Source organism: Thiemannella venezuelensis, from assembly GCF_014203605.1.
In the GTDB taxonomy this organism is placed as follows: domain Bacteria; phylum Actinomycetota; class Actinomycetes; order Streptosporangiales; family Streptosporangiaceae; genus Planomonospora_A; species Planomonospora_A venezuelensis.
This window is the reverse complement of record NZ_JACHJJ010000011.1, coordinates 1-115,343: the sequence shown is the minus strand read 5'-3', so window position 1 is coordinate 115,343 and position 115,343 is coordinate 1. Positions and strand designations below refer to the sequence as shown.

General features: G+C 73.0%; 96 protein-coding genes and 1 pseudogene (1 of these 97 running past the window's edge). 44 read left to right on the top strand and 53 right to left on the bottom strand.

What is annotated here, in order from left to right:
* On the top strand, positions 1-820 hold the 3' portion of the coding sequence (locus tag FHS22_RS17825; RefSeq protein ID WP_184943066.1) for a ribonuclease D. Its footprint begins 407 nt before the window's first position; only the last 820 of its 1,227 coding nucleotides appear in the window; its start codon lies beyond the left edge, outside the window; its stop codon occupies positions 818-820.
* A gap of 423 nt (positions 821-1,243) precedes the next feature.
* The gene (locus FHS22_RS17820) at positions 1,244-3,025 is read left to right on the top strand and encodes an ABC-F family ATP-binding cassette domain-containing protein (RefSeq protein ID WP_184943064.1); all 1,782 of its coding nucleotides are present in this window, start codon (positions 1,244-1,246) and stop codon (positions 3,023-3,025) included.
* Positions 3,026-3,064: 39 nt separating this feature from the next.
* Here FHS22_RS17820 and FHS22_RS17815 read toward each other — a convergent pair whose 3' ends face one another.
* Together FHS22_RS17815 and FHS22_RS17810 are read right to left on the bottom strand one after the other, a co-directional pair.
* Positions 3,065-3,469 carry a hypothetical protein gene (locus tag FHS22_RS17815; protein WP_184943062.1) on the bottom strand — a complete coding sequence of 135 codons (405 nt, stop codon included), beginning with the start codon at positions 3,467-3,469 and terminating at the stop codon, positions 3,065-3,067.
* A 189-nt stretch (positions 3,470-3,658) separates the two neighbouring features.
* Positions 3,659-4,693, bottom strand: coding sequence for an ion channel (locus tag FHS22_RS17810; protein WP_184943061.1), 1,035 nt, complete (start codon positions 4,691-4,693; stop codon positions 3,659-3,661).
* Positions 4,694-4,996: 303 nt separating this feature from the next.
* Here FHS22_RS17810 and FHS22_RS17805 point away from each other — a divergent pair, with 303 nt between their 5' ends.
* The 3 genes from FHS22_RS17805 to FHS22_RS17795 all read left to right on the top strand — a co-directional run bounded on the left by FHS22_RS17805 (position 4,997) and on the right by FHS22_RS17795 (position 8,195).
* Complete coding sequence (locus tag FHS22_RS17805) at positions 4,997-6,139, top strand: Gfo/Idh/MocA family protein (protein WP_184943059.1); 1,143 nt, start codon at positions 4,997-4,999, stop codon at positions 6,137-6,139.
* Positions 6,136-7,269, top strand: a complete 1,134-nt coding sequence (locus FHS22_RS17800; RefSeq protein ID WP_184943057.1) for a dihydrodipicolinate synthase family protein — start codon at positions 6,136-6,138, stop codon at positions 7,267-7,269. Before FHS22_RS17805 ends, FHS22_RS17800 begins: the two co-directional genes overlap by 4 nt.
* Positions 7,270-7,364: 95 nt before the next feature.
* On the top strand, positions 7,365-8,195 hold the full coding sequence (locus FHS22_RS17795; RefSeq protein WP_184943254.1) for a sugar phosphate isomerase/epimerase family protein: 831 nt from the start codon (positions 7,365-7,367) through the stop codon (positions 8,193-8,195).
* Between the two features lie 59 nt (positions 8,196-8,254).
* On the opposite strand, the gene FHS22_RS17790 is transcribed toward FHS22_RS17795, so the two are convergent.
* From FHS22_RS17790 to FHS22_RS17780, 3 genes are read right to left on the bottom strand one after another with little or no spacing between them, the layout of a single operon-like run.
* A complete protein-coding gene (locus FHS22_RS17790; RefSeq protein ID WP_338047796.1) occupies positions 8,255-8,518 on the bottom strand; it encodes a ferredoxin in 264 nt (87 codons plus the stop codon).
* The gene (locus FHS22_RS17785; protein WP_338047795.1) at positions 8,515-9,666 is read right to left on the bottom strand and encodes a cytochrome P450; all 1,152 of its coding nucleotides are present in this window, start codon (positions 9,664-9,666) and stop codon (positions 8,515-8,517) included. Before FHS22_RS17785 ends, FHS22_RS17790 begins: the two co-directional genes overlap by 4 nt.
* Before the next feature lie 55 nt (positions 9,667-9,721).
* Positions 9,722-12,832: an AfsR/SARP family transcriptional regulator gene (locus tag FHS22_RS17780; RefSeq protein ID WP_184943053.1), complete on the bottom strand. Its 3,111-nt coding sequence runs from the start codon at positions 12,830-12,832 to the stop codon at positions 9,722-9,724.
* Positions 12,833-12,995: 163 nt separating this feature from the next.
* Here FHS22_RS17780 and FHS22_RS17775 point away from each other — a divergent pair, with 163 nt between their 5' ends.
* Positions 12,996-13,739: a hypothetical protein gene (locus FHS22_RS17775; protein ID WP_184943051.1), complete on the top strand. Its 744-nt coding sequence runs from the start codon at positions 12,996-12,998 to the stop codon at positions 13,737-13,739.
* Between the two features lie 73 nt (positions 13,740-13,812).
* Here the strand turns inward: FHS22_RS17775 and FHS22_RS17770 are convergent, their stop codons facing one another.
* Entirely contained in the window at positions 13,813-14,844 is a 1,032-nt protein-coding gene (locus FHS22_RS17770) for a LacI family DNA-binding transcriptional regulator (RefSeq protein WP_184943049.1), read from the bottom strand.
* Between the two features lie 221 nt (positions 14,845-15,065).
* Between FHS22_RS17770 and FHS22_RS17765 the strand changes: the two genes are divergently transcribed.
* Complete coding sequence (locus tag FHS22_RS17765) at positions 15,066-16,265, top strand: thiolase family protein (RefSeq protein WP_184943047.1); 1,200 nt, start codon at positions 15,066-15,068, stop codon at positions 16,263-16,265.
* Entirely contained in the window at positions 16,265-18,337 is a 2,073-nt protein-coding gene (locus tag FHS22_RS17760; protein ID WP_184943045.1) for a 3-hydroxyacyl-CoA dehydrogenase NAD-binding domain-containing protein, read from the top strand. Before FHS22_RS17765 ends, FHS22_RS17760 begins: the two co-directional genes overlap by 1 nt.
* A 113-nt stretch (positions 18,338-18,450) precedes the next feature.
* On the opposite strand, the gene FHS22_RS17755 is transcribed toward FHS22_RS17760, so the two are convergent.
* The gene (locus tag FHS22_RS17755; protein ID WP_184943043.1) at positions 18,451-19,920 is read right to left on the bottom strand and encodes an amino acid permease; all 1,470 of its coding nucleotides are present in this window, start codon (positions 19,918-19,920) and stop codon (positions 18,451-18,453) included.
* A gap of 116 nt (positions 19,921-20,036) precedes the next feature.
* Positions 20,037-20,522, bottom strand: a complete 486-nt coding sequence (locus FHS22_RS17750; protein WP_184943042.1) for a TetR/AcrR family transcriptional regulator C-terminal domain-containing protein — start codon at positions 20,520-20,522, stop codon at positions 20,037-20,039.
* Positions 20,523-20,608: 86 nt separating this feature from the next.
* On the opposite strand from FHS22_RS17750, the gene FHS22_RS17745 reads away from it, so the two are divergent.
* Positions 20,609-21,310 (top strand): DedA family protein, encoded by a 702-nt coding sequence (locus FHS22_RS17745; protein WP_184943040.1) that lies wholly within the window; start codon positions 20,609-20,611, stop codon positions 21,308-21,310.
* Here the strand turns inward: FHS22_RS17745 and dxs are convergent.
* On the bottom strand, positions 21,255-23,174 hold the full coding sequence (gene dxs / locus FHS22_RS17740) for a 1-deoxy-D-xylulose-5-phosphate synthase (RefSeq protein ID WP_184943038.1): 1,920 nt from the start codon (positions 23,172-23,174) through the stop codon (positions 21,255-21,257). The genes FHS22_RS17745 and dxs overlap by 56 nt on opposite strands.
* 118 nt (positions 23,175-23,292) lie before the next feature.
* On the opposite strand from dxs, the gene FHS22_RS17735 reads away from it, so the two are divergent.
* Both FHS22_RS17735 and FHS22_RS17730 read left to right on the top strand, forming a co-directional pair.
* Positions 23,293-24,156, top strand: a complete 864-nt coding sequence (locus FHS22_RS17735) for a neutral zinc metallopeptidase (protein ID WP_184943037.1) — start codon at positions 23,293-23,295, stop codon at positions 24,154-24,156.
* A 105-nt stretch (positions 24,157-24,261) separates the two neighbouring features.
* The gene (locus FHS22_RS17730; protein ID WP_184943035.1) at positions 24,262-25,047 is read left to right on the top strand and encodes a neutral zinc metallopeptidase; all 786 of its coding nucleotides are present in this window, start codon (positions 24,262-24,264) and stop codon (positions 25,045-25,047) included.
* Positions 25,048-25,168: 121 nt separating this feature from the next.
* Here the strand turns inward: FHS22_RS17730 and FHS22_RS17725 are convergent, their stop codons facing one another.
* From FHS22_RS17725 to FHS22_RS17695, 7 genes are all read right to left on the bottom strand, one after another.
* Positions 25,169-26,380, bottom strand: coding sequence for an ROK family transcriptional regulator (locus FHS22_RS17725; RefSeq protein ID WP_184943033.1), 1,212 nt, complete (start codon positions 26,378-26,380; stop codon positions 25,169-25,171).
* Positions 26,381-26,415: 35 nt separating this feature from the next.
* Complete coding sequence (locus tag FHS22_RS17720; RefSeq protein ID WP_184943031.1) at positions 26,416-27,660, bottom strand: sugar ABC transporter permease; 1,245 nt, start codon at positions 27,658-27,660, stop codon at positions 26,416-26,418.
* Entirely contained in the window at positions 27,657-28,421 is a 765-nt protein-coding gene (locus FHS22_RS17715; RefSeq protein WP_184943029.1) for an ATP-binding cassette domain-containing protein, read from the bottom strand. Before FHS22_RS17715 ends, FHS22_RS17720 begins: the two co-directional genes overlap by 4 nt.
* Positions 28,422-28,486: 65 nt before the next feature.
* Positions 28,487-29,608, bottom strand: coding sequence for a sugar ABC transporter substrate-binding protein (locus FHS22_RS17710; protein WP_184943027.1), 1,122 nt, complete (start codon positions 29,606-29,608; stop codon positions 28,487-28,489).
* Positions 29,609-29,812: 204 nt separating this feature from the next.
* On the bottom strand, positions 29,813-30,538 hold the full coding sequence (locus tag FHS22_RS17705) for a sulfite exporter TauE/SafE family protein (RefSeq protein ID WP_184943025.1): 726 nt from the start codon (positions 30,536-30,538) through the stop codon (positions 29,813-29,815).
* A 169-nt stretch (positions 30,539-30,707) separates the two neighbouring features.
* Complete coding sequence (acnA, locus tag FHS22_RS17700) at positions 30,708-33,452, bottom strand: aconitate hydratase AcnA (RefSeq protein ID WP_184943024.1); 2,745 nt, start codon at positions 33,450-33,452, stop codon at positions 30,708-30,710.
* 191 nt (positions 33,453-33,643) lie between these two features.
* Positions 33,644-34,369, bottom strand: a complete 726-nt coding sequence (locus tag FHS22_RS17695; protein ID WP_260408029.1) for a metal-dependent hydrolase — start codon at positions 34,367-34,369, stop codon at positions 33,644-33,646.
* Positions 34,370-34,822: 453 nt separating this feature from the next.
* On the opposite strand from FHS22_RS17695, the gene FHS22_RS17690 reads away from it, so the two are divergent.
* On the top strand, positions 34,823-35,599 hold the full coding sequence (locus FHS22_RS17690; RefSeq protein ID WP_184943020.1) for a PadR family transcriptional regulator: 777 nt from the start codon (positions 34,823-34,825) through the stop codon (positions 35,597-35,599).
* Between the two features lie 138 nt (positions 35,600-35,737).
* A complete protein-coding gene (locus FHS22_RS37355) occupies positions 35,738-36,304 on the top strand; it encodes a DUF1707 SHOCT-like domain-containing protein (RefSeq protein WP_221473762.1) in 567 nt (188 codons plus the stop codon).
* Between the two features lie 157 nt (positions 36,305-36,461).
* On the opposite strand, the gene mug is transcribed toward FHS22_RS37355, so the two are convergent.
* From mug to FHS22_RS17660, 5 genes are all read right to left on the bottom strand, one after another.
* A complete protein-coding gene (mug, locus tag FHS22_RS17680; protein ID WP_184943018.1) occupies positions 36,462-37,013 on the bottom strand; it encodes a G/U mismatch-specific DNA glycosylase in 552 nt (183 codons plus the stop codon).
* Positions 37,014-37,042: 29 nt separating this feature from the next.
* Complete coding sequence (locus tag FHS22_RS17675; protein WP_184943016.1) at positions 37,043-38,533, bottom strand: hypothetical protein; 1,491 nt, start codon at positions 38,531-38,533, stop codon at positions 37,043-37,045.
* A gap of 154 nt (positions 38,534-38,687) precedes the next feature.
* Positions 38,688-41,369, bottom strand: a complete 2,682-nt coding sequence (locus tag FHS22_RS17670; protein WP_184943014.1) for a polynucleotide kinase-phosphatase — start codon at positions 41,367-41,369, stop codon at positions 38,688-38,690.
* Positions 41,366-42,952: a 3' terminal RNA ribose 2'-O-methyltransferase Hen1 gene (locus tag FHS22_RS17665; RefSeq protein WP_184943013.1), complete on the bottom strand. Its 1,587-nt coding sequence runs from the start codon at positions 42,950-42,952 to the stop codon at positions 41,366-41,368. The genes FHS22_RS17670 and FHS22_RS17665 overlap by 4 nt, the downstream gene beginning before the upstream one ends.
* Positions 42,953-43,108: 156 nt before the next feature.
* A complete protein-coding gene (locus tag FHS22_RS17660) occupies positions 43,109-44,032 on the bottom strand; it encodes an LLM class F420-dependent oxidoreductase (protein WP_184943011.1) in 924 nt (307 codons plus the stop codon).
* A 149-nt stretch (positions 44,033-44,181) separates the two neighbouring features.
* Between FHS22_RS17660 and FHS22_RS17655 the strand changes: the two genes are divergently transcribed.
* Positions 44,182-45,270, top strand: coding sequence for a glycoside hydrolase family 18 protein (locus FHS22_RS17655; RefSeq protein ID WP_184943009.1), 1,089 nt, complete (start codon positions 44,182-44,184; stop codon positions 45,268-45,270).
* 36 nt (positions 45,271-45,306) lie between these two features.
* Here FHS22_RS17655 and clpX read toward each other — a convergent pair whose 3' ends face one another.
* A complete protein-coding gene (clpX, locus tag FHS22_RS17650) occupies positions 45,307-46,602 on the bottom strand; it encodes an ATP-dependent Clp protease ATP-binding subunit ClpX (protein WP_184943007.1) in 1,296 nt (431 codons plus the stop codon).
* 244 nt (positions 46,603-46,846) lie between these two features.
* On the opposite strand from clpX, the gene FHS22_RS17645 reads away from it, so the two are divergent.
* A complete protein-coding gene (locus FHS22_RS17645; RefSeq protein ID WP_184943005.1) occupies positions 46,847-47,932 on the top strand; it encodes a TetR/AcrR family transcriptional regulator in 1,086 nt (361 codons plus the stop codon).
* On the opposite strand, the gene FHS22_RS17640 is transcribed toward FHS22_RS17645, so the two are convergent.
* Positions 47,922-49,163 (bottom strand): class I SAM-dependent RNA methyltransferase, encoded by a 1,242-nt coding sequence (locus tag FHS22_RS17640; RefSeq protein WP_184943004.1) that lies wholly within the window; start codon positions 49,161-49,163, stop codon positions 47,922-47,924. The two genes, FHS22_RS17645 and FHS22_RS17640, sit on opposite strands and share 11 nt — an antisense overlap.
* Before the next feature lie 68 nt (positions 49,164-49,231).
* Positions 49,232-51,319, bottom strand: a complete 2,088-nt coding sequence (locus FHS22_RS17635; RefSeq protein WP_184943002.1) for an APC family permease — start codon at positions 51,317-51,319, stop codon at positions 49,232-49,234.
* Positions 51,320-51,437: 118 nt separating this feature from the next.
* Here FHS22_RS17635 and FHS22_RS17630 point away from each other — a divergent pair, with 118 nt between their 5' ends.
* Together FHS22_RS17630 and FHS22_RS17625 are read left to right on the top strand one after the other, a co-directional pair.
* A complete protein-coding gene (locus FHS22_RS17630) occupies positions 51,438-52,103 on the top strand; it encodes a potassium channel family protein (protein WP_184943000.1) in 666 nt (221 codons plus the stop codon).
* Positions 52,103-52,762, top strand: a complete 660-nt coding sequence (locus tag FHS22_RS17625) for a potassium channel family protein (protein ID WP_184942999.1) — start codon at positions 52,103-52,105, stop codon at positions 52,760-52,762. Before FHS22_RS17630 ends, FHS22_RS17625 begins: the two co-directional genes overlap by 1 nt.
* A 91-nt stretch (positions 52,763-52,853) precedes the next feature.
* Here FHS22_RS17625 and FHS22_RS17620 read toward each other — a convergent pair whose 3' ends face one another.
* The 7 genes from FHS22_RS17620 to valS form a co-directional block, all read right to left on the bottom strand.
* Entirely contained in the window at positions 52,854-53,516 is a 663-nt protein-coding gene (locus tag FHS22_RS17620; RefSeq protein WP_377296571.1) for a DUF3159 domain-containing protein, read from the bottom strand.
* A gap of 37 nt (positions 53,517-53,553) precedes the next feature.
* Positions 53,554-53,946, bottom strand: coding sequence for an OB-fold nucleic acid binding domain-containing protein (locus FHS22_RS17615; protein WP_184942995.1), 393 nt, complete (start codon positions 53,944-53,946; stop codon positions 53,554-53,556).
* 48 nt (positions 53,947-53,994) lie between these two features.
* Positions 53,995-54,669 (bottom strand): DUF3710 domain-containing protein, encoded by a 675-nt coding sequence (locus FHS22_RS17610; RefSeq protein ID WP_184942993.1) that lies wholly within the window; start codon positions 54,667-54,669, stop codon positions 53,995-53,997.
* Positions 54,670-54,728: 59 nt separating this feature from the next.
* Positions 54,729-55,172, bottom strand: a complete 444-nt coding sequence (gene dut / locus FHS22_RS17605) for a dUTP diphosphatase (RefSeq protein WP_184942991.1) — start codon at positions 55,170-55,172, stop codon at positions 54,729-54,731.
* On the bottom strand, positions 55,169-55,723 hold the full coding sequence (locus FHS22_RS17600; RefSeq protein ID WP_184942990.1) for a PaaI family thioesterase: 555 nt from the start codon (positions 55,721-55,723) through the stop codon (positions 55,169-55,171). Before FHS22_RS17600 ends, dut begins: the two co-directional genes overlap by 4 nt.
* 40 nt (positions 55,724-55,763) lie before the next feature.
* A complete protein-coding gene (locus FHS22_RS17595) occupies positions 55,764-57,080 on the bottom strand; it encodes an AI-2E family transporter (RefSeq protein ID WP_184942989.1) in 1,317 nt (438 codons plus the stop codon).
* A 326-nt stretch (positions 57,081-57,406) separates the two neighbouring features.
* Positions 57,407-59,956: a valine--tRNA ligase gene (gene valS / locus FHS22_RS17590; protein WP_184942988.1), complete on the bottom strand. Its 2,550-nt coding sequence runs from the start codon at positions 59,954-59,956 to the stop codon at positions 57,407-57,409.
* Between the two features lie 88 nt (positions 59,957-60,044).
* On the opposite strand from valS, the gene FHS22_RS17585 reads away from it, so the two are divergent.
* Complete coding sequence (locus FHS22_RS17585; RefSeq protein WP_184942987.1) at positions 60,045-60,341, top strand: DUF4235 domain-containing protein; 297 nt, start codon at positions 60,045-60,047, stop codon at positions 60,339-60,341.
* A gap of 52 nt (positions 60,342-60,393) precedes the next feature.
* On the opposite strand, the gene FHS22_RS17580 is transcribed toward FHS22_RS17585, so the two are convergent.
* The 5 genes from FHS22_RS17580 to FHS22_RS17560 all read right to left on the bottom strand — a co-directional run bounded on the left by FHS22_RS17580 (position 60,394) and on the right by FHS22_RS17560 (position 65,566).
* The gene (locus FHS22_RS17580; protein WP_184942986.1) at positions 60,394-61,767 is read right to left on the bottom strand and encodes a trehalose-6-phosphate synthase; all 1,374 of its coding nucleotides are present in this window, start codon (positions 61,765-61,767) and stop codon (positions 60,394-60,396) included.
* A gap of 52 nt (positions 61,768-61,819) precedes the next feature.
* Entirely contained in the window at positions 61,820-62,650 is an 831-nt protein-coding gene (locus tag FHS22_RS17575) for a hypothetical protein (protein WP_184942985.1), read from the bottom strand.
* 82 nt (positions 62,651-62,732) lie between these two features.
* The gene (locus FHS22_RS17570) at positions 62,733-63,032 is read right to left on the bottom strand and encodes a DUF4193 domain-containing protein (protein WP_089206330.1); all 300 of its coding nucleotides are present in this window, start codon (positions 63,030-63,032) and stop codon (positions 62,733-62,735) included.
* Between the two features lie 271 nt (positions 63,033-63,303).
* On the bottom strand, positions 63,304-64,764 hold the full coding sequence (locus FHS22_RS17565; RefSeq protein ID WP_338047794.1) for a sensor histidine kinase: 1,461 nt from the start codon (positions 64,762-64,764) through the stop codon (positions 63,304-63,306).
* A 148-nt stretch (positions 64,765-64,912) separates the two neighbouring features.
* Positions 64,913-65,566 (bottom strand): response regulator, encoded by a 654-nt coding sequence (locus FHS22_RS17560; RefSeq protein WP_184942984.1) that lies wholly within the window; start codon positions 65,564-65,566, stop codon positions 64,913-64,915.
* Positions 65,567-65,794: 228 nt separating this feature from the next.
* Here FHS22_RS17560 and FHS22_RS17555 point away from each other — a divergent pair, with 228 nt between their 5' ends.
* Positions 65,795-65,959, top strand: coding sequence for a hypothetical protein (locus FHS22_RS17555; RefSeq protein ID WP_184942982.1), 165 nt, complete (start codon positions 65,795-65,797; stop codon positions 65,957-65,959).
* 130 nt (positions 65,960-66,089) lie between these two features.
* Here FHS22_RS17555 and FHS22_RS17550 read toward each other — a convergent pair whose 3' ends face one another.
* Complete coding sequence (locus FHS22_RS17550; RefSeq protein ID WP_184942980.1) at positions 66,090-66,884, bottom strand: inositol monophosphatase family protein; 795 nt, start codon at positions 66,882-66,884, stop codon at positions 66,090-66,092.
* A 103-nt stretch (positions 66,885-66,987) separates the two neighbouring features.
* The gene (locus FHS22_RS17545; protein ID WP_184942978.1) at positions 66,988-68,949 is read right to left on the bottom strand and encodes a S9 family peptidase; all 1,962 of its coding nucleotides are present in this window, start codon (positions 68,947-68,949) and stop codon (positions 66,988-66,990) included.
* 187 nt (positions 68,950-69,136) lie between these two features.
* Between FHS22_RS17545 and FHS22_RS17540 the strand changes: the two genes are divergently transcribed.
* A complete protein-coding gene (locus FHS22_RS17540) occupies positions 69,137-70,105 on the top strand; it encodes a ferrochelatase (protein ID WP_184942976.1) in 969 nt (322 codons plus the stop codon).
* On the opposite strand, the gene FHS22_RS17535 is transcribed toward FHS22_RS17540, so the two are convergent.
* Complete coding sequence (locus tag FHS22_RS17535) at positions 70,096-71,325, bottom strand: lytic transglycosylase domain-containing protein (protein ID WP_338047793.1); 1,230 nt, start codon at positions 71,323-71,325, stop codon at positions 70,096-70,098. The two genes, FHS22_RS17540 and FHS22_RS17535, sit on opposite strands and share 10 nt — an antisense overlap.
* 117 nt (positions 71,326-71,442) lie before the next feature.
* On the opposite strand from FHS22_RS17535, the gene FHS22_RS17530 reads away from it, so the two are divergent.
* The 3 genes from FHS22_RS17530 to sepH all read left to right on the top strand — a co-directional run bounded on the left by FHS22_RS17530 (position 71,443) and on the right by sepH (position 76,206).
* The gene (locus tag FHS22_RS17530) at positions 71,443-72,639 is read left to right on the top strand and encodes an MFS transporter (RefSeq protein ID WP_184942974.1); all 1,197 of its coding nucleotides are present in this window, start codon (positions 71,443-71,445) and stop codon (positions 72,637-72,639) included.
* A 239-nt stretch (positions 72,640-72,878) separates the two neighbouring features.
* Positions 72,879-74,180: a D-arabinono-1,4-lactone oxidase gene (locus FHS22_RS17525; RefSeq protein WP_184942972.1), complete on the top strand. Its 1,302-nt coding sequence runs from the start codon at positions 72,879-72,881 to the stop codon at positions 74,178-74,180.
* Positions 74,181-74,616: 436 nt separating this feature from the next.
* Positions 74,617-76,206 (top strand): septation protein SepH, encoded by a 1,590-nt coding sequence (sepH, locus tag FHS22_RS17520; protein WP_184942970.1) that lies wholly within the window; start codon positions 74,617-74,619, stop codon positions 76,204-76,206.
* A 96-nt stretch (positions 76,207-76,302) separates the two neighbouring features.
* Here the strand turns inward: sepH and FHS22_RS17515 are convergent, their stop codons facing one another.
* Together FHS22_RS17515 and FHS22_RS17505 are read right to left on the bottom strand one after the other, a co-directional pair.
* Complete coding sequence (locus tag FHS22_RS17515; protein ID WP_338047792.1) at positions 76,303-78,192, bottom strand: PH domain-containing protein; 1,890 nt, start codon at positions 78,190-78,192, stop codon at positions 76,303-76,305.
* The gene (locus FHS22_RS17505) at positions 78,189-78,866 is read right to left on the bottom strand and encodes a PH domain-containing protein (RefSeq protein ID WP_338047791.1); all 678 of its coding nucleotides are present in this window, start codon (positions 78,864-78,866) and stop codon (positions 78,189-78,191) included. Before FHS22_RS17505 ends, FHS22_RS17515 begins: the two co-directional genes overlap by 4 nt.
* A 150-nt stretch (positions 78,867-79,016) precedes the next feature.
* Between FHS22_RS17505 and FHS22_RS17500 the strand changes: the two genes are divergently transcribed.
* From FHS22_RS17500 to FHS22_RS17485, 4 genes are all read left to right on the top strand, one after another.
* Positions 79,017-79,985 carry an ATP-binding cassette domain-containing protein gene (locus tag FHS22_RS17500; protein WP_184942968.1) on the top strand — a complete coding sequence of 323 codons (969 nt, stop codon included), beginning with the start codon at positions 79,017-79,019 and terminating at the stop codon, positions 79,983-79,985.
* Positions 79,982-80,794 (top strand): ABC transporter permease, encoded by an 813-nt coding sequence (locus FHS22_RS17495; RefSeq protein ID WP_184942966.1) that lies wholly within the window; start codon positions 79,982-79,984, stop codon positions 80,792-80,794. Before FHS22_RS17500 ends, FHS22_RS17495 begins: the two co-directional genes overlap by 4 nt.
* Positions 80,795-80,865: 71 nt before the next feature.
* Positions 80,866-84,222: a DEAD/DEAH box helicase gene (locus tag FHS22_RS17490; protein WP_338047790.1), complete on the top strand. Its 3,357-nt coding sequence runs from the start codon at positions 80,866-80,868 to the stop codon at positions 84,220-84,222.
* A gap of 1 nt (position 84,223) precedes the next feature.
* The gene (locus tag FHS22_RS17485; RefSeq protein WP_184942964.1) at positions 84,224-84,466 is read left to right on the top strand and encodes a hypothetical protein; all 243 of its coding nucleotides are present in this window, start codon (positions 84,224-84,226) and stop codon (positions 84,464-84,466) included.
* A gap of 7 nt (positions 84,467-84,473) precedes the next feature.
* On the opposite strand, the gene FHS22_RS17480 is transcribed toward FHS22_RS17485, so the two are convergent.
* Positions 84,474-87,755, bottom strand: a complete 3,282-nt coding sequence (locus FHS22_RS17480; RefSeq protein WP_184942962.1) for a BTAD domain-containing putative transcriptional regulator — start codon at positions 87,753-87,755, stop codon at positions 84,474-84,476.
* A 102-nt stretch (positions 87,756-87,857) separates the two neighbouring features.
* Between FHS22_RS17480 and FHS22_RS17475 the strand changes: the two genes are divergently transcribed.
* The 7 genes from FHS22_RS17475 to FHS22_RS17445 all read left to right on the top strand — a co-directional run bounded on the left by FHS22_RS17475 (position 87,858) and on the right by FHS22_RS17445 (position 98,589).
* Complete coding sequence (locus FHS22_RS17475; protein ID WP_184942960.1) at positions 87,858-88,424, top strand: YbhB/YbcL family Raf kinase inhibitor-like protein; 567 nt, start codon at positions 87,858-87,860, stop codon at positions 88,422-88,424.
* A 183-nt stretch (positions 88,425-88,607) separates the two neighbouring features.
* Positions 88,608-90,107, top strand: coding sequence for a hypothetical protein (locus tag FHS22_RS17470; protein WP_184942959.1), 1,500 nt, complete (start codon positions 88,608-88,610; stop codon positions 90,105-90,107).
* Positions 90,108-90,180: 73 nt separating this feature from the next.
* The gene (locus FHS22_RS17465) at positions 90,181-92,562 is read left to right on the top strand and encodes a SulP family inorganic anion transporter (RefSeq protein WP_184942956.1); all 2,382 of its coding nucleotides are present in this window, start codon (positions 90,181-90,183) and stop codon (positions 92,560-92,562) included.
* A gap of 96 nt (positions 92,563-92,658) precedes the next feature.
* Positions 92,659-93,690, top strand: coding sequence for an NAD-dependent epimerase/dehydratase family protein (locus FHS22_RS17460; protein WP_184942955.1), 1,032 nt, complete (start codon positions 92,659-92,661; stop codon positions 93,688-93,690).
* Positions 93,691-93,979: 289 nt separating this feature from the next.
* Positions 93,980-95,152 (top strand): methyltransferase, FxLD system, encoded by a 1,173-nt coding sequence (fxlM, locus tag FHS22_RS17455; protein WP_184942953.1) that lies wholly within the window; start codon positions 93,980-93,982, stop codon positions 95,150-95,152.
* Positions 95,153-95,337: 185 nt separating this feature from the next.
* Positions 95,338-97,686 carry a putative bifunctional diguanylate cyclase/phosphodiesterase gene (locus FHS22_RS39280; RefSeq protein ID WP_184942951.1) on the top strand — a complete coding sequence of 783 codons (2,349 nt, stop codon included), beginning with the start codon at positions 95,338-95,340 and terminating at the stop codon, positions 97,684-97,686.
* Positions 97,687-97,824: 138 nt separating this feature from the next.
* A complete protein-coding gene (locus FHS22_RS17445) occupies positions 97,825-98,589 on the top strand; it encodes an alpha/beta fold hydrolase (protein ID WP_184942949.1) in 765 nt (254 codons plus the stop codon).
* Positions 98,590-98,605: 16 nt separating this feature from the next.
* Here FHS22_RS17445 and FHS22_RS17440 read toward each other — a convergent pair whose 3' ends face one another.
* Positions 98,606-98,881 carry a putative quinol monooxygenase gene (locus tag FHS22_RS17440; protein WP_338047806.1) on the bottom strand — a complete coding sequence of 92 codons (276 nt, stop codon included), beginning with the start codon at positions 98,879-98,881 and terminating at the stop codon, positions 98,606-98,608.
* A gap of 314 nt (positions 98,882-99,195) precedes the next feature.
* On the opposite strand from FHS22_RS17440, the gene FHS22_RS17435 reads away from it, so the two are divergent.
* Positions 99,196-100,530 carry a xylan 1,4-beta-xylosidase gene (locus FHS22_RS17435; RefSeq protein WP_184942945.1) on the top strand — a complete coding sequence of 445 codons (1,335 nt, stop codon included), beginning with the start codon at positions 99,196-99,198 and terminating at the stop codon, positions 100,528-100,530.
* A 27-nt stretch (positions 100,531-100,557) separates the two neighbouring features.
* On the opposite strand, the gene FHS22_RS17430 is transcribed toward FHS22_RS17435, so the two are convergent.
* Positions 100,558-101,613, bottom strand: a complete 1,056-nt coding sequence (locus tag FHS22_RS17430) for a transglycosylase SLT domain-containing protein (RefSeq protein ID WP_184942943.1) — start codon at positions 101,611-101,613, stop codon at positions 100,558-100,560.
* A gap of 153 nt (positions 101,614-101,766) precedes the next feature.
* Here FHS22_RS17430 and FHS22_RS17425 point away from each other — a divergent pair, with 153 nt between their 5' ends.
* Positions 101,767-102,651, top strand: a complete 885-nt coding sequence (locus FHS22_RS17425) for a hypothetical protein (RefSeq protein ID WP_184942942.1) — start codon at positions 101,767-101,769, stop codon at positions 102,649-102,651.
* Positions 102,652-102,749: 98 nt separating this feature from the next.
* The gene (locus FHS22_RS17420) at positions 102,750-103,640 is read left to right on the top strand and encodes an NAD(P)-dependent oxidoreductase (RefSeq protein WP_184942940.1); all 891 of its coding nucleotides are present in this window, start codon (positions 102,750-102,752) and stop codon (positions 103,638-103,640) included.
* A 50-nt stretch (positions 103,641-103,690) separates the two neighbouring features.
* Here the strand turns inward: FHS22_RS17420 and FHS22_RS17415 are convergent, their stop codons facing one another.
* The 4 genes from FHS22_RS17415 to FHS22_RS17400 form a co-directional block, all read right to left on the bottom strand.
* Positions 103,691-104,563 (bottom strand): AraC family transcriptional regulator, encoded by an 873-nt coding sequence (locus FHS22_RS17415; RefSeq protein ID WP_338047789.1) that lies wholly within the window; start codon positions 104,561-104,563, stop codon positions 103,691-103,693.
* 95 nt (positions 104,564-104,658) lie between these two features.
* The gene (locus FHS22_RS17410) at positions 104,659-105,504 is read right to left on the bottom strand and encodes a hypothetical protein (RefSeq protein ID WP_184942939.1); all 846 of its coding nucleotides are present in this window, start codon (positions 105,502-105,504) and stop codon (positions 104,659-104,661) included.
* 139 nt (positions 105,505-105,643) lie between these two features.
* Positions 105,644-106,147, bottom strand: coding sequence for a hypothetical protein (locus FHS22_RS17405; protein ID WP_184942937.1), 504 nt, complete (start codon positions 106,145-106,147; stop codon positions 105,644-105,646).
* A 97-nt stretch (positions 106,148-106,244) separates the two neighbouring features.
* Positions 106,245-107,054, bottom strand: coding sequence for a hypothetical protein (locus tag FHS22_RS17400; protein WP_221473758.1), 810 nt, complete (start codon positions 107,052-107,054; stop codon positions 106,245-106,247).
* Between the two features lie 125 nt (positions 107,055-107,179).
* On the opposite strand from FHS22_RS17400, the pseudogene FHS22_RS39625 reads away from it, so the two are divergent.
* Positions 107,180-107,494 (top strand): annotated as a pseudogene (locus FHS22_RS39625) (cyclic-phosphate processing receiver domain-containing protein); the annotation flags it as partial.
* Positions 107,495-107,723: 229 nt separating this feature from the next.
* Positions 107,724-108,431, top strand: a complete 708-nt coding sequence (locus FHS22_RS17395; protein ID WP_184942936.1) for a hypothetical protein — start codon at positions 107,724-107,726, stop codon at positions 108,429-108,431.
* A 202-nt stretch (positions 108,432-108,633) separates the two neighbouring features.
* Here the strand turns inward: FHS22_RS17395 and FHS22_RS17390 are convergent, their stop codons facing one another.
* The gene (locus tag FHS22_RS17390; protein WP_184942934.1) at positions 108,634-109,014 is read right to left on the bottom strand and encodes a hypothetical protein; all 381 of its coding nucleotides are present in this window, start codon (positions 109,012-109,014) and stop codon (positions 108,634-108,636) included.
* Between the two features lie 308 nt (positions 109,015-109,322).
* Positions 109,323-109,736 carry a hypothetical protein gene (locus tag FHS22_RS17385; protein WP_338047788.1) on the bottom strand — a complete coding sequence of 138 codons (414 nt, stop codon included), beginning with the start codon at positions 109,734-109,736 and terminating at the stop codon, positions 109,323-109,325.
* Between the two features lie 98 nt (positions 109,737-109,834).
* On the opposite strand from FHS22_RS17385, the gene FHS22_RS17380 reads away from it, so the two are divergent.
* Complete coding sequence (locus FHS22_RS17380) at positions 109,835-110,365, top strand: hypothetical protein (RefSeq protein ID WP_221473757.1); 531 nt, start codon at positions 109,835-109,837, stop codon at positions 110,363-110,365.
* 119 nt (positions 110,366-110,484) lie between these two features.
* A complete protein-coding gene (locus FHS22_RS17375; RefSeq protein WP_221473756.1) occupies positions 110,485-110,904 on the top strand; it encodes a hypothetical protein in 420 nt (139 codons plus the stop codon).
* A gap of 54 nt (positions 110,905-110,958) precedes the next feature.
* On the opposite strand, the gene FHS22_RS17370 is transcribed toward FHS22_RS17375, so the two are convergent.
* Positions 110,959-111,297: a nucleoside triphosphate pyrophosphohydrolase gene (locus FHS22_RS17370; protein ID WP_184942931.1), complete on the bottom strand. Its 339-nt coding sequence runs from the start codon at positions 111,295-111,297 to the stop codon at positions 110,959-110,961.
* 30 nt (positions 111,298-111,327) lie between these two features.
* Between FHS22_RS17370 and FHS22_RS39275 the strand changes: the two genes are divergently transcribed.
* Complete coding sequence (locus tag FHS22_RS39275) at positions 111,328-112,350, top strand: HNH endonuclease domain-containing protein (RefSeq protein ID WP_184942929.1); 1,023 nt, start codon at positions 111,328-111,330, stop codon at positions 112,348-112,350.
* A gap of 184 nt (positions 112,351-112,534) precedes the next feature.
* Here FHS22_RS39275 and FHS22_RS17360 read toward each other — a convergent pair whose 3' ends face one another.
* The gene (locus FHS22_RS17360) at positions 112,535-112,921 is read right to left on the bottom strand and encodes a hypothetical protein (protein WP_184942927.1); all 387 of its coding nucleotides are present in this window, start codon (positions 112,919-112,921) and stop codon (positions 112,535-112,537) included.
* A gap of 97 nt (positions 112,922-113,018) precedes the next feature.
* Between FHS22_RS17360 and FHS22_RS17355 the strand changes: the two genes are divergently transcribed.
* Complete coding sequence (locus FHS22_RS17355) at positions 113,019-113,696, top strand: SMI1/KNR4 family protein (RefSeq protein ID WP_184942925.1); 678 nt, start codon at positions 113,019-113,021, stop codon at positions 113,694-113,696.
* A 319-nt stretch (positions 113,697-114,015) separates the two neighbouring features.
* Positions 114,016-114,498: a hypothetical protein gene (locus FHS22_RS17350; protein WP_184942923.1), complete on the top strand. Its 483-nt coding sequence runs from the start codon at positions 114,016-114,018 to the stop codon at positions 114,496-114,498.
* Between the two features lie 156 nt (positions 114,499-114,654).
* On the opposite strand, the gene FHS22_RS17345 is transcribed toward FHS22_RS17350, so the two are convergent.
* Positions 114,655-115,343 (bottom strand): HAD family hydrolase (locus FHS22_RS17345; protein WP_260408028.1); only part of this gene is annotated, 689 nt, incomplete at its 5' end.

The following is a 115,343-nucleotide window of genomic DNA, read 5'->3' as shown; positions in this document are numbered from 1 at the left end:
GAACGTCCTGGGGTTCCGGCTGGAGAAGGGCCACTCGGCCGCCGACTGGTCCACCCGCCCGCTGCCGGAGGACTGGCTGCGCTACGCGGCGCTCGACGTCGAGGTCCTCGTCGAGCTCCGGGACGTCCTGCACGAGGAGCTGAAGGCCTCCGGGAAGCTGGAGTGGGCGCGGGAGGAGTTCGCCTGGGTGCTGGCCCACAAGTCGCCGGTCCCGCGCTCGGACCCGTGGCGTCGCACCTCCGGCATCCACAAGGTGCGCTCGGCACGCGGGCTGGCCGTGGTCAGGGAGCTGTGGACGCTCCGTGACGCCCTCGCCCGGGAGGCGGACCTGGCGCCGGGCCGGATGCTGCCCGACGCTGCGATCATCACCGCGGCCGTGGAGCTGCCCCGCACCACCAAGGCCCTCACCGACATCACCCCGTTCACCGGGCGCAGCGCCCGCCGGCACCTGCGCGAGTGGCTGGCCGCGATCAACACCGCCCGCGCGCTCCCGGAGTCCGGGCTGCCCCAGCCCAGCGCCCCGGGCGACGGGCCGCCTCCCGCCAACCGCTGGATGGACCGCGACCCGGTGGCCGCCCGGCGGCTCGCCGCGGCCAGGACCGTGGTGGCCGCCCTCGCCGACGAGCACCACATGCCCACGGAGAACCTGCTCCAGCCGGACGCCGTGCGCCGCCTGACCTGGGAGCCGCCGCCGGTCATCGACGACGGGACCGTCGCCGCCCGCCTGCGCGAGCTGGGCGCCCGCGAGTGGCAGATCGGGCTGACCGCCCACCCGGTGGCCAAGGCGCTCGCCCGTCTGGAGACGGAGGGCGAGGTCTGACCGCCGGTCCCGCGCGCCGCGACCGGCCGCTCCCCGGCGCGAGGTCGCGCGCGGAATACGGGCGGAATGCGGAATATAGGCGGAATATGGTTGGTCTCCGCCCGGCCCTCTTGGGTAGGGTGGGATTCATGTGGTCTTTCTATGGATACGCGAACAGGCTGAGGTCCCTGTAGCACGGTGAGCTGAGCTCCCGTGCCCGGCAGGCGCCGCCGTACCGGCCGCGCCGCCGTCGCGTCGTCACACCCAGGCCCTTCCGCCGTTCCGGCACGCATCGGGCTCTCCGTGTCCTCCGTACGCGCTCTCCCGCGCGCCCGGGCCCACGGCATCCCGCCTGCCCGCGTTCCCGCGTGTCCCGGAGCCGGTCTCCGTTGCCGGACGGACGGGCCTCCTTCCATCGGACAGATCACATCCCCGGAGGCCTCCATGGCTCGCCACCGCCCGTCATCCACCACTTTCCAGCTCGCGCTCAGAGACGTCGGCAAGGCCTACGACGGCCGTGCCGTGCTCGACCGCGTCTCGTTCACCGTCCGCCCCGGCGAGCGGGTCGGGGTGATCGGGGAGAACGGCGCGGGCAAGTCCACCCTGCTCAGGCTCATCTCCGGCGAGGAGGCCCCCGACGGAGGGGAGCTCGTCGTCACCGCTCCCGGCGGGGTGGGGCACCTGGGCCAGACCCTCGGCCTGCCGCCGCACAGCACCGTGCAGGACGTCGTCGACCGCGCGCTGAGCGACCTGCGGCGCCTGGAGCGCCGCATCCGGGAGGCGGAGGCGGCCCTCGCCGACGCCTCCGAAGACGAGCTCGCCGCCTACGGCGACCTGCTCACCGCCTACGAGGCGCGCGGCGGATACGAGGCCGACGCGCGGGTCGAGGCGGCCGTGCACGCGCTCGGCCTGGCGCACGTCGGCCGCGACCGCGCGCTCGGCAGCCTGTCGGGCGGCGAACGGTCGCGGCTCGCGCTGGCCTGCGTGCTGGCCGCCGAGCCGGAGCTGCTCCTGCTCGACGAGCCCACCAACCACCTCGACGAGCGGTCGGTGGCCTGGCTGGAGGACCGGCTCCGGTCCTACCCGGGCGTCGTCGTCGCCGTCACCCACGACCGGTCCTTCCTGGAGCGGACCGCCACCGCGATCCTCGAGGTGGACCTCCGTACGGTGACCCGCTACGGCGACGGCTGGGACGGCTACCTGACCGCCAAGGCGGCCGCCCGGCGGCGCTGGGAGCAGGAGTACCAGGACTGGCTCGCGGAGATCGGCAGGCAGACGGAGCTGGCGGAGGCGGGGGCCCGGCGGCTGGCCGCCAGCGTCCGCTCCGACGACCGGCCCAGGACCTCCGGCCATCGCCGCTCCCACGAGGCCGGACTGTCCGGCCAGGTCCGCAACGCCCGCGAGCGCCTGCACCGCCTGGCGGAGAACCCGGTCCCCCGCCCTCCGGATCCGCTCCGGTTCACCGCCAGGATCGGAGGCGCCACCCCCTCCGGGGAGGATGCCGCCTTCGGAGAGGACGGTGTCTTCGGCACCGGCGGGGCGTCCGGCCCCCACCGCGGCGCGGCGGATCCGTCCGGCCGGGCGGGAGACGGCCCCGTCCCCGGTGCCGGGAGGCCCGGCGGTCTCCGCCGGGAGCCGGGGACCGGCCTCGTCGCCGCGATGGACGGCGTCCGGGTCGGCGACCGGCTGAAGGTCGAGAGCCTGAGCCTCGCCCCCGGCGAGCGCATGCTGGTGACCGGGCCGAACGGCGCGGGGAAGACGACCCTGCTCCGGGTCCTCGCCGGCGAGCTGGCCCCGGAGCACGGGACGGTCCACCGGCCCCGGCGGATCGGCTACCTCCGCCAGGAGCTGCCCGCCGCCTGCTCCCGGCGCACGGTGCTCGCCGCCTTCGCCGAGGGCCTGCCCGGCGCTCCGGAGGAGCACGCCGGCCGGCTGCTCTCGCTGGGCCTGTTCTCACGGGAGGACCTGGCCCGCCCCGAGGCGGTGCTCTCGGTCGGCCAGCGGCGGCGGCTGGAGCTGGCCCGGCTGGTGACCCGCCCGGCGGACCTGCTGATCCTGGACGAGCCCACCAACCACCTGTCCCTCACGCTGGTGGAGGAGCTGGAGGAGGCACTGGAGGAGTACTCCGGGGCGCTGGTGGTGGTCTCGCACGACCGCAGGTTCCGCAGCGGCTTCACCGGGACCCGCGTGGCCCTGCGCGCCGGCCGTCTCGTGACCGCCGCGTAGCCCGTCCTGAGCCGCCGGGCCGGATCCCGGCCCGGCGGCTCAGGACCGGCCGAGGGGACGGGCCTCCGGTCCCGGCGGCCGCCGGCGCCGCAGGTGTCCGAGGACGGCGAGCAGGGCGGTCGCCGCCGCCGCGACCGCCGCGCAGGCCACCAGAGGCAGAGGGGTGGCGAGGGCGACGACGAGGAACATGACGGGCCCGGAGCCCAGGACGTCGAGCGCGGGGTGCTCGCGGCTCCAGAGCATGAACCGGTCCCACGCGAGCAGGCCGAGCGCCAGCGAGCCGTACACGGCTCCCGCGGCGGCGCCCATGAGCGGACCGCGTTCGTCGCCCGTCTGCAGCGCCGCCACCAGCGCGACGGGGACGCCGAGAGCGCGGAGCCATGCCGGCGGCCTGCTCCAGGACGGTTTCCCGCCCGGTACGGCCGGCTGATCCGGATGCGTCATGAGGACCTCCTCGGCGGAGCGGGCCCGCAACGGTTCGGGGCGACCCGTGCGCCCCATCCCGCCCGCCCTACAGATAGCGCGGACGCCTTGCGAGGCGCTTTCAACCGCGGGTGTCCGGCGGGCGCTCCCACGTCGGCGCGGGTCCCAGGCCGGGACCGGTCAGGCCGGGACCGGCCGGTCCGGGACAGGTCAGTCCACCGCGTCCAGGGCCTTGGCGACCTCCTCGGGGGCGAGACGGCGGGAACCGACGTAGTAGAGCACGGACCCGGGCGGGATCTCTGTCCGCCAGCCGGGGTTGACCAGCAGCTCGCGCCCGGCCCGTACGGCGAGCAGGGTCGCGCCGTGGGCGCGGCCGAGCGCGATCTGGCAGCGTTCGACCGGCATCGGCCCCAGTTCCCCGGGGAGCCGCACCGAGTAGGTCCCGGCGCCGCCGTGGGTCATCAGGTCGGTGTAGACCTCGGTGATCCCGGGGTCCTTCAGCTCCTCGGTGATCATGTGGGGGGTGTGCCACTGGACGCAGCGCACGCCCTCGTCGACGTAGCGCAGGTGGCCGGCCCGGCCCAGGTCGCGCAGGGCGACGACCAGGTGGGCGCCCTGCGCGACGTGGTCGGCGGTGACCGTGACCGCCAGCGCCTCGTTGTCGTCGCGGACGTCGACGAGCACGGTGTGCGCCCGCTGCACGCCCGCCCGGCGCAGCACCTCCTCCGCGGTCAGGTCCCCGCGGACGAACTCGACGTCGCGGTCGGGCATGGGGTGGGCGGCGACGTCGTCCCACGCGCAGAGAACGATCTCGCACGGGCCGTCGCCGACCAGCTCGTCCACGATGCGCTCGGTCCGTCCGGGGGTGTAGCCGAGCAGCACGATGTGATCCGATGCCCCGATCGTGACGGCGCCCTGCATCCGTTTTCCCTTCGCTCGTTCCAGTGCTCCCGCCAGCTTGGTGAAGAGCGTCGTCAGCGCGGCGATGCCGCCGACGATGACGTAGACGCCGATGGCGCGGCCCGCGGCCGTCTCCGGGGAGATGTCGCCGTAGCCGACCGTCGCGGCGGTGACCACGAAGTACCACCAGTAGGTGCCGGGCTCGGCGATCTCGCTGTCCGCGGGCTCGGCGAACGCCATCAGCGGCCAGCTCGTCAGGTAGACGAACCCGAGCACGGCGGCGGGGGTCCACCACGTCCCGAGCAGCCCGAGCCGGGCCAGCAGGCGGGCGACGAAGACCGGCACGCTTCTCCTCGCGGTACGGCGGCGGCGTTCCGCCTGCCACCGGACTGAACCGTATGGGCAACCACGATACGGATATCACTCCCGAATCCATACGACCATCGCCTTTCACCCCGCCCACCGGACTGCCGGGCGGACGCGGCCCCCGGTTCCGCACGCCCCCGGGCGACCCGCCGCCCGGCGGCCGGACGCCCGCGCCGCCCCCGCCCCGAAACGATCCACGACCGCCCCCGGCCTGCGCTTGTCCCGGAGGCGCGCGTGCCGTACGGTAAGACGGAAAGCGCTTTCCAAAGGAGGCTCACCCATATGTCCCCCCGAAGCATCGGCGTCGTGATGAACGGTGTCACCGGCCGCATGGGATACCGCCAGCACCTGGTCCGGTCGGTCCTGGCGATCAACGAGCAGGGCGGTGTGCCGCTCTCCGACGGCGGCCGGGTCCTGCTCAGGCCGGTGCTGGTGGGCCGCAGTGCCGAGAAGCTGGAGAAGCTCGCCGCCGACCACGGCATCGCCGACTGGACCACCGACCTCGACGAGGCCCTGGCGTCCGACGACAACCTGATCTACTTCGACGCCCAGGTCACCCAGGCCCGGGTGAAGGCCGTGCTCAAGGCCATCGAGGCCGGCAAGCACATCTACGCCGAGAAGCCGACCGCCGAGACCGTCGCCGACGCTCTGGCGCTCGCCGAGGCCGCCGAGGCCCGGGGCGTCAAGAACGGCGTCGTACAGGACAAGCTGTTCCTGCCGGGCCTGCTCAAGCTCAAGCGCCTCATCGACGGCGGCTTCTTCGGCCGGATCCTCTCGGTGCGCGGCGAGTTCGGCTACTGGGTCTTCGAGGGCGACTGGCAGGAGGCCCAGCGCCCGTCGTGGAACTACCGCACCGAGGACGGCGGCGGCATCGTGCTCGACATGTTCCCGCACTGGGCCTACGTGCTGGAGAACCTGTTCGGCCGCGTCACCTCGGTCTACGCGCGGGCCGTCACGCACATCCCCGAGCGGGTCGACGAGCGCGGCCAGGCCTACGCCGCCACCGCCGACGACGCCGCCTACGGCCTGTTCGAGCTGGAGGGCGGGATCATCGCGCAGATCAACTCCTCCTGGAGCGTCCGCGTGAACCGGGACGAGCTGGTGGAGTTCCAGGTGGACGGGACGCACGGCAGCGCCGTCGCGGGCCTGCGCAACTGCCGCGTCCAGCACCGCGCCGCCACCCCCAAGCCGGTCTGGAACCCCGACCTGCCCGTCACCGCCCGCTTCCGCGACGACTGGCAGGAGGTGCCCGACAACGCCGAGTTCGACAACGGCTTCAAGATCCAGTGGGAGATGTTCGTCCGGCACGTGCTGGAGGACGCGCCGTTCCCGCACGACTTCGCCTCCGGCGCGCGCGGCGTGCGCCTGGCCGAGCTGGGCCTGCGCTCCTCCGCCGAGGGCCGCCGTCTGGAGGTGGAGGCGTGACCCGGATCGTCCTGCCCGGCGGGGAGCACACCCTGCGCGAGCCGGTCGTCTGGGAGAGGCCCGCCGGCCCGCCGAAGAGCCGGATCGTCTACGCCGCCGCCCACGTGGTGGCCGACCCGCTCGGCGAGAACACCCCCGGCTCCCCCGCCGCCGTCGACTGGGACGCGACGCTGCGCTTCCGCCGCCACCTGTGGTCGCACGGCCTGCGCGTGGCCGACGCCATGGACACCGCCCAGCGCAACATGGGCCTGGACTGGGCGGCCACGAGCGAGCTGATCCGGCGCAGCGCGGCCGAGGCCGCGGCGTTCGGCGACCCGGCCGTGCTGGTGGCCTGCGGCGCGGGCACCGACCACGCGCCGCAGGCCGCGACCCTCGACGAGGTGGTGGCCGCCTACACCGAGCAGACGGCGACCGTCCGCGAGGCCGGGGCCGGGGTCATCCTCATGGCCAGCCGCCAGCTCGCCCGGATCGCCCGGGGCCCGGAGGACTACCACGCGGTCTACGGCAAGCTGCTCTCCCAGGCGGACCGGCCGGTGGTCCTGCACTGGCTGGGCGAGATGTTCGACCCGCAGCTCGCGGGTTACTGGGGCTCGCGGGACGTGGCCGAGGCCACCGCGTCGTTCCTGGAGCTGATCCGCGAGCACGCGCCGGCCGTCGACGGGGTCAAGGTCTCGCTGCTCGACGCCGAGCACGAGACCGGGCTGCGCGCGGCGCTGCCGGAAGGGGTGAAGCTCTACACCGGCGACGACTTCAACTACCCGTCGCTGATCGCCTCGGGCAGCCACGCGCTGCTGGGCATCTTCGACGCGATCGCCCCCGCCGCCGCGGCGGCCCTGGCCGCGCTCGACGCCGGGGACCTCGCCCGCTACGAGGAGATCATGGCCCCCACGGTCCCGCTCTCCCGGAAGATCTTCGAGGCGCCGACCTACAACTACAAGACCGGCATCGTCTTCCTGGCCTGGCTCAACGGCCACCAGGACGCCTTCGCCATGGTCAACGGCGCCCAGGCGGCCCGGTCGGTCACCCACCTGGCCGAGGTGTTCCGCCTGGCCGACGCGGCCGGGCTGCTGGCCGACCCCGAGCTGGCCGCCCACCGGATGCGGTCGCTGCTGGCGGTGAACGGGCTGTGAGCGGGCGCAGCGAGCGAGCCGACGGGCACAGCGGCCTGGCTCACGGGACCGGCGGAGGAGGGACCGTGAGCGCGCCTTCGGCGAGCCGTTTCTCGATGAACCAGTGGACGACGAAGCGGTGGTCGGTGGCCGAGGCCGTCGACGGGTGCGTGCGGCACGGTGTCGAGGCGATCGGGCTGTGGCGGCAGGACGTCGCCGCGCAGGGCCTGGACGAGACCGTGAAGCTGGTCCGGGAGGCCGGGCTGCGGGTCTCCTCGCTCTGCCGGGGCGGCTTCCTCACCTCCGGGAGCCCCGGGTCGATCGACGACAACCGCAGGGCGATCGACGAGGCCGCCGCGCTGGAGGCCGCCTGCCTGGTCATGGTGGTCGGCGGGCTGCCCGGTGTGGAGCCCGGTGAGCCGCTGGGCTCCGGCGGCCGGGCGGTCGACCGGGATCTCGCCGGGGCCAGGGAGCGGGTCGCCGAGGCGCTGGCCGTCCTCGCGCCCTACGCCGCGGAGCGCGGCGTGCGGCTGGCCCTGGAGGCGCTCCACCCGATGTACTGCGCCGACCGGGCCGTGCTCTCCACCCTCGGGCAGGCGCTCGACCTGGCGGAGCCGTACCCGGCCGGACAGGTCGGCGTGGTGGTCGACACCTTCCACGTCTGGTGGGACCCGCAGGTCTTCGAGCAGATCGCCCGGGCCGGCGACCGGATCGCCTCCTACCAGGTCTGCGACTTCCTGCACCCGCTCCCGGCCGACGTGCTGATGGGCCGGGGCGTGATGGGCGACGGCGTGATCGACTTCACCCCGCTGACCGAGGCGGTGACCGCGGCGGGCTACACCGGGGACATCGAGGTGGAGATCTTCAACACCGAGGTGTGGGCCGCCGACCCCGACGAGGTCCTGTCCCGGGTGAAGGCGAGGTTCGGCGAGCTGATCGCGCGCTGACCCGGTGGTGCGCCCGTGCGGTGACCCCTGCGGTCCGCCGCACGGGCGCACCGCAGAGTTCACCGCACGGTGACGCTCCGGCTCGGGCAGTACGACTGCGCCCTGCGTACGGCGTCGCGCAGCTCCGCGGGCGGGTTCGGGTCGAGCAGGACCACGAGCCCGTCCTCCTCGCTCTGCGCGAAGACCGCGGGCGCGGCCAGCACGCACTGCCCGGCGCCGCAGCAGCTCTCCCTGTCCACGGTGACCCCCGTGACCCCCGCGTCCGCGGTGGCCTCCGCGGGAGCCCCCGCAGCCGTCTCCCCGGGAACGTCCACGGCGCTCACCAGGTCACCGGGAGGCTGTCCACCCCGTGGATGGCGGCGTCCTCCCGGATGGAGACCTCCTCCAGCGGCACGGCCGCCCTCAGTCCGGGAAAGCGCCGCAGCAGCGCCTGGAGGGCCACCTCCAGCTCCAGGCGCGCGAGGTTCTGCCCGAGGCACTGGTGCGGCCCGAAGCCCAGCGCGACGTGCGCGGTCCTGGGCCGGGTGACGTCGAGCCGGTCGGGGTCCTCGCAGAGCGCGGGGTCGCGGTTGGCCGCCCCCAGGGAGGCCAGGCCGAACTCCCCCGCCCTGATCCGCTGTCCGCCCAGCGTGAGGTCCTCCTTCGCCCCTCGGAACATCACCGCGTCGATGATCGACAGATAGCGCAGCAGCTCGTCGGCGGCCCCCGGCGCCCCCTGCCTGACCAGGGCCAGCTGGTCGGGGTGCCGCAGCAGCAGCAGCGTGCCGAGGCCGAGCATGTTCGCGGTCGTCTCGTGCCCGGCGACCAGCAGCAGCATCGAGATCTGCACCAGCTCGCCGTCGGTGAGCACTCCCTCGCGGACGAGTTCCCCGATGAGCGCGCCGTCCGGTTCGGCCCGCTTGGCGGCGATCAGCTTCGCCAGGTGGCCGGCGAGCCGGTCCAGTGCGGCTTCGGTCTCCCCTGCCGGGGAGTCCAGCCGGACGAGCGCGCGGGCCGCCTCCTGGAACCCGGCCCGCTCCTCGTACGGCATGCCGAGCAGCTCGCAGATGACCAGGGACGGCACCGGCAGCGCGAACTCGGCGACCAGGTCCACCGGCCGGGGCAGGCGCTCCATCGCGTCCAGCCGCTCGGCGACGATCTGCTCGATCCGCGGGCGGAGCCGGTTCGTCCGCTGGACGGTGAAGTGCGGGATGAGCATGCGCCGGTAGCGGGCGTGTTCCGGGCCGTCCATCTCGATGAACATCCCGGGCTCCGGCTGCTTCAGGCGCAGGGGCCGGTCCTCGCCGAGGCCGCCGTCCACCGAGGAGCTCCACCGGGGGTCGGCGAGCATCCGGCGGACCAGGTCGTGCCCGGTGACCAGCCAGACCTCGCTGCCGTCGAGCGGCATCACGGCCCGGGCGACCGGCCGGGCGGTACGCAGCCCGGCCAGCTCGGGGGACGGGTCGAACGGGCAGGTCCGCCTGATCGGCACCTCGGGAAGCCCGCTGTCTACGGGGTAGCCGGTGTCTACGGGGTACCCGGAGAATTCAGAACGTTGAGTCATGCCCTCCACGGTGCGCGCGGGCGCTCACCGCGAGCCGACCCGGCGCTGACAGCCACCCGGCCACCGCGGTGAGCGCCGCGTCACCGGTCATCCCCGCGCCCTCGTCGTAGGCCGCGCGGTGACCGGCGGCGCCCAGCGCGGCCCGGGCGCGGCGGCCCGTCTCCCGGGCCTGGGGATCGCAGATCTCGATCCCGCGCAGCGCGCGCGCCGTACCCAGCAGGAAGGCCGACCGCCGCACGTCGCCGCAGGCCAGGGCCAGGCTCGCCAGCCCCTCGGCGGCCAGCGCCGCGGACGGCAGGTCTCCGGCGTCGGCGGCGAGGCGGAAGGCCTCCCGGTGGTGCCGCAGCGAGGCGTCGGGGTCGCCCCGGCTCTCCGCGACCCTCCCGAGGCCGGTCAGCGCCCGTGCCCGCGCCTGCTCCACCCCGCCCCAGTGCGGCTCGCACCCGGCCAGGGCCAGCCCGTAGAGCTCACCGGCCTCCTCCGCCCTGCCGCGCCGGTGGGCCACGCCCGCCAGGCCGAGCCGGACCGTGACCCAGACCTCGGGCACGTCGAGCGCGCGGGCGATCCCGGCCGCCTCCGCGCAGTCGGCCGCGGCGGCCGCCACGTCCCCGGCGTCGCCGGTGCGCAGGCGCTCGGCGGCCCGGCTGCACAGCAGGAAGACCCGGTCCTCGGGCGAGCCGAGCCGGTCGACCAGCTCCATGGCCCGCTCGACCGTCGCCACGGCCCGCCGGTGCTCGCCCCGCCAGCCCAGCGGCTCGGCGGCGCACAGCAGCGCCTGGGCCATGCCCCAGCGGTCGCCCTGGGCGGTGAACCCCTCCAGCGACCGGGCGAACTCCTCCTCGGCCTGCGCCACCCGGCCGGAGGCCAGCCGGACGAAGCCGAGGACCAGCCGGGCCAGCGCACGGGTCCACGGGTCGGGATCGGCGACGGCCCGCAGGACGTCCTCCCCTGCCGTCCCGTACCTCCCGCCGACGATGGTGACGAGAGAGCCGATCACGGACAGGATCGGGTGCCGGGGCCGGGACGGCAGTGCCCGGGCGAACCGTTCGGCCTGCTCGATCAGGCTCCGGTCCGAGGTGTTCACCATGGCCACGGCGAGCACGCACAGGACGTACTCCTCCTCCATGCCGGGCGGGGGCGTCCGGCCGACCGCCGAGAGGGTCCGCTCCGCGAACGCGTGGCCCTCCATCCGCATCCCGCGCAGCATCCAGTACCACCACAGCGCGGCGACCAGGCTCAGCGCCCGCTCGCTCCGCCCGGCCTCGGTGGTCCGGTGGAACGCGGCGCGCAGCTCGTCGTCCTCGGCGGCCAGCCGCCGCAGCCACACCAGCTGGTCCCGGCCGCGCAGCTCCGGCGCGGCCCGTTCGGCGAGCGCGGTGAAGTGCCCGGCGTGGGCCTCGCGCAGCCGCTCCTCCTCCCCGGACTCGGCCAGGCGCTCGGCGCAGAACGCGCGGATGGTCTCCAGCATCCGGTAGCGGCCCTCCGCCACCTCGATCAGCGACTTGTCCACGAGCGCGGCCAGCAGGTCGAGCGTGTCGCGGCCGGACAGGGCGTCGCCCGCGTCGCGGGCGCCGTTCCCGCAGACCTGCTCGGCCGCCTCCAGCGTGGCGCCGCGGGCGAAGACCGCGAACCGCCGGGCGAACACCCTCTCCGGCTCCTCCAGCAGGTCCCAGCTCCAGGCCACGACCGCGCGGAGCGTGCGGTGCTGCGGCAGCGCCGTACGGCTGCCGCCGGTGAACAGCCGGAACCGGTCGTCCAGCCGGTCGGCGGCCTCGCCGGGATCCATCGAGCGGAGCCGGGCCGCCGCCAGCTCGATCGCCAGGGGCAGCCCGTCCAGCGCCCGGCAGATGCGCAGCAGGACCGCCTCCCCGGCGTCCAGGCCGGGTCGTACGGCGAGCGCCCGGTCCCGCAGCAGCCGCAGGGCGAGCTCCTCCGGCAGCGGGTGCACGGCGAGCAGCAGCTCCCCGGTGATCCCGAGCGGCTCACGGCTGGTCGCCAGCACCCGCGTCCCGGGGCAGGTCGCGAGCAGCCGGTCGGTGAGGCGCGCGGCGGCCTCCACGACGTGCTCGCAGTTGTCCAGGACCAGCACCAGATCGCGACCGGCGAGCGCGGCGGCCAGCCGCTCCTCGGGCCCGGGCGTGCGGGTCACGCGGAGCGCCGTCTCCCGGACGCCGAGCTCGCCCAGGAGCAGGTTCGGCAGATCGCGGCCGTCGCGCAGGTGGGCCAGCTCGACGAAGCAGACCTCACCGTCGAGCCCGGCGGCCGCCTCGGCCGCGAGGCGGGTCTTGCCCACCCCGCCGGGACCGGTGAGTGTGACCAGCCGCCGTTCCCGCAGCAGCCCGCGGACGCGTGCGATCTCCTCCTCCCGTCCCACGAAACCGGTGAGCTGCGCCCGGAGGCCGCGCCTGACCGGCTCGGCGCCGCGCAGGATCTCCAGATGCGTCGCAGCCAGGTCCGGTGAGGGGTCGGCGCCCAGTTCCTCGGCGAGCAGGCGCCGGGTGCGCTCGAAAGCGGCCAGTGCCTCGGCCCGCCGCCCCTCCGCGCTCAGGGCCCGCAGGAGAAGCCCGCACAGGCGTTCCCTGAGCGGGTGCTCGTCCAGCAGCGCCCGCATCTCGGCGACCGAGCCTCCGCCCGCCTCGAACCGGTCCTCCATCGCGCCGAGCCGGAGCTCCTGCAGGCGTCCGGCCAGCCGCTCGGGTGCCGGTCCGCGCCACAGTCCCAGCGCCTCCTGCAGGAGGACGAGCGCTCCGGGCCGGTCACCCGCGGCCAGCGCGCGCCGTCCCTCACCGGCCAGTCTCTCGAACCGGTGTGCGTCCACGTCCTCGGGCCGGGCCTCGATCCGGTAACCGGACGGGAGCAGTTCGACGGCGACGCCGAGCCTGCGCAACCGGGAGATCTGGGAGTGCAGGGAGCGCGGAGCACCGGGCGGAGGGCACCCGCCGTACAGGGCGTCGATCAGCCGGTCGGCGGAGACCGTCGCGCCGGGCTCCTCCAGCAGCGCCACCAGGAGGGCGCGCAACCCCGGTCCGGGAACCTCGGCGGGCCCGCCCTCCGCTCCCGCCAGCCGGACGGGGCCCAGCAGCTCGAAACGCATGGTTCGATTCTCGCTCCCGCCCGCCGGGCCCGCGATTCGCCGCCTCCGGCCCCGCACCGCGCGCCGGGCGGGGCACGACCCGGCGGCGGCCGGCGGAGACCCGTTATGGATTTGTCCGCCGCTTGTGCCGGAGCAATCGGAAAGTAGCCGTACCGTTGGAGTCATGACGATCGCAGAGCGCGAGTCGAGCCCCGCCGTGCGGCGCCCGTCCGAGCATGTCACCGCCGTCCATGAGGCGATCAGGGAGTGGGAGGCCGCCCACCCGGACTCGGCTCCGTCCGGGGAGGGGCAGGCCATCCTGTGGGCGCTCGGCGAGTGCGCGCAGGCGCCGATCAGCGGCCGCCCGTCCGAGGGCCCGCCGACCCTCGCCGACGCCTGCGCGGAGATCGACGCCGCCGAGCGGGTTCCGCGCGAGGGCAGGATCATCCCGGCCGACGGGGTCGTGAGCGCGCTGCGCTGGCTGATCGGGGCCAAGGACGGGGTGCCGGTTCCCGGCAAGCGTCCCGCCGAGGGGTGGGGACACCTGGTCGGCGGCCGCGGGGTGGTCATGCGCGGTGAGGCCGAGATCGGCCGGATCGCCGAGGCCGCGCGGGCGGGTCTGGCGGACGCGCCGGACGAGTGGGACAGGACCTGGTGCTCCGGGACGGTCGCCGTGTGCGAGTGGATGCTGGGCGCCCGCTCGAAGTCGCCCGTCCGGGACACCCCGCGCCCGATGAACGGGCCGACCGGGGTCAACCTCGGGATGGAGGAGCGCGCCGCCGAGGACGTCTCCCGGCAGCTCGGCCGGGGCCGGCGGCACTCCCCCGGCTACGGCGACGGGGTCATCCGCACCATCCAGTGGCTGCGCGGGCAGATCACCGTGCCGCCCGTGAACGAGCAGGGCCGGCCGGTCCCCGGCGCCCGCTGACCCTGTCCGCGCCGCCGGCCCGGTTCCGCCGGCGCGGACCGGCGGCCGTTCTCCGGCGGGAGCGGCCCGGCGGTCAGCCCGGGGCCTGCGGCCCCACCCTCCGCGTGCTCTCGCGGAGGACGACCTCGCCGGTCACCAGCTCGGCCCTGGCCTCTTCCACCGGATCGAGGGCGAGCTCCAGGGCGCGGGCGCCCATGTCCTGCAGCGGGAGCCGTACGGTCGACAGCGCCGGGACCAGGTCCCGCAGCGTGGCGATGTCGTCGAACCCGGCGACCGAGACGTCCTGCGGCACCCTGATCCCCCGGTCGCGGAACGCCGCCAGCGCGCCCACCGCCATCACGTCGTTGACCGCGAACACGCAGGTGACGCCCTCGTCCGGGGCGGTGATCCCGTCCGCGAGGCCGGCCGCCGCGGTGTAGCCGCCGTCGCGGTCGAAGGGACCGTGCACGAGCCGCGGCGCGGGCAGGCCCAGCCCGGCCAGCGCCCCGGCGAAGCCCGCCACCCGGTCCCGGGCGGTGACCAGCCCGGCGGGCCCGGCCAGTACGGCGAAGCGCCGGTGGCCGAGCCCGGCGAGGGTCCGGGCGAGCTCGGCGGCGCCCTCGGCGTTGCCGGGGACCACGGTGTCGGCGTCGAGCAGGTCCTGGCCGACGCAGGCGACCCGGCCGCCGCCCTCCCGGTAGCGGTCGAGCTCCTCGCGCAGGCGCCGCGTCACGTGCGGGTCGGCGGTCCGGGACCCGGCGAGCAGGACGGCGCACACCCGCTGCGCGTTCAGGGTCGAGACGTAGGCGATCTCCCGCTCGGGGTCCCGGTGCGTGGTGCCGACCATGACCACCAGCCCGCGGCTCTCGGCCACCCGCATCGCCCCGTCGGCGATGGCGGCGAAGTAGGGGTCGACCAGGTCGTGGACGACGAGCCCGATCACGTTGCCGGCGCCGCGCGCCAGCGCCTGGGCCGCCACGTTCGGCCGGTAGCCGAGCTGCGTGGCGGCGAGCTCGACCTTGGCCCGCAACGACGCGCCCACCTGCCGGGTGCTGCCGTTGAGGACCCGCGACGCCGTGGCGAGCGAGACCCCGGCGTGCCTGGCGACGTCCTCAAGCGTGACCACGGGCAACCTCCAGGAAAACGATTTCCGATTCTGCCAGACGCGCCGCCTCACCGCACCCGCCGAAGATCGGAGAATCCCTCCCGACCGGCCCCGGGCACGCCTTCCTCCCGCCTCCCGCCGGACGGTCCCGCCCGCGACCGGGGGCGCCCCGCCCGCACCGAGTGTTGTTACTGGCGAGTAGCATGGGTGCGGAAGCTACCCAGCAACGAGGAGCGAACCCCGTGCCTTCGTCTCGTGACGTCGTATTCGTCGACGGAGTGCGTACGCCCTTCGGCAAGTCGGGCCCCAAGGGCCTGTACGCCGAGACGCGCGCCGACGACCTGGTGATCCGCGTCATCCGCGAGCTGATCCGGCGTAATCCGAACCTGCCGCCGGAGCGCGTCGACGAGGTGGCCATCGCGGCCACCACCCAGATCGGCGATCAGGGGCTGACCATCGGCCGCTCCGCCGCCGTCCTGGCCGGACTGCCCAAGAGCGTCCCCGGCTACGCGATCGACCGCATGTGCGCCGGCGCGATGACCGCCGTGACCTCCGTCGCCGGCGGCATCGCCTTCGGCGCCTACGACGTCGCCATCGCCGGCGGCGTCGAGCACATGGGCCGCCACCCCATGGGCGAGGGCGTCGACCCCAACCCGCGGTTCGTCGCCGAGCAGATCGTGGACACCTCCGCGCTGGTCATGGGCATGACCGCGGAGAACCTGCACGACCGCTACCCGACGATCACCAAGGAGCGCGCGGACGCCTTCGCCCTCGCCTCCCAGGAGAAGGTCGCCAAGGCCTACGCCGACGGCAAGATCCAGCCCGGCCTGGTCCCGGTGGCCGTGCGCTCCGCCGAGCGGGGCTGGGGCCTGGCCACCGCCGACGAGGCTCCCCGCCCCGGCACCACGCTGGACGGCCTGGGCACGCTGAAGACCCCGTTCCGCCCGCACGGCCGGGTCACCGCGGGCAACGCCTCCGGCATCAACGACGGCGCGACCGGCTGCCTGCTCGCCGCCTCCGACGTCGCCGCCGAGCTGGGCCTCGCGCCGAAGATGCGCCTGGTCTCCTACGCCTTCGCGGGCGTGGACCCCGAGGTGATGGGCGTCGGCCCGATCCCGTCCACCGAGCGGGCGCTGCGCCTGGCCGGGCTCTCCATCGGCGACATCGGCCTGTTCGAGATCAACGAGGCGTTCGCCGTACAGGTGCTGGCGTTCCTGGAGCACTTCGGCATCGCCGACGACGACGCCCGGGTCAACCCCTACGGCGGCGCGATCGCCTTCGGGCACCCGCTCGCCTCCTCGGGCGTGCGGCTGATGACCCAGCTCGCCCACCAGTTCGGCGAGCGCCCCGAGGTCCGCTACGGCGTCACCACGATGTGCGTCGGCATGGGCATGGGCGGAACGGTCATCTGGGAGAACCTCGCCTGGGAAGGTGCGAAGTAGTGAGTGACATCAAGGAGCTCTTCGCTGACGAGGTCGTCACCAGGGCGATCGTCCGCGACGTCGAGCTGCCGTACGGCGCGGGCACCATGGCCCTGATCACGCTGGACAACGGCTTCGACCACACCAAGCCGTCCACCTTCGGCCCCGCCGGCCTGACCTCGCTCAACGAGGCCATCGACTCCGTCGCGGGCCGCGGCGACCTGGCCGCGGTGGGCGTCGTCGGCAAGCCGTTCATCTTCGCGGTCGGCGCCGACCTCAAGGGCGCCGCCCTGGTCTCCGAGCGCGAGCAGGCGCTGGCCATCGGCAAGCTGGGCCACGACGTGTTCCGCCGCCTCGGCGAGCTGGACGTGCCGTCGTTCGCGTTCGTCAACGGCGCGGCGATGGGCGGCGGCCTGGAGGTCGCCCTGCACTGCACCTACCGGACCATCTCCTCCGGCGTGCCCGCGGTGGCCCTGCCCGAGTGCTTCCTCGGCCTGGTCCCCGGCTGGGGCGGCACCCAGCTGCTGCCCCGCCTGATCGGCCCGGCGAACGCGCTCAAGCTGATCATCGAGAACCCGCTCGCGCAGAACCGCATGATCAAGGGCCGGGACGCCTTCAGGCTCGGTGTCGCCGACGCGATGTTCGAGGCCGCCGACTTCCTGGAGGAGTCGCTGCGCTGGGCCGCCCAGGTGCTCCGCGGCGAGGTGGCCGTCACCCGGACCGACCACACCGCCGAGGACTGGTCCAAGACGATCGCCGACGCCCGCTTCCTGCTCGACATGAAGCTGCACGGCGCCAACCCGGCCCCGTACCGGGCGCTGGAGCTGGTCGAGCTGGCCCGCACCGCCTCCCGCGACGAGGGCTTCGACGCCGAGGACCAGGCCCTGGCCGACCTGCTCATGGGCGACGAGCTCCGTGCCGGGCTGTACGCCTTCGACCTGGTGCAGCGCCGCGCCAAGCGGCCCGCCGGGGCGCCGGACAAGGCGCTGGCCCGCAAGGTCACCAAGGTGGGCGTCGTCGGCGCCGGCCTGATGGCCTCGCAGATGGCGCTGCTGTTCGCCCGCCGTCTGGAGGTCCCGGTCGTCCTGACCGACCTGGACCAGGCCCGCCTCGACAAGGGCGTCGCCTACGTCCACGCCGAGGTCGACAAGCTGCTCGGCAAGGGCCGGATCTCCGGCGACCAGGCCAACCGGCTCAAGGCCCTGGTCACCGGTTCGCTGACCAAGGACGCGTTCGCCGACGCCGACTTCGTCATCGAGGCCGTCTTCGAGGACATGAAGGTCAAGCAGAAGGTGTTCGCCGAGGTCGAGGCCGTGGTCTCGGAGACCTGCGTGCTGGCGACCAACACCTCCTCGCTCTCCCTCACCGAGATGGGCTCGGAGCTGGCGCACCCCGAGCGCCTGGTGGGCTTCCACTTCTTCAACCCGGTCGCGGTCATGCCGCTGCTGGAGATCATCCGCGGCCACGCCACGGACGACGCCACGCTCGCCACCGCGTTCGCGGTCGGCAGGTCGCTGAAGAAGTCCAGCGTGCTGGTGAAGGACGCCCCGGCGTTCGTCGTCAACCGGCTGCTGACCCGCTTCATGGGCGAGGTCATCACCGCCGTGGACGAGGGCACCCCGCTGGAGGTCGCCGACCACGCGCTCGACGGCCTCGGCCTGCCGATGACGCCGTTCGCGCTGCTGCAGCTGGTCGGCCCGGCCGTCGGCCTGCACGTCTCCGAGACCCTGCACGCCGCCTTCCCCGACCGCTTCGGCGTCTCGGAGAACATGGCCAAGCTGGTCGCGGCGGGCAAGCCCGGCGTCTACGCCCCGGACTTCTCCCTCGACCCCGAGGCGGTGGCGATCTTCTCCGGCGGTGCCTCCCCCTCCACGGCCGAGCAGGTGCGCGAGCGCACGCTCCGCGCGCTGGAGCAGGAGATCCGCATCATGCTGGAGGAAGGCGTGGTCGCCGCGGCGCAGGACATCGACCTGTGCATGATCCTGGGCGCGGGCTGGCCGTTCCACCTGGGCGGCATCACCCCGTACCTGGACCGCGCCGGCGTCGCCGAGCCGCGCTTCCTGGAGCCGGGCGCGGCCTCCGTCCCCGCGTAACCGCACCGCACGTCCGCCCCCGTCCCGGGCCGCTCCCGGGGCGGGGGCGGTCGCGTTCCGGTGGCCGGTGACCCGGAGTGCGGGTTCACGTCCCCGGGGCCCCGGGTGCGGGCTCACCACGTCTTCAGGGGGCGCTCCGCCAGGCGGCTGCGGCGGTGGCCGTACCCGAAGTAGATCACGACGCCGATGAGCATCCAGGCCAGGAACCTCAGCCAGGTCTCCACCGGCAGGTTCAGCATCAGGTACAGGCAGGCCAGGACCGACAGGACCGGCACCAGCGGAACCAGCGGCGTGCGGAAGGACCGCGGCAGGTCGGGTCGGGTGCGGCGGAGGATCACCACCGCGAGCGAGACGACGACGAACGCGAAGAGCGTGCCGATGTTGACCAGTTCGGCGATCGTGGCGAGCGGGACCAGCCCTGCCAGGACCGCCACCACCGCGCCCAGCAGGATGGTGATCCGGTACGGCGTGCCGTACCGCGCGTGCACCCTGGCCAGCCCCCGGGGCAGCAGGTTGTCCCGGCACATCGCGAACATCACCCGCGACTGGCCCAGCATCAGGATCATCACGACCGTGGTCAGGCCGGCCAGCGCGCCGACGCTGATCAGCGAGGCCGCCCAGGTCTGGCCCACCGCCTTGAACGCGTCGGCGAGCGGGGCCGCCTCGCTGAGCTCCCGGTAGGGCTGCATGCCGACGACGACCAGGGAGACCGCCACGTACAGGACCGTGCAGACGGCGAGCGAGGAGAGGATGCCGACCGGCAGGTCCCGCTGCGGGTTCCGGGTCTCCTCCGCGGCGGTGGCGACCACGTCGAAGCCGATGTAGGCGAAGAACACGATCGCGGCGGCGCTGAAGACGCCGATGACGCCGAAGGCCACGGGGGTGATGCCGAACAGCACCTGGATCAGCGGCGCGGACAGTCCCTCGACGGCCGGCGTCGAGACGGCGGGCGGGATGAACGGGCGGTAGTTCTCCGCGTTCAGGAAGAACAGCCCCGCCACGATCACCAGCAGGATCACCGCCACCTTGATCGCCACCACGACGAGGTTGAGCCACGACGAGAGCTTGATCCCCATGACCAGCACCGCGGTGAGGACCAGCACGATGATCGCGGCGGGCAGGTTGAAGACCGGCGCCTCCCCGGCCAGCGCGGCGGGCAGGGGCATCCCGAGGGATTCCAGCAACGAGGTCAGGTAGCCCGACCAGCCGACCGCGACGACCGCGGCGCCGAGCATCATCTCCAGGATCAGGTCCCAGCCGATGATCCAGGCGGGGAACTCGCCCAGGGTGGCGAAGGAGAAGGTGTAGGCCGAACCCGCCACCGGGACCGTGGAGGCGAACTCGGCGTAGCAGAGCGCCGCCAGCGCGCAGACGACCGCCGCGACGGCGAACGACAGGGCGACCGCCGGCCCGGCCGTCTCCTTGGCGACCCGGCCGGTCAGCACGAAGATCCCGGTGCCCACGATGACGCCGATGCCGAAGACGGTCAGGTCGAGGGCGGTGAGCTCCTTCTTCAGCCGGTGCTCCGGAGCCTCGGTGTCGAGGATCGACTGCTCGACCGATTTCACGCGGAACATGCTCATCGGGCTTCCTCCGCTCTGCCGGGTCTTATTCCCGTTCCCCCTGATTCACAAGGAATGCAGATCGGAGGGGAGCACGGAGGAAGATCTCCCGGGGCTCCGGGCGGGAGGCAAGGCCGTCAGGCCGGCCCGGGGAAGGCGGCGAAGCCGTCCAGGAGCACCGCGAGGCCGAGCTCCAACAGCACGTCGAGATCGAGGTCGCAGCCGTCGTCGGCGAAGGAGCCCAGGACCTTGGCGAACACCGGGTAACGGCCCGAGGCGACCAGCGCGCCGAACGCGGCCCCCCGGGAGTCCACCCACTGGTCGTCGGTGAGACCGGTGGCGGCCTCGGCCTGCGCGCCCCGCTCCAGGTGGACCGCCAGGCCGTGGACGTAGGTGTAGAGCAGCAGGTGCAGGTTGAACGTGGTCTCCGGTTCGAACCCGCGCGCGTCGAGGGCGGCCAGCGCCCCTTCGTCGCGCTCAACCAGGCGCCGGCCACCGAGAACCCGGGCGGCCCGGCTCCCGGGGAGTCCGTCGACCGGGCCAAGAACGCGATCGCCCTCCAGGGCTGAGCATCCGCGGCCGGGCCCTCGCCCGGTGGACGCGGGGCGCACGTGCCGTGCCACGGGGTGAGGGCCCGATCATGCGAACTCGGGGTTCTCTAAGGGAAAGTCCGGATCTGCTCACAGAACTCGGAGGGCAGGATGGAGACATGCTCCTGGACATATTGGGCCAGTTGGACCCCTACCTGGTGGCCGCGGTGCTGGCGGCGGTGCTGACGCTGGACAACACGCTGCTGACCGGACTGGTGGTCCCCGCGGACGCCTCGATCATCCTGGCCGGGACCGCGCTCAGCGGACCCGGTGAGATCGCGCTGGTCGCGGCGGCGGGAACGCTCGGCTGCCTCCTGGGGGCCAGCGGCGGCTGGCTGCTCGGCCGCCGGTACGGCATGCGCGTGCGGCGCAGCAGGGCCGGGCGGTGGGTGGGCGAGCACCGCTGGGCCCGCGCCGAGCGGATCGCCACCGGCGCCGGCGGCGGGCCCGCGCTGGCCGCCGCCCACTTCCTGCCGGTGGTCAACTCGCTGACGCCGATCCTCGCCGGGGCCCTGGGCATGCCGTACCGGTACTTCATCCGCTGGGCGCTGGCGGGCGGCGCGGCCTGGGTGACGGTCTACCTGACGCTGGGCTCCCTGGCGGGCGGCTTCATGCGGGAGAACGCGCACCTGACGGTGCCGCTGGCCGCGTGCGCCGCCCTGCTGGCCGTGGGCCTGGCCGTCATCAGCCGGCGGACCCGCGCGGCCCGCGCGGCGGGCGGCTCCGCGCCCTCCGGGGCGGCCGGAGCCGCCCCGGAGGCCGGGATCAGCGCGCCGGGTGGTTCTCCAGAACCGGAGAGCGCTTCGCGACCGCCTCGGTGATCTCGCGGGCGATGTCCTGGGCGGTCAGGCCGATCTCACTGAGGATCTTCGCCCGCTTGGCGTGGTCCAGGAAGCGCTGCGGGATGCCGTAGGTGCGGACCGGGACGTCCACGTCGGCGTCGCGCAGCATCCGGGACACCGCGTCGCCCACGCCGCCGACCCGGCCGTTGTCCTCGACCACCGCGACCAGCTTGTGCACGCGGGCGGCGTCCGTCAGCGCCTCGTCCAGCGGCTTGACCCAGCGCGGATCCACCACGGTGGCGGAGATGCCCTGGGCGTCGAGCAGGGCGGCGGCCTCCAGGCAGAGCCCGGCCATCGGGCCGACCGCGACGAGCAGCACGTCGGGCTCGCCCGCGCGCAGCACGTCCATCCCGCCGAGGTTGCCGACGGCCTCGATCTCGGGGCCGACCGGGCCCTTGGGGAAGCGCACGACGGTGGGGCCGTCGTCGACCGCCACGGCCTCGGCGAGCAGCTCGCGCAGGCGCGGCTCGTCGCGCGGGACCGCGACCGACAGGCCGGGGACCACCTGCAGGATCGACAGGTCCCACATGCCGTTGTGGCTGGCGCCGTCGTCGCCGGTGACGCCCGCCCGGTCGAGGACGACCGTGACCGGCAGCCGGTGCAGGGCCACGTCCATCAGCAGCTGGTCGAAGGCCCGGTTGAGGAAGGTCGCGTAGACCGCCACGACCGGGTGCAGCCCGCCCAGGGCCAGGCCGGCGGCGCTGGTCAGCGCGTGCTGCTCGGCGATGCCGACGTCGTAGAGGCGGTCGGGGTAGGCCTCGGCGAACGGGATCAGGCCGGTCGGGCCGAGCATCGCGGCGGTGATCGCGACGATGTCCTGCCGCTCGGCGCCGAGCCGTACGATCTCCTGGCTGAACACGTTGGTCCAGCCGTGCGGCTTGGGCTTCTCCTCGCCGGTCAGCGGGTCGAAGACCCCGGGCGAGTGGAAGCAGTCCTCGCCGTGGTTCTCCGCGGGCGAGTAGCCGAAGCCCTTCTTGGTGAGCACGTGCACGATGACCGGGCGGCGGAAGGCCTGCGCCTTGCGCAGGGCGGCCTCCACCGCCTGCTCGTCGTGGCCGTCGACCAGCCCGATGTACTTCAGTCCGAGGTCCTCGAACATGACCTGCGGGGCCAGGACGTCCTTGATGCCCTTCTTGACGCCGTGCAGCGCGTCGTAGACGGGGGTGCCGACCACGGGCACCTTCGTCAGGTTGTCCTTGACGAAGTCGAGCACGTCCTCGTAGCGCCGGCTGGTGCGCAGCGAGGCCAGGTGGTTGGCCAGTCCGCCGATGGTCGGCGAGTAGGAGCGGCCGTTGTCGTTGACCACGATGATCAGCGGCAGGTCCTTCTGCCCGGCGATGTTGTTCAGCGCCTCCCAGGCCATGCCGCCGGTGAGGGCGCCGTCGCCGATCACCGCGACGACGGAGCGGTCGCTCTCGCCGCGCAGCTTGTAGGCCTTGGCCAGGCCGTCGGCGTACGACAGCGCGGTGGAGGCGTGGGAGTTCTCGATGATGTCGTGCTCGGACTCGGCCCGGCTCGGGTAGCCCGACAGCCCGCCCTCCTGGCGGAGCGTGTCGAAGCGCCCCGCGCGGCCGGTGAGCATCTTGTGGACGTAGGCCTGGTGACCGGTGTCCCACAGGATGCGGTCGCGCGGCGAGTCGAAGACGCGGTGCAGCGCGATGGTCAGCTCCACCACGCCCAGGTTCGGGCCCAGGTGCCCGCCGGTGCGGGCGGTGGCGCCGACGAGCAGGTCCCTGATCTCCGCGGCGAGCAGTGGCAGCTCGTCCGCTCCCAGCAGCTTGAGGTCCCGTGGTCCCTTGACCGACTCCAGGAGGCTGCCAGGCCGTCCGGTCCGCTCACTCACGGAATCATCCCCTCTGTCCAGTCATCGTCTCCAGCGAGTCTAGTTCGCCGATGAAGCGGTGTTCCCAGCAAGAGGGAAGTGCACGGTTTATTCACACTTGCCATAATCTTTGCTCACCATGAACGTGCCCCCCTCCGGTCTCCTCCCGTCACTCGTCCTGGCCTGCGTGGCTCTGGTACCGGTGGCGGGTCTTCCGGCGGCGGGTCTTCCCTCGGCGGACGGCGGCGAGGCCGGGGTGGTGGCCGTCTCGGGCGTCAAGGCCTTCCAGGGGCGGACGGTGGCGCACGGCAGGCCGGCCGCGACGGCCAATCCCCTCTACCGCACCGGCCCGATGCCCTCCGTCCGGTGTTCGGCCGGGACGATCCGCCCGGGCAGCGCGGCTTCCTACCGGAGCTTCATGACCCGCGTCAACCGGTGCCTGGGGCGGGCGTGGGCGGCCCAGTTCAAGAAGGCCGGGCTGCCCTTCAGCCCGCCGCGGCTGCGCTTCGTGAGCTCCCGGGTGAGCAGCCCCTGCGGAGGCTGGCCCGCCGGTGCGGGCGGCTACTACTGCTCCGGCAACCGCACCATGTACATCGGCGTGACCCGCAAGGTGCTCAAGAACCCCTACGGCCCGAACCACGCGCAGTTCATGGCCCACGAGTACGCCCACCACGTCCAGCAGCTCGCCGGCATCCTGCCGTACTACGGCCAGGTCGCCTGGCGCGCCAAGGGCTCGGCGAGGCTCGCGCTCTCCCGCCGCCTGGAGCTGCAGGCCGACTGCCTGGCCTCGGCCTTCCTGCACGGGGCCGCCGCCGACCTGGAGGTCACCCGCGAGCACTGGGACGCCATGATCGAGTGGACCGCCGAGAACGGCCACAAGACCTGGCCGACCAACGACCACGGCAAGGGCCGCAGCCAGGCGTTCTGGATGCAGCGCGGGTTCCGTTCCGGCTCCCCGGCCTCGTGCAACACCTGGACCGCCACCGGCCGCAGCGTCTCCTGACCCGATCCGGGGCCGGGCGGGCTCCACGCCGTCCCGCTTTCCCTGCGTGACCATACGAGAAAGTCAGCTTTACCAAGCTTTTACCCTGCAATATGGTTCATGACCATGCGTATTCCATTTATCGCACTGTTGTCCGGTGTGCTGGCGAGCCTGCTGTTCGCGGGCACGGCCGCCGCCGGCGCCGCCGGTCAGGCCGGGCCGGTGCCGACCGGAAGCAGGGCACTGACCGATAACCCGATCTACAAGACCGGGAAGCTCGACCTCAAGACGTGCGAGGAGCAGCGCGTCATCCCCGACGACCTCGACTCCTCGCGGGTCTACCTCGAGTTCGTGCTGGACTGCCTCAACGACTCCTGGGAGAGGCAGTTCGCCAAGGCGAAGCTGCCCTTCTCCAAGCCCAGGTTCGAGACCACCCACCGCATCGGCTTCCCCACCGGGTGCGGCCCGTTCCCCAAGGGCGCCCAGGCGATCTACTGCTCGACCAACAAGAAGATCACCTTCCTGCTCAGCCCGGGTATCCTGCGCGAGGCCACCGAGCTGTTCCTGTTCCAGGTGATGGCCCATGAGTACGGCCACCACGTGCAGGAGCTCTCCGGGATCTTCCCGGCCTTCCGCAAGAAGCACGCCAAGACCAAGAGCATGCGGGCCGTCCTGCCCGACCTCCGCAGGTCCGAACTCCAGGCCGAGTGCCTGAGCGGCGTCTTCATCGGCAGTGTCTGGCACTCCCTGAACCGCCGGGAGTCGGACTTCACCTACGTCCTCGAGGCCGCCTACGACACCTCCAGCCACGGCAAGGCGTCCAGCATCGCCTACTGGCTGCGGCGCGGCTTCGACCAGGAGGGCCCCGGCGCCTGCAACACCTGGGCCGCCCCCAAGTCCAAGGTCTCCTGACCTCCCGGGATCTTCCCGGCCTCCCGAACGCTCCGGAGCCACCCGCCGTCGCCCCACAGCCCGCGGCGGGTGGCTCTCGTCTTCCCGGTACGGCCGCTCTTGCCGGTACGGCCGGCTCCCCTCAGGAGCCCGCGCGGGCGAGGACCTCCAGCGGGTCGGCGAGGACCTGGGAGAAGGCCAGCTCGGCGGCGCCGACCAGGGTGGCGTCATCGCCGAGGGCCGAGACGCGCAGGCGCAGGTGCTCACGGACCGGGGGGAGGGCGTCGGTCGCGAGGCGGCTGCGGACCTGGGCCGCGGAGCCGAGGTAGACCTCGCGGAGCATCCCCCCGAAGACGACCATCTCGGGGTTGAAGATGTTGACCAGGTTGGCGACGCCCAGACCGAGCCAGTCGCCGACCCGCTTCAGCGCCGCCTGGGCCACGATGTCGCCGCGGTCGGCGGCGTCGACCACGGCGCGGACGGCGTCCCTGCCGACCAGCGCGCCGGCGCCGTCGAAGCGCCCGGCGGCCTCCAGCAGGGCCCGCTCCCCCACCTCGGCCTCCAGGCAGCCGAGCGAGCCGCAGCCGCAGGAGCGGCCCCTGGGATTGACGATCATGTGCCCGACCTCGCCGCCGAAGCCCTGGTGGCCGCCGAGCAGGGTGCCGCCCGCGATCACGCCGCCGCCCACGCCCACGTCCCCGTGGAGGTAGACGAGGTCGCGGCAGCCGGATCCGGCACCGCGGGCGTGCTCGGCCAGCGCCGCGAGGTTGGCGTCGTTGCCGACCGCCACGGGCAGGCCGAGGCCGAGGCGGCGGGCCATCTCCTCGCCGAACGGCACGTCGACCGAGCCCATGTTCGGCCCGAACCGCACGACGCCGTCGTCCCGGGCCACTCCCCCGGAGAAGGCCGCGGCGACCCCGACGCAGACCGTGTCGGGGCGGGTCTTGCGGTGCATCTGCCGGGCGAAGGCGGCCAGCGGGGCGGCCACCTCCTCCAGCGAGAAGGGCCCGCGCCGCCGTACCGCCTCGCGCCGGTCGAGGATCGTGCCGCCCAGGCCGACGCGGGCGGCGACCAGCCGGTCGACGCCCACGTCCAGGGCGAACACGTAGACCCGCGCCGACTCCGGGCGGACCACCAGCGAGGGGCGCCCGGCCCGGCCGGTCTCCCTCGGGAGCTCCTCCCGGACCAGGCCCGCGGCGGTGAGGTCGGCGGTGAGGGCCATGATGGTGCTGCGGTTGAGCCCCATCCGGCTGGTGAGCTCCGCGCGCGAGGTCGGCCCGCCCAGGTGGACGTGGCGCAGCAGGGCGCCGAGGTTGTGGCGCCTGATCTCCTCCTGTGAGGGACCGGCTCGCATCGCGTGGTGTTCCTTCGGTGGATCGGGGTCGATGGTCACCTTAGACCAGCGGCGGCGGCACGCTTGCGGGACAGCGCGTCCACGCCCGCGGCCAGGAGCAGCACGGATCCGGTGACGATGTACTTCACGCCGGAGCTGTAGCCCATCAGGCCCATGCCGTTCTCGATGACCGCGACCACCGCGCCGCCCAGGACCGCGTCCAGCACCCGGCCCTTGCCGCCGAAGAGGCTGGTCCCGCCGATCACGGCCGCGCCGACGGCGTAGAGCAGCACGTTGCTGCCGCCGGTGTTGGGGTCGACCGAGCTGGCCCGGGAGGCGGCGATGACGCCGCCGACCGCGGCCAGGGTGGAGCAGATCATGAAGGCGCTGATCTTCATCCGGTCCACGTTGATGCCCGCCCGGCGCGCGGCCTCGGCGTTGCCGCCGACCGCGTACAGGTGCCGGCCGAACCCGGTGCGGCGCAGCACGAACGTCAGGACCAGCAGGAGCACGACGATGATCGGGACGACGACCGGCACGCCCTTGAGCGAGACCACCGCGGCGTTGCGGCTGCGCTCCAGGTTGAGGAAGTAGACGGCGAGCCCGCCCAGGACGGCCAGCGCCCCCACCCGGACCGCGATCAGCGAGACGGGGTCGGCGGCCAGGCCGCGCCCGGTGCGCTTGCGCGCGCGCAGCAGCTGCAGGGCGGCGTAGCCGACGACCCCTGCGGCCAGCAGGCCCCAGCCCAGCGCCGGCGGCAGGTACTTGTTGGAGATCGCCAGGATCGTCTCGTCCCGGATGGAGATGTTCGTGCCGCCCTTGACCAGCAGCAGCACCAGGCCCTGGAAGCCGAGGAAGGCGGCGAGCGTCACCACGAAGGACGGGATGCCGAGCTTGGCGACCAGCGTGCCGATGACCGTGCCGATCACGACGCCGGTGAGGATGGCCGCGCCCACCGCCGCGTACCAGGGCAGGCCCTGGTCGGTGAGCATGATCGCGAGCACCGCCGCGCAGACGCCGCTGGCGAAGCCCGCCGACAGGTCGATCTCGCCGAGCAGGAGCACGAAGACCAGGCCCATGGCGATCACGGTGACCGCCGCGCCCTGGGTGAACAGGTTGGCGAAGTTGCCCGAGGTCAGGAAGGCGGGCTTCAGGATCGAGAAGACCGTGCAGAGCACGACCAGGCCGAACACCGCGGGCAGCGCGCCCATGTCGCCGCCCCGGACCCGCTCGGCGTAGCCGCGGACGTTCGAGCCGATCGAGCGGGACTCGGCCCGGGGGGCCTTGAGGGTGGTGGTCATGCCGGAACTCCGTTGGTGAGGCCGAGGTCCCCGCTCCGGCCGGAGGTGATCAGTTCGACGACCTGCGCGTGGGTGACCTCGGAGGTCTTCACCTGGGCCGCCATCCGGCCCAGGTAGAGGGCGGCGATCCGGTCGGACACTGCGAACACGTCGTTCATGTTGTGGGAGATGAGCACCACGGCCAGTCCCTGGTCGGCGAGGCGGCGGACCAGCTCCAGCACCTGCGCGGTCTGGGCGACGCCGAGCGCCGCGGTGGGCTCGTCGAGGATGACGACCTTGCTGTTCCAGAGCACGGCCTTGGCGATGGCGACCGTCTGGCGCTGGCCGCCGGAGAGGCTGGAGACGTGCTGGCGGATGGACTTGACGGTCTTGACCGACAGGCTCTGCAGGGTCTTGGCCGCCATCTCCTCCATGGTGTCCTCGTCGAGGACGAGGCCGCGCTTGTGCTCGCGTCCGAGGAACATGTTCTGGACGATGTCGAGGTTGTCGCAGAGCGCCAGGTCCTGGTAGACGATCTCGATCCCCAGGGCGGCGGCGTCGCGCGGAGAGTGGACCTGGACGGGCTTGCCCTCGAAGAAGTACGAGCCGGAGTCGATGGGGTGGATGCCGCCGACGCACTTGACGAGGGTGGACTTGCCGGCGCCGTTGTCGCCGACCAGCGCGGTCACCTCTCCGGGGTAGACGGAGAAGGAGACGTCGTGCAGGACCTGGACGGGACCGAAGCTCTTGTCGATCCCGCGGAGTTCCAGTACGGGGGTCATGAAGGTGCTCCTCGGGGGCGGGGGTACGGCCGGCGGAGGGGTGGCCGGCCGTACCCCACGGCGCGTTACTGGATTCCGGCCTCGGTGCACTTGGCGGCGAAGTCGCCGGTGCACAGCTCTTCCTTGGTCACGAAGCCGTCGGCGACGACGTCCTTGACGTTCTCGAAGAAGATCGCCTGCGGGTCGAGCAGGACGGCGGGAACGTCGGCGCCGCTCTCGGTGTCCTTGACCGAGCCGCTCGCCGCGGGCTTCTCGCCCTTGGCCAGGCCGATGGCGAGCGCGGCCGCCGCGTCGGCCTCCTTCTTGATCGCCTTGTAGACCGTCATGCACTGGTCGCCGGCGAGGATGTTCTGCAGGCCCTGCACGGTGGCGTCCTGGCCGGTGACCGGGACCTTGCCGTTGAGGTTGTTCTTCTTCAGCACCGTGATGGCGGCGTTGCCGAGGCCGTCGTTGGCGGCCAGCACGCCGGCGATCTTCGGCTGCTCGGTGAGCATCTGCTCGAAGATCGTGCCCGCCTGGGCGTTGTCCCAGTCCGGAACCGACTGGTCCGGGCCCTTGACGTACTCGCCCGAGTCGTACTTGGCCTTGAGCACGCCGTCGTAGCCGTTCTTGAACAGCGTGGCGTTGTTGTCGGTCGGCGAGCCGTTGAGCTCGGCGACGATCGGCTTCTCGGCCTTCTTGTCGGTGAGGCACTTCACCAGGCCCTCACCCTGCAGGGTGCCGACCTTGGTGTTGTCGAAGCTCACGTAGTAGGAGGCGCCGCCGTTCAGGGTGAGGCGGTCGTAGTCGATGGTGGCCACGCCCTGCGCCTTGGCCTTGTCGAGCACGGCCTTGCCGGTGCCGCTGTCCAGGTTGACGATCATCAGGACGGTGGCCCCGTTGGTGATCATCTGGTCGGCGATGGTCTGGAACTGGTTCTTGTCGCCCTGGGCGTTCTGGATGTCGTAGGCCACGCCCGCGGCCTTGAACGCCTCCTCCAGGTACTTGCGGTCCGCGGTCTCCCAGCGGGCGGAGGACTTGCTGTCCGGCAGGATGACGCCGACCTTGCCGGCCGCGGGCTGGCTCGCCGCACCGGACGGAGCGGCGCTGGTCTGGGCGCCGGTGTCGCCGCCCTCTCCCCCGCAGGCGGTGAGACCGAGGGTCATCGCCGCGGCGGCGGCGGTCAGGCTGAGGATCCCCTTGCGCATGGTGCACGGGTCCTTTCTTCGAGAACTTCGAGAAGTGGGGGGTCGGGAAGTGCGGCATGCCGAGTTCACCGGTACGGCCCGCCGGGTTGCGGCTCGCCGTACCGTTGAATGTTGTTTGCGGCAACGTATTCCGCACTGGCCAGGAACACCAGACCCTCAGCAGGTAAAGTTTGTTGTCGGCGGTAACAATCCAGAAACGCGGCCTTAACCGAGGGTGCCGCGTACGATCAGCGCCAGGGCGGAGAGCGCGGCCACCACCAGGATCCCGGCCCTGACACGTCCTCCGTCGAGGTAGCGGCGCAGCGGCCCCGAGACCAGGAAGCCCAGGACCAGGCAGGGGATCAGCGTCGCCCCGAACACCACCGCCCGCGCCGGCAACCGGTCCAGGAGGGCGAGGACGGCCAGCGACTGCGCGGCGCTGAGGAAGAAGAACATCGCGAGGGTGGCCCTGATCTGGGGGCCCTTGGCGTCCTGGTAGACCAGTGCCATCGGCGGCCCGCCGATCCCGGTCGCGGTGCCGGTGACCCCCGAGACGAACCCGGCGCCGGCCAGGGTCGCCGGGTTGCGCGGCACGGCCGCCGCCCGCGCGGTGAGCGCCACCGCCGCCAGCACCATCACGCCCACCAGGACGCCCAGCGCCCGCGTGGAGACGTAGAGGACCACCAGGCCGCCCAGGAGGGTGCCCGGCAGCCTGCCCAGCAGCCCGAAGCCGAGCCCGCGCCAGTCCACCCTGCGCCACTCCGCCAGGAGGGTGAACAGCGGCAGGGTGACGTTCACGACCTGGATGGCTCCCGGCATCGCGGAGGGCGCCAGCATAGTGATCATCGGTGCCGCCACCAGGCCCAGCCCGAACCCGACCGCCCCCTGGACGACCGCCCCCGCAAAAACCGATAGACCAGCCAGAACAAGTACGAAAACTTCATCGCCCATGGACGAGACCGTAGTCCCGGGGCCTCACGCCCCGCCCTCGCGCACCCGTCACCGGGCGTGCTCCCGCGGGGCCGCGCCGTCCGGCCGCGCCCCGGGGCGGCCGGACGGGGAAAAGGCGGGACCGCCCGGCGAAGGTTCGCCGGGCGGTCCCGTTTCCGCGTCCTCCGGCTCAGCCCTTGGCGAGCAGGGAGCGCAGGACGTACTGCATGATGCCGCCGTGCCGGTAGTAGTCGGCCTCGCCCGGCGTGTCGATGCGCACGACCGCCTGGAACTCCTTCTCACCGGCCCTCACGGTCACGGTGCGCGGGATGCCGCCCTTGTTGAGCTCCTCGACACCGGTGATGTCGAAGGTCTCCTCACCGGTCAGGCCCAGCGAGGCCGCGGTCTCGCCCTCGGGGAACTGCAGCGGCAGCACGCCCATGCCGATCAGGTTGGAGCGGTGGATACGCTCGTAGGACTCGGCGATGACGGCGCGGACGCCGAGCAGCGCGGTGCCCTTGGCCGCCCAGTCGCGCGAGGAGCCGGAGCCGTACTCCTTGCCGGCCAGGACGACGAGCGGGATGCCCGCGGCCTGGTAGTTGGCCGAGGCGTCGTAGATGAAGCTCTGCGGGGCGCCCTCGACGGTGAAGTCGCGGGTGTAGCCGCCCTCCACGCCGTCGAGCAGCAGGTTCTTCAGGCGGATGTTGGCGAAGGTGCCGCGGATCATCACCTCGTGGTTGCCGCGGCGGGAGCCGTAGGAGTTGAAGTCCTTGACCTCGACGCCGTTGGCGCGCAGGTACTCCGCGGCCGGGGTGCCCGGCTTGATGGAGCCGGCCGGGGAGATGTGGTCGGTGGTGACCGAGTCGCCGAGCTTGGCCAGCACCCGGGCGCCGGTGATGTCGGTGACGGGCTCCGGCTGGGCGGGCATGCCGTCGAAGTAGGGGGCCTTGCGGACGTAGGTCGAGGCCGGGTCCCACTCGAAGGTGTCGCCGGTCGGGATCGGCAGCGACTGCCAGGTCTCGTCGCCCTTGAACACGTCGGCGTAGTCGCGCAGGAACATGTCCTGGTCGATCGAGGCGCCGACGACCTCGGAGACCTCCTCCGGCGAGGGCCAGATGTCCTTGAGGAAGACCGGCTCGCCGTCGGCGCCGGTGCCGAGCGGCTCGGTGTTCAGGTCGAGGTCCATGGTGCCCGCGAGCGCGTAGGCGACCACCAGCGGCGGCGAGGCCAGGTAGTTCATCTTGACGTCGGGGTTGATCCGGCCCTCGAAGTTGCGGTTGCCGGAGAGCACCGCGGTGACGGCGAGGTCGTTCTCCTGGATGGCGGCCGAGATCTCCTCGTCCAGCGGGCCGGAGTTGCCGATGCAGGTGGTGCAGCCGTAGCCGACCAGGTTGAAGCCGATCTTGTCGAGGTACGGCTGCAGGCCCGAGCGCTCGAAGTAGCCGGTGACGACCTGGGAGCCGGGGGCCAGCGAGGTCTTGACCCACGGCTTGCGGGTCAGGCCCTTCTCCACCGCGTTCCTGGCCAGCAGGGCGGCGCCCATCATGACGTACGGGTTGGAGGTGTTGGTGCAGCTCGTGATGGCCGCGATGGTGACCACGCCGTGGTCGATCTCGAAGCCCGTGCCGTCGGCCAGCGTGACCGCGACCGGCTTGTGCGGGCGCAGGCCCTCGGCGCGGGCGTTGGAGGCCGGGGCGTCGGAGGCCGGGAAGCTCTCCTGGCTGGCCTCGTCCACCCCGTCGCCGTCGAAGTCGGCGACGTAGTTGCGCACGTCGCGGCGCCAGGTCTCCTTGGCCGCCGACAGCGCGATGCGGTCCTGCGGGCGCTTGGGACCGGCGATCGACGGGACCACGGTGGCCAGGTCCAGCTCGATGTACTCGGAGAAGACCGGCTCCTCGGCCGACGGGTCCAGCCACAGGCCCTGAGCCTTGGCGTAGGCCTCGGTCAGCGCGACCTGCTCGTCGGAGCGGCCGGTGAGCCTCAGGTAGGTGATCGTCTCGCCGTCGATCGGGAAGATCGCGCAGGTCGAGCCGAACTCGGGGCTCATGTTGCCGATGGTGGCGCGGTTGGCCAGCGGCACGCTGGAGACGCCCTCGCCGTAGAACTCGACGAACTTGCCGACGACGCCGTGCTTGCGCAGCATCTCGGTGATGGTGAGCACCAGGTCGGTGGCGGTGGCCCCGGCCGGGAGCTTGCCCGTCAGCTTGAAGCCGACCACGCGCGGGATCAGCATGGAGATCGGCTGGCCGAGCATCGCGGCCTCGGCCTCGATGCCGCCGACGCCCCAGCCGAGCACACCGATGCCGTTCTCCATCGTGGTGTGGGAGTCGGTGCCGACGCAGGTGTCGGGGTAGGCCTTGCCGTCGCGGATCATGACCACGCGGGCGAGGTGCTCGATGTTCACCTGGTGCACGATGCCGGTGCCCGGCGGGACGACCTTGAACTCGTCGAAGGCGGTCTGGCCCCAGCGCAGGAACTGGTAGCGCTCGCGGTTGCGCTCGTACTCCCGCTCGACGTTGCGCCGGAAGGAGTCCGGGCCGCCGAAGAAGTCGACGATGACCGAGTGGTCGATGACCATCTCGGCCGGAGCCAGCGGGTTGATCCTGGCCGGGTCGCCGCCGAGGTCGCGGACGGCCTCGCGCATGGTGGCCAGGTCCACGACGCAGGGCACGCCGGTGAAGTCCTGCATGATCACTCGGGCCGGGGTGAACTGGATCTCCACGCTCGGCGCGGCGGACGGGTCCCACTGGCCCAGCGCCCGGATGTGGTCGGCGGTGATGTTCGCGCCGTCCTCGGTGCGGAGCAGGTTCTCCAGCAGGATCTTCAGGCTGTACGGGAGGCGTCCCGACCCCTCGACGGCGTCCAGCCGGTAGATCTCGTAAGCCGCGTCACCGACGCGGAGCGTGTCACGGCTGCCGAAGCTGTTCGCGGACACGATTCGCCTCCCTCATCACCCATGTCGTCTGGCGCGCCCTTGCAGAAGGCGCAACTGAATCCTGCCGCACCGCCGGAGCGCCCGTGTCAGTTAGGTATGCCTAACTGGGCTTTCGCGGCCGGTTGCAGCGGTTGTCTCGACATCAAGATATCCCGCCGGATATCTCGACATCAAGTTACTCACCAGTATGGTCAGATGGGGGCGAGGCGCCAGTAGAGCAGCCCGAGAACGACGACGGAAAGTACCGGCGCGAGAAACTTCTGCTCGAAGGCGCGGCCCGTCTTGATCCCGATCTTCCAGGGGAGCAGCCAGCGCTGCTTCATCGGCCACAGGACCGGGCAGCCCTTCTCGGTGCAGCAGTCCCCCACCACGTGCACCAGGCAGCCGACCGCGACCGCCAGCCCCAGCCAGGCGTAGCCCACGCCGTCGGAGCGGAACACCGCGAACAGCCCCGCCGTCATGGCGATGTTCACCATCGCCGAGGCGAACTTCTTGCCCGGGATCCCGATCCCGATCGCCCGCAGCGCCAGGCCGATCAGCAGCACGACCAGGACGTCCCGGCCGATCGGCTGGCTGGTGGCCAGATAGTGGGCGCCGAACCCGGCGCCGACCGCGAACAGCAGCGAGTGGGTGGCGTGCCGGTGCCCGCCGGCCAGCCAGTTGACCGCCTTGCTCAGCGCCCAGGTGACCGGGCCGAAGGTCTGCGCGATCGTCGCGCTGGGATGGTCGAGGTCCGGCAGCATCGCGGCCCCGGCGCAGACCAGGGCCCCGGCGACGAACTCGGCCGGACTCAGCGCGTTCACCATGACGCCGGTCTCGACGAACCTGGAGGACTCGGTCAGCAGCGGCAGCGCGGCGAGCGCCGGGGCCACCCCGAGCCAGGCGATCGCCCCCGTCAGCGCGTGCGTGTGCCCCATCAACGCTCAACCACCACCATCACGATCACAGTGATCGACTGTACGGCAAAGCCCTGTCCCGCAGGGGGCAGCACCATTCTGCCCCGTGACGACGCGAGGGCAGGGATTCCTCCGCCCGGGGCCCGAGACGAAAAAATCCCCCGCATCCAGACGGACACGGGGGAGGAACGACAGACGGGACCGTTCCGCGCCGAAAGCACCCCCCAGCCCTTCCCGCGCGGAACGAATCCCGTCTATGTCATTTGTAACGCCTAGGTCTCGGTGCTTGTTCCGAAAACCGGCGAGAATCCAGTGATCTATCTCACTTATTTTTTCCGGCCACCAGAATCTTACTCACTGTGACCGGGTGAAGTCAGAAACGATCCGGACGAAGCCTTGCCTTCAGAATACTGTCGATATATCTTTGAAGAATCGAGAGCGATCGAAGGTCGATCGTGAACACAGGAGGACGACATGACATCCGCACACGCGATGGGCGGCCGGTGGCCGGGAGCGCACCCGCACCAGATCCGCCGTGAGATGAAGCGCGCCGCCAGGGAGGTCTGGCGCACCATGGCCGAGAGCCGGCATGAGGACGGTCCGTACGCGCACCGCGGCCCGCGCGTCCCGCCCGAGGGCGGCCCGCACGACCGCCGGCACCGCGGCGGTCCCCGAGGCGGCGGCCCGTTCGGCGGCGGCCCCTTCGGCAGCGGCTTCCCGTGGGACTGGGGACGCGGCCCCTGGAGCGGCCCCGGCCGCGGCGGCGGACGCCCGCCGTTCGGCCGGGGGCGCAAGGCGAAGCGGGGCGACGTCCGCGCCGCGATCCTGGCGCTGCTCTCCGAGGAGCCGCGCAACGGCTACCAGATCATCCAGGAGATCGCCGAGCGCAGCCAGGGCGGCTGGAAGCCCAGCCCCGGCGCGGTCTACCCCGCGCTCCAGCAGCTCACCGACGAGGGCCTGGTCCTGTCGGAGGAGAACGACGGCCGCAAGACCTTCCGGCTCACCGACGCGGGCCGGGCCTACGTCACCGAGCACCCCGACGAGGTGCGCGCGCCGTGGGAGGAGATGACGCCCAACGTCGACGAGGGCACCTGGGAGCTGATGGACCTGGCCCGCCAGTCCGGCTTCGCCATGCTCCAGATCCTGCAGACCGGCAGCGAGGCGCAGATCCGCCAGGCCAGGCAGCAACTGGTCGAGACGCGGCGCAAGCTCTACCAGATCCTCGCCGAGGGCGACCCCGGGGAGGAGTGAGCGCCCGGCGGGTGAGCGTCCGGCACGGGCCGGCCACCCGCCGCCTCCGCCGCCCACCGGCCGGGCCGCCGGTCGCGATGGGCCCAGATCATCAAAAAGCGCCATCCATCAGGGAATCTCGGGATACGAGGAGAAGGCATGACCTCTCACGGCGATCTCCGTATCGGGGACGTGGAACGCGACGCGGCGATGGCGGCCCTGCGCGAGCACTACGCCCAGGGCCGCCTGACCCACGAGGAGCTCGACGAGCGCCTCGGCCTGACCCTGTCCGCCCGTACCGGGCGTGAGCTGGCCCTGGCCCAGGAGAACCTCCCCGACCTGTACGGCGCCGCCTCCCCGGCGGGGCCGTACGGCGTGGGCGGGGACGGCCCGCGCGCCCGCCGGACGGGTGGCCGGCCGGACCTGAGGACCGGCTGGCGGGCCGAGTGGAGGGCGGAGCTGCGGGCGGAGCGCCGCGAGGCCTGGCGGCGGCACGCGGCCGGGCCGCACGGGTCCCGGCCGCCGGGGCACCGGCATCCGACGGCCCACCGGGGCGGGCCGCCGCCCCTGGCGCCGCTGCTGTTCGTGCTCCTGGTCGCCGGGGTGGCGTTCGCCGGGTTCGGCGTGCTCAAGTTCGTCTTCCTCGCCTGGCTGGTGATGACCCTGTTCCGGGTGCTCCACCACCGCGGCCACGCCCGGCGGGCCGGCCGGTCCGGCGCGTTCTGAGCCGGGCCGTTCTCCGGTTCCGGGCCGGGCGGGACGGGGCGGGGCGGCGGGACGGGGCGGGGCGGCCGGACGGGACGGGGCGGCCGGACGGGACGGGGCGGCCGGACGGGACGGGGCGGCCGGACGGGACGGGGCGGCCGGACGGGACGGGGCGCGGTCAGAGCGGGGGCCGTCCCAGGGACTCGCGGAGCCGCCGCAGCTCCCCCGCGATCCGCTCCAGCGTCCAGTGGGCGTTCAGGCCGCTGGGGTTGGGCAGCACCCAGACCGGCGCCTCGCCGACCCGCTCCTCCTGCGGCCCGATCGCGGCCTTCGGCCGCCCGAACGCGGTCCGGTAGGCCGTCACCCCCGCCACCGCCAGCACCCGGGGCCGGACCTCTGCGACCAGCCGCGCCAGCCGTACCCCGCCCTGCCGGAACTCCTCCGCCGACAGCTCGGCGGCCTGCGCGGTGGCCCGGGGCACCACGTTGGTGATGCCCAGCCCGAAGGAGGGCAGCAGGTCCTGCTCGGCCGGGGAGAGCAGGCGGGGCGTGAAGCCGGACCGGTGCAGGGCGGGCCAGAAGCGGTTGCCCGGCCGGGCGAAGTGGTGCCCGGTGGCGGCCGAGTACAGGCCCGGGTTGATGCCGCAGAACAGCACCTCCAGCCCGGGTCCCAGGACGTCCTCGATGACCAGGTCCTTGGCGGCCTCAAGCTCGGCTCTCGTCGGAGGCATGACCGCTTCCCTCCCCTCCCGGACGGCTTTCACTCATCCCGGTCTCCCTCTTCCCGGTCTCCCCGGCCCGCGTCTTCCGGGCCGCCCTGTTCCCGGACGGCACCGCCCGCGCCGTCGTGCCCCGCTCCGCCTCCGGCCATCACCGCGCGCCGCTCCTCACCGTCCCCGGCCCGGAGCCTCATCAGCGGTACGGCGGCGGCGAGCGCCAGCACCGTGGCCAGCGCCAGGCCGGGCAGCGCCTCCGCCATACCCACCTCCTCACCCGCCACGATGGACCCGCCGAACCTCAGCGGACCCTCGGGGGCCACGAGGCTCGCCAGGAACGCCGCAGGGACCATCACCAGACCGGTGATCAGGAGCAGCGTGGCGCCCGTCCGGCCCAGCAGCCGATCCGGTGTGATCGCCTGACGGTGGCTGAGCAGCGCGACCAGGGTGATCGTCGATCCCACGTACGGGACGGACGTGCCGACCAGGTTCCAGAACGCGCCCCAGGCCGTCCCGCCCAACGCGACCAGGAGCGTGAACGGCTGGGTCACCAGCACGGCCAGCCAGGCCAGCCGGAGAGCCCCGAACCGCCGGTGCAGCAGCACGGCCAGCAGGGCTCCGACGAAGGGCGACCCCTGGAACAGCATCCATTCCCACCCCAGGCCGTCGGGGACGGACAGCTCCTCCCCGACCTCCTCGGCCACCGCCTCGGCCAGTGCGGACAGCACCAGATACAGGACGATCGCCTTGACCACCGGATGGGTCAGCGTGAAGCGCACGCCCTCGGCCAGCTCCCGCCACAGGGACGTCCACAGTCCCGCCGACTCCCCGGGGACATCGGTCCCGGAGGACGGCGACGCCTTCAGGACCGGCGGCTCCTCGGCGACGCCGACCCCGCGGAACAGCAGCGCCGCGACCATGAACAGCACGGCGACGACGGCGAGCACCACCAGCGCGGGAACGCCCTCCGCCCCGTCTTCGCCCACCTGCCGGATCCACCCATCGGCCCTGCCCGCCGCCCCTGCTCTGGCGACCGGCAGGTAGTCGAGCGCGAGCGGGAGGCCCGCCGAGACGGCGAACAGCACGGCGTTGGCCGGGACGAGCCGGTCACGCCCGGCGACGGCCGGCAGGTGGGCCTCTCCACCGAGCTGCCCGGCGACCCCGAGCAGCATCAGCACCGCGCTCACCGCCGCGAAGTGCACCAGGGTCTTCATCTCCAGCCAGGCCGCGCCCAGGATCGAGGCCAGCAGCACCGCGCTCAGCAGGCCCACGGCCACCAGCAGCGGCCCGCGGCGCACCCGGTCGACCACCACGCCGACGGGGAGGGTCAGCACCGCTGGCAGCAGCAGCACGGCCAGCAACAGCACGGTGCGGGGCGAAGCGCTCTCGGCGGACACGAAGTCGTCCCTTGTGAACGTGTCCGTCACGTAGTCGGTGAGCACGGTCGTCAGGAGGTAAGTGGCCGCCCCGAGGACGAGGAGGCCCAGGAAGAACAGCAGGAAGGCCCGCTGCCGGAACAGGCTGGGGGAGATCATCCCCGCATCCTTCACACCGCCGACAAAAGCCGCAAATCAACCGGCAGCGCGCGCCTGGGGCCGTACCGGGGGAACGCGTCCTCGCAGCCGCCGCGCCCGGCCGTACCCGGCGCGGGCCCGTACGGACACGAGATGTCCGTACGGGCCCGCGCGCTCAGAGCCGGGGGTCCACCGGCTCGGACTCCAGGGCGAGGACGGCGAAGACCGCCTCGTGCACGCGCCAGAGCGGCTCCCCCTCGGCCAGCCGGGACAGCGCCTCCAGCCCGAGCGCGTGCTCGCGCAGCGCCAGGGAGCGCTTGCGGCCGAGGAAGCGGTTGCGCAGCACGTCCAGGCTCTCGGTGTAGTCGGGGCCGTAGATGATCCGCAGGTACTCCCGCCCGCGGACCTTGATCCCCGGCTGCACCCGGCCCGGGCGGACCTCCACCGGCCGCGGCTCCGCCTCGCCCTCCGGCCCGCTCGCTCCGGTACGGCCCGGCGGCGCGGTGGATCCGGCGGGGCCGGCGGGGGCGGTGAGCGGCTTGACGACCATGCCCTCGCCGCCCTCGGCGGTCAGCGCCTCCCACCACACGGTCGCCGCCTGCCTCGACTCCTCCGAGTCCAGGTCCACGTAGACGTGGCGGGTGGGCGCGATCAGCGGGTCCTCCAGCCGCGACAGCGCCTCCAGGTGCCAGGAGTGCGGCTCGGTCGCGGCGGTCGCCCGGCCCTCGCACGCCAGGATCTGGAACGGCGCCACCCGCAGGCCCTCCAGGCCGGAGACCGGCCAGCAGTAGCGCGCATAGGCGTCCCTGAACCGGGCAGCGTTGTCCAGGCGGCGTCGGGTGCGGTCCAGCAGACCGCCCACACCCAGACCGCGCCCGGCCGCCGCCTCCAGTGCCGCGATCGTCTCCGGCAGCGCGGTGCGGGCCGCCGCGCCCACCGAGGCGTACTGGTTGCGGATCAGCCCCTCCGCCTTGGCCGACCAGGGCAGCAGCTCGCAGTCGAGCACCAGCCAGTCCGAGCCCAGCTCGTCCATGAGCGGCGCGCACGCCGACCGGAGCCGGTCGACGAGCGCGCCGATGACCGCCGCGTCGTCGAAGAACGGCCGCCCGGTGCGGGTGTAGACCGCGCCCGCGCTCCCGTCCTCGACCCCGAACCGCGCCGCCGCGGCCTCGGGGGTCCTGGCCAGTACGGCCACCGCCCGCGAGCCCATGTGCTTCTCCTCGCACACCACCCGGCCCACTCCCGCCGCGGCGAACTCGGCGAACGCCTCGGCCGGGTGCTCCAGGTGGCCGTCCAGCCGGGAGGTCTCCGGCGGTGCCATGGTCGGCGGCAGGTAGACCAGCCAGCGCGGGTCCACCGCGAACCGGCTCATGATCTCCAGAGCGGCGGCGGAGTTCTCCTCCCTGACCTTGATCCGCCCGCCGCCGTAGCGCACCTCGATGTGCCTGGTGCCCCGCACGTCGTCGATGGAGAGGGTCTCCGGGTCGCGGTGGCCGGGGGCCGCGAACGGCTTGACCGGCTCGTACCAGACCTTCTCGGCGGGCACCGAGACGATCTCCCTGCTCGGGTAGCGCAGCGCGGTCAGCCTCCCGCCGAAGACCACGCCGGTGTCCAGGCAGATCGTGTTGTTGATCCACTCCGGTTCGGGGACCGGCGTGTGCCCGTAGACGACCATGGCCCGGCCGCGGTACTCGCGTGCCCAGGGGTAGCGGACCGGCAGGCCGTACTCGTCGGTCTCGCCGGTGGTGTCGCCGTACAGCGCGAAGGAGCGCACCCGGCCCGAGGCGCGGCCGTGGTAGGCCTCCTTCAGCCCGGCGTGCGCGACGACGAGCCCGCCGCCGTCGAGCTGGTAGTGGCTGATCAGCCCGTCCATGAAGGCCAGCGCGGCGGTGCGGAACTCCTCGGGCTCGGCGGAGAGCTGGTCGAGCGACTCCTGCAGGCCGTGCGCGACGCGCACCTTGCGGCCGTTGAGCGCGCGGGCGAGCTTCTGCTCGTGGTTGCCCGACACGCACAGCGCGGTCCCGGCCGCGACCATGCCCATGACCAGCCGGAGCACTCCCGGCGTGTCCGGTCCCCGGTCCACCAGGTCGCCGACGAACACCGCCGTGCGGCCCTCGGGGTGGCTGGCACCGGCCGGCGTGACCTCCCAGCCGAGCTTGCGCAGGAGCGCCTCGAGCTCGGCGCGGCAGCCGTGCACGTCGCCGATGATGTCGAACGGCCCGGTCAGCTCGCGCCGGTCGGTCCACGCCTTCTCCGTGACGACCGCGGCGGCCTCGATCTGCTCCACCCCGCGCAGCACGTGGACCCGGCGGAAGCCGTCCCGGGAGATCTTCCCCAGGGAGCGCCTCAGGTCCTTGCGCTGGCGCCGTACCACCTGCGGCCCGAAGTCCCGGTCGGGCCTGGCCTCGTTGCGGGCGATCGCGACCTCCTCCGGGACGTCGAGGACGACCGCGTCGACCAGGACGTTCTCCGACTTGGCCAGGTCGATCAGCTGCCTGCGCGCCTCCCACTGCACGTTGGTGGCGTCCACGACGGTGAGCAGGCCCCGCCGCAGGCGGGTGCGGACGATGTAGTGGAGCACGTCGAAGGCGTCCGGCGTGGCCGCCTGGTCGTTCTCGTCGTCGGCGACCAGGCCCCGGCAGAAGTCGGAGGAGATCACCTGGGTCGGCGCGAAGTGCCTGCGCGCGAAGGTCGACTTCCCGCTCCCGGACACCCCGACGAGCACGACCAGCGACATCGCCGGAACGGCGATCTCGGTCGCGGCCGGCGCGGCGGCCCCGGTCGCGGGGTCTCCCGTCTCCGGAACGGCCCGGGCGAGGTCGTCCCCTCCGTCCTCGGGCACGGCGGTCTCGGTCATCGGGTCCCTCCCAGGGTGAAGACGGCCATCTGCGTGGGCGGGCCCAGCTCGGGGTCGTCGTCCCCGACGGGGCGGAAGGCGACGGTGTAGCGGTACTCGTCGCAGACCTTCGCCGCCCAGGCCGCGAACTCGGCCCGGGTCCACTCGAACCGGTGGTCGGGGTGGCGCATGCCCGTCAGGAACTCGTAGCGGACGTTGTACTCGGCGTTGGGCGTGGTGACGACGACGTGCCCGGGACGGGCCGCGCCGAAGACCACCCGCTCCAGCGCCGGGAGCCGGGGGAGGTCGACGTGCTCGACGACCTCCATGAGGACGGCGGCGTCGTATCCGGCGAACCGGTCGTCGGTGTAGGTCAGCGCCCCCTGGAACAGCTCCAGCCGCTCCCGCTGCCGGTCGGGCATGCGGTCGAGCCTGAGCTTCCTGGCGGCGACGGTCAGCGCGTGCGCCGACACGTCCGTGCCCGCGACCCTGGTGAAGGCCGGGTCGGCCAGCAGCGCCCCGACCAGCTGCCCGGTGCCGCAGCCCAGGTCGATGACCGTGTGCGCCCCCAGTTCGCGGAGCACGCCTGCCACCGCCTCCCGCCGCACCGCGTTCAGCGGCCGCTTCGCCCCAGGCTCCACAGTCCCGGGCTCCACAGTCCCGGGCTCCACAGTCCCGGACTCCACAGCCCCGGACTCCACAGCCCCGGACTCCACAGCCCCGACCCGGGGCCCCGCCTCATCGCGGGGCCCGGCGGGCTCCTCCGCCGCCGTGGCGGACGGCTCTTCCGCCGGCGGCTCCGCGCCCTCTTCCCGGGACGGCTCCGGATCCTCCTCGACGGGCGGCTCCAGATCCTCCTCGACGTCGTCGCCGAGCTCGGCCAGGCGGGCGAAGGCCGTACGGGCGAGAGCCCAGCGGCGGCCGAGGTAGCGGCGGGTGATCAGGCCCCGCTCCGGGTGGGCGGCCAGCCAGGACTCGCCCGCGCGGATGAGCTTGTCCACCTCGTCGGGGGCGATCCAGTAGTGCTTGGCGTCGTCCAGGACGGGCAGCAGCACGTAGAGCTGGTTGAGCGCGTCGGCCAGCCGGACCTCGCCGCGCAGCGCCAGCCGCACGTAGCGGGAGTCCCCCCACTCGGGGAACCCCTCGTCCAGCGGTACGGCCCGTGCCTCGACCGCCCAGCCCAGCGGCTCGAACAGCCGGTGCGCCAGCTCGGGGCCGCCCCGGCAGGGCAGCGCGGGCAGCGTGATCTCCAGGGGGACCGGCCCGGCCGCGAGCTCGGGACGGCTCGCGCAGCGGCCCGCGCGGGCCGTGCGGAAGACGTCCGCCAGCGCGCCGGCCAGCAGCGACGAGGCCGCGTACGGCCGGTCGTTGACGTACTGCCCCAGGGCGTAGTCGGGCGTCGAGCGTCCGCGCGAGCGCACCAGGCGCACCGGGTCGACGTCGAGCATCAGCGCCGCCGTGCAGCGCTCCTCGCTCGCCTCCGGGTAGAAGACGCGGGCCGTGCCGTACGACTGGCCGAACTCCTGGACCCGGTCCGGATGCTTGTGCAGCAGGTAGCCGAGGTCGGTGGCGGGCCGCAGGGTCGTGGAGATGGTGAGCAACACCCGGGAAAGTATGTCCCAGCCCGATCTGCCCGACCAGTGATTATCCGTTCCCGGCGCGGCGCCGGGAGGGACCCGGCCGCCCTCCCGGACCGGACGCCCCGGGGTCCGGCCCGGGTGCGGCGGCCGGGGAGCCCGCGGTCCCCGGCCGGTCCTCCCCTACACGTGCGGCAGGACCTCGGCGGCGATGAGCTCCAGGTGGTCCAGGTCGCCCAGGTCCAGCACCTGGAGGTAGATCCGCTCGGCGCCCAGCTCGGCGAACCTCCCGATCTTCTCGGCCACCTCGGCGGGGGTGCCCGCCAGCCCGCTGTCGCGCAGCGCGGCCGGATCCTGCCCGATCACCCCGGCCCGGCGCGCGATCTCGGCGTCGTCGGCGCCGACGCAGACGGTCTGCGCGGCGGAGAGCACGATCGAGGACCGGTCCCGCTCCTCGCACGCCCGGCGGACCCGGTCGAAGGCCCCGGCCGTGTCGCCGAGCGTGCGGAACGGCACGTTGTACTCGTCGGCGAAGCGGGCGGCCAGCGCCGGGGTCCGCCGGGCGCCGAACCCGCCGATGATGATCGGCGGCCTGGGGCTCTGCGCGGGCTTGGGCAGCGCCGGCGAGTCGGCGAGCCGGTAGTGGGAGCCCTCGAAGGAGAAGGTCTTGCCCGCGGGCGTGGTCCAGAGCCCGGTGAGGATCTCCAGTTGCTCCTCGAACCGGGCGAACCGCTCACTGACCGGCGGGAACGGGATCCCGTACGCGATGTGCTCGGCGTCGAACCAGCCGGTGCCCAGGCCCAGCTCGGCCCGGCCGCCGCTCATCCGGTCCACCTGGGCCACGCTGATCGCCAGCGCGCCGGGCAGCCGGAAGGTGGCGGGGGTGACCAGCGTCCCGAGCCTGATCGTGGAGGTCTCCCTCGCCAGGCCCGCCAGGGTCACCCAGGCGTCGGTGGATCCGGGGCCGGGATCGCCCGGCCCGATGCGCATGTAGTGGTCGGAGCGGAAGAAGGCGTCGAACCCCAGCCGCTCCGCGGCCCGCGCAACCGCCAGCAGCTCGTCGTAGGTGCCGCCCTGCTGCGGTTCAGTGAAGATCCTCAACTTCATGGGCCCTATTATCCGGGCACTCCGGACGGCGTCCGCGGAAAGCTCGCGGTACGGCGGGAGCGCTTGCTAACGTTCGAGACTCCGGTGCGCTAGGTAGCGGACCGGATACCCAAAGCGATCAGACGGCGCCGTGGAGAGGGTGGAGACAGATGCCGACGGCGACAGCCCGCCCCGCCGCCCGTCACGCCCGCGAGCCGGGCACCCCGCCCCGCTCCCTCGTCGCGCTCGCCGCCATCCTGCTCGCCGCCACGACCGGCGCCGCGGTCTGGCTGCTGCCCGCCGAGGCCGACGAGTGGGCCGGGCCCGCCCGGGCCGCGCGCCCCGAACGCCTCGGCGCCGCGACCGCCCCGCCCGCGGGCCGGCCCGCGGCCGAGCGGGTCGCCGACTCCGGCGCCGCCGCTCCCGCCGCCGGAGGCCCGTCGGGCTTCGTGACGTTCGTCGACGCCGCCCGCACCCCGCTCTTCGGCCTGCCCTCGGCCGCCGACCCGCAGGACGGCGCGCGCTGGTTCGCCCTGGGCCATCTCACCGCCGGACGGGACGGCTGCACCCTGCGGTGGGGCGGGCGGCAGGGGCAGGGCGGCGACCCGGTCCCCGGCCGGCTGGACCGCCTGCGGGCGGCCGGCGGCGTCGCGGGCCTCGTCTTCGGCGGCCCGACCGGCCGGGAGCTCTCCGGCGCCTGCGCCGTCCCCGCCACCCTGACCGCCGCCTACCGCAAGGCCGTGGGCGACTTCGGCGCCGCCTACCTCGACTTCGAGGTCCAGGACTCCGCCGACGACGAGACCGTCCTGCGCCGCGCCGAGGCGATCACGGCACTGCAGGAGGAGGCGCGGGAGGGCGGCCGGTCTCTCGCGGTGGGCTTCACCCTCCCGGCGACCGAGACGGGCCTGGCCCCGCGGGACCAGATGATGCTCCGGGCCACCCGGGAGGCGGGCGTGCGGATCTCCGTCGTCAACCTGCTCGTCCCGATCAGGCCCGCGTCCGCCGGCCAGAGCCGTCTGCGCCCCGTCGCCTCGGCCGTCCGCGCCGCCCGGCCCCAGGTCGCCGAGGCCCTGGCCGAGCCCGTCACCGAGGGCAGGATCGCGCTGACCTCCGTCCTGGCCGGCCCGGAGAGCCTCTCTCCGGCCGATGCCCGGAAGATGGTCGCCTTCGCCGCCCGCAACCACCTGGCCTGGCTCTCCACCCGGGGCGCCGCACCCGATCCCGAGGTCGTCCGCCTGCTGTCGGCGCCTCCCCTGTAGCGCTCCGGCCGACGCCGGGGCCCGGGGCCCGCCTCCTCAGGCGGACTTCTCCGGGCGCTCCCACGTGCGATCGGACCGCTCGCGCGGGACCAGGGTGGGGTTGACGTTGTCGAGGACGGTGTCGCGGTCGATCACGACGCGGGCCACGTCGTCCCGGCTCGGCACCTCGTACATCACGTCGAGCAGGACCTCTTCGAGGATCGCGCGGGTCGCCCGGGCACCGGTACGGCGCAGCAGCGCCTGGTCGGCGATCGCGCCGACGGCGTCCTCGGCGAACTCGAGCTCGACGCCGTCGAGCTCGAAGAGCTTCTGGTACTGCTTGATCAGGGCGTTGCGCGGCTCGGTCAGGATCCGGACCAGCGCCGTCCGGTCCAGCGGCCGCAGGGTCGACACCACCGGGAGCCGGCCGACGAGCTCGGGGATGAGCCCGAACTTCAGCAGGTCCCCGGGCATGACGCCGGCGAACACGTCCTCCTTCTCCCGCGCCTCCCGGGTCCGGATCGCGGCGCCGAACCCGGCGCCCCTGCGGTCGGTCCGCTGCTCGATGATCTTCTCGAGGCCGGCGAACGCCCCGCCGACGATGAACAGCACCTTGCCCGTGTCGATCTGGATGAACTCCTGCTGCGGGTGCTTGCGCCCGCCCTGCGGCGGCACGCTCGCCGTGGTGCCCTCCAGCATCTTCAGCAGGGCCTGCTGCACGCCCTCGCCCGAGACGTCGCGGGTGATCGACGGGTTCTCGCTCTTGCGGGCGATCTTGTCGATCTCGTCGATGTAGATGATGCCGGTCTCGGCCTTCTTGACGTCGTAGTCGGCGGCCTGGATCAGCTTGAGCAGGATGTTCTCGACGTCCTCGCCCACGTAGCCGGCCTCCGTCAGCGCGGTGGCGTCGGCGATCGCGAACGGGACGTCGAGCATCCTGGCGAGTGTCTGGACGAGGTAGGTCTTGCCGGAGCCGGTCGGGCCGATCAGCAGGATGTTGGACTTGCCGAGCTCGACCGGCTCCTCCTTCCCCGCGTGCCGCCCGCTCCCGCCGGCCCCCGACCGGATGCGCTTGTAGTGGTTGTAGACGGCCACCGCGAGCGTCTTCTTGGCGCCGTCCTGCCCGACGACGTACTGTTCGAGGAACTCGTAGATCTCCCGCGGTCTCGGCAGCTCCCGCAGCCCGCTCTCGGAGGGTTCGCCGAGTTCCTCGGCGATGAGCTCGTTGCAGAGCTCGACGCACTCGTCGCAGATGTAGACGCCGGCCGGACCCGCGATGAGCTTCCTGACCTGTTTCTGGCTCTTCCCGCAGAACGTGCACTTCAGCAGGTTGCCGCCACCGATGCGTGCCACTCGGAAACGTCTCCTCAACGGTTGTGCGGGCCGGGGCCCGCAGGGACCAGGCCGGGCCTGGCGGTCGGAGGGTCACGGACGGCGACGCCGGACACGGGGCGATCTCCGGAGGACCCCGCTCGCAGCCGGTCTGCCATCGGTCATGGTTACTGCAGATTATGAATGATGCGATCAGATGGTCTCATCATATGCTCGGCGCCGGATATCGTGGGCCAGGACGGGAGATCCCGGAGCGGGGAGGACGATGGGCCGGCTCAGCAGGGCTGAACTGCAGGAACGCAACCGGGTCAAGGTGCTGGCCGCCGCTGGGGAAGAGTTCGCCGAGCACGGTTTCCGGGACGCCAAGATAGACGACATCGCCGACCGCGCCGCGCTCACCCGCGGCGCGGTCTACTCCAACTTCCCGGGCAAGCGGGCGCTCTACTTCGCCGTCCTGGCCGACCTCGCCGAGCGGGCGCCCGAGCCGCCGCGCCCGGAGCCGCACCGCACCTCCCGCGAGGCGCTCGGCGCGTTCGCCCGCGCCTGGCTCGCCCGGCTCCCCCTCGCCACCGGCGAGCGGCGCGGTCCGGCCCGGCTCGGCATGGACCTGATGTCCGAGGTCCTCGCCGACGAGCGGACCCGGCGGCCGTTCACGCAGCTCATGAAGCTCGACGCGCTCCTGCTCGGCCTGGCCCTGGAACGGCTCCGCCCGCCGGGGGCGCCCTCCGGCCGCCTGGTGCGCGTGGCCGAGGCCGCGCTCACGACCCTGCACGGCGCGAGCCAGCTGGCCGCCGCCGCACCCGGCTTCGTCGAGCCCTTCAACGTCGTCGGCGCCTGCGAGGGGCTCGCGGACCTCGATCTGGATGACGAGTGGCGGCCGCCGCACCTGCCGTACGTCCCGCGGGCGCGCCCCGCCGACGAGCCGTGGTCACCGCCGCCCGCCCTGGACGTCGTCCGCGGCGAGCCCGCGCGGCTCACGGACGACGGCGTGGTGGCGGTCCTCGGCCTGCACCGGCTCGAGGCCGCCGAGGAGGCGGTGCGGGCCGCGCCCCCCGGCGCCGCGGTCACCGTCGTCCTGGTCACCGGCGACCCCGGCGAGCTGGCCCCGCTCGCCCGGCTGGCCGTCGCCGAGCTCTGCGCCTGCCTGCGCGAGGCCTTCCCGCCGCCGGCCTGGCCGCGCCTGCAGGTGGTCCACGACGCGTCCGGCGCCCTCGCCGCGGCCGCGGGCGTGCCCGCGGTGAGCGACGGCACCGAGGCCGCCGTCCGCGTCGGGGCGGGCCGGATCGTCGCCCGGGCCGACGGCCGCGGCGCGTGCCATGCGGCCGCCTCGGCGGTGGGCGTCAGTCTCTGACGAGCAGGGCGACGGACTCCACGTGGCTGGTCATCGGGAAGGCGTCGTAGGCCCGCAGCTCGGCCAGGCGGTAGCCGCGCTCCCCGAGCCAGGAGAGGTCGCGGGCCAGGGTGGCGGGGTCGCAGGAGACGTAGACGATGCGGGAGGCCTCCAGGGAGGCGATCCGGGCCGCGACCTCGCGGCCGAGACCGGTGCGGGGCGGGTCGACGACGACCAGGTCGGCGCGCTCGATCCCGTAGCGGTCCAGGGCGCTCTCCACGAAGCCCCGGCCGAACCGGGCCTGCGGCAGGTCCCGGAGGTTGCGCTCGGCGTCGCGGACCGCGACGGACTCGGACTCGACGCCGAACACGGCGCCGTCCGGGCCGACCGCCTCGGCCAGGGACGCCGCGAACAGGCCGACGCCGCAGTAGAGGTCCAGTGCCCACTCCCCCGGCTTGGGGTCGGCGAACTCCATGACGGTGGCGAGCAGGGTGGCGGCGGCCCCGGGGTGGACCTGCCAGAAGCCGCTCCCGGTGACCTGGAAGTCGCGCTCGCCGACGCGCTCGGTGACGTGGTGGCGGCCGTGGACCGTGCGGGTGCGGCCCCTGCCCTCGTTGACGAAGACGGCCACGCTCTCGTCGAGGTCGGGCACGGCCACCGTACGGCGGGGCTTGGGCGCCACCACGACGGCCTGGTCGCCCGCGGAGGAGGCGATGACCTCGACCGTGGAGGCGCCGCGCCAGTTCATGACCTCGGCGCCGACGTTCTCCACCTCGGGGTGGGCGATCAGGCAGGCGTCGACCGGCTCGATGTCGTGGGAGCGGTGGCGGCGCAGGCCCAGCACCCCGTCGCGGTCGGCGGCGAACTGCACGCGGGTGCGCCAGCCCAGGCCGTCGGGGGCGCCGGGGACCTCCTCGACCCGGCCCTGCCAGTCGATCCCGGCCAGGCGGCGCAGCTGCTCGGCCACCACCTCGGTCTTCAGCCGCCGCTGCGCCTCCAGGGAGGCGTGCTGCCAGTCGCAGCCGCCGCAGCGGCCGGGGCCGGCGAAGGGGCACGGCGCCGGGACCCGGTCCGGGGAGGCGTCGAGGATCTCCACGGCGTCGGCCCGCAGGAAGCGCACGGTCTCCTCGGTGACCTCGGCCAGCACGCGCTCACCGGGGAGCGCGTGCCGTACGAACACCACCCGGCCCTCGTGGCGGGCGACGCACCAGCCCCCGTGCGCGACCGGTCCCACCGTCAGCTCCATCGCCATCGCCCCCATGCGTCCCCACGTCCCGTCGTGTCGTGCCTCCCTGCCGTCGCAGAGTCGTCTGTGAAAGGTTATGCCTTGCCGCCGCCGTCCCGTGCCGTGCCCGCGCGAGAGGCGTCGCCGCGTGCCGGGCCGGGCCGTACGCCCTCGTGCCAGGGGCGGCGGACCGCGCCGGGGGCGAAGGGCTCGGGGCGGCCCTTGACCCGGTCGGAGGAGTGCAGCTGCCACGGCACGCTGATGACCATCACGCCCGGCTGGAAGAGCAGGCGGCCCTTGAGCCGCAGCGCGCTCTGGTTGTGCAGGGCGTGCTCCCACCAGCGGCCCACGACGTACTCGGGGATGTAGACGCTCACCACGTCGCGCGGCGAGCGGCGGCGCAGCGACTTGACGTACTCCAGGATCGGCCGGGTGATCTCCCGGTAGGGCGAGTCGAGCGTCTTCAGCGGCACCGGGATGCCCCGCCGCTCCCACTCCTCCTGCAGCGCCCGCGCCTCGGCGCCCTCCACCCCCACGGTGACCGCCTCCAGGGTGGACGGCCGGGTGGCGCGGGCGTAGGCGAGGGCGCGCAGGGTCGGCTTGTGGATCTTCGAGACGAGGACGACGGCGTGGTTGCGTGCGGGCAGCGTCGACTCGTCCACCTGGGAGTCGTCGTCCACGGAGAGCTCGCGGGCGATGTTCTCGTAGTGGCGGTGGATGCCCTTCATCATCAGGAACAGGATGGGCATGGTCACGCAGACGATCCACGCGCCGTGGGTGAACTTCGTGATCAGCACGACCATCAGCACCAGACCGGTCATGACGCCGCCGAAGAAGTTGATGGCCCGGGAGCGCCGCATCCGGTGCCGGACCCTGGAGTCGGCCTCCGCCCGCAGGTGCCGGGTCCAGTGCCGGACCATGCCGATCTGGCTGAGCGTGAACGAGACGAACACGCCGACGATGTAGAGGTTGAGCAGGCGGCTGACGTCGGCCTGGAAGCCCCACAGCAGCAGGGCGGCGCCGGCCGCCAGGATGACGATGCCGTTGGAGAAGGCCAGCCGGTCGCCCCGGGTGTGCAGCTGCCGGGGGAGGAACCGGTCCTGCGCGAGGATCGCGCCGAGCACCGGGAAGCCGTTGTAGGCGGTGTTGGCCGCGAGGAACAGGATCAGCGCGGTCACGGCGGCGATGGCGAAGAAGACGACCGATCCGCTGCCGAAGACCGCCTCGGCGACCTGCGCGATGATCGGCTGCTGGTGGTAGTCGAACCCGGCCGGGTGCCCGTCGATCAGGATGTCGCGGGCGGCGTAGGCGGGCTCGGCGAGCTTGACGCCGGAGGCCAGGCCCAGCGCGATGATGCCGCCGAACATCGTCACCGCGATCAGGCCCATCATGAGCAGCGTCTTGGCCGCGTTCCTGCTCTTGGGCTTGCGGAAGGCGGGCACGCCGTTGCTGATCGCCTCGACTCCGGTCAGCGCGGCGCACCCGGAGGAGAACGCGCGCAGGATCAGGAAGGCCGCCGCGAAGGAGGTGAGGTTGGTCTGCTCGGCGACGATCTCGTACCCGGCGGTGGGCGCGCGCAGTTCGTCGCCGAGGACGTACAGCCGGAAGAACCCGCAGACGATCAGGCCGAGGACCGCGGCCATGAAGGCGTAGGTGGGGACGGCGAAGGCCGCCCCGGACTCGCGGACGCCGCGCAGGTTCACCAGCGTCAGCACGCCGACGATGGCGATCGCGACCAGCGGCTTGTGCTCGGCGACGAACGGGATCGTGGCGCCGACGTAGTCGACGCCGTTGGCGACCGAGACGGCGACGGTGAGCACGTAGTCGACCATGAGCGCGCTGGCCACGGTGAGCCCGGCGTTGCGGCCGAGGTTGACGGTGGCCACCTCGTAGTCGCCGCCTCCGCCGGGGTAGGCGTGCACGTTCTGCCGGTAGGACGCGACGACCGTCAGCATCACCACGACGACGGCCGCCGCGACCCAGGGGCTGAAGTTGTAGAACGAGAGCCCCGCCAGGGAGAGGATGACGAGGATCTCCTGCGGGGCGTAGGCCACCGAGGAGAGGGCGTCACTCGCGAAGACGGGCAGCGCGATCCGCTTGGGGAGAAGCTGCTCGTGGAGCTGCGTGCTGCGCAGCGCACGCCCGATGAACAGGCGTTTGGTGAGGTCCGTCGCTTTCGGCACGTCTGCCGATGCTAGCCCCCCGGCCCCCGCCTCTCTGACGCGACGCTCCAGAAGCGGGCCATACTGGCTGGGTACATCGGGAAGACGAGATCCGCCTCGACACGACCGGCGGGGGAGCATGCATATCGTGATCATGGGGTGTGGCCGGGTGGGATCCACTCTGGCGCACATCCTGGAGGACGGCGGCCACTCGGTCGCGATCATCGACCGGGACCCGCAGGCGTTCCGCCGCCTGCGCGCCGGCTTCCGGGGCCGCAGGGTGACCGGGATCGGCTTCGACCGCGACGTCCTGGAGGAGGCCGGGATCGAGTCCGCCGGCGCCTACGTGGCGGTCAGCAGCGGCGACAACTCCAACATCATCTCCGCCCGGGTCGCCCGCGAGACGTTCGGCGTCGACAACGTGGTGGCCCGCATCTACGACTCCCGGCGCGCCGAGGTCTACCAGCGCCTGGGCATCCCCACCGTGGCCACGGTCCGCTGGACCGCCGACCAGATCCTGCGGCGGGTGCTCCCCGAGGGAGCCGAGCCGCTCTGGCGCGACCCCACCGGGGCGGTCGTGCTGGCCGAGGTCGCCTACCACCCCGGCTGGATCGGCACCAGGACCAGGGACCTGGAGGAGGCGGCCGGGACCCGCCTGGCGTTCGTCAACCGGATGGGCGAGACCCTGCTGCCCCGGCACGACTCCATGGTGCAGGAGGGCGACGTGCTGCACGTCATGGCGGCCGAGAACGACATGGACCGCATCAACAAGGTGCTCTCCGGGGCTCCGGAGGAGGATCACTGATGCGCGTCACCATCGCGGGCGCGGGCGCGGTCGGCCGGTCCATCGCCGCCGAGCTCCTGGAGAACGGGCACGAGGTCCTGCTGATCGACGTCGACCCCAAGGCCATCAAGATCGATTCGGTGCCCCGGGCGGAGTGGCTGCTCGCCGACGCCTGCGAGATCTCCTCGCTGGACGAGGCGGGCCTGGCCGACTGCCACGTGGTCGTCGCCGCCAGCGGCGACGACAAGGTCAACCTCGTGGTCTCGCTGCTGGCCAAGACGGAGTACGGCGTGCCGCGCGTGGTCGCCCGGATCAACCACCCCAAGAACGAGTGGCTGTTCAACGAGTCGTGGGGCGTGGACGTCGCCGTCTCCACCCCGCGCCTGCTGAGCGCGCTGGTCGAGGAGGCGGTGAGCGTCGGCGACCTGGTCCGCCTGATGACCTTCCGCCAGGGCCAGGCCAACCTGGTCGAGCTCACCCTCCCGGAGAACGCTCCGGTGGTCGGCCAGCGCGCCGGCTCGGTGCCGTGGCCGACCGACACGGCCCTGGTCGCGATCCTGCGCGAGGGCCGGGTGCTGGTCCCCAGCGCCGACGACCCCCTGGAGGCGGGCGACGAGCTGATGTTCGTGGCCACCCAGGAGGTCGAGGACGAGCTCGCCCAGCTCCTCTCCCCGCACTAGGCGCGTACGGAGGTCCGCCCGCGATCCGGTGCGGGCGGGCCCCCGGCCCGGGCCCTGGCCGGGACCGCCCGGCGGGGACCCGCGAGGCGGCTCAGGAGGACGCGGGCCGGACCGGGGTGCGGCCGCGGGTCAGCACCCACACCATGGCGCCCAGGGCCGCGATCTGCAGCGGCCATCCCATAACGATCTTGAGGATGCCGAGCTCGGCCACCGCGCCGTTCCCGCCGATCAGGTAGACGGGCGCCTGCACGGCCACCCGGACCACGCAGGGGATCATCAGCAGCCAGGTGAGCCGGGAGCAGAGCCTCACGACGGCCGGGTCGCCGCGCCAGGCCGTGGGGTCGCCGGTGACCGAGCCGATCAGGAAGCCGACCACCGGCCAGCGGGTGACGATCGAGACCAGCATGGCCACGGAGTAGGCCGCGTTGTAGAGGATGCCGGGCAGGTAGACGTCCTTGGCCTCACCGGTGCGGGAGGCGAAGAACCAGCCGATGCCGATGCCGATCAGGCTGTTGATCACATACTGCGGCGTCGATCGCTGCACCAGCCGGACCAGGAGCAGCAGCACCGCCGTCGAGGCGCTGACCAGCAGCGAGCGCTGGAGCTCCTGCGTGACGACCCACATCAGGGTGAAGACGGCCGTGGGCACGGCCGCCTCGACGACGCCCCGGATCCCGCCGAACGCCTTGGCGAGCTGGGCCCGGATCGCGGCCTCCACCGTGTCGTGCGCGGCGGCGGTCGTCTTCTCGCTCATCGTCATCCAGTCACCGGTTCCAGGCTCGTCTTCTCGCTCACGTCCCGTTCGCCGGGCGCAGCTCGTATCGGGGATTGAACATCACCTTGCGGCCATCCTGCACGCTGACGAGGCCCTCGGCCAGCACCATCCGCCCCGGCTCGATGCCGATGATCCTCCGCCGGCCCAGCCAGATCAGATCGATGACGTCCGAGCCGTCGTAGAGCTCCGCCTCGAGCGCCGGTGCGCCGCCCCTGGGTCGCAGGGTCACCGTCCGCAGTGTACCGGTGACGCAGAAGCGGCGACGCCCACCGCATGAGGCGATGGGCGTCGCGCCGTGCCGGTCGAGGTCCTGCTGCAGTTCGTCGGCCTCCAGCTCGGCCTGGCTCGTCGCCAGCCGCTGGAAGAACCCCCGCAATCCGCGTTTTCTATGCGGTTCCTGCGAACTCACGACCTCTCCTTTACGAACGTGTCGAATCAGCGTACGCGATCCGGCACGTCAGCGGAGTTCGGCGATCTCCGGCCCGCGCTCGAAGGGGTTGAGGTCGGAGGCGTCGCGCCCGGGTGCCCGGCCCTCCACCGCCTGCCTGGCCTCGGGAGGCAGGCGCAGCTCGATCAGCTCGTGCGGGGCCATCGGCCCGTCCCCCCGGACCACCACGATGTCCTTGACGACGTTCTCCAGGGTCTCGGCGGCCCCGGCGTCGAGCGCGGCCCGGCCGCTGATCGCCGCCCGGAGGAACCAGCGCGGCCCGTCGACGCCGAGGTAGCGGACCGGCTGCCGGGTCTCCTTGTCCGGGATCTGCGCGGCCAGCTCGGTGCCGAAGGGCCCCTGGCGCTCCTCCGCGGTGCCCCCGGCGTTCTTCACCGCCGCGGCGAGCTCGGCGCGGACCTCGTCCCAGATGCCGGTCTTCTTGGGAGCCGCGAACGCCTGCACCTGCAGGGCGCTCTCCTCGAACAGGACGACCGCGCCCGCGATGCGCTCGCCGTCCAGGGTGAGCTGTATCTCGAACCCCGCGTCGACCGGCAGGCGCAGCCCGCCGAGGTCGACCCGCTCCCGCTCGGGGTGCGGCTCCGCGGCGTCCCACGGGCCGGATTCGCGCGCCGGAACCTCCTCTGCCTGCTCGACCTCCTCGGCGGGGGCCGTAGTCTCCTTGCCGCGGCGACGTCCGAACATCTTCCTCACACTCCTTGACGGTTCACTGGCGGCCCGAGAGCCCGCACATCACCGGTGGGTCAACGGCCCGTGGACCCGAACCCGCCGGCGCCGCGCGCCGATCCGGGCAGTCTGTCCACTTCGTGGAACACGGCCCGCTCCACCTTCTGGATCACCAGCTGCGCGATGCGGTCCCCCCTGCGCAGCCGTACGGCCTCCTTCTTGTCGGTGTTGATCAGGGTCACCCTGATCTCCCCCCGGTAGCCCGCGTCGACGGTGCCGGGCGCGTTGACCATCGTCACGCCGTGCCTGGCGGCCAGGCCGGAGCGCGGGTGGACGAAGGCGGCGTACCCGTCCGGCAGGGCGATGGCCACGCCGGTGCCCACGACCGCCCGCTCTCCGGGCGGCAGCTCGACGTCCTCGGCGGCGTGCAGGTCGGCGCCGGCGTCGCCCGGATGCGCGTAGGACGGCAGGGGCAGCCCGGCGTCGAGCCGGTGGATCAGAACCTCCACGTTGCGGGTCACGGGTTCACCTCGTAGTCATGATGCTCGTCGAGGATGGCCTGGGCGTCGCCGTGCTCGGCGAAGTGCTCCATGCCCACCTCGATGAAGAGCGCGGCGGCCCGTACGGCGACCGGGCCGTCCGGCGCCCCGATCCGCCCCTCAGCCTCAAGATATGCCTTCCTCCCCGACACGCCGGTGCACCAGGCGCGCAGGTGGAGCGTGCTGCCCACCGGGACCGGCGCCAGGTAGTCGGTCTCCAGCCGCCCGGTGACGTAGGGGCGCTGGAACAGCCAGATGGACATGCCGATGACCTCGTCCATCGCCGCGGCCAGCACACCCCCGTGCGCGAGGCCCGGGGCGCCCTGGTGCACCTCCCCCACGACGAACTCGGCCGTCACCGAGACTCCGTCCGAGGCGGTGGCGGCCAGGTGCAGGCCGGTCGGATGCTGCTCGCCGCAGCCGAAGCAGCGGCTGTAGTGCGATCCGAGCGGGGTGCCGGGGGCGGGCGCGCCGGGCAGCGGCTCCGGGAGCGTCGCTCCGGGCGGGGGCGTGGTGATGGTGGAACGGGTCACGTGGCAGAACGTTACCGGCTGGACCGGGACGGTTCCGCACTCACCGGGGCCGGGGCGCCTCGGACGGCGTGGCGGGGGCCTGCGCCGCCGTGCCGGAGCCCGCCGTCTCCGGAACCCCGGGCGCCTCCTCCCCGGACGTGCGGGAGCGCGGGCCGGGGTCCGCCGTCGCGCCGGGTCCCGGGGCCGCGGACGCCGGGAGGCCCGCCTCCGTCGCGGGGGCCGCCTCCGTCGCGGGGGCCGCCTCCGGCGGGCCGGCGTCCCCCTTCTGCGGCGTCGCCGTCCCCGGCGGGAGGGCGACCGGCGGGTCGCTCATGAGTTCGGGCAGCGCCCGGTAGATGACCGCCGCGATCGGAACCGCCACCGCGGCCCCGGCGATGCCCGCGACGATGCCGCCCACGGCCAGCACCAGGATGATCGCCAGCGGATGGAAGCTCAGCGCCCGGCCGACGATCAGCGGCTGCAGGACGTGGTTCTCCAGCTGCTGCTCGACGATCAGGATACCGATGAAGACCAGCGCGTAGATCGGGCCCTGGGCGCCGAGGGTCACCAGCGTGGCGACGGCTCCGGCGAAGAAGATGCCGACGATCGGGATGAAGCTGGCGAAGAAGATCAGCACGGCGAGAGGTGCCCAGAGCGGGACGCCCATCCCGGCGAGCACGATGCCCATGATGACGCCGTGCACCGCCGCCACCGCCACGGTGCCCTGGACGTAGTGCGAGAGCGTCACCCAGGCGGCCCGCCCGGCCCGGTCCACCCGGGGCGTGGCCGAGCCGAACGCCTTGAGGAACCAGGACCAGATCCGGTCGCCGTCCTTGAGCAGGAAGAACGTGACGAACAGCAGCAGGACGATCGAGGCCAGCACCTCCAGCGCCACCGTGGCGCCGGTCAGGACGGTCTGGGTGATCTGCTCCCGCTGCTGGGTGACCTGCGCGGCGATCTGGTCGATCCACTCGCTGATCTGGGTGGGCTGCAGGTGCAGCGGCCCGGTCTGCAGCCAGCCCTGCACCTCCCTGGCGGTCGCCTGGACCTGGGTGACCAGCCGGGGGAACTCGTCGTTGGCGCGGACCCCGATGATCCACCCGGTGCCGCCCAGCACCGCGAGCGCGATCAGGATGGTGACCCACGTGGCGTAGATCGGCCGCATGCCCACCGCCCGGAGCCGGCGGGTGACCGGGAACAGCAGGGCGGTGAGCAGGAACGCGATGGCCACCGGCAGCATCACGATGCGCAGGGCCGCCACGCCCTGCACGACGTAGGACACCGCCCAGCCGATGATGATCAGGCACAGGCTCCACGCGGCCAGGCGGAGCAGGGTGCGCGGCACCAGCTGCGTCAGACGTTTCCTCTCCGGGGTCACGCGCTCCAGACTGTCACGCCCGGGCCGCGAACGCGCGCCGTTATCGCCTCCGGCCGCGGAATCGGGGACCGGGGCGGGGAAGAAGACCGGCCGCCCGGACCGGTCTCCTCCGCACTAGATCCGGGTCAGCGCTCCCCCGGCGGCCGGAAGATCACCCGGTCCTCCAGATGGCAGTCGCAGTTACCGCACCCTGGGGGCATGTCCTGTCCTCCCCTCACCCGTGACGCCTCGATCGTACGGCGGGCGTGCGCTCCGGGGAGCTGGGCGGGAAGGCCAGAGTGTTGTGCGGAACCGGCGCGGGCGCCCCGCCCGCGCCGGCCCCGGGATCAGGCGAGGACGACCTCCGCGGTCAGGTCCCCCTCGCCGGGGCGCAGGACGAACTCCTCGACGACTCCGGCCCCGCACAGGTCGTCCTGCGCCTGCCGTACGAGATCGGCCCGGGCGCCGGTGACGGTCAGCCGGGAGACCTCGGCGCGCATGGACAGCTTGGCGTCGGACTTGGCCCTGCGGACCCGGCCCAGGACCCCGGCCACGACCGGGAGCAGTTCCGGGTCGCCGCCCCGGCCGTCCGGCGCGGGCCAGGCGGCGCGGTGGACCGAGCCCTCACGCCACCAGGACCAGACCTCCTCGGTGACGAACGGCAGGAACGGCGCGAACAGCCGGAGCATGACGTCCAGCGCCTCGCGCAGCGCGGCGTGGGCCGAGCGGGCTCCCGCGTCGTCGCCGTAGGCCCTGGCCTTGACCAGCTCCAGGTAGTCGTCGCAGAACTCCCAGAAGAACCGCTCGGTCCGCTCCAGCGCGCGGGTGTAGTCGTAGGCCTCGAACGCCTCGGTGGCCTCCCCGGCCACCTCCGCCAGCCGGGCCAGCATCGACCGGTCGATCGGCTCGGTGACCTGCTCGGACGGCTCCGGGCCGTCGAGGACGTCGCCCGGCTCCTGCGGGGCGCCGAAGCCCAGGACGAACTTCGAGGCGTTCAGGATCTTGATCGCCAGGCGGCGGCCGACCTTGATCTGGCCGGTGTCGAAGGCCGTGTCGGTGCCTGGGCGGCCGCTGGCCGCCCAGTAGCGGATCGCGTCGGACCCGTGCTCCTCCAGCAGGGCCATCGGCGTGACGACGTTGCCCTTGGACTTCGACATCTTCTTGCGGTCCGGGTCGAGGATCCACCCGGAGACGGCCGCGTTGCGCCAGGGCAGTTCGCCGTGTTCCAGATGGGAGCGGGCCACGGTGGAGAACAGCCAGGTGCGGATGATGTCGTGGGCCTGCGGGCGCAGGTCCATCGGGAAGACCCGCCGGAACAGGTCCTCGTCCCGCTCCCAGCCGCCGATGATCTGCGGCGTCAGCGAGGAGGTCGCCCAGGTGTCCATGATGTCCGGGTCGCCGATGAACCCCCCGGGCTTGCCGCGCTGGTCCTCGGTGTAGCCGGGCGGCACGTCGGTGGACGGGTCCATCGGCAGCGCCGACTCCGCCGGGACGATCGGCGCGGAGCGGTCGGGCTCCCCGTCGCCGTCCAGCGGGTACCACACCGGGATGGGCACGCCGAAGAACCGCTGCCGGGAGATCAGCCAGTCGCCCGCCAGGCCCTCCACCCAGTTGTCGTAGCGGGCCTTCATGTGCGGCGGGTGCCAGGCCAGCTCCGCGCCCCGCGCCAGCAGCGCCTCGCGCAGCTCCCGGTCCCGGCCGCCGTTGCGGATGTACCACTGCCGGGTGGTGACGATCTCCAGGGGCTTGTCGCCCTTCTCGTAGAACTTCACCGCCCGGCTGACCTGCCGCGGCTCGCCCTCCATCTCCCCGGAGCCGCGCAGCAGCTCCACGATCCGCTCTCGGGCGCCGTGCACGGTCCTGCCGGCCAGCTCGCCGTACGGCTCCGCGGGCACGCCCTGCGGCGGTTCGGGCAGCATCCGCCCGTCCCAGCCGATCACCGCCCGGGTGGGCAGATCGAGCTCGCGCCACCAGACGACGTCGGTGACGTCGCCGAAGGTGCAGATCATCGCGATGCCCGAGCCCTTGTCGGGCTCGGCCAGGCGGTGGGCGAGGACCGGGACCTCGACGCCGAAGACCGGCGTCCTGACGGTCGTGCCGAACAGCGGGCGGTAGCGCTCGTCGTCCGGGTGGGCGACCAGCGCCACGCAGGCGGGGACCAGCTCGGGCCGGGTCGTCTCGATCCAGACCCGCTCCCCGGACGGCCGCGTGAAGGCGATCCGGTGGAACGCGCCGGGCCACTCCCGGTCCTCCAGCTCGGCCTGGGCGACGGCCGTGCGGAAGGTGACGTCCCAGAGCGTGGGCGCCTCGGAGACGTAGGCCTCGCCGCGGGCGAGGTTGCGCAGGAACGCCCGCTGGGAGGCCGCCCGCGCGGCGCCGTCGATGGTGGCGTAGGTCATGGTCCAGTCGACCGAGAGCCCCAGCCGCCGCCAGAGCCCCTCGAACGCCTTCTCGTCCTCGGCGGTGAGCCGCTCGCACAGCTCGATGAAGTTCTGCCGGGAGACGGGGATCTGCTGCCTGCCCGGCTTGCCGGGGGGCCGGAAGGACGGGTCGTAGGCGATGGAGGGGTCGCAGCGCACGCCGAAGTGGTTCTGCACCCGGCGTTCGGTGGGCAGGCCGTTGTCGTCCCAGCCCATCGGGTAGAAGACCTCACGGCCGCGCATCCGCTGGAAGCGGGCGATCGTGTCGGTATGGGTGTAGGAGAAGACGTGGCCGACGTGGAGGGAACCGGAGACCGTCGGAGGCGGGGTGTCGATCGAGTAGATCTCCTCCCGCGTGCGCGAGCGGTCGAAGCGGTAGGTGCCCTCGGCCTCCCAGCGGCCTACCCATACGGATTCCAGGCCGTCGAGAGTCGGTTTCTCGGGCATGGGCGCATGGCGCGGTCGCTGATTCGTCATGCCTCCCCATGGTATGGCATCACATGATCCACCGCCGGAGCAGACTAGTGTTCGTTACCTGAGGGGAATCATCGAGGAGGGAACACCCATGGCTTCCGAGCAGGAGAAGCAGGACATGGCCTGGCGGGCCATCGGCGGCCTGGTGGGCCTCGTCACGGCCTGGGCGGTCAAGAAGGTCCTGGGGTTCGCCTGGGAGAAGGCGACCGGGAAGAAGCCCCCGGCCGACAGCGACTCGCTGGAGGTCGGCCTCGCCGAGGCGATCGGCTACGCCGTGGTGATGGGCGTCGGGATGCAGGTGGCGCAGATCGTGATGACCCGCACCGCCAGGAAGCGCTACGACGCCTGGAGGGCGATGAAGGAAGCCGCCAGGGAGATCGCCTCCTGACGCCTTCCCGCCGGGTGCGGCCCGGCCGTACGGCCGGGCCGCACCCGGCGGATCAGGCTTCGAGGGCCTCCAGGAAGCCCTTGGCCCAGTGGTCCACGTCGTAGGTCGCCACCCGGCGGCGCAGGGAGCGCATCCGCCGGGACAGGTCGTGCGGTGTGGCCCGCATCGCGGCCAGCATCGCCCGCTTGAGCCCGTCGATGTCGTAGGGGTTGACCATGAAGGCCTGCTTCAGCTCGTCGGCCGCCCCGGCGAACTCGCTGAGCACCAGTGCGCCGCGCAGGTCGTGGCGGCAGGAGATGTACTCCTTGGCCACCAGGTTCATCCCGTCGCGCAGCGGCGTCACCACCATCACGTCCGCCGCCAGGTAGAGCGCGGCCAGCTCGTCGCGGCCGTAGGACTGGTGCATGTACTGCACCGGCTGGGAGCCGAGCTCGCCCTGCTCGCCGTTGATCCGGCCGACCTGGAGCTCGATCGAGTCGCGCAGCCGCATGTACTCCTCGACCCGCTCCCGGCTGGGCGTGGCGATCTGCACGAAGGCCGCCTCCCCCGGCTTGATCGAGCCCTCGGCGAGCAGCTCCCCGAAGGCCTTCAGCCGCTGGCCGATGCCCTTGGTGTAGTCGAGCCGGTCCACCCCGAGCAGCACCTGCTCGGGGTCGCCCAGCTCCCGGCGGATCTCCGCCGCCCTGGCGACGATGTGCGGCTCGCGGACCAGCGAGTCGAGCTCGCCGAAGTCCACCGAGATGGGGAACGAGCCGGCCCGCACCACCCGGTCGCCGACGTAGAGGTCGTGCTTCTGGTACTGCAGGCCGAGCGTCTTGCGGCACAGGCGGATGAAGTTGGACGCGCCGCCGGGGCGCTGGAAGCCGACCAGGTCGGCGCCGAGCAGGCCCTCCAGGATCTCCCGCCGCCAGGGAAGCTGCTGGAAGAGCTCGCCCGGCGGGAACGGGATGTGCAGGAAGAAGCCGATGCGCAGGTCGGGGCGGAGTTTCCTGAGCATGGCGGGGACCAGCTGGAGCTGGTAGTCCTGCACCCACACGACCGCGCCGGGGGCGGCGGCCTCGGCGGCGGCCTCGGCGAAGCGCTCGTTGACCAGGCGGTAGGAGTCCCACAGGAGGCGGGAGTAGACGGGGGTGGCGACCACGTCGTGGTAGAGCGGCCAGAGGGTGGCGTTGGAGAAGCCCTCGTAGTAGAGCTCCACCTCCTGGGCCGAGAGCGGCACCGGGATCAGGTGCATGCCGTCGTGGTCGAAGGGGTCGAGCCGTTCGTCCGGGGCGCCGTGCCAGCCGATCCACGCGCCCTCCCTGCGCTGCAGGACGGGGGCGATCGCGGTGACCAGGCCGCCGGGGCTGCGCCGCCACATGTCCTCGCCGACCCGGTCGACGGGCAGGCGGTTGGCGACGATCAGGAACGAGCTTGAGCCCGGCACGAAATCCTCCAGAGAGTCGACTTTCCTAGTCAACTACCCCAAAAAGGTCTTTTTATGAGGTTCCTGGGGGAAGTGCCTGGTGCCTGCGGAGGTCGACGCGGACCGTCTCGGCGAGTTTCCTGGTGGCCGTGCGGTTGAGGGCGCCACCGGCCACGGCTCCGGTCAGGAAGGGGCCGAGCGTGGTGAGGTGCCGCCCGAGCGTGCGCATCAGCCTGTTGCGCAGGGCCGTCTTGGCGGCGGTGCCCAGCGCGATGGTGACCGAGGCGGGGGTCATGGGGTCCACCCCGCGCTGCTTGGACCAGGCGACGGCGAAGGCGAAGGCGCGCTGGCTGCCGGTGCCGGGCACCTGCACGCCGTACGCCTCGTGCAGTTCGGCGATGAGCTTGACCTCGATCGCGGCGACCACCAGGGTCTCGGCCACGAGCTGGGCGGGGGCGGACAGCAGCAGGGGCGGGGCGGCGAACTCGGCCGCCGCGAGGGCGCCTCCGATCGCGCCGACCGCCATGGTGGCCTTGGCCGCGGTGCGGACGAGGTCGTCGGCCAGCGCCTCGCCGGTGAGGCCGTGGTGGTGCGAGGAGAGCGTCTCCAGGTCGCGGACGGGGATGCGGGGCGCCACGGACATGAAGACGTCGGCGAGCCAGCGGCCCCGGCCGGTGCCGGACTCCTTGGCCTTCCTGGCCCCGGCGGACAGCGCCCTCGTCAGGCGGCCGAGCAGCCGCCGCCGCTCGGCGCCGTCCATCTCACCCGGCTCGGCGAGCCGGCCGACAAGCTCGGCGACCTCCTGGTCCGGCTCCCGGACCAGGTCGCCGCCCGGCCTGCCGGCCGACTCCGCGGCAGTGGAGTCGTCCGGCCCGGCGCCGGTCTGACTGTTCTCCGACGTCATGTCGCGGAACCTCCTCAAGGCTGTCCTAAGGCCCTACCCGTCCATGGGGGGACACACATCGGACAGGCCATCGGAACGGTCGTCAGGCCGCGCACTCCCGGCAGATCTGCTGGCCGTTCCTCTCGACGGCGAGCTGGCTGCGGTGGTGCACGAGGAAGCAGCGCGCGCAGGTGAACTCATCGGCCTGGCGAGGAATCACCCGGAGCGAGAGCTCTTCGTTCGACAGGTCCGCACCCGGCAGTTCGAGCGACTCGGCGAGATCGGTCTCGTCGATGTCGATGCTGCCCGAGGACTTGTCGGTACGGCGCGCCTGCAGTTCCTGAAGACTGTCCTCGCTGAGGTCGTCGTCAGTCTTGCGTGGACTGTCGTAGTCGGTAGCCATCGGTCTGCTCCATCCCCCTCATCTATCTGTCTGCGCTCGCTCGCGCGTTGTAACGTACGAGAGGCCCGTCTTGTGCCCGTTCCGGCAGAGAGATTCCTGCTTCGGTACCCCGCCTGAACGAACGCTGAACCTCCCTACACGTGAGGGACCCACCGCCAACGGGCATGGTTAGCCAAATATGGCGAAACACACAGCATTGACGGCATGCACCACCGTGTTCGACGGCACATCCAACCACATGTGCGGCGGGAACGAGACGCTCCCCGCCGGATCAACGCGGCTGAAGTCTCACGGTCACCACGAGACCGCCCCCGTCTCTGGGCACGGCGGTCACGTTGCCTCCGTGAGCGCGCACGACCGCGCGGACGATGGACAGCCCCAGTCCCGCCCCCTTGTCCGAGTCGACCCGGTCGGCGTTGAGCCGCCGGAACGGCTCGAACAGGCTGCTCACCTCGTACGCGGGAACGTGCGGTCCCGTGTTGGCCACCTGAACAATCAATGCGCCCTCCACCATTCCCGTCCGAACCCAAACATGTCCTGATTCAGGAATGTTGTGCTTGATTCCGTTCTCGACGAGATTGGACACGCACCGCTCCAGGAGCACGGGATCTCCCACGGTCCCGGCGCTCTGCAACTCGGCGGCGAGCGTGACGCCCGCCTCCTCGGCGCGCGGCACGAGCTGCTCGACGGCGGTCTCGGCCACGTCCTTCACGTCCACCGGCTTGCGCACGCTCAGCTCGCGCTCGCTCCGCGCCAGCAGGAGCAGGCCCTCGATGAGCCGCTCGTTGCGGGCGTTGACCTCCAGGAGCGTACGGCCCAGCGCCTTGAGATCACCCGAGGCCTCGGGATCCCCCAGCGCGATCTCCAGGACCGTCCGGTTGATCGTCAGCGGGGTCCGCAGCTCGTGCGAGGCGTTGGCCACGAACCTGCGCTGCGTGTCGAAGGCCACGTTGAGCCGGGTGAGCATGGCGTCGAAGGTGTCGGCCAGCTCCTTGAGCTCGTCGTCGGGGCCCTGCAGGTCGATGCGCTCGTGGGCGAGGGTCGAGTCCGAGAGCTTGCGGGCGGTGGCGGTCATCTGCTGGACCGGCTTGAGCGCGCGGTCCGCGACGACGTAACCGATGATGATCGCGATGATCCCCACGCCCAGCAGGGCCAGGAAGGAGCGGGTCAGCATGGAGCTGCGCGCCTGGTGGATGGCGCTCCGCTGGTAGTAGTACCAGCCCTGCTGCAACTCGTTCGCCAGCTCGGGGGAGACGTTGTTCAGGTCGAACGGGAACGACGGCCAGGCCGAGTCGATCGCCCAGGCGACCATCACGTACATCAGGAACAGCAGCACCGTCCCCGCCATGAAGAACAGCGCGGCGTAGGTGAGCGTCAGCCGCCACCGGATGCTGACCCGGTCGGTGATCTTCTTCACCTGGCCCAGCAGGGACGGCCGCAGCGGAGCGGCCCCCAGCGGAGGGGGACCGTCCCATGCCGGCGGGCCGCTCGGCGGCGGGGGCCGCAGGGCGCCGCCGGGCCCGGCCGGTCTTCCCTGCCCGGCGAACCCGGCGGGACCTCCGGCTCCCGGCGGGTCTTCTCCGGACGCCCCGGTCTGCTTCCCGTCCTCCCCCGCCGCCGGACCCGGCCCGCGCCCCCCGGGATGCGGGCTGATCATCGGGTGGGTCGGCGCCGAGTGCCGCCGCTCGTCCGGGGGGACGAACGCCGGCCGCTCCTCCGGCGTGCCGCTCACGCGTCCTCCCCCACCGGCCGCACCCGTGACACGCCGCCGTACCCATCGCCGTGCCCATCACCGCGCCCATCACCGCGCCCATCGCAGTGCCCATCGCAGTGCCCGCCCGCGGGCTCCGGCCGCACGCCGTACCCGCACCGCCCGCCGTTCACAGCTTGTACCCGACCCCGGGCACCGTCTCGATCACCTGCGGCTCGCCCAGCTTCTTCCGCAGGGTCATCATGGTCACCCGCACCACGTTGGTGAACGGGTCGATGTTCTCGTCCCACGCCTTGTCCAGCAGGTCCTCCTGGCTGACGACCGCGCCCTCGGCGCGCATCAGCTCCTCCAGGACCGCGAACTCCTTCTTGGTGAGCGTGATCTCCTCGCCGTCCCTGGTCACCAGCCGCTTGCCCGGATCCAGCCGGACCCCGGAGCGCTCCAGCACCGGCGGGAGCGCCGGGGCCGAACGGCGGCCGAGCGCCCTGACCCGGGCGACGAGCTCGATGAACACGAAGGGCTTGGCCAGGTAGTCGTCGGCCCCCAGCCCCAGGCCCTCCACCTTGTCGTCCACGTCGCCGGAGGCGGTCAGCATCAGGATCCGGGACGCGCTGCGCTCGGCCACCAGGCGGCGGCAGACCTCGTCCCCGTGGACCTTGGGCAGGTCCCGGTCCAGGACGATCACGTCGTAGTCGATGTAGCTGGTCCGTTCCAGCGCGCCGGCGCCGTCGTAGGCGACGTCCACGGCCATGGCTTCACGCCGGAGCCCGGTCGCGATCGCATCCGCGAGCACCCGCTCATCCTCAACCACAAGCACCCGCACGGTCTCTGGCACCTCCCGTGAAATCCGCCGGACAGCCGCTGGAACGGCTCCTCATTGTCGCCCCATCCCCCGTAAGCCGGCGGTAAGGCCCCCACCACGATAGGCACACCGCCCGTGATGTCCGACACACACAGGTTCCTCCCAGGTTTAGGGCGATGCTACGCGTGGGTAGAGACCCAACCCGGTCCCTTTTCGACCACCCTTCGCCCCCATGAGAAAGAAGGTGAGATGGGCGAGTTCACGACCACGATCGAACACCGCCTCGACCAGGCCTACAAGAACCTGCAGGAGGCCAGGTCCACCGGCGACGAATACCTCGCCGACACACTCACCGCCGAGATCGAGGACCTCCGCCGTCTCGCCACCGACAACGGCGTCCCGCTCCAGCGCTGACGAACGCGGCAAGGCCCCGCACCCCTCACCCGAGGAGTGCGGGGCCTTCCCGTCTCCGCGGCCGCTCCGCCGCCCGGTGCGACCCGCGCCCGCCGGCCGCGGCCCGCGCACACCACCGGGTGCGGCCCCCTCAGGCGTCGCGTTCGGGGTCCAGCGGGACCAGCAGATCGTGCAGCTCCTCGAACAGGCCCGGCGCCGCGCAGACCGTCAGATCCGGGCCGGCCGGCCTGCCGTTCAGCCCGCCGACCCGCGCCCCCGCCTCGGTCGCCACCAGCCCTCCGGCCGCGTAGTCCCAGTACTGCGGGCCGCGCTCGTAGTACCCGTCCACCCGCCCGGCCGCGACCGCGCACAGGTCCGAGGCGGCCGAGCCGCCCCGGCGGATGTCGCGCACCCGCGGCACCACCTGCGCGAGCACCTCCGCCTGGACCGCCCGCCGCCCCGGCCCGTAGCCGAACCCGGTGGCGATCAGCGCCTGCTCCAGCGGCACGCCGGTGTTGCAGCGCAACCGCTCGCCGCCCAGCCAGGCGCCCCCGCCCCTGACCGCCGTGAAGACCTCGCCGCGGGGCACGACGTTGACCACCCCCGCGACGACCTCCCCCTCCACCTCCACCGCGATGCTGACCGCCCACTCCGGCAGGCCGTACAGGAAGTTGACCGTGCCGTCGATCGGATCGACGATCCAGCGGACCCGGCCGTCGCCGGTGGCGCCGCCCTCCTCGCCGAGGACCGCGTCGTCCGGCCTGGCCTCCTTGATCCTGGCCCGGATCAGCTCCTCCGACGCCCGGTCCAGCGCGGTCACCACATCGGTGGGGCTGGACTTGGTGGCCAGCACCTCGGGCCGGGCGGGCCGCTTGGCCAGGAGCATCTCCCCCGCCTCGCGGGCGATCCGCTCGGCCAGTTCCAGATAACCCATGGCAGTGCTCATGGCCGCTCCCCGCTCCCGTCTCTCGCTCGTCTCACGGCCCCATCGTCCCCCGCGGCCGGTCCTTCCGGCGCGCGGGGGCCCTGCGACGGCCGGGACGGCGGGCTCAGGACAGCGACTCGGGCCGCTTCCACTCCTGCCCGAGGACGTGCTGCGCCAGGAAGGCCAGGACCATCTCGTACCAGGCCACGGCGTTGCCCGGCTTGAGCACCCAGTGGTTCTCGTCGGGGAAGTACAGGAACTTCGACTCCACCCCGGAGCGCTGCAGGTCCCACCAGAGGCGCAGTCCCTCGCCGATCGGCACGCGGTAGTCCTTGTCGCCGTGGATCACCAGCATCGGCGTCGTGATCCTTTCCAGCGACAGGTGCGGGGAGAGCTTCTCGTACAGCTCGGTGCCGGGCCTGCCGAACTCGCGCTGCCAGTACATGGAGGCGTCGGTGGTCCCGGCGAACTGGTCGAGGTGCCAGAGCGAGGCGTGGGTGACGATCGCCTTGAACCGGTCGGTGTGCCCGGCGACCCAGTTGGCCATGTAGCCGCCGAAGGAGCCGCCCATCGCGGCGGTCCGGCTCGCGTCGATCCCGGGCACCTCCAGCGCGGCGTCGGTGACCGCCATCAGGTCGGCGTGGGTGCGCGGGCCCCAGTCCGCCCAGCCCCGCCGGATCATCTCCGGGCCGTAGCCGGTGGACAGGCACGGGTCGGGCAGCAGGACGGCGTAGCCGTGCGCCGCCATGATCCACGGGTTCCACCGCCAGGCCCAGTCGTTCCAGCTCGACAGCGGGCCGCCGTGGATCCACAGCAGCAGCGGGGCCGGGCTCTCGGCCGAGGCGCCCTCCGGCAGCACCAGCCAGGCCCGGATCTCGGCCCCGTCGTCGGCGGTCGCGGTGACCTCGGTGAGCGTGCCGGGCAGCTCCAGCCCGGGGGCGGGCGAGGGGAGGTCCTCGACGTCGCCCGCCGCGGTGATCCTGACCGGGCCCGCGGGCCGGTCCACGGCGCCGCGCAGCGCGTACAGGGTGCCGTCGGGGGCGACGTTGACCGAGGAGTACGCGCCGTCGCCGGGCGTGAGCCGTACCGGCTCGGAGCCGTCGGCGGGGACGCGGAAGACCGGGCGGCGGCCCCGGTGGTCGGCGGCCACGTACAGCGAGGCCGAGTCGGGGGCCCAGGCGATCTCCGAGGGCCACAGCTCCCCGCCCGCGGCGTGTCCCTCGCCGGTGGCCAGGTCGACGATCCAGAGCGTGGCCTCCGGGATCGTCCGGGTGTCCGCGTGGCGGGAACGCACGCAGGCGACCCGGCGCCCGTCGGGCGAGATCGCGAGCGGCCCCTCGAAGTCGTGGCCGTCCTGGGCCGCCAGCACCCGGCGGGACCCGCCGTCCGCGGTCTCGATCACGACCAGCTCGTAGCGGACCTCGCCGCCCGGCAGCGGGACCATCCAGGTGGTGACGGCGGCGGAGCCGTCCGGGGTCACCTCGTAGGAGGCCTCGTGCAGCGCGGAACCCGGATCGGGGGTGAGATCCCTGACCTCGGTCAGCCGGTCCTCGCCGAGGGTCCCGGCGAACAGCCGGGTCTGCCCCGGCCCCAGGTCGCGGTCCCAGTGGCGCACCGGGTAGCCCTCGTGCAGGATCGCGCTGATCCCGGCGTCCTTGCGGGCTTTGCGCCGCTCGTCCTCGGTGGACTCGTCGCCGGGGAGCACGTCGGCGGCGAAGACGACGCCCGGCCCGCCGGTGGCGAAGCCGCCGATCCCGCCGGGACGGGTGGCGACCTGCCGGGCCTCGCCGCCTGCGGCGGGCAGCAGCCAGAGCGCGGAGACCTCGTCGCCGGACTCCTTCACCGTCGGGTCGGGCCGGCGCGAGCCGAACAGCACGTCGCCGCCGGCGGTGAACTCCGCTCCCGCCTCGCCCTTGAGGGACCTGGTCAGCCGGTACGGCCTGCGCCCGTCGAGGGGGACCTCCCACAGGGCCGTGCCGTAGGACTTGCCGTCGGGGTTGAGCGCCTGCACCACGCTCACCAGGCGGTTCCCGTCCGGCGAGAGGCGCAGGGACGTCAGCCGGGGTACGCCGACATAGTCACGCATGTCAGAAAAAGGGGTCACCCTCCCGAACCTACCTCCGTCCGCGCTCCCGATCACGCACCCGCGCGGCCGAGCCCTGCGGAGCGGGGAACCGGACTCCGGCGGGGCGGGAGGCGGTGGCCCGGCCCTCCGGTCCCGCGGCCGGGCCACCGGAGCGAAGAGCGGCGGCGGCATGCGGTTGGATGGGTTCATGGGGACTTACGACGCGCTCCTCGTGGTCTCGTTCGGAGGCCCGGAGAAGCCGGATGACGTGATGCCGTTTCTGGAGAACGTGGTGCGGGGCCGGGGGGTCCCGCGCGAGCGGCTGCTGGAGGTCGAGGCGCACTACCAGCGCTTCGGCGGGGTCAGCCCGATCAACCGGCAGTGCCGCGACCTGATCGCGGCCGTCGAGCCGACCGTCGGCCTGCCGGTCTACTGGGGCAACCGCAACTGGCACCCCTACCTGGAGGACACGCTCCGGCGGATGGCCGCCGACGGGATGCGCAGGGCCGCGGCGTTCGTCACCTCCGCCTACGGCTCCTACTCCTCCTGCCGGCAGTACATCGACGACATCGCCCTGGCCCGCGCGGCCGTCGAGGGCGCCCCGGAGATCGTCAAGCTCCGGCACTTCTTCGACCACCCCGGCTTCGTCGCGGCCATGGTCGACCACACCCGCGAGGCCCTGGACCGGCTGCCCGCCGGGCACCGGGACGGCGCGCGCCTGGTCTTCACCGCGCACAGCATCCCGCTCTCCATGGCCCGGACGGCCGGGCCGGACGGCGGGCTCTACGAGGCCCAGCTGCGCCGGGCGGCCGGGCTGGTGGTGGAGGGGCTGGGCGGCGGCCGGGAGTGGGACCTGGTCTGGCAGAGCCGCAGCGGCGCCCCGCACATCCCGTGGCTGGAGCCCGACGTCTGCGACCACCTGGAGCGGCTCGACGCCCCCGCGGTGGTGCTGGTGCCCATCGGCTTCGTCTCCGACCACATGGAGGTCGTCTACGACCTCGACGTGGAGGCGGCGGAGCTGGCCGCCGCGATCGGGCTCCCGCTGACCAGGGCCGCCACGGCGGGCACCCACCCGCGGTTCGTCTCGATGATCGGCGAGCTGCTGGCCGAGCCCGAGCCCGAGGCCTGCGGCACGACCTGCTGCCCGGCGCCCCCGCGGCGGGGCAATCACGGGTAGGCGCGGGCGTAGGCACCGGCGATCGACAGGACCTTCCTGACGTACGACCACGAGTGGTTGTAGAACCAGACGGCCTTCTCCAGCTTCCCGCCGCCCCGGCCCGCGCCGTTGGCGCACAGGTAGTTGGCGGCCGAGGGGACGGCGTCGTAGGGGCTCCAGATGTCGGCGGCGCCGTCGCCGTCGCCGTCCACGCCGTAGGCCTTCCAGGTGGCGGGCATGAACTGCATCGGTCCCTGTGCGCCGGCCGACGACGGTCCGTTGTTGCGCCCGTGCGAGCTCTCCACCTGGCCGATCGCGGCCAGCACCGTCCAGGACAGGCCCGGGCAGATCGCCGCCGATTTCCGGTACAGCTCCAGGTAGCTGCCGGGCCGCCCGACCGTCACCCGGCCCGCCGCCTGCGGTCTGGCCCGGGTCGCGGTGCCCGTCCCGGAGGGGGCCTTCGCCGTACGGCCCGCGCCCACCGCCACCACCTGCGATCCCTCGCCGAGCAGCTTGCGCACCCCCGCGCCGAGCGCGGCGGAGGCCTTCTCCGGGCCGTGGACCAGCAGCGCCACCCCGGGCAGCAGCCCGAGCCTGCGCCCGGTCTCCTGCCCGACCAGGCCGTCCACGCCGGGCAGGCCGAGCGGCGCGGAGGCCGCGACGCGCAGCCGGGGCCCGCCGTCCACCTGGTAGTGCGCGCCGAGGACCAGGCCGAGGCGGCGCGCCGCCGTGCTGTCGGCCACGAACTCCCCCCGCAGCAGGGCGTTCCAGAGCTCCTGCTGGCCGGCCACCGCCCGCGACGTCCAGGCGCGGAAGCGCGCGGGGTCGACCGCGAGCAGGTTGAGGCCGACCCCGGCCACTGTCACGGCCCCGCCGTCGAAGGAGTCGATCTTCTCGACGTGCCGGAGCCCGGCGATGTCCGTCTTGGTCTGCTCCGGCAGGGTGGAACGGGAGATCACCATCAGCCGTGGCGGGGTCGGGGTGACACCGGGACCGCCGGTCGCCGGGGCCTGCGGGGCCGCCGTGGAGCCCGCGGACGGCGCGGCCGCCGGGGGGCGCAGCGCCTGCGGGGTGAGCGCCGCCAGGTCGGGGACCTCCGCCCGGGCCGCCGGGGCGGTCTCGGGGACCGGGGCGGGGCCGGTGACCAGGAGCACCGCGGCGGTCGCGGTCGCCAGGGCGATCACCCCGGCCAGCGCCGCGACGAGGATCCGCATCCCGGGAAGAGGCCGCGACGCGCTCACGTTGCCTCCACCGTGGACCGGTACGTGCCGCTCTGCAGAAAACTGTTTGCAGAGCGGCTGTTACGTACGCAAAAGTCGGTTGGTCGCGCACGCAGGACGCGCAAAAGGGGGACATCGGTGGTCGGGCCGTATCGGGAGCTGTTCAGCAGGCCCGGCGTCAAGGGGTTCGTGGTCTCGGGGCTGATCGGGCGGATGCCCATGTCGATGCTCGGCCTCGGCATCATGCTGCTCGTCAAAACCCTCACCGGCTCGTACGGCATGGCGGGCGCGGTCGCGGGCACCGTCAACGTCTCCTATGCCGTCGCCGCGCCCCTGATGGGGCGCCTGGTGGACAGATTCGGTCAGGCCAGGGTAATCGTCCCGCTCGTCCTCACGCACGGTGCCGCGCTCGCCGCCCTGATGCTCTGCGTCGAACTCGGCGCGCCCGCCTGGAGCCTGTTCGTCTCGGGCATCGTGATCGGCGCGGCCGCGGTCCCGCTGGGCTCGCTGGTGCGGGCCCGCTGGTCCCACCTGCTGAGCGGGACCGACGAGCTGCACACCGCGTTCTCGTTCGAGTCGGTCGCCGACGAGGTCGTCTTCGTCGCCGGCCCGGCTCTCGCCACCGCGCTGGCCACCATGGTCAACCCCTACGCCGGCCTGACCGTGACCCTGGTCTGCGCGGTCGGGGGCACGCTCGTCTTCGCCATGCAGCGCGGCACCGAACCGCCGGTCCGCGCGGGCGGGAAGCACTCGGGAACGCCGATCACCATTCCCGGCATCGCCCTGCTGTCCTGCGTCTTCCTGGCCATGGGCGCCGTCTTCGGCGCGGTGGACCTGATCACGATCGCCTTCGCCGAGGAGCACGGCGTCACACCCGTCTCCGGGCTGCTGCTCGCCGCGGTCGCGAGCGGCAGCCTGGTCTCCGGCCTCTGGTACGGCGCGCGGCGGTGGAAGGCCTCCCTGCGCAGCCGGTTCGTCCGCGCGCTGGGGGTGTTCGCGCTGGGGTTCACCCCGATCGCCCTGATCGGCAATGTGTGGGTGATGGCGCCGGCCCTGTTCCTCGCCGGGCTGGCCATCTCGCCCACGATCATCACCGGCTACGCGCTGGTCGAGCGCCTCGTCCCGCCCCACCTGCTCACCGAGGGCATGACCTGGGTCTCCACCGCGGTCGGGTTCGGCGTGGCGCTCGGCGCGTGGGCGGGCGGGCGGCTCACCGACGCCTACGGCGCCTCCAACGCCTACGGCTTCGCCTTCGGGTGCGCCCTGCTGGCGGCGGTCATCGGGGCCGGCGGCTCGGCGTGGCTGCGCGCCCCCGCCGCTTCCCCGAAGCCGTGAGCGCCGTCGTCGGGTCACCGCCGGGTCGCCCCCGGGTTCTGAAGAAGTCACCGGCGTCACGGTGCGGTCGCCCCGCGGACGTGGTTGCAGGGCGACCGGCCCGCCGTCGTGACATGCCGCCTGGTGGGCACGGCCGGTGCCGCGCCACCGCAGGACGGGGCGCGGAGCTGGACCGGCGTCCGGTCTCCGGTGCCCGGAGCACTGTTGCTTCCCGACAATCGTGAGTATCGTTCACGTTTATGCGCGAGTTCCGTAACTGGGCGGGCAACCAGTCCGCCACGCCCGCCGAGATCCGTACGCCCTCCTCGGCCGAGGAGGTCGCACGCGCCGTGCGGGACGCCGCCGCGTCCGGACGGCGGGTGCGCATGGCCGGCACCGGGCACTCGTTCACCGGCGTCGCCCTCACCGACGGCCTGCTGCTCCGGCCGGAGGGGCTGACCGGGATCCTGGAGACGGGGGACGGCTGGGTGCGGGCGGCGGCCGGCACGCCGCTGCGGGTGCTCAACGAGGAGCTCCACCGGATGGGCCTGGCCCTGGCGAACATGGGCGACATCACCGCCCAGACCCTGGCCGGGGCCATCCAGACGGGCACCCACGGCACCGGCAGGGACGTCGGCGGCCTGGCCGACCAGGTGCTCGCCCTGGAACTGGTGCTCGCCGGCGGCGAGGTCGTCACGGTCCGCGGGGACACCGGTGATCCGGCCGAGCGGGACCTGTTCGACGCCGCCCGGGTCGGCCTGGGCGCGCTCGGCGTGCTGACCTCGGTGACCTTCCGGGTGGAGCCGTCGTTCCTGCTGCACAGCGTCCGGGAGCCGATGACGCTGAGCGGGATCCTCGGTTCACTCGACGAGATCACCGCGGCCAACGAGCACCTGGACTTCTTCTGGCTGCCGCACACCGACACCTGCCTGACCAAGCGGAACAACCGCAGCCGGGGCCCGGCCGACCCGCCCGGCGCGTTCAAGCACTGGCTGGACAACACCTTCCTGGAGAACACCCTGTTCGGGGCGCTGTGCGGGATCGGCGCGCGGTTCCCCGGCGCGATCCCCCGGCTGAACGCGGTCTCCGCGGCGGCGCTGTCGGCCTCCGCCTGCACCGACACCTCCTACAAGATCTTCACGAGCGTGCGGGAGGTGCGGTTCCTGGAGATGGAGTACGCCATCCCGCGCGAGCACCTCGCCCAGGCCCTGCGGGAGACCCGCGACCTCGTCGAGCGGCGGAACTGGAAGATCACTTTCCCGGTCGAGGTGCGGGTGACCCCGCCCGGCGACGCGTGGCTGTCGACCGCCTACGGCCGGGAGACGGCCTACATCGCCTGCCACATCTACCGGCCCACCCCCAACCCCGCCTACTTCGAGGGCGTGGAGGAGATCATGACGCGGCTCGGCGGCCGTCCGCACTGGGGCAAGCTGCACACCCGCGACGCCGCCTACCTGAGCACGGTCTATCCGCGGTTCGCCGACTTCCTGGCGCTGCGCGACCGGCTGGACCCCGGACGCCTGTTCGCCAACGACTACCTGGACACCGTCCTGGGTACCTGAGTCCCGGGCGCCGGGCCGCCGAGCCCGGCCCGTGGGCCGATTCGCGGCAATCGGGCGGTCGCCCGCGTGTCCTGACGTTCCCGGGACCGCTTTCGAGGGAACATTCACAGGATCCCGCGCCGCCCGACCCGAGGGAGCCCTCCGCCGATGACCTTCTCCCGCCGTTCCGGCCAGCCGACCACCGGCTCTTCACACAAGTTCACGCCGGGGTGGGAGGTTATTCGGAAGAATCCGTCGAGGACCTCGGACCTGCTGCTCCACATCGGTGGCCGATAAGGGGATGAACGAGGCAAATGTGACTGGCGTCACATCGCCGCTAGCCCCCTCCAGGAAGGCGATGTTCGGACATGCCGGGTACGGTGCTGGCAGGCAACCGGCACACGCGAGAGACTCAAGGGTCCGGGGGAAGAATGAGCACGACGACGAAGGGACTCGCATGCAGGAGCTCCGACTCGTCGCGGTGAGCGAGGACGGGACCTATCTCGTGCTGGCGACAGCCGGCCGGGGTACCCGGTTCACGCTGCCCGTCGACGACCGGCTCCGTGCTGCCGTCCGCGGCAACTTCTCCCGTCTCGGCCAGTACGAGATCGAAGTGGAGAGCCCGTTGCGCCCCAAGGAGATCCAGGCCAGGATCCGCGCCGGCGAGACCGCCGAGGAGATCGCCGCGACGGCGGGCATCCCGGTCGAGCGCGTCCGGTGGTTCGAGGGGCCCGTGCTCCAGGAGCGGGAGTACATGGCCCAGCAGGCGCAGCGCTGCGCCGTACGGCTGCCCGGCGACTCCGCCCCCGGCCCAACCCTGGGCGACCTCGTCTCCGAGCGGCTGACCCGCCGGGGCGTGCCCGCCGACGAGATCGACTGGGACTCCGCCAAGCGGGACGACAACCTGTGGCGGATCAAGCTCGGTTTCGTGTGGAACGGTCACACGCGCAACGCCGAATGGCTCTTCGACCCGCGCCGCCGCCACATCACCCCGCACGACGACGAGGCCATGCGCCTGTCCGCCAGCGAGTACGTCGACCCGGTCGAGGACACCACCGTCACGCCGTTCGTGCCGCGCGTGGCCAAGCTGGCCCCGGTGCCGCCGCTGAGCCACGAGCCGCTGAACCAGCCTCCGGTCTCCTTCCCCGCGGTCGTACGGCAGGAGCCCTCCGCCCCGGCCGGCCCCTCCGGGGCACGGCCCGAGCCCTCCGCCCCGTATCTCCAGCCCGAGACGCCCGCCGCGGTCGCACCGTCCGGACCTCCGGCGGTCTACGAGCGCCCTCCGATGCCGCCGCTGCCGGAGGGGTTCGAGGCCCCGATCGTCCCGGCGGTGCCGCCCCTGCGCGCCCCCGGCCCCGCGGACCGGGAGCCGGTGCGGGCCACCGAGCCGGTCCGGCCCGCCGCGACCACCGAACCCGCTGCGACCGCCGAACCCGCAGTGACCGCCGAACCCGCAGTGACCGTTGAACCCGCCTCGACCGTTGAGCCCGCCTCGGACGAGCGGTCCGCCGTCCCGAGCCGGGAGGCGGGCACGCCCGCCGGGGAAGCGGAGGCGGAGAGAGCGAGCGCGGAGGAGACTCCGGACGCCGCGGAGGCCGCGGCTCATCCGGAGGCCGGGGACTCCCGGGACGCTCCGGCGGCCGGAGAGGCCGACAGGCCCGCCGCGGCAGGACCCGCCCTGGAACCCACCGCGACCGGCCCCCTGCCGGAACCCGCCGCGGAACCGGTCCCGGACGCCGCGATCGCCGTACCCGCGGCGCGGATCAGCGCGGACAGGCTGAACCGCGGCCCCCGGGCCGAGCCGGCCGGAGGTGCCGTCCCCGGAAGCACGGGAGCGGAGCAGGAGGGCGCGGCCGGCAGGACCGCCGCCGAGCAGCCCGCGCCGGCGGAGCCGCCGGCGCCCGCGGCGTCTCCGGAGCCCCCGCCGCCCGTGCCCGCCCCTGCGCCGAAACCGGCTCCCGCGCGCCCGGCGAAGAAGGCCAGGGGCCGCCGTGCGTCCGTGCCGAGCTGGGACGAGATCATGTTCGGCGCCCGCCGCCCCGACTGACCCGCCGCCCCGAACCGGCCGCGCCGCGTGACCGCGTGCGCGGGCGGTCACCGGGCCGGCGGTCCGGCCGCGGCCCGTGCCCCGGGAGGCGGCGTCTCACTCCGGGACGGCCGCGGAGGCCCCCTCCGCGAGGAAGGGGGCGAGCCAGCCGGGAGTGACCTCGGTGACGAAGGCGACGCCCTCCGCCTCGCCGACGTCGAGGGCCGCGTAACCGCCGGTGCCCGCGCCGACCCCCGCGGTCACGGTCAGCAGCCCTGCCCTCCGCTGGAACCACGTCTGGCTGAGCGTCCAGCCGACGACGGCGCGCCTCTCCACCACCGCCTGGGACCGGCGCAGGGACCCGGACCTGACCGAGACCCGGGAGCCGTCGTAGACGTGCCCGAGCGAGCGGTAGCGGTCGAGGCCGAGCGGGACGCCCAGCACGGCCATGAGCAGGGCCACCGCCACCAGGGTCCACCACAGCCCGGACCAGGGCCCGGACCAGGCCGCCGCGGCCGCCGTCGCGCACGCGGCGACCACCAGCCACGGGAAGACCGCCCGGAACAGCCTGCGCCGGCGCGCCGCCACCGGATGGGGCCGAAGACCGACCGTGATCGGGCCGACCGCCTCTCCCACCACGTCCAGCGCGGTCGCGCGCGGAACCACCGGCAGGAGCTGGCCGCGGGTCTGCGAGTCGCCCAGACCGGTCACGATCGCCCAGGTCCTGGCCATCCCCGTCCACCGCTCGACCAGGCCCTCGACCAGCTCGAACCCGCGCACCCTGCGCCGCTCCAGCGACACGCTCCTGCGGGTGACCAGGCCGCGCTCCGCGACGAGATAGCCTTCCCGCGCCCGCAGGGTGAAGTCCCAGTTGAACACGGCGTACATCACCACGCCGACGACCGGCATCGCGAGCAGCAGCACCGCGAAGGCCCCGGCCAGCAGGAGCGGGCGCTCCCACAGCCACTCCCCCGCGCTCCACACGGCCCGCCGGGCGATGCCGAGCTCACCGCCCCACTGGAGCGCGGCGCCCACGGCGCCGGCGGCCAGCGCGAAGGGGGTGAGCAGATAGGCCCCCGAGAGGGGTCCGTACACGAGCCACCGGCGGGGCACCACGAGGAACACCCGCTCGGGAACGGCCTCGCCCACCTCGTGCCGGACCGTCGCCGGCCAGGGGCCGCCCCGTCCCGCCCCACCGGGCCGTCCTTCTCCGGCACCCGCGCTCCCCGTCTCCCGGCCCTCCGCCGCCGGCCCCTCTGTCTGCGGCCCCCCTGTCTGCGGGGCACCTGTCTGCGGGGCACCTGTCTCCGGACCCGCCTCTCCCCCTGCGACACCCGCCGCGGGCGGTCCCTGGGCCGCCGGGGTCTCCCGGGCGATCCGGGCGCGACGCGCCATGCGTGCGCGGGCGTGCCAGAGCAGCACGGCCCTGAGCCGCTCGGCCTCGGCCTCGGTCACGCCGTCGAGCTCGCCCTCCTGCTTGTCTCCGCCCCCCGCGCCGGTGTCGATCCGCAGGACGGCGACGCCGAGCAGGCGGTGCAGCGGCGGGTGGGTGACGTCGACGCCCCGGATCCGCTCCAGCGGGATCGTCCGCACCGACCGGCTGACCAGGGCCCGGGTGAGCTCCAGCCGGTCGCCGACGACCTGGTAGGTGAAGGTGGCCCAGCGGACGGCGGAGTAGACGACCGAGCAGGCGATGCCGAGCGCCGCCCACACGAACGAGCCGGGCGAGAAACCGCCGAGGAACAGGACGCCGGCCAGCGGCAGGAAGAGCGAGGGCAGCATCCGGATCGGGTCGGTCAGCAGCACCTTGGGACTGAGCCGCAGCGGCGGGGTGACCGGGGGGACGACGCCGTCGGGCGGCAGGACGTCCGCCGGGACCGGGGGTGCCGGGGAGGCGCCTGCGGCGGGCGGCGGCTCCGCGTGGGGAGCCGCCGGGGGAGCCGGTGGAGCGGGCGGCGGGCCGGACACCTCGCGACCGGACGGGTCGGGGCCGGACGGGTCGTTCACGTCGCGTCGTCCCTCAGTTCCTCGGCTCGCCGGGCGAGTTCGTCGGCGAGCCCGGCCGCCACCGCGTAGTCCAGGCCTTTGATCGTGGACGACCCCGCGTGGGAGGCCGTGCGGATCTCCACCGTGGCGAGGCCGAGCATCCGCTCCATCCACCCCTGCGCCTTGTCCACGGTCTGTATCCGGCTGACCGGGACGAACACCCAGTCCCTGCTGATCCAGCCGGAGCGCGCGTAGACCACGTCCCCGGTGAGCTCCCAGCGGTGCGTCGCGTAACGCCAGAGGGACTCGGCGACCGTCAGCGCGACGAGGACGGCCCCCACCGCCCACGGCAGGAACGCGATGGTGCCGGGCACCCAGCCCGGCAGCCAGGACCACCGGGCGCCGCCGACCCATCCGGACAGGGCGTAGGAGACGGCGGTCAGGATCACCGACCAGATCGCCCCCTCCAGCAGCCAGAGCGCGATGGCCCTGCGGGAGACCGGATGGGCCGGGTCGCGCAGCGGGACGCCGCCGGACCGCCCGCGGCCTCCGCCGGGCCGGGCGCCCTGACCGGTCGCGCCCGGCGGGCCGGGGTCACGCGATGGAACGCCTTCGGGCAGGGGGCCGGCCGGAGCGGGGGCGGCCGCCCCCGGCCCATCCGTTCCGCCCCTGTTCGCATCGCTTTGGTAGCTCACGTTCTTCAGCCTAAACGGTCATGTTCCGGCGGACGGCGGACCGTGTCAGCCATATGTCAGCGGCCCCGTCTCCCCATCAGTCCCGTATCGGAAAAGTGTCAGTGGGGATCGTCATTCTGGAATCACGACGCCGACGAAGGAGAGCCGATCATGCAGTACGCCATCGAGGCGACAGGCCTGGCGAAGCGCTACGGGGAGACGCGGGCGCTCGACGGGATCGACCTCGCCGTGCCGCAGGGGCGCCTGCTCGGCGTTCTCGGGCCGAACGGCGCGGGCAAGACCACCGCCGTGCGGATCCTGGCCACCCTCCTCCGCCCCGACGAGGGCAGGGCCGCGGTGGGCGGGTTCGACGTGGTGAAGGACGCGCACCGGGTGCGCTCGCTCATCGGCCTCACCGGGCAGTACGCCGCGGTGGACGAGATGCTCACCGGGGTGGAGAACCTCGTGATGATCGGCCGGCTGCTGGGCATGTCGCGGGCCGACTCCCGGCGGCGGGCCGCCGAGCTGCTGGAGCGGTTCGACCTGTCCGACGCCGGCGGGCGCGCGACCAAGACCTACTCGGGCGGCATGCGCCGCCGCCTGGACCTCGCGGCGAGCCTGGTCGGGCGGCCGCAGGTGCTCTTCCTCGACGAGCCCACCACCGGTCTCGACCCGCGCAGCCGCACGGAGCTGTGGAGCGTCGTGCGCGGCCTGATGGCCGACGGCGTGACGGTCCTGCTCACCACCCAGTACCTCGAGGAGGCCGACCAGCTCGCCGACGACATCGTGGTCTTCGACCACGGCAGGGTGATCGCCTCCGGCACCTCCGACGAGCTGAAGGCCACCACCGGCGCGCAGGTCCTGGAGGTCCGGCCGCTGGAGGCCGCCCACCTCGACCTGGTCGCCGAGGTCGTGGCCGACGTCATCGGCGAGACTCCCGACCTGACCGGCGGCAGGGTCACCGCGTCCGTGCACGACCCGGCGGTCGTGTCGGCCGTCGTCCGCCGGCTCGACGACCTCGGCGTCGTCGCGAGCGAGCTGGCGCTGCGCAAGTCCAGCCTCGACGAGGTGTTCCTCGCCATCACCGGCCACCGGGCCGAGGAAGAGCCCACCGCGGAGAAGGAAGAGGTGTTCGCATGACCGCCGTGACGACGACGGCTCCGACCGCGGTCACGGCCAGGCACGCCGGCCCGCTGGCCACGCTGCAGCAGACCATGACGCTCGCCTGGCGCAGCCTGGTCCAGATCAAGCACAACCCCTGGGAGCTGCTCGATCTGAGCATCCAGCCCATCATGTTCCTGCTGCTGTTCACCTACGTGTTCGGCGGCGCGATCTCCGGGTCGACCGGCGACTACCTGCAGTTCGCGCTGCCCGGCCTGCTCGTGCAGAACGCCCTGTTCTACACGCTGTCCACCGCGATCGGCCTGAACACCGACATCACCAAGGGCGTCTTCGACCGGCTGCGGAGCCTGCCCATCGCCAGGACCGCGCCGCTCTCGGGGCGGATCATCGCCGACACCGCCAAGCAGGTGTGGGCCTTCGCCCTGCTCGTCGGTTTCGGCATGGTCCTGGGGTTCCGGGTCGAGACCAGCCTGACCGGCCTGCTGGGCGCCCTGGCGCTGCTGGTGGTGGTCGCCCTGGCCATGTCGTGGATGTCCGTGCTGATCGGCCTCAAGGCCTCCAACCCGGAGAAGGTGCAGATGGTCGCCTTCTCGCTGATGATGCCGCTGACGTTCACCAGCAGCGCGCTGGTGCCGTCGCAGACCTTCCCCGGCTGGCTGGAGACCTGGTCCGACATCAACCCGGTCACCCACCTGGCCGACGCCATCCGCGGCCTCCTGATCGGCGGCGAGGTCGCACAGCCTACGATGATCTCCTTGCTCTGGGCTGCCGGGTTCGCCGCGGTCTTCGCTCCGCTGGCGATCCGGGCCTTCCGCAGCCGGGTGTAGCGGTCCCGGACCCGCCGCCTCGGGCGGCGCCGGGAGTCCCGACCGAGATCGACGAGAGGTGGAGTGGTCGCGTGCTGGTGGTCCATGGCGTGTGGGCGGACGGCGGGCTGGGGCTCTGGGCGGAGGACACCGCCCGGGGCCCCGGCCCTGTCTCCCGCGCCGCCGTCCGCCCCCACCCGTTCGCGGCCCCCGTCTCCGCGCTGGCCGCGGCGCTGGGAGGGCTCCTGCCGGGCACGGCTGCCACCTCGCCGACCGGCCCTGCGCCCGCTCCTGCGGCGACCGCCGCGCCGGGAGCTCCGGGCGGCTCCGGACCGGAGGGCCCCGGTGGAGCGGTCCTCGCCCGCCGTACGGCCGAGCTGACGCTCCTGCTCCCCGGCTCGGCGAGGGGCCCGCTGCCCTCGCCGGAGTCCGGCCTCTCCGGCAGGGTCAGGAGTCCCCGGATCACCGCCTGGCGCGTCCCGGCTCTCCTGCTGCGGCCCGCCGAGGCCCTCCCCCTCCTGGCCTCCGCGGGCCGGTTCCACCCGGGCGACGCCGTACCCGCCCCGGACGACCCCGCCGCGGCGTCCCCGGACGGCTCCCCGGACACGGCGGATGCGCCCGCGTGGGCGCCGGCCCTGTCCCTGCGCTACTTCGCGGTGGTGGCCGAGCACGCCCGGGGGCTGGTACGGCGGGGCCGGATCCTGCCGCAGCTCGCCGTCGAGGACGGTGAGCCCGCGGCGCGCTGGCGGCCGGTGCTGATCGGGGCCGATCCGGCCGCCCTGCGCGACCTCGCCGCCGCGATGCCGCCGGTGTGCCGTGCCGTGGCCGCGGGGCAGACCGCCACAGGGCAGACCCTCACGGGGCAGGCCGCCACGGGGCAGTCCTCCGCGGAGCGGGCCGCCGCGGACGTGCTGCACGAGGCGCTGGAGTCCCTGGTGGACGGCGCGGCGCGCCTCGCGCTGCCCGACCGCCTGATCGTCGGGGCCCGTCCCGGCCTGCGGACGGCGCTGCCCGACCGCTGGCTGCACGCCCTGACCGCCGAGGACGCCGCGATCCCCGGGGCGCGCCCCGCCGAGGTGGCCGCGCTCGGCGCGGCTCTGGGCGGCTGGTTCGCCGGCGCCCACGAGCTGGACGGGCCGGTCCGCGCCTGCTTCCGGCTGGTCGAGCCGCCGGACGGCAGCGGCCCCGACGGCCCGTGGACGGTCGAGTTCGGCCTCGCCCCCTCCGCCGCCCTCCTCCCGTCCGGGCCCGCCGGCCGGAGCGGGAACAGCGACCCCTCCGGGGAGGACGGGGGCGGCGGACCGGCCGGCGGAGGCCCGGAGAGCGGATCCGCCGGTTCCCGCCATGCCGGGCGGGAGCCGGAAGAGCCCCTCCGCTACCTGTCCGCCGACCGCATCCGCGCCGGGGAGCGGGCGCCGTGGCTGCCCGAGCGCCCGCTGGAGCTGCTCCGCGCCGAGCTGGGCCGTGCCGTGCGGCTCCACCCCGGCCTGCACACCGCGCTGCGGGATCCCGAGCCGTCCGGACTGGCGGTCGAGACGGCCTGGGCGTTCTCGTTCCTGCGCCACGGCGCCCCCGCGCTGCGGGCCGCCGGGTACGGCGTGCACCTGCCCGCCTGGGCCGGCCGCCAGGGGCTGGGCCTCAGGCTGACCGCCCGGGCGGCCGGCGACGGTCCGGAGGCCGGGCTGGACGGCCGGGTGAGCCTCCGGATCGACGTGGCCGTGGGCGACCACGTGCTCGGCGGGGAGGAGTTGGCGGAGCTGGCCGGGCGCAGGATCCCGCTGGTCCGGATCGGCGACCGGTGGGTCGAGCTGGACGACGTCCAGCTCAAGAGCGCCCTGGAGGTCGTCCGGCGGCGCGGCGGCGGCGAGACGACCGTCGGCCAGGTGATCCGGGAGGTCGTGGAGGGCGGCGAGGACGGCCTCCCGCTGATCGGCGTGGACGCCGACGGCCTCCTCGGCGACCTGCTCTCCGCCGAGGCCGACCGCCGCGTCACTGCGGTCGCGACCCCGGAGTCCTTCCGCGGCGTCCTGCGCCCCTACCAGGAGCGCGGCCTGTCCTGGCTGAGCTTCCTGTCCGGTCTCGGCCTCGGCGGCGTGCTCGCCGACGACATGGGCCTGGGCAAGACCGCGCAGACGCTCTCCCTGCTGCTCAGCGAGCGGGCCGCGGGGGAGGTGCCGCCGACGCTGCTGGTGTGCCCGATGTCGCTGCTCGGCAACTGGCAGAAGGAGGCGGCCGGGTTCGCCCCCTCGCTGCGGGTCTACGTCCACCACGGCGCCGCCCGCGCCGGGCGGGAGGAGCTGGCGGCGACCGTCCGGGAGCACGATCTGGTCCTCACCACCTACGGCACGGCCCTGCGGGACCTGGAGGCGCTGGCCGGTCTCGACTGGGGCCGGGTGGTCTGCGACGAGGCGCAGGCGATCAAGAACAGCGCCGCGCGGCAGTCGCGGGCGGTGCGGTCGATCCCCGCGCGGACCCGGCTGGCGCTGACCGGCACCCCCGTGGAGAACCATCTGGCGGAGCTCTGGTCGATCATGGAGTTCTGCAATCCCGGCCTGCTCGGTCCGGCCGAGCGGTTCCACAGGCGCTACCGCGAGCCGATCGAGACGCGCGGCGACCAGGATGCCGTCCGGGCGCTGAAGCGGGCCACCGGCCCGTTCGTGCTGCGGCGCCTCAAGACCGACAAGTCGATCATCTCCGACCTGCCGGAGAAGATGGAGATGAAGGTCTGGTGCACGCTCACCCCCGAGCAGGCGGAGCTGTACCGGGCGGTCGCCGAGGACATGCTCGCCAAGATCGCCGGCAGTGAGGGCATCGAGCGGCGCGGCAACGTCATGGCCACCATGACCCGGCTCAAGCAGATCTGCAACCACCCCGTCCACCTGCTCAAGGACGGCTCGCCGCTGGCGGGCCGGTCGGGGAAGCTGGCCCGGCTGGAGGAGCTGACCGAGGAGATCGTCGACGAGGGCGACAAGGCGCTGGTGTTCACCCAGTACACCGAGTTCGGCTCCCTGCTGCAGCCGTACCTCGCCGCGCACCTGGACCGGCCGGTGCTCTGGCTGCACGGCGGGCTGTCCAGACGCAGGCGCGACGAGCTGGTGGAGCGCTTCCAGGGCGACGACGAGCCGGCGGTGTTCCTGCTCTCGCTGAAGGCGGCGGGGACCGGGCTCAACCTGACCGCCGCCAACCACGTGGTCCACGTGGACCGGTGGTGGAACCCCGCGGTGGAGAACCAGGCGACCGACCGGGCCTTCCGGATCGGCCAGACCAAGAACGTGCAGGTGCGCAAGTTCGTCTGCGTGGACACCCTGGAGGAGCGGATCGACGAGATGATCGAGCGCAAGAAGGCGCTCGCGGAGAACGTGGTGGGCACCGGCGAGGACTGGATCGCCGACCTGTCCACCGACCGGCTCCGCGAGCTGTTCACCCTCGGCCCCGGGGCGGTGAGCTGACATGCGGCCCTCCGGGACCGGGCCCGCAGGCGACCCGCCGTTCGAGGACCGGCTCGCCGACTTCTACTCCCCCGCGGTCTCCCTGAGCCGGCTGCGCCCCCGCGCGGACGGCGGGCAGGCCCCCCCGGACCTCCTGCTGCGCGTGCTGGAGCCGCCGGAGGTCAGAGTGCGGCACATCCCCCTGGTCGACCTGCTCCGCAAGCCCTATCGCGAGCTGGGCGACGACGGCTCCCAGGAGCCGTGACGCCGCGCTATCCCGCCAGGGAGACCACGTCCTCGCGGGAGAGCGCGCGGCCCCGCCCGTAGCACCGCGCGAACTCCTCCTCGCCGAGCGCGCCCCTCGCGCGCTCGGTGATCCGCACGTGGTCGAAGTCGACCACCACGTCGATGCCCCGGATCATCGCGGCCCCGCCGAGCAGCGTCGCCGCCCTGGCGGGGTCGCCCCCGGCGAGCGCCAGGCCCGCGCAGCCGATCAGCACCAGGCCGAGCACCGATGCGTCGGTCGCCCCCGCCGCCTGCTCCAGCGCGGTGCCGAGCAGCCGCCCGGCCCGCGGCAGGTCCCCCTCCTGCTCGGCCAGCAGGCCGAGCGAGGCGTTCACCGCCGCCCTGATCTGGATCGGCATGCTGGACTCGGTGTCCACCACCCGCAGGGCGTCGGCGTAGTACCGCCGCGCCTCGGCGAGCTCCCCGGCCTCCCGGGCGAAGTCCCCGCGGGCGGCGAGGAAGTTCACCGCGGCGACCATGTCCTTGTTCCGGAGGGCGTTGCGCAGCGACTCGTCCAGCATTTCCCGCGCCACCGCCCTCTCGCCCAGCAGGTTCAGCCCCACGGCGAGCCGGCCGCGCAGGTAGGCGACCTCGTCGACGGCCCCCAGCTCCTCCATGACGGCGATGGCCTCCAGCACCCGGTCCGCCCCCTGCCGGAACTCGCCGTGCAGGAAGTCCACCTCCGCCAGCGCGGCCAGCGCGGTGCCGGCCCCCCAGCGCTCCCCGAGCTCCCGGAACCCGGCCAGGGCGGTCCGCACCTCGCTCTCGCAGCCGCCGATCCGGCCGCTGTTGAGGTGGTCGTAGCCGAGGAGCAGGTGGGCCAGGGACGTCACCCAGGGATCGGGGTGGGCGAACATCTCGTCGAGATAGCGGCCGCCGTCCGCGGGGAGGCCGGCGAAGAGCGCACCGATCGGTCCCGCCGTCACGACCAGGGGGTGCCAGGGCGGCGGGATCTGCGCGCGCGCCAGCCGTACCGCCTCGGTCAGCTGGTCCCGCGCCGTGTCCAGCTCGGTCCCGGCCCCGACCGCGTTGACGCCGTAGGCGACCCGGGCCAGGGCGAGCGGCCCGGCGTCGACGCCGTGCACCCGTTCTCCCGCCGCCAGCGCCCCGTCCACCGGGCCGAGCACCTCGAGGGCCCGGTGCGCGCCCTCGATCCGGTGACTGCGCAGCCACCAGTACCAGCCGAGCGCGCCGACCAGCCGGAGCGCCAGGTCGAACCGGGCCGCCCCCGTGGTCCGGCGCAGCGCCGCCGAGAGGTTGTCGTGCTCGCGGGACAGCTCGGCGAGGCAGGCCTCCTGCCGGTGGTCGCGCAGGCCCGGCTCGGCCGCCTCCGCCAGCTCCGTGAAGAACACCGCGTGCGCCAGCCGCACCCGCTCCCGTTCGCCCGACTCGGCCAGCCGCTCGGCGGCGTAGGCGCGGATGGTCTCCAGCATCCGGTAGCGGGGCGCGGTCCCGTCCTCGGCGACCGCCAGCAGCGACTTGTCGACCAGCCGGGCCAGCACGTCGAGCACGTCGGCCCGCTCCAGCCCTCCGCCCGGGCAGACCCGCTCGGCGGCGTCGAGCGTGACGCCCCCGGCGAAGACCGACAGGCGGCCCGCCAGCGCGCGCTCCTGCCCGTCCAGCAGGTCCCAGCTCCACTCCACCACCGCGCGGAGCGTCTGATGGCGGGGCAGCGCCGTACGGCTGCCGCCGGTCAGCAGCCGGAACCGGTCGTCGAGGCGGTCGGCGATCTGCCCGGCCGACAGGGACCGGAGCCGGGCGGCGGCCAGCTCGATCGCGAGCGGCATGCCGTCGAGCTCGCGGCAGATCCGCACCACCGCCCCGGCCTCGGCCTCGGGCCGGTAGCCGGGGCGGACCGCCGCGGCGCGCTCGGCGAACAGGCGGACGGCCGGATAGTCCAGGGCCTCGGCCGGATCGCCCCCGGGCGGCGGGAGCTCCAGCGGCGGCACCGGCCAGGTCAGCTCGCCCGTGATGGCCAGGGGTTCGCGGCTGGTGGCCAGGACGCGCACCTCCGGGCAGCCGGCCAGCACCCGGTCGGCGAGCACCGCCGCCGCCTCGACCAGGTGCTCGCAGTTGTCCAGGACGATCAGCAGCCGCTTCCCGGCCAGAGCCGAGACCAGGCGGGAGAGCGGGTCGCGGGCGGAGGGCGCCGGCAGGGTTCCCGGCCGCCCCGGCGGGATGCCGTCACGCAGGTCCAGGGCCGAGAAGACGGTCTGCGGCACCTCGGACGGGTCGGCCACCGAGGCCAGCTCGGCCAGCCACACCCCGTCGGGCATCCGGCCGGCGACCGCCTCCGCCGACTCGACCGCCAGCCGGGTCTTGCCCGCGCCGCCGGGGCCGAGCAGAGTGACCAGCCGGTGTCCGGCGAGCAGCTCCGCGACCCGGGCCACCTCGTGCTCCCTGCCGACGAAGCTGGTGAGGCGCGCGCGCAGGTTGCCCGGTGCCGCCGCCGTCACGGGCTGCGGGACGGGGACCGGATCGGGGGTGCCGGGGGCGGGCCGTACGGCGTGCTCGGACCAGTCGCGGCGGAGCATCGCCAGGTGGAGTCCGGCCAGCGCCGGCGAGGGGTCCGCCCCCAGTTCCTCGGCGAAGGCCGCACGGGCGTCCTCGAACGCGGCCAGCGCCTCGACCTGGCGGCCCGAGGCGTACAGGGCCCGCATGAGCTGGCCGCGCAGCCGCTCCCGCAGCGGGTGGGCCGCGATCAGCGCGGGCAGTTCCGCGGCCGCCTCGGAGCCCCGGCCGAGCAGCAGGACGGCCTCGATCCGGTCCTCGGCCGCCTCCAGCCGGAGCGCGTCCAGCCGGGCGAGTCCGGCGGCGACGGCCTCGTTCCCGGTCAGGTCGGCCAGGGCCGGGCCGCGCCAGAGCTCCAGCGCGGCCCGCAGGGTGGCCGCGGCCTCCGCCGGAAGGCCCGCGGCGAGGGCGGCCCGGCCCTCGGCGGCCAGCCGGGTGAACCTGTGGGCGTCCACCCGTTCGGGGTCGACGGCCAGCCGGTACCCGGCCGCGGTGGCCCCGACCAGAGCCCTCCGGCCGCCCAGGACCGCGCGCAGCCGCGAGACCAGGGCCTGCAGGGCGTTTCCCGCCGCGGCCGGCGGGCGGTCCCCCCATACTCCGGCGACCAGGCGGCCGACCGGCACGGGCCTGCCCGCGTCGAGGAGCAGCAGGCACAGCAGGGCCCTCAGCCGCTGCCCCGCGACCTCCACCCGCTCCCCGCCCCGGTGGATTTCCAGTGGGCCGAGGATGGCGAAACCGGTCTCCGTGTGCAACCTCACCCCGCCCATCACTCGATTCTGTCCGATTTATGGCTACTGTCGTGCCATGGAAGCTCAGGATCCGGTCGGCGCACGTTCCAGATCCGCGTAGCATCATCCGGCATGGGGCAGTCGAACACGTCTACGCGCCCGCGACGCACCGCCGCAGCGGTGGCCGCCGCGGCGCTCGTCGTCGTCTCCTCCGGCTGCGGGCTGGTGAGCGGCACCGCCTCGGCCGAGCTGCTCCAGCTGGAACCGCTCAGCGTCACGAGCCCCGCGGTTCGGGACGGCGGTCCCCTGCCCTCCGACTACTCCTGCCACGGCACGGTGGGGAACCCCCCGCTGCGCTGGTCACGCGTGCCGGACGGCTCCAAGTCCGTCGCGATCGTGGCCGACAACAACAACGCCGCCACCGGTCCCGAGGTGCACTGGGTCGTGTTCGACATCGACCCGCGCACCGCCGAGCTGGCCGAGGGCACCGTTCCGGTGGGAGCCGTGGAGGGCAGCGCCACCAACGGCAAAGTGGGCTATACGCCTCCGTGCCGCCGCCAGGAGAACTATCGTTTCACTGTCTACGCACTCAAGGAGCGAGTCGAACTCGGCAAGGGCGCCCCCCTCTCCGAGACCTTGAGGAGCATCGCGGACAAGACGATCGCCTGGGGACGGCTTACCGCGACACACATCGAGTGACAAGGTAAACACCGGAGGTAGTAATGGTTACCAATTCTTCACTTAGGGTGTGACAACGCTCTCGGTGGTCCGACACAATCAGATCCGATGTCCGAGCGCAGGTGATCACAGGGGGCAGGTCGCGTCGATGGCCGCGCGACCTCACCGGCGCCGCTGGGAGGCCATGGCCTTGAAGGTGGTGCAATGACCGCGGTCATAGTAAGCCTGGTCGCCGTCGTGCTCCTCGTGCTCCTCGTCGTGGCACTGGGGATGCGGTCGATGAACCGCAGGGAGAGCGCGCTTCCCGCGGAGCGGCTGCGCGAGATGGCCGAGAAGGAGGCGTCGACGCCTACCCGGTCCACTGACGAGTTCGCCGCCAGGGAACCCAAGATGGACCACTTCACGCCCGACCTCTCGCCGTTCGACGAGCCCAAACCGCGCCCGCCGCGGCCTTCGGGCGCCCGCGGCAAGCGCGGCGTGAACGAGTTCGGCGAGCCGGACGACTACGACGACGACTACTGGACGCGCCTCCAGGCCGACGAGGGCGGTTTCGGAGGGCCCTTGGCCGCCAGGATGGGCGCGAGCCGTCCCCTGGACCAGGAGGACGGAGTCCTCCAGGCCGACGCCGACGCGGTGACCGTGCAGGCCCCGCTGCCGAGCAGGCCGCAGCGGCCGGTCCCGGCCCCGGAGCCCGCCCCGGCTCCCCCTCCGCAGGTCTCCCCGGCCGCGGCCTCCCTGCCCTCCGGCCTGGCCGATCTGGTCGGGCCGGTCCAGCCGAACCCCGCGCCCAGCGCCGCCACGCTGGCCGAGCAGAAGACGGTCACCTTCGCCGCGCCCACGCCGGGCTCCTTCGGCGAGAGCCGTACCCCGCGGAGCTCCCGCCGCGGCGGCCGCGCCTCCGCGTCGAACGCGCAGAACGTCCAGAGCGCCGCGAACCCCCTGGGCGTTCCGGGCGGCGGCGCCTCGCGTCCCGACCCGCTGAACGACCCCCTCGGCGGCTCCTACTCCCGCGGCGCGGGCTCCTCCTCCGGTCTCCCCGTGCCGGGCGCTCCCAGCGGCCCGATCGCGCACGGCGGCACCGGCATCGGACCCGCGCTGCCCCCCCTGGGCCCCACGACCAGCGGCGGCTTCCCCGCCACGACGCCGGGCGCGGACCCGCTCGCGACGCCGTACGGCTCCGCGCCCGAGCCGCCGAGCCCCGTCGCCGACAACCCCTGGGCGCAGGCCACCACCCCGGGATCGGGCGGCTGGGCGGCCGTGAACACGGCCGACATCCTGGACGACCCCGGGCCGTCCTACAGCTCGTACCAGACGCCGGTCTACAGCGCCCCGCCTCCCGGCTCCTACGAGGTGAGCTCCGGCTGGGCCACCATCGAGGACGACGCGCTCACCGGCCCGTCCCCGGCGGTCTCGACGAGCCCGTCGCGGGCCGTGTCCCCCTACGACCGGCCGGCGGACACGCCCTCCGGCGCGAGCGGCGGCTACGGCTACGAGACCGGCTCGTACGTCTCGCCGGCGACCCCCGCGGCCCCGGCGGCGTGGCCCGAGCCCGCCCCCGCCCCTCCGGGAGGCGGCAACTGGCCCAGCTACGGCGACCTCTACGGCACGAATCCGGAGAGCACCTCCGAGGGCCGGAGCCATGCAGGCTCCCGGGGCAGCCACCACCGGAACCAGGAACCGGACTACCCCGACTATTACCGCTGATTTCCCCCGCGCTATGCAAAGTTCGCCGCGGACCCCTTAACCGACGAGGGGTCCGCGGCATAAGGTCTGCCCCATGGGGACGGACACGAAGAGTGACGCGAAAACTACAGTAAGTGTCATCGCCTCCGTGCTACGGCACGACCTGCCCGCCTCCCTGGTGGTCTTCCTGGTGGCGGTGCCCCTCTCCCTGGGCATCGCCGTCGCCTCGGGGGCCCCGCTGGCGGCCGGGCTCATCGCCGGTGTGGTCGGCGCCGTGGTGGCGGGTTCACTGGGCGGTTCGGCCGTCCAGGTCAGCGGCCCCGCGGCGGGGCTCGCACTGGTGGTCGCCGAGCTCGTGTCCCGGTACGGCTGGCGCGCCACCTGCATGATCACCCTGCTCGCGGGCGCCCTCCAGGTGGTGCTGGGCGTCTTCCGGGTCGCCCGTGCGGCGCTCGCCGCCTCTCCCGCCGTGGTGCACGGCATGCTCGCCGGCGTCGGTGTGGCGATCGCCCTCTCCCAGCTCCACGTGGTCCTCGGCGGCAGCCCGCAGGCCTCCGCGGTCGAGAACCTGTCCCAGCTCCCCCGGCAGATCGCCGACAACCACGGCCCCGCCGTCCTCACCGGCCTGCTGACCATCGCGGTCCTGGCCGCCTGGACCCGGCTGCCGCAGCGGCTCCGGGTCGTCCCCGCGCCGCTGGCGGCCCTCCTCACCGCCGCGGCGACCGCCTGGGTCCTCGACTGGGACGTCACCCGGGTCGACCTGTCGGCGAGTCTGGGCGAGTGGTCGGCCCCGCTCTGGCCGCAGGGCGACTGGCACGGGATCGTCGCGGCGGTGGTGCTCGTCGCCCTGCTCGCCGGAGTCGAGTCCCTGCTCTGCTCGGTGGCGACCGACAAGCTGCACGACGGCCCGCGCGCCAACCTGGACCGGGAGCTCACCGCCCAGGGCGCGGCCAACGTGGTGAGCGGCGCCCTGGGCGGGCTGCCCGTGGCGGGCGTGATCGTGCGCAGCACCACCAACGTCAGGGCGGGAGCGCGCAGCCGCTGGTCCACGATCCTGCACGGCCTGTGGATCCTGCTGTTCGCGGTCGGCCTGGGCTGGACGATCGCCTTCATCCCGATGGAGTCGCTGGCCGCCCTGCTGGTCTTCACCGGCGTGCAGATGGTCAACGTCGGGCACCTCCGGAACCTGCGCGGCCACGGCGAGGTGCCGGTCTACCTCGTCACCCTGGCGGGCGTGGTCCTGCTCGGCCTGGCCGAGGGCGTGCTGTTCGGCCTCGGCCTCGCCGCGCTGCTCGCCCTGCGCCGCCTCGCCTGGGTGAGAGTGAGCGCCCGGCCGGAGCCCTGCGGGCGCCGCTGGCACGTGCTGATCGACGGCTCGCTGACCTTCCTCGGCGTGCCCCGGCTCACCGCGGAGCTGCGCGCCATCCCGGCCGGGGCCGCGGTGGACCTGGACCTGAACATCGACTTCATGGACAACGCCGCCTTCGAGGCCCTCCACGCCTGGCGGCAGGAGCACGAGCGCGGCGGCGGGACGGTCAGCATCGACGAGATCCACGACGAGTGGTACGCCATGGCCGCCAGCGGCGCCCACATGTTCCCGGCCAAGACCCCGCCGCGGGCGCCGGACCGATGGTGGCTGCCCTGGTCCCACCGGCGGCGCAGGCACTCCACCGGGTCCGTCCCGGTCGCGGCCCTGCCCGGGCAGGCGCCGCAGAGCGGAGCCGGCCTGCCCGCCGGCGCCCTGACCGGCCTGCCCGTCGTGACCCCGTCCGGCCTGCCCGCCGGCACCCTGACCGACCCGGCCGCGGAGACGGGAGCCGTACCCGACCTGCTGGCCGGGGCCCGGGAGTTCCACCACCGCACCGCCCCCCTGATCCGCCCGGTCCTGCACGGCATGGCCCGCAGGCAGCAGCCGTCGCACCTCTTCATCACCTGCGCGGACTCCCGGATCGTGCCGAACCTCATCACCGCCAGCGGCCCCGGCGACCTGTTCACCGTCCGCAACATCGGCAACCTCGTCCCGCGCCGGGGGGCGCTCCCCTCCGACGACTCGGTCACCGCCGCGATCGAGTACGCCACCCACGAGCTGGGCGTCCGGACCATCACCGTCTGCGGCCACTCCGGCTGCGGCGCCATGGCCGCGCTGCTCGGCGGCGGGGAGGGCACCAGGGAGCTGCCCTCGCTCGGCCGCTGGCTGCGCCACGGCAACCACAGCCTGGCCCGGTTCATCGCCACCGACGGCGACGGCGGTGGCGGCGATGACGGCGGCAGCGGTCACCGCGACGGGAACGGCGGTCCGCTCGACCGCCTCTGCAGGCTCAACGTGATCCAGCAGCTGGAGAACCTCCGCACCCACCCCCGGGTGGACCGGCTCGTGCGGACCGGTCGCCTGGAACTGGTCGGCCTCTACTTCGACATCGCCGCCGCCCGCGTCCACGTCCTCGACCGGCCCCCGGCCGCCCTCGCGCCGCGCTGACCGCGCGGCGCCCCGCCGGTCCGCTCTGGGCGTACGGCTTGCGCCGCAGGAGAAACCGCCTGGCCCCGATCCCGCCGGGCGCCAAGGATGAGGGACATGAGAACTCTGGTAATCGGCGGCTCGGTCTTCCTCGGCCGGGCGATCGTCGCCGAAGCGCTGCGGCGCGGGCACGAGGTCACGACCTTCAACCGGGGGGTGAGCGGCGAGGACCTGCCCGGGGTCGAGGCGGTCAGGGGCGACCGGGAGTCCCGTGAGGACCTGGCCCGGCTCGCGGACGGCCGCGAGTGGGACGCCGTCGTCGACGTGTGCGGGTTCGTCCCCCGGGTGGTCGGCGACGCGGTGCGCGCGCTCAGCGGCCGCGCCGCCACCTACGCCTTCATCTCCAGCATCTCGGCCTGCTCGGCCTGGCCCCGGACCGGCCCGACCGACGAGGACTCCCCCCGGTTCGAGTGCGCCCCGGACGCCGGCCCGGAGGACGGCGACTACGGCGTGCTCAAGGCGGGCTGCGAGCGCGCGGTGGAGCAGGGCTTCGACGGCAACGCCCTCGTCGTCGAGCCGGGCCTCATCCTCGGCCCGCACGAGAACGTCGGCCGCCTGCCCTGGTGGCTGACCAGGATCGCCCGGGGCGGGAAGGTCCTCGCGCCGGGCGATCCCGAGGTCGCGATGCAGCTCGTCGACGCCCGCGACATCGCCTCCTTCACCCTGTCCCAGGCCGAGGCGGGGGTGAACGACCGGTTCTTCGTCAGCGGGGTCGAGGGCAACGCCACCTACGGCGGTTTCCTGGACGAGTGCCGCGCGGCGACGGGGTCGGACGCCGAGTTCGTCTGGGCCGGCGACCGGTTCCTGCTCGACCGCGAGGTCCGGCCCTGGACCGAGCTGCCGCTCTGGGCCCCGGACGATCCGGGGTTCGCCGGAGTCTGGCGGCCCTCCTCCGCGAAGGCCCGCGCGGCCGGGCTCGTCTGCCGTCCGGTGGCCGAGACCGTCCGCGACACCTGGGCCTGGCTGCGGGAGATCCCCGAGGAGCGGCGCTCCTTCGGGAGCGCGCGGATGAGCCACGGCATCGCCCCCGAGAAGGAGGCGAAGATCCTGGACGAGTGGGAGCAGCGGGACCCGGGGGCCGCCGGCTGAGCCCTTCCGGCGGCCCCCTCCGGCAGGCGGGTTCCGCCGCGGACCCCGCGGCGGGCCCGGTACGTGGATTTCTCCACAGACGCATCCGCGCGGGCCGCCTAGGTTGGCCGTTGTCCGGCCTCGTCCCCCGAACGCCGGACGGCGGTCCATGCTCCCAGGGTCGCGGGTGGAGGGCGGTGACATTCCGTGGCGTTCCGTCCTCCACCACCCGGGGCCGGGGCGTGCGCGTTCCCGCTCCCGGGAGGACACTGGAGGCGACGGCCCGCCGTACCCGGACGAGAGGCTGACGATGGCCGATCTGAGCGCGCTGCGCGAGAGCATGGTCGAGGAAGTACGCAAGCGCGGGATCAGCGACACCGTGGCGCAGGCGCTGCGGGCGGTGCCCCGGCACGTGTTCCTGCCGGAGGTCGCGCCGGAGACCGCCTACCGCGACGACGCGATCGTGACCAGGCGCGACGCGGACGGCCTGCCGATCAGCTCCTCGTCCCAGCCGACGATCATGGCGGTGATGCTGGACCAGCTCGGCGTCGAGCCCGGGCAGCGGATCCTGGAGATCGGGACCGGGACCGGTTACAACGCGGCGCTGCTGGCGCTGCTGGCGGGACCCGGCGGCGAGGTCGTCAGCGTCGACATCGACCCCGCCCTGGTCGAGCGCGCCCGCGGCCACCTGGACGCCGCGGGGTTCCCCGGGGTGACCGTGGCCTGCGCCGACGGCTTCGAGGGCTTCCCCGGGCGCGCGCCGTACGACCGGGTGATCGCCACCGTCGGGGTGTGGGACCTCGCGCCGGCCTGGCTGGAGCAGCTCGGGCCGTCGGGCCGCCTCGTCGTCCCGCTGGACCTGCGGGGGGTGCAGCGCTCGGTGGCGATGGAACGGGCGGACGGGCACTGGGCCAGCCGCTCGGTGGTGCCGTGCGGGTTCATGCGCCTGCGCGGACCCTCCGCCGGGCCCGAGATGACCCGCGTCCTGGACCGGGACTCCGAGCTGACGATCTCCCTCCCGGAGGCGCGGGAGACCGGTGACGTCCTGGCCGCGCTCGACGGCCCCTCCTCGGCCTTCCCCACCGGGGTCGGCGGCGGCCGGGCGGAGCTCCTCGACGGGTTCGTCCTCTGGCTTGCGGTGCACGAACCGCGCTGGTGCTCGCTCTTCGAGACCCGGGCGGGACGGCTGCCGGCCGCTCCCCTGGACGCGCCGGGATACACGATGACCGCCGGGATCGTCGAGCGGGGCAGCCTCGGCGTGCTGGAGTCCGCGGGGCGGGACGGCATGCTGACCGTCCACGCCTACGGACCCGAGGGGGCGGGGCTCGCCGCCGACCTCGCCGCCCACCTGCGGGCCTGGGCGGCGGCGGGCCGCCCGGCCTCCGGCGGCCTGCGGGTCGAGGCCCACCTCGGTCCCGCGCCCGCCGGGGCGCTGGTCGTCGAGAAGCGCCACACCCGGCTCGTGCTGCGGTGGGCTTCGTGATCTCCTGACCCGCGGTCTCCGGGAGGCGGCAGGAGGCCGAAACCTTCCGGCAACCGGGTGGCACCGCGACGCGCACCACGCGGAATCCACTCTCTTTCTCTAGCGACATCCCATTTCGAGCACGGTGGATCGAGAAAGAGAGCATGATTCGGACGTCCCCTGGGTCAGGCCCGGCCACCGGACCCGTGCGCAAGCCGTACGGCTGGCTGGCGTACCTTCTCGTCGGCGGTCTGCTGACCCTCGCCTCTCCGCTGATCACCGCCGCGTCCCCCGCGCTGGGCGTGGTGGCCCTGGTCCTCCTGCAGGTGGTGTCGATGGCCGCGATCCTCCTCGGGGCACGCCGCCACAAGCTGTTCCGCCAGCGGCACTGGCGGCTGATCATCATCGCCGCCGCGTGCTCCCTGGTCGAGAGCATGCTGTTCTGGGGGGTCGGCTGGCTCTGGCTGAAGATCCCGCTCTTCTTCGTCCTGTACCAGGTCACCACCGTTGTCGCGTACGGCCTGGCGCTGGCCGGGCTGACGCTGCTCGGGCTGCGGACCGGCGGCCAGCGCTGGGCCGGGCTGCTCGACGGCGCCATCATCACCGTCGGAGTCTCCATGCCCTTCTGGACCTTCCTCGTCGCCCCGGCGCTCGACGGGTCCAGCGGCTCCGAGTTCGTGCTGGCGCTGACCACCTTCACCATCGACCTCCTCATGCTCGGGATGGTCGCGCGGATGGTCTTCGACAGCGGGCGGGCGCCCTGGCTGATGCTGCTGAGCGCGTCCTTCGGAGCCGTGCTCGTGGGCGACGCCGGCCACCTGATCGACCAGGCGGCCGGGCGGCCGGACGGGCCGCTGGCCCTGACCGCCTGGCTGGGCTGGGCGCTCCTGATCGGCTGCGCCGCGCTCCACCCCAGCCTGGAGAACAACACGCGCGAGGTGCAGCCGCCGGCGGTCTCCAGCCGGGCGCGGGTCACCACCTTCCTCGCCCTGGCGCTGCTCAGCCCGCTGGTCTCCAGCCTGGCCCCGCTGCTCCTCGGCGCGGACGAGCGCCACCGGCCCTACGACAACGTGCCGGTCATCGTGATGACCGTGGCGCTGGCCGCCCTGCTCGTGCTGCGGCTCAGCATCGTCGCCCGCGTGGCCGAGGCCCGCGCCGTCGCCCTGGACGACCAGGCCGGGCAGCTCATCGCCCAGACCGCCAAGCTGACCGTCTCGCTGCACCGGCAGGAGCTGCTGCAGCGCAGGCTCGCCCACCGCGCCTCCCGCGACCCGCTGACCGGCCTGGCCAACCGCTCCGTGCTCACCGAGGCCGTGCAGAGCGCCCTGGCCGACCCCGGCGCCCGCCCGCCCGCCCTGCTCCTGCTCGACCTGGACGGTTTCAAGGACGTCAACGACACCTTCGGCCACCCGGTCGGCGACGAGCTGCTCACCCAGGTCGCCCGCCGGCTGCGCGAGATCGCCGATCCCGGTCACACCCTCGCCCGGCTCGGCGGCGACGAGTTCGCCATGGTGCTCCCCGGCGCCGACCAGATCACCGCGACCGCCGTCGCCCAGCAGATCCTGCACTCCCTGCAGGCGCCGTACCATGTCGGCGGGCGCGAGCTCCACCTCACCACCAGCATCGGCGTCCTGGCCGGCATCCCGGTGAGCGACTCCTCCGAGGCGCTCCGCGACGCCGACATGGCGCTGTACGCGGCCAAGAACGCCGGCAAGAACCGGCTCGCCGTGTTCGACCCGGGCCTGCGCGACACCCGGCTGGAGCACGCGCGGCTGAGCACCGGTCTGCGCCACGCCGTCGCCCAGCGCGAGCTCACCCTCAACTACCAGCCCGTCGTCGGCCTGACCGGCGGCGAGATCACCGCCGTGGAGGCCCTGCTGCGCTGGACCCCCACCGGGGGCAAGCCGGTCCGGCCGGACATCTTCATCCCCATCGCCGAGGAGACCGGCCTCATCGTCCCGATCGGGCTGTGGGTGCTGGAGCAGGCCTGCGCCGACGCGCGCCGCTGGCACGAGCGGCACGGCATCTCCGTCACCGTCAACGTCTCCGGCCGCCAGCTCCGCGACGAGAGCTTCAGCGACGCGGCGCTGGCCATCCTGCGCCGCCACGACCTGCCCGAGCAGGCGCTGGTGCTGGAGATCACCGAGAGCATGCTGCTGGCCACCACCCCGGCGGAGACCCGGCGCATCATCGACGTCCTGACCGAACTGCGCGAGCAGGGCGTGCGCATCGCCCTGGACGACTTCGGCACCGGCTACTCGTCCCTGTCCTACCTGCGCACCCTGCCGGTGGACATCCTCAAGATCGACCGCTCGTTCACCAGCGCGCTCACCGAGGCGGACAGCCGGACCCGTGCCTTCACCAAGGCGATCGTGGAGCTCGCGACCAGCCTGAGCCTGCACACCGTGGTCGAGGGCGTGGAGACCTCCGAGCAGGCCGCCCTGCTGCAGCAGATGGGCTGCCCCCTGGCGCAGGGCTACCTGTTCTCGCCGCCCGTCCCCGCCCCGCGGGTCGACGAGCTGCTGGACACGGCACCCTGGCGGAACGCCGCGTAACCCGCGGGCGGGAGCCTCGGCTCCTGCCCCCGGTGGAGGACCGCCTCATCCGCGATGACGATGACCGGCGGCCCGCCGGTCCGGGACACTGTGATCACTCCGTCCTCGGCCCGCGAGGCGGAACCTCCAGGAGGACCGATGCCCCGGTTCGCGTCCGTGGCCGCGCTCACGCTGGCCGTGCTGGTCTCCGCTCCGGCGTGCGGCGGCCGCAACGAGCCGGAGCCGGAGCTGGTCGGCGCGGGCGGGGTACGGCAGAGCGTCACGTGCACCGGCACCGGGAGCCCGGCGGTGGTCATGATCCACGGAATCGGGGACCGCGCGAACTCCGGCAACCTCGCCGAGGCGCAGCGGGTCCTGTCGGGCAAGCACCGGACCTGCAGGTACGACCGGCCGGGGACCGGGCGGAGCCCCGATCCGGCGCGGGCCGGGCGCACGGCCGAGGACCTGGTCTCCGAACTGGCCGCCGTCGCCGACCACGCGGACCCGGCGGCGCCGGTGATCCTCGTCGCGCACTCCTTCGGCGGCTATCCCGCCCTGCTCTTCGCCGACCGGCACCCGGACCGGGTGGCCGGCATGGTGCTCGCCGACACCGTCGACCCCGGCCAGGGGCTGCTGGCCGCCCTGGGCGTCCGCACCTGGCAGGACGTACGGCAGGGGCGCGAGGGGCTGGACCTGGAGGCGGTGGAGCGGGAGGTCGCCGGGACGGGACCGCTCGGCGGCCTCCCCCTGGTGGTGCTCCGGCGCGGCGAGGGGGTCGGCGAGCCGTGGCTGGAGGCCCAGCGGGCCCTCGCCGCCAGGTCCTCCCGCAGCAGGCTCCTGGTGGCCGAGGGCAGCGGCCACGAGGTTCCGGCCGAGGATCCCGGGGCGGTCGGGGACGCCGTGGCCGCGCTCTCCGGGTTGTGAGGCCGTACTCGGCCTCTCAGGGGGACTCGACGGAGGAGATGCGGTACTTCTCCACCTGCGCCACGCGGATCTCGGCCAGCTGGTCGGGCTCCTGGCCCGCGCCCCGGAAGCGCTGGAGGTGGGCGTCGGACTCCCACCGCTCGTACACGTTGATCCGGCCCGGCTCGATCGGGTCGGCGGCGAGCACGAAGTCCAGGCATCCGGGAGAGGACCGCGCCTGCCTGATGACGCCCAGGCACCCGTTCAGGTACCCCTCGCGGACCTCCGGGTCCACGTACAGCTTCCCGGACACGATGATCAAAGCGGCTCCCGAGACCGTCAGGCGGATGATCTCGGCACTCTACGCCTCCCGGCCGGCGCGGTCTCCATCACCGTGCCCGCCCGCGGCGACCGGCGGGCCGGCGGGGGCGCCCGGAGACCGGCGGGGAGGCGCGGAACGCCCTGCCCGTCCCGGGACCGGGCATAACGCTTGGCTGTGAACACCGTTCCCGGTTTGCTGCTTCCGTATCGCCTGTGGAACGCTCTGAGCAGGGCGAACGCCGACGATTGGGTGGGGATCAGGTGTCATCGGGTAGCAGGGTATCGACATGGTGGCGCCCCGGCCGGGTGATCGCCTCGGCCGCGGGCATCGCGACGGCGCTGGCACTGGCGAGTTGCTCCTCCGGCGGCGCCCCGGACCGGGCGGCCTCCCCCGCGCCGCAGTCCGCCACCCCGTCGCCCGCGGCGTCCGGGAGCGCGGCCCCGAAACCGCCGGCGGTGGACCCGTCCTGGCCGCGCTGGGGGTTCACCCACACCGGGGTCAGCGCCAACAACGTCACGCGGGAGTTCGAGCAGGACGTGGCCGGGGCGCTCGCCCGGACCCCGATGCTGCAGAACCAGCACATCATGGGGTTCGGGGTGCTCAACCCCCAGCCCTACCGGCAGGAGTTCTTCTGGGAGGACCTCGACAGCCGGACGAACCTCATGAAGCAGTCCGGCGGCACGCAGGTCATCACGCTCTGCTGCGCCCCCGACTGGATGAAGGGCGGTCCGGAGGGCCCGACCGAGGAGTCGGCCTGGGCCGAGCACCTGGAGGACGCCCCGTACCCCCAGCACTTCGACGACTTCGCCAAGCTCTCGGCGACCGTCGCCGAGAAGTACCGCGACGTCGAGTACTTCATGGTCTGGAACGAGTTCAAGGGCTTCTGGAAGGACCACTCCAAGCCCGCGGACTTCAAGGGCTATACCGAGCTCTACAACAAGGTCTACGACGCGGTGAAGGCGGTCCGGCCCGACGCCAAGATCGGCGGCCCCTACATCGGCTTCGACAGCAACAGGACCGGCGGGTCCGAGCTGCGCGGGCCGTGGGGGGTCGTCAACCAGAACGTCCTGGACGCCTTCACCTACTGGTTCGAGAACAAGAAGGGCGCCGACTTCATCGTGGTCGACGGCGCCTCGCTGACCGACGCCCACGAGCTGCTGCCCGACGAGTTCGGAGCACTGGACAAGTTCGGCGCGGTCACCACCTGGCTGCGGGACAAGACGGGCGACCTGCCGGTCTGGTGGGCGGAGTGGTACTTCGTCCCCGAGGACGGCACCACCTGGGCCGAGCCCAAGCGGCTCGCCGTCCAGGCCGCCTCGATGATCGAGTTCGCCGAGAGCGGCGCAGCCACCGCGCTGTACTGGAACCCGCAGACCAAGCAGGGCGCCTGCCAGGGCTGCATGTGGGACCCGAAGACCGGCGACCTGCTCCCGACCGGAAGGCTTCTGGGCGACTTCGCCACGTGGTTCCCCGCCGGAGCCGAGCTGGAGCGGGTCGCCTCCTCCGACTCCAAGGTCCGGGTGCTGGCGCAGCCGCGGAAGCTGGTGATGGTCAACACCGCCGACGCGGAGGTCACCACGACGGTGGACGGCGAGGAGTTCACCCTCAAGCCCTACGAGATCAGGTGGAGCGACCGCTAGGTCGCGCGTCGCGCCCCCGCCGCGGGGTCAGGGGCCGGTGAGGCGGCGCTCGCCGCGGGTGGTGACCACGAACACCTGCCAGTTGTAGTAGGCGTAGTAGTTCCTGATGTCCCGCCTGATCCGGCGCGCGTGCAGCAGCACCGCGTCGACGTACGCCCAGGAGTGGTTGTAGGCGTACAGCGCGCGCCGGTAGTCGCGCGGCGCCCCCGACGCGTGCAGGTAGTTGGCCGCGCCGAGCAGGGCGTCGCGGGTGTCGTGGACGTCGCCGCCCATCCCGTAGGCGTCCCAGGTGCCCGGCATGAACTGCATCGGCCCCTGGGCGCCGGTGTGGCTGGGTGAGCGCACGCGGCCGAACTTGGTCTCGACGAACATCACCGCCGCCAGCACCTCCCAGCCGACGCCGAACCGGCGCTCGGCGCGCCGGAAATGGCCGAGCAGGACGTCGGCGGGCTCGGGGGGCCGGACCTTGAACTTCGCCGGCCTGCTGACGGGGTGGACGAGGGAGAGCAGTTTCCGGATGGCCGTCACGTCGTCCTTCGCCGGCCCGGCCAGGGCCCTGGGCAGCCCGGCGTAGGTGCGGGAGGCGACCTGCGGGTTGCGGGCCAGGTGGCGGTAGATGCGCTGCTGGTACAGGGCCAGCAGCACCACCGGTTCCGGGGCCTGCCCGGTGGCGGGGTCCCCGTCGCGCGTCCAGGCGTCGACGGCCCGCCGGAGCTCCGCGGTGGTGGCGGCCAGGGCGCGGGCCAGCCGTGCCGGGTCCTTGGGGATCGCCGCGTCCGGGCCGGGCAGGGCGGGCGCCTGCCGTACGGACCCGGCCGCCGACGGCGTCGCCGTCCGCTCCGGGGCCTGCCGCATCGCCGTCCGGCCGGGAGGGGCCGGGGAGGCGGCGCCCTGCGCACCGGCGCAACCGGAGAGCACGAGGGCCAGGCAGACGAGCGAGGCGGCCACCGGCCTCCCCCGCGACCGGCCCGTGCGCGCGGGCGGCGCCCCGCCGTCCCGGGTGTCCTGCTGCGTGTGCGTCATCCGCCGGGCCGGCCGGTGGTCGTGCTCCGGCCGTACGGCTCCCGCGTACTGCTCCTTCACCGGCCCCAACGTACCCGAGCGGCTCCCTCCCGGGCCGTTTTCGCGCGCGACACGGCAAGCGGATCGCCGTACGGGAATCCGGCGGACCCGGCGGCGCCTCGTCCGCTACCGTCTCAAGAGAGCCCCCGAAACCAGGACGAGGACGAACACCCCATGAGGCGATGGACCGCTCTGGCAGCCGCCGTACTGATCGCGGTCGTGCCGGCCGCCGCGAGTCCCGCCGCCGCGCAGGCCGGTGCTCCCGACCCGGCGGACGCGCTCAAGCGGCAGCTCCGCAACGAGCGGGGCGTCCGGATCTCCGAGACCAACCGCTACTTCTTCGGCGGGAAGTCGACCGTCTCCGGGAGCGGGACCCGGATCAGCGGCGGCCTCCGGCTCTCCCCGTCCGGCCCGGTCGCCGCGGACTTCACCTGGCGCGACCTCCCCCGCCCGGAGGCCGGGGGACTCCCGTCCTCCGGCAAGCCGCTCCCCCACCGCGTGATCCGCGTCGGCAGAGCCGTGTACAACGCCGCCGACCGGCATCCCGGACCGGTTCCGGACGGCAAGGAGTGGATCCGGTACCCGAACGGCCACCGGGGAGGCATGGCCCAGGACATGGCCCGGGACGCCAGCCTGCAGCCGATCGACGTGTACGACCCGTCCGTGATGAGGGCCGTGCTGAAGCGCTCGACGGGCGGTCCCGTCTCCGGGGGGTTCCTCTACCGGGGCGCCATGAGCCACCGGGAGCTGAGCAGGGTCTCCAAGCACGCTGTCATCGGCTGGGCCTCGGGCCGGCCCATCGACGGCAAGAGCAGGGGAAAGGTCTCCTGGCGGCTCTGGACCGGCCGTGACGGCCTGCCCACCCGGCTGGTCACCGCCGACACCGTGGAAGCGGGGAAGGACGCGCTGGTCAAGCGGAGCGACACGCGATACACCGGCTGGGGGCGCTCCCTCGTCATCACCGCCCCGCCCGCCGGCGAGGTCATCGACGAAGCGGACCTGCTGGAGTACATCCGCGCGCAGAACACGCCCATTCCGGAGGACGCCGGGAACACCTGACGGGCCCCGCCCGCACAATCGTTCAAGACGGGCGCCGCCGCCTGCCGCTACAACCGTCCTGCCGGCATCCCACCGAGGGGCGCGGCGGAGGTGGATGGATGGACGTCGGTTTCCTCGGTCTCGGGCTCATGGGCCGGCCCATGGCGCTCAACCTGGTCCGCGCGGGTACGCCCCTCGTCGTCTGGAACCGCTCCCCGAGCCGGTGCGACGCCCTGCGCGCGGCCGGCGCGAGGGTGGCGGCGAGCCCCGCCGAGGTGTTCGAGCGGGCCCGCGTGGTGATCCTGATGCTGGCGGACGAGGCCGCGATCGACGCCGTGCTGGAGCGCGGGACACCCCGGTTCGGGGAGAAGGCCGCCGGGCACGTCGTCGTCCACATGGGGACCACCGCGCCCGGCTACTCGGCGGCGCTGGAAGCCGACGTCCGCGCCGCCGGAGGGGACTACGTCGAGGCCCCGGTCTCGGGGTCGCGCGGCCCCGCCGAGGCCGGGCGGCTGGTGGCGATGCTCGCCGGGGAGCCGGGGGCCGCCGAGGAGGTCCGGCCGCTGCTCCGGCCGATGTGCCACGAGACGGTGACGTGCGGCCCCGTCCCGTCGGCGTCACTGATGAAGCTCGCGGTCAACCTGTTCCTGATCACGATGGTGAGCGGTCTCGCCGAAGCCGTGCACTTCGCCGACCGGCACGGCCTCGATCCGGAGGTGTTCCTGCACGTGCTCGGCTCCGGGCCGATGGCCAGCGCGGTCTCCCGCACGAAGGCCGCCAAGCTGGCCGGGCGTGACTTCAGCCCCCAGGCGGCGATCGCCGACGTGCTGAAGAACAACCGGCTGATCGCGGAGGCCGCCCGCGGATCGGGGACGGCCTCGCCCCTGCTGGAGGTCTGCCTCGCCCTGTTCGGCGAGACGCTGGCGCTGGGGCACGGCGAGTCCGACATGGCGGCCGTCATCCACGCCATCGAGGCCAGGACCTCCCGGGCGGCGGAAGAACCGCGGTGACGGCCGTCCGCCCGGCGGTGGCCGCCGCGGCCCTCGCGAGTCCCCAGGACTCACGGTCCGGCGAGCGCCGCGGCCCACGCCGCCGGGGTGAGGCCGTAGGCCCGCTTGAACATCCTGGTCATGTGGCTCTGGTCGGCGAAGCCCGCCTCCAGCGCGGCCCCGGGCGGCGGCATGCCGCCGCGCAGCAGCCGGCGCACCCGGTCGAGCTGCCGCATCGTGCGGAAACGGGTCGGGCTGGTGCCGTACGCGGCGCGGAACTGGCGGGCGAGCGTCCACCGGTCCAGTCCCGAGAGCCGCTCGAACTCCTCCACGGAGTGCCGGGACACCGGGTCGTCGGCGATCAGTTCGCGCACGCGTGACAGCGCCTCCAGCGCCAGCGGGGACCGCCTTCCCGGACGGGCGGCGGAGTGCTTCTGCAGCATCTCCGTGACCAGCAGCACCACGTCGAGGCAGCCGAGGTCGTCGAACGGCTCGTCGATGTCCCGCAGGCACTCCGACAGCGGCGAACGCGCGTCGCGCCGCCTCACGACCGGATCGGCGACGAACGGCAGCGTCCGTCCGCCCAGCGCCTGCTGCACGAGGAACGGGTCGACGTAGAGGATCCGGTAGCCGAAGCCCTCGTCCGTGCCGGGCATGCCGTCGTGCACCTCGTCGGGATGCAGGACGTGCCAGTCGCCGGGCGTGCAGTGCCGCAGCTCGCCCCGGTAGCGGAACGTCTGCACACCCGCCAGAGTCACCCCGATCGCGTAGGTGTCGTGCCGGTGCGGCGCGAACCCCTCGCCGACCAGCGACGCCTCAAGCCGCTCGATCCCCGCGGCGCCGGAGCCGAACCGCAGCCGGTGCCCGCCCGTCCCCCCGGTCAGGTGGCGCCGCAGCCCGTCGAGGCCGCCCGCGTCGCCGCCGTCGCCGCGCCAACGTCCCACCCGTCCAGGGTAACCTCCGGCCTCCCCGGCGGCCGGTCCCTCGGACGGCCTCCTCAGCCGGGAGGCGGCAGGGTCCGCCCTCCGGCCGGGCCGGATCACTCCGCGGGGGCCGGCTCGACATGGTGATCATCGTAGGGGTGCTGGTCGGCACCGTGGTCGACGACGGTGCTGCAGCGGTACCGGACGAGCTCGATCACCGACGCCGGGTCGAGCTCGTCGTCTCCTCCCCCGTGGCCGCCCGGATCCAGGGCCGCGTCCACGTTGTAGTGCAGCAGGCCGTCGGCCAGGTAGTCGCGGCGGAAGTCGGTCGCCCACTGGGAGTTGTGCCCCCAGCCGTGCGAGAGGTCGTCGGTGGGCCGCGACCGGCGCCAGTAGGTCCAGTACAGGGTGGAGCGGTCGGCGACCCCCGCGACCAGATGCCGCGCCCCGGAGGTGACGACCACTCCGGCCCGCATCAGCAGCATCGAGCCCATCATGTATCCGGGCCAGCGCTCCCCGACGACGGCGGGCGGCTCGTCGGGGTCGTCCGCCTGCCGTACCTCGGCGATCTCGTGGAAGAACGGGTGGAATGCCCGCCGGTCGATCCGGTCCGCACCCAGTGCCTCGCAGAAGGCGGGGTAGGCGCCGACCGGCGGGTAGGCCTCGTCCGGGTCCGCCTCCGGATCCCCCGGAGGCCTCTCCTGGTAGTTCAGGATGAGCAGGTCGAGGATGCGGCTCATCGCGTACAACCGCACCAGCGGACCGTAGCCCCGCTCGGGGGGCTTCCCCAGAGGGATCCGGTGGCCTCCGGGACGGCCCGCCTCCCGCACCTCCGCCACGTGGGCCGGATGCTCCTCCAGCCACCGCCGCAGCTCGTCGGCCGACCCGGCGTTCCCCTCCCCACCGAGGATGTCCCCGTACAGGGTCCGCCAGTGGTCACCCGAGTGGACGTCGTCGTTCATACGCCCCAGGATCCTCTACGGAAGGCGTCTCCCCGCACCGATCCGCTCCGGAACACCTCGTCCAGATTCACGGGCGTGCCGTCCAGGCCGAAGAGCGCGAGCCGCTGCACGATCACCACCCTGCGGGCCGACCGTCGTCTCAACCGGCGGCGGACGGATACCGGGCCGCCGCGAGGTCGTCGGCGAGGTCCTTCATCGTGACGTCGGCGTTCAGCGCGGTGACCACCGGCTGCGTCAGCGGGTGGAGCGCGTACACGTGCCGCACCGCATCAAGATCCACGGAGATCTCGTAGTAGTCCTCGGCGAACCGCCGGAACGCCTCCGCAGACGGTTCGACCAGCAGCGCGAACAGGTGCGCCGCGCCGTCGGGGTCGCTGACGCCGTCCGGGTAGTCGATCTCACCGACCCGCCGGCGGTCGTCGCCGGTCGCGCGCCACAGGCAGGCGGTCACGACCGGCATGCCGCCCTCATCGCAGAACGCGGGCTCGGTCACGCAGTGGCGGAAGACCTCGGGGACGGAGTCGAGGACCCCCGGCCACGGCCCGTCATCACCGTACGGGCTCATCACCGCCTCGTGGTCGAAGCCGCGGATGCAGACACCCTCCGGAGAGAAGACGACGGCGGCCGGGACCCGGACCGGCATCGCAGAGTGGCGTCCGACCTGCGGTCCGGCCTCTCACCGGTGCCCGGCGTCTCCGGCCGCCCCTGCCCGCAGGGATCCGGGTCATCTCGGATCTCGCTTACGCGTAGTCGGCGCGCGGCTGGGTGATGCCGGGTCCGCCGGTGTGCGGTGTCGGCACGTAGCCCTCCGCGGGAGCCGGAAGGGCGTCGACGCAGGCCGGTGAGCAGGCGTTGACCAGGAGCGGCAGCACGTCGGTGCCGACCCGTGAGGAGATCCAGACCTGGTGGAGCCCGGTTTCTGCGATCGGCCGGTCGCAGACGCTGCACGCCCGGATCGCGTCGGTGCCCCATACCACGGGGTCGAGGTCGCCGATGTCGAGGTCGCGGGTCGACGCCCTGCCCGGTTGGAGCGGAGGGAACGGCGGCCGGATCTTGACGTTTCCGTACAGCGAGCGGGTACTGACCGTGCTGCCCTTCAGCTCCGGGCACCGGGTCAGCTCGTAGGGGAACCAGTGCAGGCGGTGCGAAGTGTAGGGGGTGAACTGCCGCAGGCCGGTCATCGCGCCGATCTCGGGCGGGATCCGCACCAGGTTGCTGCCGTAGAGCATCAGGTGCTTGACCTCGGTGAGCTTGGCGATGGTCGGCGGCAGGGTGATGATCTGGCGTCGTTCGCCCGGGCTGAGCTCGGCCAGGGGCCGGAACTCCTCCCGGCCGTCGGCCGCCGCCTCCTCCACGAGATCGAGCAGGTGGCGCCAGGCGGCGGACGCGGTGTCCTGACGCTGAGCGTGGAAGCGCACCGCGCGCGGGCGCCGGCGGACCCTGTGCTGGTCGAAGCACCGGCAGATCTCCTTGGCGGCGACACGTACGCCTTCGCTGACGGCGTCGGTCGGCCGGCCCGCGGTCGGGGGCGGGGTGGCGTCATCCTGCATGGACGCACGGTAGCGCGATCCGGCTCTCCTCTGATCGACCGGAACAACCGGCCCGCACAACAGGATGATCTTCCGCTTTTCCGGCGGACCGATCGCTCTCCCCCTTCCCCGTCCCGAGGTCGGCGGTGCCGTACGGCCGCCGCCGTCGAATCCGGCAGGGCCGCGCAGACCCCCGGCCGGACCGTCTCCGCCCGGCACCTCGACGAGGCCACGGCTGCCATGATGGCCAGGTGAACCAGAGCTCAGCAGCGCCGAGTCCGGTCATCCTCGGTATCGACGACCTGCGCTCCCTGCCCAGGGCCACCCGGATCGCCCGCACCAGCCGCGACGGCGTCCTGCTGCTTGAGACCCACCGCAACCGCGAAATCGACGAACTCTGGCTCGACCACGATCTGGGCGGGGACGACAGCATCATGCCCGTCGTGGCCCTGCTGGAAGAGGCCGTCCGCTACTGTCGCCCGAGTCGATCTACCGGCGAGCGGCGGAAACGGAGAGGGCACCATGGCTCAGGCAGCACACGCCGAGACACGCATCCCCGCAGGAGCGCTCCGTGTCGGGGCGGTCCTGGCGGCATCCGGTCCCGTCATCTCGAGAGCATTCAAGACCGGCCCAGCGGACATGAACACGGCGATCTGCTGGGGGAAAGTGGACGCCGGCCCCTTCTTCCCCATGCGAGGACCGGGATGGGAGGTGCTGTCCTGGGCCGAAGTCCTGCTGCCGGTGGCCCTGGCCGCGCTCCTGCTGCGGGCCCCACGCCGGACCACGTCCCTGGGAATCACCGCCGTCTGCGTCGTCCTCACGTATCGGACGCTGGTGGTCATCCTCCCGCCCGGCACCGATCCCGTCACCGGCCGGCCCCTCAGCGGGGAAGGGCCGTGGCTGTCGATCGCCTGCTACGCGGCGGCCGTCGCCGCCCTGCTCCTCTCAGCCCGATCGCCTCTGCCCCCGGTGCGGAAGGGAGCCCTGCTCTGGGCAGCGGCCACCGTCGCGGCGTCCTGGACGATCGGCAGGCTCTCCCTCCCCGGCGGTGAATTCACATCCTTCGGATGGTTCGCCTCCACGCCTGCGGAACTGCTGTGGAGGCAGCCGGGAGCATGGTCCTGCAAAGCCGACGCCGACGGCCTGCTGATCGTGCTTCTCGCGCTGACCGCGGCGGCGGGCACCGCCATGGCAGCCAGGTCCCGCCGCCGCATCACGTTGGGAACCGCCGTACTTCTCACCCTGGCCGCCTTCGAGGGGTTCGTCTGGGTTCTCATCATCGGCGGTGGGCAGCACTTCGCGGACGCGACCATGATGATCCGATGGCATCTGCTCCTCGCGGCGGCGCTCATCGCCGCAGGCGCCTTCCGGGACCGAAAGACCTCCACCGGCGCGTAAAGGCGGACGAGTCGGCCTGTAGGCCGGGTTCTAATTCCGCCAACCCGCGACCTGCGGCGGAATCCGCGATCAGGCTATTGAGCTGCGGGAACGTCTTCGTCATTTGCCGTTGCCTGCCACGGTCTGCGGACGCGATGTGCCCCCGATGTGCCCTCAGCCGAGCCTCTTGGGAGACGAGCCGCCGTGCCCGAACGAGGCATGCTCAGTCGGCCGACTGCCGAGTCCGCCGACGGACGTGCTCCAGACGAGCGGCGTCCCGCCCCGAATCACCGGTCCCCAGCGTCATCCGCCGCCGCAGGGTGTACTGAACGATCTCTCCCAGAGGCGCGTCCGGGGACTTCTCCCAGGACTTCGGCCGCTTCGCCAGCAGCCGCCGCTCGACCTCCTCCTCGGCGCCCTCATCGACGGCGCCGACGGCCGCTTCGAGGACCTGGCGCACCCGGTGCCTGTTCGCCCGATGAGGAGCGCGTTTGTTGCGCCGGATGTTCTTACGGGAGCTCTTGTCGTTCTCTCCGTAGGCGTTGCGGCGGTCCTTGGCATAACTCAGGCGCTTCTTCTCCTGCGGACTCCTACGCCTCAACATCCCTCCATGGGCTCAGGTTGCTCTGATCAAGAAGCTACCCGTCCGTCGTCGGCGAGATCGAGCCGATTTCCGCCGAGCTGGGTTCCGCCGTCGGCCTACCGGACATGCACCCTACGGACTTCCCGCGCTTGTTGATGTAGCGCGAACGCCACCGCCCTGACCAGGTCCTAGGTACGGCAGGCCTGGTCAGGGCGCGTTTTCATCTCTCGGCGTCTTCCGCTGATCCTCGGGGTTTCTCCCGGTCATGTGCCCTGGATGTGCCCTGCGCTGTCCCTCCAGCGAGGGCACGCGATCTCAACTGTGAGCGGTCACTCCAGCGATCCCGACGACTCACCGCCGGCCAGGTGCAGGTCACCCCCGAAGCTCCACGCGACCACGCTTCCCCCATCGAAGACGAACAGCGCCTCCACGCGCTGGGCGGGATCCGTGGTGTCGAACTTCTCCATCACGTGCACAAGCCCTTCTCCGACACGCCACGTGAAGGGAACATCGGCAGGAGCGGGAACGATGTCGACGCGGCTGCCGAGACCCGGCATCGCGTAGCTCTCCCCCGGCTCGTCCGGCCTGATCCGCAGCTCCCAGTCAGGCGCGACGTCGACCAGAACGGTCACCGATTCCAGGTGGAGCCAGACGTGCAGGAGTTCGGGGGTATCGGTTCCATGGGTGAACATGGCCGCGGTGACCGCGACCAGGCGCTGACGTTCCAGGCGGGAAAGATCCACTACTCGACTATCGCACCTGTCCAGGGCGGTGCTGGCACCCCACAGACCACCAGCCGCTGCTACCGTGACCTCCCCGTTTCCCGATGAGGAGCATCCCTGTGCCCAGACAGTCGACGACATCGCGGCAACGCGGCATGCGTTGGTGGTTCGGCGCGTTCGGGATGAGCGTCCTGGCGCCGGTCCTGTACGTCGTGCTGCGGGAGGCGGCCACCCATCACTTCGCCGTCTGCGCGGTCCTCAACAGTGGGGTGCGGTCCTGGCCGTCGGAGTCGTCGTCCGCGGTCCTGCAATGGTGGAGAGAGCTGAACGTCTTCGGTGGCGTCCCCGCCGAGATCATGTGGTTTCCACCCGTTCTCATGGTCATCGGAGGGCTCGCCGTCGCCCTGGCCGGCCGTACTCCGGGTGCCGTCATCGGCGGTGTCGTGACCGTGCCGGTCGGCCTTCTGTCCGCTTGTCTCCTGATGGAGAGCCTTTCCCATCTGGAGACGACCGCCGCCACATGCGGTATGTGGATCGCCCTCGGGGAGGTGTCCGTCAGCCTGGCCCTCGCCCTCAGTTACGGAATCGCAACGGGCATGGCCGTGCGGGGGACGATCGCATTCCGGACAACGGATCGGCGGCCTCAGTGAGGGACCTGCCCCTTGCACCCTTGCGGTTCTGAGTGGTCTACCAGTACCCGTCAGCTGCGAAAACGGCTCGATCACGCCACTGGCCCGGGATTACGCTTACGGGCGTCCGATGTCACCCCTTGCTGCTCTCCGGGCTCTCACGGAACAACGACGGAGGCTACCCCACGGCGATCCCCAAGAAGGGCTCGCGGCTCATCACGGTCGACGGCGACGCCTACCGCTGGCGGATCCGCCGCAAGCCCACGTACTGCCAGGGGAACGGCTGGGGGCCACTGACCTTCTCTGTCGAGGCAGCCGGGAGGCCGGGCCGCGTGCTCCTGGTGGCGCTTCCCTTCGCCCGGCCGGACGCCTGGCTCGGGGAGCGCACCACGACCGTACGGCCAGCGCTCGTGGCGGCGATCATACGGACGGCCCTGGAACGCGGCTGGGATCCGCAGCGGGCGGGCAGCACCTTCACCCTGGATCTTAGCGAGGACGACCTGGCCGACATGATGAGCAGAGATCCGCCTTCCTACGGAGTCCCGTTCATGCGGAGATGACCGGTTCCCGAAGCGAGCGACCGGCCGCCGGGCCCTGCCGGAGATCGGCATGGTTCACTCGGTCGTGACCTCGTCCAGCCACAGGCGGCGGCTGAAGCCGCCCCGCTCGACCCGCTTACGACGCGCCGCCTCCTGGACCTGTTCGTCGGAGAACCCGAGGACCTCGGTGAGGGCCATCAACACCTCGTGGATGTCGGCCAACTCCCCCAGACGATCGCCGGGCTCAGCCTGGCGCAACTCTTCGGCCTCCTCGGCGAGCTTGGCGGTCAGCGCGGGAACCAGTTCGGCCTCGTCGAGGACGCGGACCGTGGCCGTCTTGCCAGCGGCCTCGATGATCTCCGGGATCCGGTCCCGGACCAGCTTGCCGTAGACGATCCGCTGACCCTGGCTCAAAATGTCACCCTCCTGGCCGATACTGCCCACGTGGATTACCGACGCGGTGTGGTCACCGCCGAAAGCGTATGGCGTGCCATCGTGCTGTACGGCGCCAACTCGGCCACCTACAAGTTCGCCTTCGGCGCGACCCTGCTGGAGACCGCCGCCACCGGCCGCACCCACGTCACCCTGGAGGAGCTCGCGCCGCGCTACGCCGAGCTGCTCTGCCAGGCCCTGGAGCGCCAGCCCCGCCAGAACATCTCCGGCCGCAGCCGGTTCCTGGATGCCTGCCGCGACTTCAACGCCGGCGACCTCGACCGCGACGCCCTGTACGCGCGGACTGTGCGGCTCGGCTTCGCCAACGTCATCGACGCCTTCCCCCAGCTCGGCGGCGCCCCGGCACCGGTGCGCTACTACGAGGACCGGCGCAGGCACGCTGTCGCCCCGGGCCTGGTGCTGCGCGATGAGCTCCTTGAGCTGGCCCGGTCGGTGCACGCTCCCGCTCTTGACGTCGAGACCGCCGCCCGCTGGCGGCTGGTGGAAACCGCGTGGGCGACCGGCGTCGCCGGGGCCGTCCTGGCTCCCGCGCTGGTCTACGACCCCGGCACCCAGCACCTGGTCCTGCAGACCAAGCAGCGCCGCAGAAGCGTCACCGGCGTCGTCGCCGCCCTCAACGGCTACCAGGACGGCCGCTGCGCCTACTGCGACCGGCTCATGACCCAGGAGAGCACGGGCTCCGGACCGGTGGTCGAGCACGTCCTGCCGTGGAAGCTGCTCACCCGCTCCTGGGCCGGCCCCGACGTCGATGCCGTCTGGAACCTGGTGCTGTCGTGCAAGCCCTGCAACGACGCCAAGCGGGACCGGGCCCCGCACGAGACCTGGATGACCTGGCTGGAGCAGCGCAACAACGACCTCATCGAATCGCGTCACCCGCTGCGCGAGGTCCTCATGGCCCAGACCGGCGCAACCGTGACCGTCCGGCACGCCACCCTCAAGCGCGCCTACCAGCAGGCGACAGAACTACTGCCAGCTGTGTGGACACCACCCACAAGCATGCACACCGCGTCCTAGCCATCTGATCCGTAGCCAGTTCGGGCTCGTCCACGGGCGTCCATCGCCGTCAGAAGCGCCTGCTCAATGACCTCTTCAGCTTGATCGAGTTCCATCGGCATACACCGACGTCCATGAACGTTGTTAGTAAGATCGGCCAGGCCTCAGCCCTCCCGAGACGGCTGCCGGTGCCGCCGCTCAGAGGTCAACCGGTCCGCTGCACCGCAGGCACGAACCCGCCCTGGGCCTTCCCACCGGCGGCCAGGGCCGCCCAGTCGTCCACCGTGCTGTGCGAGTCGACGACCAGCACGACCGCACCACCGGCTCGGTCCACGGCTTCCAGCCATGCGAAGCGCTCTTCGGCCTCCTCGGGAGAGGTCATACCATCAACGAAGATCCCGGCATCATCAGGACCGTCGACCACCGAGGCGGTCAGGCCAGCGAGGATACACCAGCCGTCACAGGGCAACGGCCTGCCCGCATCGAGCTGAAAAACGGGAAGCTTCTCGACCGGGTCAGTCGAGACAAGAACTAGCGTCGGCACGGCGCCGCCGAGGTAACCAGTGTTCTCACGAGGAATGTAGAGCGGCACTCAGCGAGTATCCCATCCATCACCATGCCTACCGCCCGAGCCGTCGCGACCAGCGCATGGATAGGGGCGGGCCACTCACGCTTGTATCGTGCCGACCGTGACGCACTCCGACTGGTCAGATGTACGCGAACGGCTTGCACAACTGTCCGCCGCTCCTGGTGCCGACGCGGTGTTCGGCTCTGCGAGCCACGGCTGGACCCTTGAGCCGCCGCTGAGGGCCGATGACCTTGCTGAGGTGGAGGCACAGCTCCGGATAGAGCTCCCCAGCGAGTACCGGTCCTTCCTGCTGCAGGCCGGACGCGGCGGAGCCGGACCCGCCTACGGGATCTTCCCCTTGCGTCACGTGGACGGACGGTGGCGTTGGGAGGGTGACGGCGCCGACCTCACGGACCTGGACACGCTGGACCAGCCGTTTCCCCATACCGAGGCGTTCAACCCGGCCGACGGTCTGCCCGCACCGCCTGACGAGGAAGACTTCAATTCCGCGGAGGAATTCAATGCGGCCGAGGATGCGTACTGGGAGCAGCACGACGCGGTCGTCCACCATACTCGGCATTCGATCGGGCTGCTGTATCTGTGCCATCTCGGCTGTGCTCTGCGGGAGGCCCTGGTGGTCAGTGGCCCAGCCCGGGGCCAGATGTGGGCGGACGGCACCGCCGACGACGATGGGTTCCGCCCGCTCTCCGCCGACGATGGAAAGCCGCTCGGGTTCGCCCGTTGGTACCGGCGATGGCTGGACGCAGCAGAAGATCAGACGTCACGCGGCGTCCGCTGAGGCCACCGGCCCGACCTCAGGTAACGCTCCTCGCGGGACGCGAACGGATCCATCAGTTACCTACCACACGGCCGAGATCAGACGCCGGAAGTTCTGCGGCAATACGAGCGTCCACTTTTCAGGCGGAGCGATCACCCTTGTCGGGCACCGGACACCGTGGTCAGAGGATGGTGGGCGGTGGCCGAGGTGAGCCCGGGTGCGGGGACGTTGCTGTCAGTCCTGCTGTCACCACACTCATCCGAAACCATGGCTGGCCACATCCGATGATCATTAAGAGGTAGCATCGGTTTCCCTCTTCCGCCTCACGCCAAGGATGTCAATGTCCCGTCTGATCGAACGCCTGTCAGACACGGTCGCGATCGATTTCGGCCAGTTCATGGTCATCGACCTTGATGGAGCCAACGGGCAGCCGGAGGGGACCGAGGGCCTTTTCGAGCTCGCGGATCGGGCGAGTATGACCGACTGGTTCCTGGCCGGCGCGAACGCCGCCATCATCAGCAGCCAGGCTGAGTCCTGGCACAGCGTCGACGTCACCGTTGAGCGCTGGGACGGCCTGCCACCCGACGACACCGACCAGTGGAGCAGAAGCGAGACGGCAGAGTTCTACTCCAGCTCAGGCAAGCTGCGGTTGACCGGAGTTCACGGTCACTCCTCCGAAAAGATCATCGATCTGTGCGAACAGGCTCGCACCTGGCTCGTTTGCGCGAGTGTTCGCCCCGGCTCCGGTGCCCACTACCCAGAAGAAGGCCTTCCCGAAGGACTGGAGGCGTACCGGCTGCGGTTCTGGCCTGCAAGCCCCTGACCTTCTGTTTACAAGGGAAGGGCGGCATGCACGTCACGCGACCCGGGTCCTGGTCAGGCGGTAGATGCGGGCCGGTGGCGCGTGACCGCGTAAGGCGGTGTTGCTGTACGGCGCTGCTGTACCGCACTCCCCCGCGAGCCACGGCGCGCCCCTCGGTCAGCGTTCGTCGTGCAGGATTTCCATCGCCTGGAGCACGTCCGTGACGACGTGGTCAGCTTGGTGCTCCTCTCCCGGCCAAGTCCCCCGGTCGATCCAGACCGTACGAAGGCCGGCGGCCCGTCCTCCACTGATGTCAGCGACGGGGTGGTCACCGACCATCCACCCCTCGGCGCCCAGCGTCGTGCCACATCGCCGGGCGGCGATCTCGAACAGGCCGACATCCGGCTTGCGAATGCCTTCGAGTCCCGAGAGCGTGTAGGCGTCGACGGCCTCGGCCAGTCCCGTTCGCTGAATCTTGCCAAGCTGGTTGTCCGCCGTCCCGTTCATCACCTCAGGCCGACAGCGCACCAGGTACGGCATGAGCTGCCGATAGCCGCTCCACAGCTCCCCAACCGACTCCGATAGGGCGAAGTGCTCACGAACCTTGCCGAAGAAGACCTCACGGTGCGGGTAGCCCACCCGGTCGAGATCGAGCAGCCACTCAACCGCCTCATGCCCAAGACCGTGCTCCTCAACGAACTCCGCGGTCCATGCCTGGAACGCCTCGTCCAGATTCACGAGCGTGTTGTCCAAGTCGAAGAAGACGAACTTCTGGAGTTGCCCCGGTTCGGTAGACACATCAGGGCTTGCGACTACGCGGCAGCATAGCCGTCTTGATGGACGTTCTTGAGGGCCTGTCGGCGCTC

What these genes read in the sequence shown, in the direction of transcription:
- FHS22_RS17465 (WP_184942956.1), top strand. Translation starts at nt 90,181, where the DNA reads ATGGGGACGGACACGAAGAGTGACGCGAAAACTACAGTAAGTGTCATC.
- FHS22_RS17820 (WP_184943064.1), top strand. Translation starts at nt 1,244, where the DNA reads ATGGCTCGCCACCGCCCGTCATCCACCACTTTCCAGCTCGCGCTCAGA.
- sepH (WP_184942970.1), top strand. Translation starts at nt 74,617, where the DNA reads ATGCAGGAGCTCCGACTCGTCGCGGTGAGCGAGGACGGGACCTATCTC.
- FHS22_RS17350 (WP_184942923.1), top strand. Translation starts at nt 114,016, where the DNA reads ATGTCCCGTCTGATCGAACGCCTGTCAGACACGGTCGCGATCGATTTC.
- FHS22_RS17705 (WP_184943025.1), bottom strand. Translation starts at nt 30,538, where the DNA reads ATGGGCGATGAAGTTTTCGTACTTGTTCTGGCTGGTCTATCGGTTTTT.
- FHS22_RS17710 (WP_184943027.1), bottom strand. Translation starts at nt 29,608, where the DNA reads ATGCGCAAGGGGATCCTCAGCCTGACCGCCGCCGCCGCGGCGATGACC.
- FHS22_RS17445 (WP_184942949.1), top strand. Translation starts at nt 97,825, where the DNA reads ATGCCCCGGTTCGCGTCCGTGGCCGCGCTCACGCTGGCCGTGCTGGTC.
- FHS22_RS17660 (WP_184943011.1), bottom strand. Translation starts at nt 44,032, where the DNA reads ATGAAGTTGAGGATCTTCACTGAACCGCAGCAGGGCGGCACCTACGAC.
- FHS22_RS17620 (WP_377296571.1), bottom strand. Translation starts at nt 53,516, where the DNA reads ATGAGCGAGAAGACGACCGCCGCCGCGCACGACACGGTGGAGGCCGCG.
- FHS22_RS17715 (WP_184943029.1), bottom strand. Translation starts at nt 28,421, where the DNA reads ATGACCCCCGTACTGGAACTCCGCGGGATCGACAAGAGCTTCGGTCCC.
- FHS22_RS17575 (WP_184942985.1), bottom strand. Translation starts at nt 62,650, where the DNA reads ATGACGTCGGAGAACAGTCAGACCGGCGCCGGGCCGGACGACTCCACT.
- FHS22_RS17405 (WP_184942937.1), bottom strand. Translation starts at nt 106,147, where the DNA reads ATGCCGGTCCGGGTCCCGGCCGCCGTCGTCTTCTCTCCGGAGGGTGTC.
- FHS22_RS17460 (WP_184942955.1), top strand. Translation starts at nt 92,659, where the DNA reads ATGAGAACTCTGGTAATCGGCGGCTCGGTCTTCCTCGGCCGGGCGATC.
- FHS22_RS17690 (WP_184943020.1), top strand. Translation starts at nt 34,823, where the DNA reads ATGACATCCGCACACGCGATGGGCGGCCGGTGGCCGGGAGCGCACCCG.
- FHS22_RS17655 (WP_184943009.1), top strand. Translation starts at nt 44,182, where the DNA reads ATGCCGACGGCGACAGCCCGCCCCGCCGCCCGTCACGCCCGCGAGCCG.
- FHS22_RS17570 (WP_089206330.1), bottom strand. Translation starts at nt 63,032, where the DNA reads ATGGCTACCGACTACGACAGTCCACGCAAGACTGACGACGACCTCAGC.
- FHS22_RS17630 (WP_184943000.1), top strand. Translation starts at nt 51,438, where the DNA reads ATGCATATCGTGATCATGGGGTGTGGCCGGGTGGGATCCACTCTGGCG.
- FHS22_RS17670 (WP_184943014.1), bottom strand. Translation starts at nt 41,369, where the DNA reads ATGACCGAGACCGCCGTGCCCGAGGACGGAGGGGACGACCTCGCCCGG.
- FHS22_RS17795 (WP_184943254.1), top strand. Translation starts at nt 7,365, where the DNA reads ATGAACCAGTGGACGACGAAGCGGTGGTCGGTGGCCGAGGCCGTCGAC.
- FHS22_RS17420 (WP_184942940.1), top strand. Translation starts at nt 102,750, where the DNA reads ATGGACGTCGGTTTCCTCGGTCTCGGGCTCATGGGCCGGCCCATGGCG.
- FHS22_RS17730 (WP_184943035.1), top strand. Translation starts at nt 24,262, where the DNA reads ATGCGTATTCCATTTATCGCACTGTTGTCCGGTGTGCTGGCGAGCCTG.
- FHS22_RS17775 (WP_184943051.1), top strand. Translation starts at nt 12,996, where the DNA reads ATGACGATCGCAGAGCGCGAGTCGAGCCCCGCCGTGCGGCGCCCGTCC.
- FHS22_RS17625 (WP_184942999.1), top strand. Translation starts at nt 52,103, where the DNA reads ATGCGCGTCACCATCGCGGGCGCGGGCGCGGTCGGCCGGTCCATCGCC.
- FHS22_RS17725 (WP_184943033.1), bottom strand. Translation starts at nt 26,380, where the DNA reads ATGCGAGCCGGTCCCTCACAGGAGGAGATCAGGCGCCACAACCTCGGC.
- FHS22_RS17485 (WP_184942964.1), top strand. Translation starts at nt 84,224, where the DNA reads ATGCGGCCCTCCGGGACCGGGCCCGCAGGCGACCCGCCGTTCGAGGAC.
- FHS22_RS17755 (WP_184943043.1), bottom strand. Translation starts at nt 19,920, where the DNA reads ATGAGCATGTTCCGCGTGAAATCGGTCGAGCAGTCGATCCTCGACACC.
- FHS22_RS17555 (WP_184942982.1), top strand. Translation starts at nt 65,795, where the DNA reads ATGGGCGAGTTCACGACCACGATCGAACACCGCCTCGACCAGGCCTAC.
- FHS22_RS17645 (WP_184943005.1), top strand. Translation starts at nt 46,847, where the DNA reads ATGGGCCGGCTCAGCAGGGCTGAACTGCAGGAACGCAACCGGGTCAAG.
- FHS22_RS17475 (WP_184942960.1), top strand. Translation starts at nt 87,858, where the DNA reads ATGGGGCAGTCGAACACGTCTACGCGCCCGCGACGCACCGCCGCAGCG.
- mug (WP_184943018.1), bottom strand. Translation starts at nt 37,013, where the DNA reads ATGCCTCCGACGAGAGCCGAGCTTGAGGCCGCCAAGGACCTGGTCATC.
- FHS22_RS17675 (WP_184943016.1), bottom strand. Translation starts at nt 38,533, where the DNA reads ATGATCTCCCCCAGCCTGTTCCGGCAGCGGGCCTTCCTGCTGTTCTTC.
- FHS22_RS17540 (WP_184942976.1), top strand. Translation starts at nt 69,137, where the DNA reads ATGGGGACTTACGACGCGCTCCTCGTGGTCTCGTTCGGAGGCCCGGAG.
- FHS22_RS17545 (WP_184942978.1), bottom strand. Translation starts at nt 68,949, where the DNA reads ATGCGTGACTATGTCGGCGTACCCCGGCTGACGTCCCTGCGCCTCTCG.
- FHS22_RS37355 (WP_221473762.1), top strand. Translation starts at nt 35,738, where the DNA reads ATGACCTCTCACGGCGATCTCCGTATCGGGGACGTGGAACGCGACGCG.
- FHS22_RS17815 (WP_184943062.1), bottom strand. Translation starts at nt 3,469, where the DNA reads ATGACGCATCCGGATCAGCCGGCCGTACCGGGCGGGAAACCGTCCTGG.
- FHS22_RS17500 (WP_184942968.1), top strand. Translation starts at nt 79,017, where the DNA reads ATGCAGTACGCCATCGAGGCGACAGGCCTGGCGAAGCGCTACGGGGAG.
- FHS22_RS17610 (WP_184942993.1), bottom strand. Translation starts at nt 54,669, where the DNA reads ATGTTCGGACGTCGCCGCGGCAAGGAGACTACGGCCCCCGCCGAGGAG.
- FHS22_RS17745 (WP_184943040.1), top strand. Translation starts at nt 20,609, where the DNA reads ATGCTCCTGGACATATTGGGCCAGTTGGACCCCTACCTGGTGGCCGCG.
- valS (WP_184942988.1), bottom strand. Translation starts at nt 59,956, where the DNA reads ATGACGAATCAGCGACCGCGCCATGCGCCCATGCCCGAGAAACCGACT.
- FHS22_RS17550 (WP_184942980.1), bottom strand. Translation starts at nt 66,884, where the DNA reads ATGAGCACTGCCATGGGTTATCTGGAACTGGCCGAGCGGATCGCCCGC.
- FHS22_RS17495 (WP_184942966.1), top strand. Translation starts at nt 79,982, where the DNA reads ATGACCGCCGTGACGACGACGGCTCCGACCGCGGTCACGGCCAGGCAC.
- FHS22_RS17735 (WP_184943037.1), top strand. Translation starts at nt 23,293, where the DNA reads ATGAACGTGCCCCCCTCCGGTCTCCTCCCGTCACTCGTCCTGGCCTGC.
- FHS22_RS17470 (WP_184942959.1), top strand. Translation starts at nt 88,608, where the DNA reads ATGACCGCGGTCATAGTAAGCCTGGTCGCCGTCGTGCTCCTCGTGCTC.
- FHS22_RS17400 (WP_221473758.1), bottom strand. Translation starts at nt 107,054, where the DNA reads ATGCAGGATGACGCCACCCCGCCCCCGACCGCGGGCCGGCCGACCGAC.
- FHS22_RS17695 (WP_260408029.1), bottom strand. Translation starts at nt 34,369, where the DNA reads ATGGGGCACACGCACGCGCTGACGGGGGCGATCGCCTGGCTCGGGGTG.
- FHS22_RS17395 (WP_184942936.1), top strand. Translation starts at nt 107,724, where the DNA reads ATGCGAGGACCGGGATGGGAGGTGCTGTCCTGGGCCGAAGTCCTGCTG.
- FHS22_RS17585 (WP_184942987.1), top strand. Translation starts at nt 60,045, where the DNA reads ATGGCTTCCGAGCAGGAGAAGCAGGACATGGCCTGGCGGGCCATCGGC.
- fxlM (WP_184942953.1), top strand. Translation starts at nt 93,980, where the DNA reads ATGGCCGATCTGAGCGCGCTGCGCGAGAGCATGGTCGAGGAAGTACGC.
- FHS22_RS17525 (WP_184942972.1), top strand. Translation starts at nt 72,879, where the DNA reads ATGCGCGAGTTCCGTAACTGGGCGGGCAACCAGTCCGCCACGCCCGCC.
- FHS22_RS17720 (WP_184943031.1), bottom strand. Translation starts at nt 27,660, where the DNA reads ATGACCACCACCCTCAAGGCCCCCCGGGCCGAGTCCCGCTCGATCGGC.
- FHS22_RS17425 (WP_184942942.1), top strand. Translation starts at nt 101,767, where the DNA reads ATGAGGCGATGGACCGCTCTGGCAGCCGCCGTACTGATCGCGGTCGTG.
- FHS22_RS17390 (WP_184942934.1), bottom strand. Translation starts at nt 109,014, where the DNA reads ATGTTGAGGCGTAGGAGTCCGCAGGAGAAGAAGCGCCTGAGTTATGCC.
- FHS22_RS17780 (WP_184943053.1), bottom strand. Translation starts at nt 12,832, where the DNA reads ATGCGTTTCGAGCTGCTGGGCCCCGTCCGGCTGGCGGGAGCGGAGGGC.
- FHS22_RS17410 (WP_184942939.1), bottom strand. Translation starts at nt 105,504, where the DNA reads ATGAACGACGACGTCCACTCGGGTGACCACTGGCGGACCCTGTACGGG.
- FHS22_RS17805 (WP_184943059.1), top strand. Translation starts at nt 4,997, where the DNA reads ATGTCCCCCCGAAGCATCGGCGTCGTGATGAACGGTGTCACCGGCCGC.
- FHS22_RS17640 (WP_184943004.1), bottom strand. Translation starts at nt 49,163, where the DNA reads ATGGCGATGGAGCTGACGGTGGGACCGGTCGCGCACGGGGGCTGGTGC.